Annotated in this window: 102 protein-coding genes (1 of these 102 running past the window's edge); 53 read left to right on the forward strand and 49 right to left on the reverse strand. The window is 66.9% G+C overall.

Going from position 1 to position 114,125, the window contains the following annotated elements:
* Positions 1-84 precede the first annotated feature (84 nt).
* Complete coding sequence (locus AC06FB_RS09615; protein ID WP_478053630.1) at positions 85-5,061, reverse strand: NAD-glutamate dehydrogenase; 4,977 nt, start codon at positions 5,059-5,061, stop codon at positions 85-87.
* 251 nt (positions 5,062-5,312) lie between these two features.
* Here AC06FB_RS09615 and AC06FB_RS09620 point away from each other — a divergent pair, with 251 nt between their 5' ends.
* From AC06FB_RS09620 to AC06FB_RS09630, 3 genes are read left to right on the forward strand one after another with little or no spacing between them, the layout of a single operon-like run.
* Entirely contained in the window at positions 5,313-5,969 is a 657-nt protein-coding gene (locus AC06FB_RS09620) for a TetR/AcrR family transcriptional regulator (RefSeq protein ID WP_053515419.1), read from the forward strand.
* The gene (locus AC06FB_RS09625) at positions 5,969-7,228 is read left to right on the forward strand and encodes an efflux RND transporter periplasmic adaptor subunit (RefSeq protein WP_053515418.1); all 1,260 of its coding nucleotides are present in this window, start codon (positions 5,969-5,971) and stop codon (positions 7,226-7,228) included. The genes AC06FB_RS09620 and AC06FB_RS09625 overlap by 1 nt, the downstream gene beginning before the upstream one ends.
* Positions 7,229-7,243: 15 nt before the next feature.
* On the forward strand, positions 7,244-10,417 hold the full coding sequence (locus AC06FB_RS09630; protein ID WP_053515416.1) for a multidrug efflux RND transporter permease subunit: 3,174 nt from the start codon (positions 7,244-7,246) through the stop codon (positions 10,415-10,417).
* A 79-nt stretch (positions 10,418-10,496) separates the two neighbouring features.
* On the opposite strand, the gene AC06FB_RS09635 is transcribed toward AC06FB_RS09630, so the two are convergent.
* Both AC06FB_RS09635 and AC06FB_RS09640 read right to left on the reverse strand, forming a co-directional pair.
* Positions 10,497-10,784, reverse strand: a complete 288-nt coding sequence (locus AC06FB_RS09635) for a hypothetical protein (RefSeq protein WP_053515414.1) — start codon at positions 10,782-10,784, stop codon at positions 10,497-10,499.
* Positions 10,785-10,910: 126 nt separating this feature from the next.
* Entirely contained in the window at positions 10,911-12,059 is a 1,149-nt protein-coding gene (locus AC06FB_RS09640) for an acyl-CoA dehydrogenase family protein (protein ID WP_053515412.1), read from the reverse strand.
* A 152-nt stretch (positions 12,060-12,211) separates the two neighbouring features.
* Between AC06FB_RS09640 and AC06FB_RS09645 the strand changes: the two genes are divergently transcribed.
* From AC06FB_RS09645 to metH, 3 genes are read left to right on the forward strand one after another with little or no spacing between them, the layout of a single operon-like run.
* Positions 12,212-13,141 carry an ArsR/SmtB family transcription factor gene (locus AC06FB_RS09645; RefSeq protein ID WP_053515410.1) on the forward strand — a complete coding sequence of 310 codons (930 nt, stop codon included), beginning with the start codon at positions 12,212-12,214 and terminating at the stop codon, positions 13,139-13,141.
* A gap of 13 nt (positions 13,142-13,154) precedes the next feature.
* Complete coding sequence (locus tag AC06FB_RS09650) at positions 13,155-14,246, forward strand: homocysteine S-methyltransferase family protein (RefSeq protein WP_461290387.1); 1,092 nt, start codon at positions 13,155-13,157, stop codon at positions 14,244-14,246.
* Positions 14,247-14,303: 57 nt separating this feature from the next.
* Positions 14,304-16,988 (forward strand): methionine synthase, encoded by a 2,685-nt coding sequence (gene metH, locus AC06FB_RS09655; RefSeq protein ID WP_065182908.1) that lies wholly within the window; start codon positions 14,304-14,306, stop codon positions 16,986-16,988.
* Positions 16,989-17,048: 60 nt separating this feature from the next.
* Here metH and AC06FB_RS09660 read toward each other — a convergent pair whose 3' ends face one another.
* The 5 genes from AC06FB_RS09660 to AC06FB_RS09680 all read right to left on the reverse strand — a co-directional run bounded on the left by AC06FB_RS09660 (position 17,049) and on the right by AC06FB_RS09680 (position 20,999).
* A complete protein-coding gene (locus tag AC06FB_RS09660; RefSeq protein WP_053515404.1) occupies positions 17,049-17,717 on the reverse strand; it encodes a DUF2058 domain-containing protein in 669 nt (222 codons plus the stop codon).
* Positions 17,718-17,732: 15 nt separating this feature from the next.
* The gene (locus AC06FB_RS09665) at positions 17,733-17,972 is read right to left on the reverse strand and encodes a SlyX family protein (protein ID WP_053515402.1); all 240 of its coding nucleotides are present in this window, start codon (positions 17,970-17,972) and stop codon (positions 17,733-17,735) included.
* On the reverse strand, positions 17,965-19,314 hold the full coding sequence (locus tag AC06FB_RS09670) for a UDP-glucose dehydrogenase family protein (protein ID WP_053515400.1): 1,350 nt from the start codon (positions 19,312-19,314) through the stop codon (positions 17,965-17,967). The genes AC06FB_RS09665 and AC06FB_RS09670 overlap by 8 nt, the downstream gene beginning before the upstream one ends.
* Positions 19,315-19,337: 23 nt before the next feature.
* Positions 19,338-20,315, reverse strand: a complete 978-nt coding sequence (locus AC06FB_RS09675; RefSeq protein WP_065182910.1) for an FKBP-type peptidyl-prolyl cis-trans isomerase N-terminal domain-containing protein — start codon at positions 20,313-20,315, stop codon at positions 19,338-19,340.
* Between the two features lie 96 nt (positions 20,316-20,411).
* On the reverse strand, positions 20,412-20,999 hold the full coding sequence (locus AC06FB_RS09680) for a glutathione peroxidase (protein ID WP_053515396.1): 588 nt from the start codon (positions 20,997-20,999) through the stop codon (positions 20,412-20,414).
* 365 nt (positions 21,000-21,364) lie between these two features.
* Here AC06FB_RS09680 and AC06FB_RS09685 point away from each other — a divergent pair, with 365 nt between their 5' ends.
* From AC06FB_RS09685 to AC06FB_RS09715, 7 genes are all read left to right on the forward strand, one after another.
* Positions 21,365-21,610, forward strand: a complete 246-nt coding sequence (locus tag AC06FB_RS09685; RefSeq protein WP_065176058.1) for a hypothetical protein — start codon at positions 21,365-21,367, stop codon at positions 21,608-21,610.
* Positions 21,611-21,612: 2 nt separating this feature from the next.
* The gene (locus AC06FB_RS09690) at positions 21,613-21,972 is read left to right on the forward strand and encodes a GntR family transcriptional regulator (protein WP_053515392.1); all 360 of its coding nucleotides are present in this window, start codon (positions 21,613-21,615) and stop codon (positions 21,970-21,972) included.
* Entirely contained in the window at positions 21,972-22,862 is an 891-nt protein-coding gene (locus AC06FB_RS09695) for an ABC transporter ATP-binding protein (RefSeq protein ID WP_065176059.1), read from the forward strand. The genes AC06FB_RS09690 and AC06FB_RS09695 overlap by 1 nt, the downstream gene beginning before the upstream one ends.
* The gene (locus tag AC06FB_RS09700; RefSeq protein ID WP_193396648.1) at positions 22,859-23,884 is read left to right on the forward strand and encodes a hypothetical protein; all 1,026 of its coding nucleotides are present in this window, start codon (positions 22,859-22,861) and stop codon (positions 23,882-23,884) included. Before AC06FB_RS09695 ends, AC06FB_RS09700 begins: the two co-directional genes overlap by 4 nt.
* A 22-nt stretch (positions 23,885-23,906) precedes the next feature.
* Positions 23,907-24,791 (forward strand): DUF4097 family beta strand repeat-containing protein, encoded by an 885-nt coding sequence (locus AC06FB_RS09705; protein WP_053515386.1) that lies wholly within the window; start codon positions 23,907-23,909, stop codon positions 24,789-24,791.
* 30 nt (positions 24,792-24,821) lie between these two features.
* Positions 24,822-25,433 carry a YggN family protein gene (locus AC06FB_RS09710; RefSeq protein WP_053515384.1) on the forward strand — a complete coding sequence of 204 codons (612 nt, stop codon included), beginning with the start codon at positions 24,822-24,824 and terminating at the stop codon, positions 25,431-25,433.
* An 89-nt stretch (positions 25,434-25,522) separates the two neighbouring features.
* Positions 25,523-25,948: a hypothetical protein gene (locus AC06FB_RS09715; RefSeq protein WP_053515382.1), complete on the forward strand. Its 426-nt coding sequence runs from the start codon at positions 25,523-25,525 to the stop codon at positions 25,946-25,948.
* 58 nt (positions 25,949-26,006) lie between these two features.
* Here AC06FB_RS09715 and AC06FB_RS09720 read toward each other — a convergent pair whose 3' ends face one another.
* Positions 26,007-27,434: a class II fumarate hydratase gene (locus AC06FB_RS09720; RefSeq protein WP_478053631.1), complete on the reverse strand. Its 1,428-nt coding sequence runs from the start codon at positions 27,432-27,434 to the stop codon at positions 26,007-26,009.
* A 290-nt stretch (positions 27,435-27,724) separates the two neighbouring features.
* On the opposite strand from AC06FB_RS09720, the gene purB reads away from it, so the two are divergent.
* The 6 genes from purB to lpdA all read left to right on the forward strand — a co-directional run bounded on the left by purB (position 27,725) and on the right by lpdA (position 37,836).
* Positions 27,725-29,092 carry an adenylosuccinate lyase gene (gene purB, locus AC06FB_RS09725; RefSeq protein ID WP_262100329.1) on the forward strand — a complete coding sequence of 456 codons (1,368 nt, stop codon included), beginning with the start codon at positions 27,725-27,727 and terminating at the stop codon, positions 29,090-29,092.
* Between the two features lie 660 nt (positions 29,093-29,752).
* Complete coding sequence (locus AC06FB_RS09730) at positions 29,753-31,162, forward strand: ribosomal protein uL16 3-hydroxylase (protein ID WP_180875574.1); 1,410 nt, start codon at positions 29,753-29,755, stop codon at positions 31,160-31,162.
* Between the two features lie 3 nt (positions 31,163-31,165).
* On the forward strand, positions 31,166-32,068 hold the full coding sequence (locus AC06FB_RS09735; RefSeq protein WP_262100330.1) for a GNAT family N-acetyltransferase: 903 nt from the start codon (positions 31,166-31,168) through the stop codon (positions 32,066-32,068).
* A 186-nt stretch (positions 32,069-32,254) separates the two neighbouring features.
* Positions 32,255-35,086, forward strand: a complete 2,832-nt coding sequence (locus AC06FB_RS09740) for a 2-oxoglutarate dehydrogenase E1 component (RefSeq protein WP_053515372.1) — start codon at positions 32,255-32,257, stop codon at positions 35,084-35,086.
* Between the two features lie 42 nt (positions 35,087-35,128).
* Positions 35,129-36,334, forward strand: a complete 1,206-nt coding sequence (gene sucB, locus AC06FB_RS09745) for a dihydrolipoyllysine-residue succinyltransferase (protein WP_262100331.1) — start codon at positions 35,129-35,131, stop codon at positions 36,332-36,334.
* 65 nt (positions 36,335-36,399) lie between these two features.
* A complete protein-coding gene (lpdA, locus tag AC06FB_RS09750) occupies positions 36,400-37,836 on the forward strand; it encodes a dihydrolipoyl dehydrogenase (RefSeq protein ID WP_053515369.1) in 1,437 nt (478 codons plus the stop codon).
* A gap of 87 nt (positions 37,837-37,923) precedes the next feature.
* On the opposite strand, the gene AC06FB_RS09755 is transcribed toward lpdA, so the two are convergent.
* From AC06FB_RS09755 to AC06FB_RS09805, 11 genes are all read right to left on the reverse strand, one after another.
* Positions 37,924-38,181 carry a hypothetical protein gene (locus AC06FB_RS09755; protein ID WP_164152650.1) on the reverse strand — a complete coding sequence of 86 codons (258 nt, stop codon included), beginning with the start codon at positions 38,179-38,181 and terminating at the stop codon, positions 37,924-37,926.
* Positions 38,181-38,399 (reverse strand): hypothetical protein, encoded by a 219-nt coding sequence (locus tag AC06FB_RS09760; protein ID WP_053515365.1) that lies wholly within the window; start codon positions 38,397-38,399, stop codon positions 38,181-38,183. The genes AC06FB_RS09755 and AC06FB_RS09760 overlap by 1 nt, the downstream gene beginning before the upstream one ends.
* A 118-nt stretch (positions 38,400-38,517) precedes the next feature.
* Entirely contained in the window at positions 38,518-40,107 is a 1,590-nt protein-coding gene (locus tag AC06FB_RS09765; RefSeq protein ID WP_322523403.1) for an alkaline phosphatase D family protein, read from the reverse strand.
* Positions 40,107-42,350: a TonB-dependent receptor family protein gene (locus AC06FB_RS09770; RefSeq protein ID WP_262100334.1), complete on the reverse strand. Its 2,244-nt coding sequence runs from the start codon at positions 42,348-42,350 to the stop codon at positions 40,107-40,109. Before AC06FB_RS09770 ends, AC06FB_RS09765 begins: the two co-directional genes overlap by 1 nt.
* A 219-nt stretch (positions 42,351-42,569) precedes the next feature.
* On the reverse strand, positions 42,570-43,994 hold the full coding sequence (locus AC06FB_RS09775) for a replicative DNA helicase (RefSeq protein ID WP_053515359.1): 1,425 nt from the start codon (positions 43,992-43,994) through the stop codon (positions 42,570-42,572).
* 348 nt (positions 43,995-44,342) lie between these two features.
* Positions 44,343-44,903 (reverse strand): NADPH-dependent FMN reductase, encoded by a 561-nt coding sequence (locus AC06FB_RS09780; protein WP_322523405.1) that lies wholly within the window; start codon positions 44,901-44,903, stop codon positions 44,343-44,345.
* 65 nt (positions 44,904-44,968) lie between these two features.
* Positions 44,969-46,909, reverse strand: coding sequence for an asparagine synthase (glutamine-hydrolyzing) (gene asnB / locus AC06FB_RS09785; protein WP_065181970.1), 1,941 nt, complete (start codon positions 46,907-46,909; stop codon positions 44,969-44,971).
* A 3-nt stretch (positions 46,910-46,912) separates the two neighbouring features.
* Positions 46,913-49,192: a thiamine pyrophosphate-dependent enzyme gene (locus tag AC06FB_RS09790; RefSeq protein WP_478053632.1), complete on the reverse strand. Its 2,280-nt coding sequence runs from the start codon at positions 49,190-49,192 to the stop codon at positions 46,913-46,915.
* An 88-nt stretch (positions 49,193-49,280) separates the two neighbouring features.
* The gene (locus tag AC06FB_RS09795) at positions 49,281-49,940 is read right to left on the reverse strand and encodes a glutathione S-transferase family protein (RefSeq protein WP_478053633.1); all 660 of its coding nucleotides are present in this window, start codon (positions 49,938-49,940) and stop codon (positions 49,281-49,283) included.
* 127 nt (positions 49,941-50,067) lie between these two features.
* Positions 50,068-50,610, reverse strand: coding sequence for a GNAT family N-acetyltransferase (locus AC06FB_RS09800; RefSeq protein WP_053515349.1), 543 nt, complete (start codon positions 50,608-50,610; stop codon positions 50,068-50,070).
* Between the two features lie 109 nt (positions 50,611-50,719).
* Complete coding sequence (locus AC06FB_RS09805) at positions 50,720-51,562, reverse strand: glycine zipper 2TM domain-containing protein (protein WP_053515348.1); 843 nt, start codon at positions 51,560-51,562, stop codon at positions 50,720-50,722.
* Between the two features lie 162 nt (positions 51,563-51,724).
* Between AC06FB_RS09805 and AC06FB_RS09810 the strand changes: the two genes are divergently transcribed.
* A complete protein-coding gene (locus AC06FB_RS09810; protein ID WP_053515346.1) occupies positions 51,725-51,940 on the forward strand; it encodes a DUF6116 family protein in 216 nt (71 codons plus the stop codon).
* A complete protein-coding gene (locus AC06FB_RS09815) occupies positions 51,937-52,710 on the forward strand; it encodes a TatD family hydrolase (RefSeq protein WP_322523437.1) in 774 nt (257 codons plus the stop codon). The genes AC06FB_RS09810 and AC06FB_RS09815 overlap by 4 nt, the downstream gene beginning before the upstream one ends.
* Before the next feature lie 35 nt (positions 52,711-52,745).
* Here the strand turns inward: AC06FB_RS09815 and AC06FB_RS09820 are convergent, their stop codons facing one another.
* A complete protein-coding gene (locus AC06FB_RS09820) occupies positions 52,746-53,561 on the reverse strand; it encodes a tRNA threonylcarbamoyladenosine dehydratase (protein ID WP_065175470.1) in 816 nt (271 codons plus the stop codon).
* Between the two features lie 79 nt (positions 53,562-53,640).
* Here AC06FB_RS09820 and AC06FB_RS09825 point away from each other — a divergent pair, with 79 nt between their 5' ends.
* Positions 53,641-54,075 carry a hypothetical protein gene (locus AC06FB_RS09825; RefSeq protein ID WP_322523407.1) on the forward strand — a complete coding sequence of 145 codons (435 nt, stop codon included), beginning with the start codon at positions 53,641-53,643 and terminating at the stop codon, positions 54,073-54,075.
* A 136-nt stretch (positions 54,076-54,211) separates the two neighbouring features.
* The gene (locus AC06FB_RS09830; protein ID WP_053516924.1) at positions 54,212-54,706 is read left to right on the forward strand and encodes a glycine zipper 2TM domain-containing protein; all 495 of its coding nucleotides are present in this window, start codon (positions 54,212-54,214) and stop codon (positions 54,704-54,706) included.
* A gap of 72 nt (positions 54,707-54,778) precedes the next feature.
* Here AC06FB_RS09830 and AC06FB_RS09835 read toward each other — a convergent pair whose 3' ends face one another.
* Positions 54,779-54,988 carry a cold-shock protein gene (locus AC06FB_RS09835; RefSeq protein ID WP_053516923.1) on the reverse strand — a complete coding sequence of 70 codons (210 nt, stop codon included), beginning with the start codon at positions 54,986-54,988 and terminating at the stop codon, positions 54,779-54,781.
* Between the two features lie 236 nt (positions 54,989-55,224).
* Here AC06FB_RS09835 and AC06FB_RS09840 point away from each other — a divergent pair, with 236 nt between their 5' ends.
* The 3 genes from AC06FB_RS09840 (at position 55,225) to arsC (ending at position 57,326) form a co-directional block, all read left to right on the forward strand.
* On the forward strand, positions 55,225-55,710 hold the full coding sequence (locus tag AC06FB_RS09840) for a DUF456 domain-containing protein (RefSeq protein ID WP_053516922.1): 486 nt from the start codon (positions 55,225-55,227) through the stop codon (positions 55,708-55,710).
* Between the two features lie 120 nt (positions 55,711-55,830).
* Complete coding sequence (locus AC06FB_RS09845) at positions 55,831-56,985, forward strand: phospholipase A (RefSeq protein WP_053516921.1); 1,155 nt, start codon at positions 55,831-55,833, stop codon at positions 56,983-56,985.
* Complete coding sequence (arsC, locus tag AC06FB_RS09850; protein WP_111187118.1) at positions 56,985-57,326, forward strand: arsenate reductase (glutaredoxin); 342 nt, start codon at positions 56,985-56,987, stop codon at positions 57,324-57,326. Before AC06FB_RS09845 ends, arsC begins: the two co-directional genes overlap by 1 nt.
* Positions 57,327-57,392: 66 nt before the next feature.
* On the opposite strand, the gene AC06FB_RS09855 is transcribed toward arsC, so the two are convergent.
* The 3 genes from AC06FB_RS09855 to AC06FB_RS09865 form a co-directional block, all read right to left on the reverse strand.
* Complete coding sequence (locus tag AC06FB_RS09855; protein WP_065181963.1) at positions 57,393-58,028, reverse strand: glutathione S-transferase family protein; 636 nt, start codon at positions 58,026-58,028, stop codon at positions 57,393-57,395.
* A 57-nt stretch (positions 58,029-58,085) separates the two neighbouring features.
* Positions 58,086-58,427, reverse strand: a complete 342-nt coding sequence (locus AC06FB_RS09860) for a hypothetical protein (RefSeq protein WP_065181994.1) — start codon at positions 58,425-58,427, stop codon at positions 58,086-58,088.
* A gap of 108 nt (positions 58,428-58,535) precedes the next feature.
* Positions 58,536-60,053 carry a fumarate hydratase gene (locus AC06FB_RS09865; RefSeq protein ID WP_053516917.1) on the reverse strand — a complete coding sequence of 506 codons (1,518 nt, stop codon included), beginning with the start codon at positions 60,051-60,053 and terminating at the stop codon, positions 58,536-58,538.
* 158 nt (positions 60,054-60,211) lie between these two features.
* On the opposite strand from AC06FB_RS09865, the gene AC06FB_RS09870 reads away from it, so the two are divergent.
* From AC06FB_RS09870 to AC06FB_RS09885, 4 genes are all read left to right on the forward strand, one after another.
* Positions 60,212-61,108 carry an RNA polymerase sigma-70 factor gene (locus tag AC06FB_RS09870; RefSeq protein ID WP_053516916.1) on the forward strand — a complete coding sequence of 299 codons (897 nt, stop codon included), beginning with the start codon at positions 60,212-60,214 and terminating at the stop codon, positions 61,106-61,108.
* A gap of 36 nt (positions 61,109-61,144) precedes the next feature.
* On the forward strand, positions 61,145-61,594 hold the full coding sequence (locus AC06FB_RS09875) for a carboxymuconolactone decarboxylase family protein (RefSeq protein ID WP_478053634.1): 450 nt from the start codon (positions 61,145-61,147) through the stop codon (positions 61,592-61,594).
* A 118-nt stretch (positions 61,595-61,712) separates the two neighbouring features.
* Positions 61,713-63,563, forward strand: a complete 1,851-nt coding sequence (locus AC06FB_RS09880; RefSeq protein ID WP_197600301.1) for an ABC transporter ATP-binding protein — start codon at positions 61,713-61,715, stop codon at positions 63,561-63,563.
* A 79-nt stretch (positions 63,564-63,642) separates the two neighbouring features.
* Entirely contained in the window at positions 63,643-64,422 is a 780-nt protein-coding gene (locus AC06FB_RS09885; RefSeq protein ID WP_053516913.1) for a ferredoxin--NADP reductase, read from the forward strand.
* Positions 64,423-64,471: 49 nt separating this feature from the next.
* On the opposite strand, the gene AC06FB_RS09890 is transcribed toward AC06FB_RS09885, so the two are convergent.
* On the reverse strand, positions 64,472-64,963 hold the full coding sequence (locus AC06FB_RS09890; protein ID WP_263175064.1) for a glutathione peroxidase: 492 nt from the start codon (positions 64,961-64,963) through the stop codon (positions 64,472-64,474).
* A gap of 118 nt (positions 64,964-65,081) precedes the next feature.
* Between AC06FB_RS09890 and AC06FB_RS09895 the strand changes: the two genes are divergently transcribed.
* Entirely contained in the window at positions 65,082-67,250 is a 2,169-nt protein-coding gene (locus AC06FB_RS09895) for a M3 family metallopeptidase (protein WP_053516910.1), read from the forward strand.
* A 111-nt stretch (positions 67,251-67,361) separates the two neighbouring features.
* Here AC06FB_RS09895 and cfa read toward each other — a convergent pair whose 3' ends face one another.
* From cfa to AC06FB_RS09910, 3 genes are read right to left on the reverse strand one after another with little or no spacing between them, the layout of a single operon-like run.
* Positions 67,362-68,477 (reverse strand): cyclopropane fatty acyl phospholipid synthase, encoded by a 1,116-nt coding sequence (cfa, locus tag AC06FB_RS09900; protein WP_065175474.1) that lies wholly within the window; start codon positions 68,475-68,477, stop codon positions 67,362-67,364.
* Between the two features lie 19 nt (positions 68,478-68,496).
* Positions 68,497-69,381 carry a DUF3298 and DUF4163 domain-containing protein gene (locus AC06FB_RS09905; protein ID WP_065175544.1) on the reverse strand — a complete coding sequence of 295 codons (885 nt, stop codon included), beginning with the start codon at positions 69,379-69,381 and terminating at the stop codon, positions 68,497-68,499.
* 36 nt (positions 69,382-69,417) lie between these two features.
* Positions 69,418-69,720, reverse strand: coding sequence for a GNAT family N-acetyltransferase (locus AC06FB_RS09910; protein ID WP_053516908.1), 303 nt, complete (start codon positions 69,718-69,720; stop codon positions 69,418-69,420).
* A gap of 209 nt (positions 69,721-69,929) precedes the next feature.
* Here AC06FB_RS09910 and AC06FB_RS09915 point away from each other — a divergent pair, with 209 nt between their 5' ends.
* Complete coding sequence (locus tag AC06FB_RS09915; protein WP_164972342.1) at positions 69,930-70,091, forward strand: hypothetical protein; 162 nt, start codon at positions 69,930-69,932, stop codon at positions 70,089-70,091.
* Between the two features lie 55 nt (positions 70,092-70,146).
* Here AC06FB_RS09915 and AC06FB_RS09920 read toward each other — a convergent pair whose 3' ends face one another.
* Positions 70,147-70,773, reverse strand: a complete 627-nt coding sequence (locus AC06FB_RS09920) for a rhomboid family intramembrane serine protease (protein WP_053516907.1) — start codon at positions 70,771-70,773, stop codon at positions 70,147-70,149.
* 7 nt (positions 70,774-70,780) lie between these two features.
* Positions 70,781-72,346 carry a POT-type proton-dependent oligopeptide transporter gene (locus AC06FB_RS09925; protein ID WP_053516906.1) on the reverse strand — a complete coding sequence of 522 codons (1,566 nt, stop codon included), beginning with the start codon at positions 72,344-72,346 and terminating at the stop codon, positions 70,781-70,783.
* Positions 72,347-72,510: 164 nt separating this feature from the next.
* Here AC06FB_RS09925 and AC06FB_RS09930 point away from each other — a divergent pair, with 164 nt between their 5' ends.
* The gene (locus AC06FB_RS09930) at positions 72,511-73,359 is read left to right on the forward strand and encodes an endonuclease/exonuclease/phosphatase family protein (RefSeq protein WP_283219277.1); all 849 of its coding nucleotides are present in this window, start codon (positions 72,511-72,513) and stop codon (positions 73,357-73,359) included.
* A 102-nt stretch (positions 73,360-73,461) separates the two neighbouring features.
* Here the strand turns inward: AC06FB_RS09930 and AC06FB_RS09935 are convergent, their stop codons facing one another.
* The gene (locus AC06FB_RS09935) at positions 73,462-74,073 is read right to left on the reverse strand and encodes a superoxide dismutase (RefSeq protein WP_049458515.1); all 612 of its coding nucleotides are present in this window, start codon (positions 74,071-74,073) and stop codon (positions 73,462-73,464) included.
* 218 nt (positions 74,074-74,291) lie between these two features.
* Between AC06FB_RS09935 and AC06FB_RS09940 the strand changes: the two genes are divergently transcribed.
* Positions 74,292-74,750 carry a guanyl-specific ribonuclease gene (locus AC06FB_RS09940; protein WP_053516903.1) on the forward strand — a complete coding sequence of 153 codons (459 nt, stop codon included), beginning with the start codon at positions 74,292-74,294 and terminating at the stop codon, positions 74,748-74,750.
* The gene (locus AC06FB_RS09945) at positions 74,747-75,160 is read left to right on the forward strand and encodes a barstar family protein (protein ID WP_065175478.1); all 414 of its coding nucleotides are present in this window, start codon (positions 74,747-74,749) and stop codon (positions 75,158-75,160) included. Before AC06FB_RS09940 ends, AC06FB_RS09945 begins: the two co-directional genes overlap by 4 nt.
* 121 nt (positions 75,161-75,281) lie before the next feature.
* On the opposite strand, the gene AC06FB_RS09950 is transcribed toward AC06FB_RS09945, so the two are convergent.
* Both AC06FB_RS09950 and AC06FB_RS09955 read right to left on the reverse strand, forming a co-directional pair.
* Complete coding sequence (locus AC06FB_RS09950) at positions 75,282-77,042, reverse strand: hypothetical protein (protein WP_459040192.1); 1,761 nt, start codon at positions 77,040-77,042, stop codon at positions 75,282-75,284.
* Between the two features lie 10 nt (positions 77,043-77,052).
* Positions 77,053-77,652: an NfuA family Fe-S biogenesis protein gene (locus AC06FB_RS09955; RefSeq protein WP_065175480.1), complete on the reverse strand. Its 600-nt coding sequence runs from the start codon at positions 77,650-77,652 to the stop codon at positions 77,053-77,055.
* 90 nt (positions 77,653-77,742) lie between these two features.
* Here AC06FB_RS09955 and AC06FB_RS09960 point away from each other — a divergent pair, with 90 nt between their 5' ends.
* The 3 genes from AC06FB_RS09960 to zupT all read left to right on the forward strand — a co-directional run bounded on the left by AC06FB_RS09960 (position 77,743) and on the right by zupT (position 79,409).
* Positions 77,743-78,093, forward strand: coding sequence for a 4a-hydroxytetrahydrobiopterin dehydratase (locus AC06FB_RS09960; RefSeq protein ID WP_065181954.1), 351 nt, complete (start codon positions 77,743-77,745; stop codon positions 78,091-78,093).
* Positions 78,090-78,503, forward strand: a complete 414-nt coding sequence (locus AC06FB_RS09965; protein ID WP_053516898.1) for an energy transducer TonB — start codon at positions 78,090-78,092, stop codon at positions 78,501-78,503. The genes AC06FB_RS09960 and AC06FB_RS09965 overlap by 4 nt, the downstream gene beginning before the upstream one ends.
* 96 nt (positions 78,504-78,599) lie before the next feature.
* A complete protein-coding gene (gene zupT / locus AC06FB_RS09970; protein WP_111186415.1) occupies positions 78,600-79,409 on the forward strand; it encodes a zinc transporter ZupT in 810 nt (269 codons plus the stop codon).
* A 358-nt stretch (positions 79,410-79,767) separates the two neighbouring features.
* Here zupT and AC06FB_RS09975 read toward each other — a convergent pair whose 3' ends face one another.
* Entirely contained in the window at positions 79,768-80,742 is a 975-nt protein-coding gene (locus tag AC06FB_RS09975) for an RluA family pseudouridine synthase (RefSeq protein ID WP_253119536.1), read from the reverse strand.
* Between the two features lie 408 nt (positions 80,743-81,150).
* Here AC06FB_RS09975 and rne point away from each other — a divergent pair, with 408 nt between their 5' ends.
* Positions 81,151-84,381, forward strand: a complete 3,231-nt coding sequence (rne, locus tag AC06FB_RS09980) for a ribonuclease E (protein ID WP_478053635.1) — start codon at positions 81,151-81,153, stop codon at positions 84,379-84,381.
* 111 nt (positions 84,382-84,492) lie between these two features.
* Here the strand turns inward: rne and AC06FB_RS09985 are convergent, their stop codons facing one another.
* The 10 genes from AC06FB_RS09985 to AC06FB_RS10030 form a co-directional block, all read right to left on the reverse strand.
* Positions 84,493-85,377, reverse strand: coding sequence for an endonuclease/exonuclease/phosphatase family protein (locus AC06FB_RS09985; protein ID WP_053516893.1), 885 nt, complete (start codon positions 85,375-85,377; stop codon positions 84,493-84,495).
* Positions 85,378-85,379: 2 nt separating this feature from the next.
* Complete coding sequence (locus tag AC06FB_RS09990; RefSeq protein WP_478053636.1) at positions 85,380-88,547, reverse strand: discoidin domain-containing protein; 3,168 nt, start codon at positions 88,545-88,547, stop codon at positions 85,380-85,382.
* Complete coding sequence (locus tag AC06FB_RS09995; RefSeq protein ID WP_053516890.1) at positions 88,544-89,380, reverse strand: carbohydrate ABC transporter permease; 837 nt, start codon at positions 89,378-89,380, stop codon at positions 88,544-88,546. Before AC06FB_RS09995 ends, AC06FB_RS09990 begins: the two co-directional genes overlap by 4 nt.
* Positions 89,377-90,258: a carbohydrate ABC transporter permease gene (locus tag AC06FB_RS10000; RefSeq protein WP_065175483.1), complete on the reverse strand. Its 882-nt coding sequence runs from the start codon at positions 90,256-90,258 to the stop codon at positions 89,377-89,379. Before AC06FB_RS10000 ends, AC06FB_RS09995 begins: the two co-directional genes overlap by 4 nt.
* Entirely contained in the window at positions 90,255-91,577 is a 1,323-nt protein-coding gene (locus AC06FB_RS10005) for a sugar ABC transporter substrate-binding protein (protein WP_065175484.1), read from the reverse strand. The genes AC06FB_RS10000 and AC06FB_RS10005 overlap by 4 nt, the downstream gene beginning before the upstream one ends.
* 25 nt (positions 91,578-91,602) lie before the next feature.
* Positions 91,603-93,207, reverse strand: coding sequence for a glucoamylase family protein (locus AC06FB_RS10010; RefSeq protein WP_053516886.1), 1,605 nt, complete (start codon positions 93,205-93,207; stop codon positions 91,603-91,605).
* Positions 93,208-93,384: 177 nt separating this feature from the next.
* Complete coding sequence (locus AC06FB_RS10015; protein ID WP_053516885.1) at positions 93,385-96,441, reverse strand: TonB-dependent receptor; 3,057 nt, start codon at positions 96,439-96,441, stop codon at positions 93,385-93,387.
* A gap of 77 nt (positions 96,442-96,518) precedes the next feature.
* Positions 96,519-97,556 (reverse strand): LacI family DNA-binding transcriptional regulator, encoded by a 1,038-nt coding sequence (locus AC06FB_RS10020; RefSeq protein ID WP_053516884.1) that lies wholly within the window; start codon positions 97,554-97,556, stop codon positions 96,519-96,521.
* A 148-nt stretch (positions 97,557-97,704) separates the two neighbouring features.
* A complete protein-coding gene (locus tag AC06FB_RS10025; protein ID WP_053516883.1) occupies positions 97,705-97,980 on the reverse strand; it encodes a BolA family protein in 276 nt (91 codons plus the stop codon).
* Positions 97,977-98,276, reverse strand: coding sequence for a YciI family protein (locus tag AC06FB_RS10030; RefSeq protein ID WP_053516934.1), 300 nt, complete (start codon positions 98,274-98,276; stop codon positions 97,977-97,979). The genes AC06FB_RS10025 and AC06FB_RS10030 overlap by 4 nt, the downstream gene beginning before the upstream one ends.
* A 359-nt stretch (positions 98,277-98,635) precedes the next feature.
* Between AC06FB_RS10030 and AC06FB_RS10035 the strand changes: the two genes are divergently transcribed.
* From AC06FB_RS10035 to AC06FB_RS10045, 3 genes are read left to right on the forward strand one after another with little or no spacing between them, the layout of a single operon-like run.
* Positions 98,636-99,541, forward strand: a complete 906-nt coding sequence (locus AC06FB_RS10035; protein WP_053516881.1) for a segregation and condensation protein A — start codon at positions 98,636-98,638, stop codon at positions 99,539-99,541.
* Positions 99,542-99,554: 13 nt separating this feature from the next.
* Positions 99,555-100,427: an SMC-Scp complex subunit ScpB gene (scpB, locus tag AC06FB_RS10040; RefSeq protein WP_180875560.1), complete on the forward strand. Its 873-nt coding sequence runs from the start codon at positions 99,555-99,557 to the stop codon at positions 100,425-100,427.
* The gene (locus AC06FB_RS10045; protein WP_478053637.1) at positions 100,420-102,027 is read left to right on the forward strand and encodes a pseudouridine synthase; all 1,608 of its coding nucleotides are present in this window, start codon (positions 100,420-100,422) and stop codon (positions 102,025-102,027) included. The genes scpB and AC06FB_RS10045 overlap by 8 nt, the downstream gene beginning before the upstream one ends.
* Before the next feature lie 79 nt (positions 102,028-102,106).
* On the opposite strand, the gene AC06FB_RS10050 is transcribed toward AC06FB_RS10045, so the two are convergent.
* The 3 genes from AC06FB_RS10050 to AC06FB_RS10060 form a co-directional block, all read right to left on the reverse strand.
* The gene (locus AC06FB_RS10050; RefSeq protein WP_478053638.1) at positions 102,107-102,541 is read right to left on the reverse strand and encodes a hypothetical protein; all 435 of its coding nucleotides are present in this window, start codon (positions 102,539-102,541) and stop codon (positions 102,107-102,109) included.
* Positions 102,542-102,646: 105 nt separating this feature from the next.
* Positions 102,647-103,453 carry an amidohydrolase gene (locus AC06FB_RS10055; protein WP_111186421.1) on the reverse strand — a complete coding sequence of 269 codons (807 nt, stop codon included), beginning with the start codon at positions 103,451-103,453 and terminating at the stop codon, positions 102,647-102,649.
* 14 nt (positions 103,454-103,467) lie between these two features.
* On the reverse strand, positions 103,468-104,616 hold the full coding sequence (locus AC06FB_RS10060) for a pyridoxal phosphate-dependent aminotransferase (RefSeq protein WP_478053639.1): 1,149 nt from the start codon (positions 104,614-104,616) through the stop codon (positions 103,468-103,470).
* A gap of 143 nt (positions 104,617-104,759) precedes the next feature.
* Here AC06FB_RS10060 and ccmA point away from each other — a divergent pair, with 143 nt between their 5' ends.
* The 11 genes from ccmA to AC06FB_RS10115 all read left to right on the forward strand — a co-directional run bounded on the left by ccmA (position 104,760) and on the right by AC06FB_RS10115 (position 113,223).
* On the forward strand, positions 104,760-105,461 hold the full coding sequence (gene ccmA / locus AC06FB_RS10065; protein ID WP_478053640.1) for a heme ABC exporter ATP-binding protein CcmA: 702 nt from the start codon (positions 104,760-104,762) through the stop codon (positions 105,459-105,461).
* A complete protein-coding gene (ccmB, locus tag AC06FB_RS10070; protein WP_053516872.1) occupies positions 105,458-106,153 on the forward strand; it encodes a heme exporter protein CcmB in 696 nt (231 codons plus the stop codon). The genes ccmA and ccmB overlap by 4 nt, the downstream gene beginning before the upstream one ends.
* Before the next feature lie 43 nt (positions 106,154-106,196).
* Positions 106,197-106,967 (forward strand): heme ABC transporter permease CcmC, encoded by a 771-nt coding sequence (gene ccmC, locus AC06FB_RS10075; RefSeq protein ID WP_065181944.1) that lies wholly within the window; start codon positions 106,197-106,199, stop codon positions 106,965-106,967.
* A complete protein-coding gene (ccmD, locus tag AC06FB_RS10080; RefSeq protein ID WP_053516869.1) occupies positions 106,964-107,152 on the forward strand; it encodes a heme exporter protein CcmD in 189 nt (62 codons plus the stop codon). Before ccmC ends, ccmD begins: the two co-directional genes overlap by 4 nt.
* The gene (gene ccmE / locus AC06FB_RS10085; protein WP_111186423.1) at positions 107,149-107,625 is read left to right on the forward strand and encodes a cytochrome c maturation protein CcmE; all 477 of its coding nucleotides are present in this window, start codon (positions 107,149-107,151) and stop codon (positions 107,623-107,625) included. Before ccmD ends, ccmE begins: the two co-directional genes overlap by 4 nt.
* Positions 107,626-109,545 carry a heme lyase CcmF/NrfE family subunit gene (locus AC06FB_RS10090; RefSeq protein ID WP_478053641.1) on the forward strand — a complete coding sequence of 640 codons (1,920 nt, stop codon included), beginning with the start codon at positions 107,626-107,628 and terminating at the stop codon, positions 109,543-109,545. It begins immediately after the preceding gene.
* Between the two features lie 8 nt (positions 109,546-109,553).
* A complete protein-coding gene (locus tag AC06FB_RS10095; RefSeq protein ID WP_053516864.1) occupies positions 109,554-110,171 on the forward strand; it encodes a DsbE family thiol:disulfide interchange protein in 618 nt (205 codons plus the stop codon).
* A 4-nt stretch (positions 110,172-110,175) separates the two neighbouring features.
* Positions 110,176-110,622 carry a cytochrome c-type biogenesis protein gene (locus AC06FB_RS10100; protein ID WP_053516933.1) on the forward strand — a complete coding sequence of 149 codons (447 nt, stop codon included), beginning with the start codon at positions 110,176-110,178 and terminating at the stop codon, positions 110,620-110,622.
* Entirely contained in the window at positions 110,616-111,608 is a 993-nt protein-coding gene (locus tag AC06FB_RS10105; protein ID WP_478053647.1) for a tetratricopeptide repeat protein, read from the forward strand. The genes AC06FB_RS10100 and AC06FB_RS10105 overlap by 7 nt, the downstream gene beginning before the upstream one ends.
* 161 nt (positions 111,609-111,769) lie before the next feature.
* Positions 111,770-112,882 carry a homoserine O-acetyltransferase MetX gene (gene metX / locus AC06FB_RS10110; RefSeq protein ID WP_478053642.1) on the forward strand — a complete coding sequence of 371 codons (1,113 nt, stop codon included), beginning with the start codon at positions 111,770-111,772 and terminating at the stop codon, positions 112,880-112,882.
* Positions 112,882-113,223 carry a DUF1294 domain-containing protein gene (locus AC06FB_RS10115; RefSeq protein WP_053520347.1) on the forward strand — a complete coding sequence of 114 codons (342 nt, stop codon included), beginning with the start codon at positions 112,882-112,884 and terminating at the stop codon, positions 113,221-113,223. Before metX ends, AC06FB_RS10115 begins: the two co-directional genes overlap by 1 nt.
* 13 nt (positions 113,224-113,236) lie before the next feature.
* Here the strand turns inward: AC06FB_RS10115 and cydC are convergent, their stop codons facing one another.
* Positions 113,237-114,125, reverse strand: the 3' portion of a protein-coding gene (gene cydC, locus AC06FB_RS10120) for a thiol reductant ABC exporter subunit CydC (RefSeq protein ID WP_053520346.1). Its footprint extends 785 nt past the window's final position; the window shows 889 of its 1,674 coding nt (coding positions 786-1,674); the start codon falls outside the window, past its right edge; the stop codon is at positions 113,237-113,239.

A 114,125-nucleotide genomic window follows, 5' to 3' on the forward strand; every position in this document is an offset into this window, starting at 1 on the left:
CCCAGTGGCCAGAAACAGAACGGCCCCGCTTTCGCGCGGCCGCTCCGTTTCACGCAGGCCGGGCGTGGCCCGGCACTACATCAGTCACGCACCGTGTGCGGCCAGCTGGCCCAGGCGCTGGACCGCGACCGAGACGGTCGGGTAGTCCAGGGTCTTCTGCTCGGCCAGTTCCGCCAGCATTGCCAGGGTGAAGCGCAGGCTGTTGTCATCGCGGCCCATCCATGCAGCCACCTTGGCCTCGGCACTGCCGCCCTTGGTGGCGAGCACCTGACCGGCCAGGTTGCGATGGTTGGCGGCCAGCTCGTCGCGCAGCACGCCGCGTGCCACCGCATGCCAACGGCCGTTGACTTCCAGTGCATCGACCTGCTCGAACAGCCACGGCAGCTGGAGGGCATCGCCCAGACGGAAGTGCACCTTGGACACGTCCACCGGCTTGAGCTTGCGGATACGGGCCAGTTCGATGATGTCGAACGCCGGTTCCAGGAAGTGCAGCTCGGACAGCTGCTGTGCCAGCGCGGACGGCAGGCCCTTCTCCTTCCACTCGGCCACCAGCGCCTCGTAGGTCGGACGCTGCGAGTCCGGCAGCACACCCGACGCGACACGGATGTCGTTGAACGGGCCCTGATAGCGGTTGACCGCTTCAGTGATGCCCGGCATCGCACCCGGACGCGACAGCAGCCAGCGCACGAACGAACGCTGCAGCTTCCAGATCACCTCCAGCGCGTCGATCTGCACCGACTCCGGCACCTTGCCGTCGAGGGCGTCGATCTGCGCCCACAGCGCGCGCGCATCCAGCGTCTCGCGGCTGATGGTGTAGGCCTTGGCGACCTCGGCGATGGAGCGGCCGGTGTCTTCCTGCATGCGCATCAGGAACGTTGCGCCCATGCGGTTGATGGTCTGGTTGGTCACCGCCGTGGCGATGATCTCGCGCTTCAGGCGGTGACGCTCCATCGCATCGGCGTACTTCTTCTGCAGCGGCGTGGGGAAGTAGCGCAGCAGCTCCTTGGAGAGGTACGGATCTTCCGGAATATCCGACTCCAGCAGCTGGTTGAACGCCACCAGCTTGGAGTAGGACAGCAGCACCGACAGCTCCGGACGGGTCAGGCCCTGGCCGCGCGCCTTGCGCTGGGACAGCTCGGCATCGGACGGCAGGAACTCGATCTGCCGGTCCAGCAGCCCCTGCTGTTCCAGGGTGCGGATGAAGTGCTGCTTGGAACCCAGGCGCTTGACCGCCATCCGCTCCATGAGGCTCAGCGCCTGGTTCTGGCGATAGTTGTCGTTGAGCACCAGGTCGGCGACTTCATCGGTCATCGAGGCCAGCAGCTTGTTGCGCTGGTCGACCGTCAGCTTCTTCGCCCGCACCACATCGTTGAGCAGGATCTTGATGTTGACTTCATGGTCCGACGTATCCACGCCGGCCGAGTTGTCGATGAAGTCCGTGTTGAGCAGCACGCCGGCCTGCGCGGCCTCGATACGGCCCAGCTGGGTCATGCCGAGGTTGCCGCCCTCGCCCACCACCTTGCAGCGCAGCTCGCCACCGTTCACGCGCAGTGCGTTGTTGGCACGGTCGCCGACATCGCTGTGCTGCTCGCTGGCGGCCTTCACGTAGGTGCCGATGCCGCCGTTCCACAGCAGGTCCACCGGTGCCTTCAGGATCGCGCTCATCAGGTCGTTCGGCGACAGCGCCTTGACGTTCTCGTCCAGGCCCAGCGCTTCACGCACCTGCGGGGTGATCTCGATCGACTTCAGGCTGCGCGGGTACACGCCGCCACCCTTGCTGATCAGCTTGGCGTCGTAGTCTGCCCAGCTTGAACGCGGCACGGTGAACATGCGCTCGCGCTCGACGAACGAGGTCGCCGCGTCCGGGTTCGGGTCAAGGAAGATATGGCGGTGGTCGAATGCCGCGACGAGACGGATGTGGCGCGACAGCAGCATGCCGTTGCCGAACACATCGCCGGACATGTCGCCGACGCCGACCGCGGTGAAGTCCTGGCTCTGGCTGTCACGGCCAAGCGCACGGAAGTGGCGCTTGACCGACTCCCATGCACCGCGCGCGGTGATGCCCATGCCCTTGTGGTCGTACCCCACCGAACCACCGGAGGCGAACGCATCGCCCATCCAGAAGCCGTGCGCGATGGCCAGGCCGTTGGCGATATCGGAGAAGGTCGCCGTGCCCTTGTCGGCGGCCACCACCAGGTACGGATCGTCCATGTCGTGCCGCACGACATCCACCGGCGGCACGATCTTGTTGTTGACGATATTGTCGGTGATGTCCAGCAGGCCCTGGATGAACAGCTTGTAGCAGGCCACGCCGTTGGCGAAGATCGCGTCGCGGTCGCCGTTCACCGGCGGGGTCTTGGCGAAGAAGCCGCCCTTCGCACCGACCGGCACGATGACGGTGTTCTTGACCATCTGCGCCTTGACCAGACCCAGCACTTCGGTACGGAAGTCTTCGCGACGGTCCGACCAGCGCAGGCCGCCACGGGCCACCGCGCCGAAGCGCAGGTGGGTACCTTCCACGCGCGGACCGTAGACGAAGATCTCGCGGTACGGACGCGGCTTCGGCAGGTCCGGCACCAGCGCCGAGTCGAACTTGAAGCTGATCACATGGCCGTGCTGGCCATTGGCGTCGGTCTGGTAGTAGCTGGTACGCAGGGTGGCATCGATCACGCCCATGAACGAACGCAGGATGCGGTCTTCGTCCAGGCTCGACACGCGGTCCATCAGCTTCAGCAGCGCATCGCGCGCGGCCTGCATCTGCGCGTCGCGGTCACCCTTGCGGGCATCGACCACAGTCTTGAGCACCTTCAGGGTGGCCTCGTCGCCGGCGGCCAGCACATCGAAGTGGGCCTTCAGCTGGGCCTGGCCGGCCGCGATGTCGTCCTTGCTCTCGTGGCCGGTGGCCGGATCGAAGCGCGCTTCGAACAGTTCGACCAGCAGGCGCGCCAGCAGCGGATAGCGGGCGAACGTGCCTTCCACGTACGCCTGCGAGAACGGCACGCCGGTCTGCAGCAGATACTTGCAGTAGCCGCGCAGCATGGCCACCTGGCGCCAGTGCAGGCCGGCGGCCAGCACCAGGCGGTTGAAGCCATCGTTCTCGGCATCACCGTGCCAGACGCGGGCAAAGGTTTCGCCGAATGCTTCGTCGACGCTGGCCGCATCGATCGCACCGGCCGTCGATTCGACCTCGAAGTCCTGCACGTATACCGGAGCGTTGTCGACCGACAGGCGGTACGGGCGCTCGGCGATCACGCGCAGGCCCATGTTCTCCATCATCGGCAGCGCGTCGGACAGCGGAATGTCGTCCAGCTGGCGGTACAGCTTCAGGCGCAGGCCATCGCCGCTTTCGCGCGGCACCGCCTGCAGGCTCAGGCGCAGATCGTCCGGACCGGTCAGCGCGTCGAGCTGGCTGACGTCGTTGGCGGCAACTGCGGTGCTGTTGTCTTCGATGTAGCCGGCCGGCAGTGCCTTGCCGATGCGGGCCGCGATGCGCAGGCCTTCGCTTTCGCCATGACGGGCCACCAGCGCTTCGCGCAGGTCGTCCTGCCAGTTGCGCAGCACCTGGGCGAGCTTGCGCTCCAGTTCGGCTGTATCCACGTCAAGCATCTCGCCGGGCTTCGGGCGCACGATCAGATGCACCTGCGCGAGCGGCGATTCACCCAGCACCACCGAGCTGTCGACGTACTCGCCATGCAGCGCTTCCTTCAGCATCGCCTCGATGCGCAGGCGCACGTCGGTGTTGAAGCGCTCGCGCGGCAGGTAGACCAGCGCGGAGATGAAGCGGCTGTACTTGTCACGGCGCAGGAACAGGCGGCTGCGCACGCGCTCCTGCAGGCCCAGCACGCCCATCGCGGTGCGGAACAGTTCGTCCTCGCTGGACTGGAACAGTTCTTCGCGCGGCAGGGTTTCCAGGATGTGGCGCAGTGCCTTGCCGCTGTGGCTGGATGCGGCCAGGCCGGACTGCTTCATCACGTATTCGTGGCGCTGGCGCACCAGCGGGATTTCCCACGGGCGGCGGTTGTAGGCACTGGAAGTGAACAGGCCAAGGAAGCGCTGCTCGCCGATGATCCTGCCCTTGGCGTCGAATTCCAGCACGCCGATGTAGTCCATGTAGCCGGCGCGGTGCACGCGGGAGCGCGCATTGGTCTTGGTCAGGATCAGCGCGTCCTTCAACCCCGACGTGGCGTTGAGGCCCTGGGCGGCGAGCGTCTTGACCGGGCGTGCGGCGGACTTGTCCTTGCCGCGCATCAGGCCCAGGCCGGTCTCGTTCAGCGGCGCCAGCACGTCTTCCTTGCCCTGCTTCTCGACGCGGTACTCGCGGTAGCCGAAGAAGGTGAAGTGGTTGTCGGCGGCCCAGCGCAGGAACTCCTGCGCTTCCCTGCGCGAGGCATCGTCGACCGGCAGCGCACGGCTGCCCAGATCGTCGGCCAGTGCCAGTGCCTTGTCCTTCATCGGCTGCCAATCGCGCACGATCGCCCGCACTTCGTCCAGCGCCTTGCCGATGGCCTGCTCGATGGCGGCCATGGCATCGGCCGGCTGGCGGTCGATCTCCAGCAGCATCACCGATTCGGCCTCGCCCTCGCCGACCTTGACCAGCTTGCCGGCCTTGTCGCGGGTGAAGCGCAGCACCGGGTGGCCGAGCACGTGCACGCCCACGCCCTGTTCGGCCAGTGACATGGTCACGGTGTCGACCAGGAACGGCATGTCGTCGTTGATGATCTGCAGCACGGTGTGCGGCGATTCCCAACCGTTCGCCTTCACCGTCGGATTGAACACGCGCACGTTGGCCTTGCCAGCCTTGCGGGCACGGGCGAACTCCAGCGTCTCGGCCGCGAGCGCGGCCCACTCTTCAGCGCTGTGGTGCGGGAACTCGTCCGCCTCCATGCGCTTGTAGAAGTCAGCGGCAAACGCCACTGCTTCGGCCTGGGCGGCCGCCGGGTAACGCTTGCGCAAGGCCGTGTATACCGGCTCCAGGGAGAAACCAGCGGTCACTGCGACCTCCGACTCAGCTGGTTTGGTCTTGTTTTTCACGGTCTTGGCTGCGGTTTTTTGCGGTTTCATGGCAGAGCGATGCGCTTGCTCAGTTGGGAAAATGAAATTGTAGCCCTCCCGCGCGAAAAGGCCTTGCTGCAGGACGGAATAAGCAGATTCGGGTTTGCTGCGGTTTAGACGCCTATTCAGTTCGCCCAGGTACGGAGCGAGCGGGGGGCGGCCGCCTTGCCGACAGGATCGGCAAAGCGTGTTACCGGAAGACACACGCGGGAACGTCGTTTCGATTCCACAATCCTGAACTGGACGGTATAGTCCACCGCGTGAACCCGGCCTACTTCCCCGTTGCCCTCGATGCGCGCGATGAGCGCGTGTTCGATGCCGTGCGCGAACTGCTGGCCCGGCAGGGCATGCAGATGAGCATGGATGCGGTGGCCCAGCAGGCCGGCTGCTCCAAGCAGACCCTGTACTCGCGCTATGGCAGCAAGCAGGAACTGCTGCGGCGGGTGATGCAGCGGCATGTGGGACACGCGACGGGGGCAATGCTGCGTGCACTCCGCAGTGACGACCTGCGTGCCAGCCTGTTGCAGTTCGCCATCGACTTCCTGGAGCATTTCAACCAACCGCATGTCGGCCAGGCCTGCCGGCTGATCGCTGCAGATGCCGCCCAGTTCCCCGAAGAGGCCCGGGCGCTGTACCGGCATGGTGCTGGCGCGCTGACACTTCATCTTTCTGAATGGATTGAAACCGTTTGCAGGCGTGGCCTGCTCCGGCATGACGACCCGCACTTCATGGCCGAACTGCTGCTGAGCATGATCGCCGGTCAGGATTTCGACAAACAGCGCTTCCATACCCCCCATCGTGATGACGCGCTCCTGCGTCGGCGCTGGGCAGAGTTCTCCGTCGACAGCTTCCTGCGCGCGTTTGCGCCGCAACCGTCGCCGGCCCCGTCTACAAACCAACCCCGGAGTTCCTCCTGATGACCGCCCCACTCCGCACCCTTGCCTTGACGTGCGCCGTTGCTGTCGCGCTGGCTGCCTGCAAGAAACCGGAACAGCAGACACCCCCGCCGCCGGAGGTGGGCGTGATCGATGCGAAGCCGCAGACCCTGCCGCTGCAGCGCGAGCTGGTCGGCCGCCTGTCGCCGTTCCGCAGTGCCGATGTCCGCGCACGCGTGCCGGGCGTGCTGCTCAAGCGCGTCTACCAGGAAGGCTCCCAGGTCAAGCAGGGGCAGACCCTGTTCCTGATCGACCCGGCACCGCTGCGCGCCTCGCTGAACGCGTCCGAGGCCCAGCTGGCCTCGGCGCGCGCCACCTACGCCAACGCCAAGGTGGCGGCCGATCGTGCCCGCTCGCTGGCACCGCAGCAGTTCGTCTCCAAGTCCGACCTGGACAACGCCGAATCGGCCGAGCGCACTGCGTTGGCCGCGGTCAAGCAGGCCGAAGCGGCGGTGACCTCCTCGCGGATCAACCTGGGCTACGCCGAAGTGACCGCGCCGATCAGCGGCGTGGCCAACAAGCAGCAGGTGACCGAGGGCGCACTGGTCGGCCAGGGCGACGTGACCCTGCTGACCACCGTTGACCAGCTCGATCCGCTGTACGTCAACTTCTCGCTCAGCGTGGACGAGCTGACCCAGCTGCGCGCGCAGCAGGCCAAGGGCGCCCTGGCCCTGGCCGGCGACGGCAAGGCCACCGTCAACGTGAAGCTGGCCGATGGCAGCACCTACAGCGAGCCGGGAACCCTCGACTTCTCCTCGACTACGGTCGACCCGGCCACCGGCGCGGTGTCGCTGCGTGCGCTGCTGCCCAATCCGCAGCAGATCCTGCTGCCGGGAGCCTTCGTCAGCTTCCAGGCCAACCTCGGCGAGCGCAACAATGCCTACCTGGTGCCGCAGCAGGCGCTGCTGCGCGACACCACGGGCGGCTACGTGATGGTGGTCGGTGCCGATGGCAAGGTGGCGCGCAAGAACGTCAAGACCGAAGGCGCACAGGGCGGCAACTGGCTGGTCAGCGATGGCCTGGCCGCCGGCGACAAGGTGATCGTGGCCGGCGTGCAGAAGGTCAAGGAAGGCAGCCCGGCCGTCGCCAAGCCCTGGACCCCGGGTCAGGACGCCGCCGGCAAGCCCGCCGCCGGCGGTGCCGGCCCGGCCGCACCTGCCGCTGCCGCCGACAAGGCTCCGGCCCAGACCGACGCAGCCGACAAGGCCGCGCCGGCCGCCACCGACTCGAACAAGCAGTAACGGGAACCTTCCGTCATGCCTAAATTTTTCATCGAACATCCAGTCTTCGCCTGGGTGGTAGCGATCCTGATCTCGCTCAGCGGCGTGATCGCGATCCTCAACCTGGGCGTGGAGTCCTATCCCAACATCGCTCCGCCACAGGTGACCGTCTCGGCCACCTATCCGGGCGCCAGCGCGGACACCACCGAAAAATCGGTCACCCAGGTGATCGAGCAGCAGCTGACCGGTATCGATCACCTGCTGTACTTCAGTTCTTCGTCCTCGTCCAATGGCCGTGCGCAGATCACCCTCACCTTCGAGACCGGTACCGATCCGGACATCGCCCAGGTGCAGGTGCAGAACAAGGTGTCGCTGGCGACGCCACGACTGCCGTCGGAGGTGACCCAGCAGGGCGTGGTGGTGGCCAAGGCCAATGCCGGCTTCCTGATGGTCGTGGCCCTGCAGTCGGATACGGCGGCGATCAACCGTGACGCGCTGAACGACATCGTCGGTTCGCGCGTGCTCGACCAGGTCTCGCGCATTCCCGGCGTCGGCAGCACCCAGCAGTTCGGTTCCGAGTACGCCATGAACATCTGGCTGAACCCGGAGAAGATGCAGGGTTATGGTCTCTCGGCCAGCCAGGTCCTGGCTGCCGTGCGTGCCCAGAACGTGCAGTTCGCCGCCGGTGCACTGGGCTCGGACCCGTCGCCGGAAGGCCAGCACTTCACCGCCACCGTGTCGGCTGAAGGACGTTTCAGCTCGCCGCAGGAGTTCGAGAACATCATCCTGCGCGCCAATGCCGATGGCTCGCGCGTGCTGCTCAAGGACATCGCCCGCGTCGCCTTCGGTGCCAACAACTACGGCTTCGACACCCAGTACAACGGCAAGCCGACCGGTGCCTTCGCCATCCAGCTGCTGCCGGGCGCCAACGCCCTGAACGTGGCCGATGCGGTGCGCGCCAAGATGGACGAACTGCAGCCCAGCTTCCCGGCCGGCGTGACCTGGTTCTCGCCGTACGACAGCACGACCTTCGTCAAGATCTCGATCCAGGAAGTGGTCAAGACGCTGTTCGAAGCGGTGCTGCTGGTGTTCCTGGTGATGCTGATCTTCCTGCAGAACTTCCGCGCCACCCTGATCCCGACCCTGGTCATCCCGGTCGCCCTGCTGGGTACCTTCCTGGGCATGTGGATGATCGGATTCACGATCAACCAGCTGACCCTGTTCGCGATGGTGCTGGCGATCGGCATCGTGGTCGACGACGCCATCGTGGTGATCGAGAACGTCGAGCGCATCATGAGCGAGGAAGGCCTGGCGCCGAAGCCGGCCACGCAGAAGGCGATGACCCAGATCACCGGCGCGGTGGTGGCGATCACCGTCGTGCTGGCAGCGGTGTTCATCCCGTCCGCACTGCAGGGCGGTGCCGCCGGCGAAATCTACAAGCAGTTCGCGCTGACCATCGCCATCTCGATGGCGTTCTCGGCCTTCCTGGCGCTGGGCTTCACCCCGGCGCTGTGCGCGACCTTCCTGAAGCCGACGCACAACGACAACCCGAACATCGTCTACCGCACCTTCAACAAGTACTACGACAAGATCAGCCACACCTACGTGGGCCACATCACCTCGGCGGTGCGCCATGCCCCGCGCTGGATGATCCTGTTCGTGGTACTGACCGCGCTGTGCGGCTTCCTGTTCACGCGCATGCCGGGCAGCTTCCTGCCGGAAGAAGACCAGGGTTATGCGCTGGCGATCGTGCAGCTGCCCCCGGGCTCGACCAAGGGCCAGACCAACGAGGTCTTCGCGCAGATGCGCGGCATTCTGGAAAAGCAGGATGGCTTTGAAGGCATGCTGCAGGTGGCCGGCTTCAGCTTCGTCGGTTCCGGCGAGAACGTGGGCATGGGCTTCATCCGCCTGAAGCCGTGGGAAGAACGCGAGTTCACCGCGCCGGAGTTCATCCAGAACATGAACGGCGCGTTCTACGGCATCAAGGAAGCGCAGATCTTCGTGGTCAACCTGCCGACAGTGCAGGGCCTGGGCCAGTTCGGTGGCTTCGACATGTGGCTGCAGGACCGCAGTGGTGCCGGCTACGAGCAGCTGACGCAGGCCCGCAACATCCTGCTTGGCCAGGCGGCGCAGAAGCCTGAAGCACTGGTTGGCGTGCGTCCGAACGGCCTGGAGAACGCTCCGCAGCTGCAGCTGCACGTGGATCGCGTGCAGGCGCAGTCGATGGGCATGTCGGTGTCGGACGTGTACAGCACCATCCAGCTGATGCTGGCGCCGGTGTACGTCAACGACTTCTTCTACGAAGGCCGCATCAAACGCGTGACCATGCAGGCCGATGGCCCGTACCGCACCGGCCAGGAGTCGCTGAAGAGCTTCTACAGCCCCTCCAGCCTGACCACCAACGCCGACGGCACCAACGCGATGATCCCGCTGAGCACCGTGGTCAAGTCCGAATGGGTGTCCGCATCGCCGTCACTGAGCCGCTACAACGGCTATTCGGCGATCAACATCGTCGGCTCGCAGGCGCCGGGCACCAGCTCGGGTGAGGCGATGCAGACCATGGAGAGCATCGTCAACAACGACCTGCCGGCCGGCTTCGGCTACGACTGGTCGGGCATGTCCTACCAGGAAATCCTGGCCGGCAACGCAGCGACGCTGCTGCTGGTGCTGTCCATCGTGGTGGTGTTCCTGTGCCTGGCGGCGCTGTATGAAAGCTGGTCGATCCCGGTGGCGGTGCTGCTGGTGGTGCCACTGGGCGTGCTCGGTGCCATCGGCCTGTCGATGATGCGTGGCCTGCCGAACGACCTGTTCTTCAAGATCGGCCTGATTACCGTTATCGGCCTGGCGGCGAAGAACGCGATCCTGATCGTAGAGTTCGCGGTGGAGCAGCGTGCGGCGGGCAAGAACCTGCGCGATGCCACCATCGAGGCGGCACGCCTGCGCTTCCGCCCGATCCTGATGACGTCCTTCGCGTTCATCATGGGCGTGATCCCGATGGCGATCTCCAGCGGCGCCGGCGCCAACTCCCGTCACGCCATCGGTACCGGCGTGATCGGCGGCATGCTGTTCGCCACCCTGCTCGGCCTGCTGATGATCCCGGTCTTCTTCGTGGTCGTGCGGCGCATGCTCGGCGACAAGCTGGACGAGCCGTCGAAGGAATTCCTCAGCCGCCAGCGTGAGGGCGAAGCAGCGCATCGTCCGGATCGCTGATCCACCCTGCGCTGCAACGAAAAGGCCCCGGAGCGATCCGGGGCCTTTTTTGTTTATCGCGGGGGGATGCCAGAGCAGATCAGCGCAGCAGCGCGACCGCCACGCACACCGCCAGCAGAACCAGCGCGGCCCATTGCATGGGTACGAAGAAGAAGTGGTGGGGCGCAGTTTCCCCTTTCTGCCGGGGAGTACGGTTGAGCCACAAGCCCAGCAGCACGTTCACGGTTGCACCAATGCCTGCCCCCAGCAGCACCTGGGGCAGCGGGATGTTGCCCCGGGGGCCATCGTGCGGGAAGAGGTAAGCCAGCAGCAGGATCGCTGCGATCGGCGTCACCAGTGTCAGGATTCCCCAACCTCGATAGATCATCTCTGCAGAACCTGTAAAAAAGGCCCTGCATTGGAACAGATCGGCATCGCCCGACCAACAGGCCCGTGCATGCAGGGCATGGATCTACCGGCTGCGCCGCTGTTGCAGCGGCGCAGCCGTTTCGACTCAGCGCAGCCCGGTCTCGTTGCGGGCGATCACCAGGCGCTGGATCTCCGAGGTGCCCTCGTAGATCTCGGTGATCTTGGCATCGCGGAAGTAGCGCTCCAGCGGCATTTCCTTGGAGTAGCCCATGCCACCATGGATCTGCACGGCCTGGTGGGTGATCCACATCGCCGCTTCCGACGCCGTCAGCTTGGCGATGGCCGCTTCATTGCTGAAACGCTTGCCCTGGCCCTTCACCCATGCCGCGCGCAGCGTCAGCAGCAGGGCTGCGTCCAGCTTGCACTTCATGTCGGCGATCTTGGCCTGGGTCATCTGGAAAGTACCGATCGGCGCGCCAAACGCCTTGCGCTCCTTCACATACTCCAGCGTCGCTTCATAAGCGGCACGGGCGATGCCGATGGCCTGGGATGCGATGCCGATGCGCCCGGCATCGAGCACGCCCATGGCGATCTTGAAGCCCTCGCCCTCCTGGCCCAGCACGTCTTCCGGCTGGGCGACGTAATCGTTGAATTCGATCTCGCAGGTCGCCGAGGCACGGATGCCCAGCTTCGGCTCGGTCTTGCCACGGCCGAAGCCGGCCTTTTCGGTGTCGACCAGGAAAGCCGTGATGCCACGCGCGCCCTTGTCCGGCTCGCTCATCGCGAACAACACGATGTACCGGGCCACCGGGCCGGAGGTGATCCAGCTCTTCTTGCCATTGATGACGTAGGTGCCGTCGGCCTGCTTGACCGCGCGGCAACGCATGGCGGTCGCATCCGAACCGGACTGCGGCTCGGTCAGGGCGAATGCACCGATGGCCTCGCCCTCCGCGATGGCGCGCACGTACTTCTGCTTCTGCTCCTCGCTGCCGTGGGTCAGGATGCCGTTGCAGAACAGCGAATTGTTGACCGACATGATGGTCGAATGGGCCGCGTCGCCGGCGGCGACCTCCACCATCGCCAGCACATACGCGATCGGATCCATGCCGGCGCCGCCGTATTCGGTCGGTACCTCGATGCCCATCAGGCCGTTCTCGCCCAGCAGGCGGATGTTCTCCAGCGGGAACTCGCCGGTACGGTCATGATGCTCCGCGCTCGGGGCGATCTTCTCCTGCGCGATGCGCCGCGCCACGTCCTGCAGCATCAACTGCTCTTCAGTAAAGCTGAAATCCACAACACCCTCCCGGGTACATGAGGTTATGGCCGCGCAGCGCGCGCCCAGGTGTGCCGATTGTACCGGGGCCCGGGGAGTTTCCATACGCCACCGACTTGACCACGGCGGCCGATCCAGCGAATATATCTCTATATCGCGATAGGTAGATATTCATGGATCTGGAAGACTGGTCAACCCGCCTGAAGGTGTTCGCCGATGCGACGCGGGTGCGCCTGCTGGCGCTGCTGGAGCAGGAAGAGCTGACCGTGGCCGAGCTTTCGGCGATCACCCGGCTGGCCCAGCCGCGCGTGTCCACTCACCTGGCGCGCCTGAAGGAAGCGGGCCTGGTCCGCGACCGCCGCGCCGGCGTGTCGGCCTACTACCGCTTCGACGAAGCGCAGCTGGATCCGGCGCAGCGCGCATTGTGGCATGCCTTGAGCAACGGAAGCGACGATCCACTGCTGCGACAGGACGCTGAACGGGTCGCCGCCGTGCTGGCCAGCCGCGCCGCGGACCAGAACTGGGCCGACAGCGTGGCCGGCGACATGGAACGTCACTATTCTCCGGGCCGCACCTGGGAGGCGCTGGCGCGTACCGCCCTGCCCCTGCTGGAAACCGGCGACGTGCTCGATATCGCGTCCGGCGACGGCGTGCTGGCCGAACTGGTGGCACCGCATGCCAAGCGCTACATCTGCATCGACACCAGCGCGCGCGTGGTGGCCGCTGCCAGTGAACGCCTGCGCCGCCTGCCCAATGTGGAAGTGCGCGAGGGTGACATGCATGCCCTGCCCTTCAAGGACCGCAGCTTCGACCTGGTGGTGCTGATGCACGCACTGACCTACGCCAGCAAGCCGGCGCAGGCCGTCACCGAAGCCGCGCGCGTGCTGCGCCCGGGCGGCCGCCTGCTGCTGTGCAGCCTGGCGCGCCACGAACACAAGGCAGCGGTGGAAGCCTATGGTCACGTCAACCTGGGCTTCAGCGACAAGGAACTGAAGAAGTTCGTCGACAAGGCCGGCCTGCAGGTTTCCAGCCTGGAGACGGTCACCCGCGAGAAGCGGCCGCCGCACTTCGAAGTGATCTCGCTGATCGCCAACAAGCCCTGAGTCCGGAATCATCATGCCCGTCCTGCCCTGGTTGCACCCCGAACGTGCCAATGCCCTGCTGGGCGCGCTGCGCGAGCGGATCCTGATCATCGACGGAGCGATGGGCACGATGATCCAGCGCCATGGCCTGCAGGAAGGCGACTACCGCGGTGAGCGTTTCGCCGGTGGCTACGATCACCTGCACGGGCCGGGCTGCGACCACGCCGCGCCGCAGGGCCACGATCTGAAGGGCAACAACGACCTGTTGCTGCTCACCCGGCCGCAGGTCATCGCCGACATCCACACCGCCTACCTGGAAGCCGGCGCGGACCTGGTGGAAACCAATACCTTCAACGCCACCTCGGTCAGCCAGGCCGACTACCACCTCGAGCATCTGGTGTACGAACTGAACAAGGCCGGCGCCGCCGTGGCCCGCGCCTGCTGCGATGCCGTTGAAGCCACCACGCCCGGCAAGCCGCGCTTCGTGATCGGCGTGCTTGGCCCCACCAGCCGCACCGCATCGATCAGTCCCGACGTCAACGATCCGGGCTTCCGCAACACCAATTTCGATGAGCTGCGCGACACCTACCGCGAAGCCATCGATGGCCTGATCGACGGCGGCGCGGACACCCTCATGGTCGAAACCATCTTCGACACGCTCAACGCCAAGGCGGCGCTGTATGCGGTGGAGGAAGCCTTCGATGCGCGCGGTGCGCGCCTGCCGGTGATGATCTCCGGCACGATCACCGATGCCTCCGGCCGCACCCTGTCCGGCCAGACCGCCGAAGCCTTCCACGCCTCGCTGGCACACGCGCGGCCCCTGTCGATCGGCCTGAACTGCGCGCTGGGTGCCGATGCGATGCGCCCGCATGTCGAAACGCTGTCGCAGGTTGCCGACTGCCATGTCAGCGCGCATCCCAATGCCGGCCTGCCCAATGCCTTCGGCGAGTATGACGAGACCCCCGAAGAAATGGCGGCGACCCTGCGCGGTTTCGCCCGCGATGGCCTGCTCAACCTGGTCGGCGGCTGCTGCGGGTCCACCCCCGACCACATCCGTGCCATCGCCCAGGCGGTGGCCGGCCTGCCACCGCGTGTCCTGCCGGACCGCCAGGACCAGGCGGCATGAACGTCGCCGCCACCGTTCCGCACTTCCCGCCCTGCCGTTGCTGAGCCACTGCCTGCCATGACGCCTGTCCGCCCCACCCGCCTGTCCGGCCTGGAACCGCTGGTCATCACCCCGGACCTGCTGTTCGTCAACGTCGGCGAGCGCACCAACGTCACCGGCAGCGCGCAGTTCCGCAAGCTGATCAAGGAAGGCCGCTACGAGGAGGCCGTGGACGTGGCCCGGCAACAAGTGGCCAGTGGCGCGCAGATCCTCGACGTCAACATGGACGAGGGCCTGATCGACTCCGAGGCGGCGATGACCCGCTACCTCAACCTGATCATGTCCGAGCCCGACATCGCCCGCATTCCGGTGATGGTCGACTCGTCCAAATGGAGCGTGATCGAAGCCGGCCTGAAATGCCTGCAGGGCAAGAGCGTGGTCAATTCGATCTCGCTGAAGGAAGGCGAGGCCCTGTTCCGCGAACACGCGCGCAAGGTGCTGCGTTACGGCGCGGCAGCGGTGGTGATGGCGTTCGACGAAAGCGGCCAGGCCGACACCTGTGCGCGCAAGGTCGAGATCTGTACGCGCGCCTACCGCATTCTGGTCGATGAGATCGGCTTCCCGCCACAGGACATCATCTTCGACCCGAACATCTTCGCTGTCGCCACCGGCATCGAGGAGCACGACAACTACGCGGTGGACTTCATCGAAGCCACGCGCATCATCAAGCAGACCCTGCCGCACTGCCACGTCTCCGGCGGCGTTTCCAACGTGTCGTTCTCGTTCCGTGGCAACGAAACGGTGCGCCAGGCGATCCATTCGGTCTTCCTGTACCACGCCATCGCCGCCGGCATGGACATGGGCATCGTCAACGCCGGTGCCATGCCGATCTATGACGAACTGGAGCCGGACCTGCGCGAGCGCGTGGAGGACGTGATCCTCAACCGCCGCCCCGACGCCACCGAGCGCCTGCTGGAGATTGCCGAACGCTACAAGGGCAGCAAGGGCAAGGTGAAAAGCGAAGACATGGCCTGGCGCGCCAAGCCGGTCGAGCAGCGCCTGGCCCACGCCCTGGTGCACGGGCTGGATGCGTTCGTGGAAGAGGACACCGAGCTGGCACGGCAGGCCTCCAGCCGTCCACTGGACGTGATCGAAGGGCCGTTGATGGATGGCATGAACGTCGTCGGCGACCTGTTCGGTGCCGGCAAGATGTTCCTGCCGCAGGTGGTGAAGTCGGCCCGCGTGATGAAAAAGGCGGTGGCCTACCTGCTGCCCTATATCGAGGCGGAGAAGGCCCGCAGCGGTGACACCGCCAAGAGCAACGGCCGCATCATCATGGCCACCGTGAAAGGCGATGTGCACGACATCGGCAAGAACATCGTCGGCGTGGTCCTTGCCTGCAACAACTTCGAGGTGGTCGATCTGGGCGTGATGGTGCCGGCACAGAAGATTCTCGATGCTGCCCGCGAGCACAAGGCCGACCTGATCGGCCTGTCCGGGCTGATCACGCCGTCACTGGAGGAAATGAGCCATGTCGCCCGCGAGATGCAGCGCCAGGGATTCGACCTGCCATTGCTGATCGGCGGTGCCACCACCTCGCGCGCGCACACGGCGTTGAAGATCGACCCGCACTACCATGCCCCTACGGTGTGGGTGAAAGATGCCTCGCGCGCGGTGGGCGTGGCCCAGTCGCTGATCTCGCGCGACCTGCGCGCGGGCTTCGTTGCTGCCAATGAAGCCGACTACGCCGAGATCCGCGCCCGTCACCGCAACCGTGGCGATGCCAAGCGGCTGGTCTCGCTGGAGCACGCGCGCGGCCAGAAATTCCAGGGCGGCTGGGACAGTTATGTGCCCCCGGTTCCGAACCAGCCCGGCCTGCATGTGTTCGAAGACTATCCCCTGTCGGAACTGGTCGATTACATCGACTGGACGCCGTTCTTCCAGGCCTGGGAACTGGCTGGCAAGTTTCCGGCCATCCTCACTGACGAGATCGTCGGCACCCAGGCCAGCGAGCTGTACCGCGACGCCCGGGCGATGCTGGCGTGCATCGTCGCGGAGAAGTGGCTGACCGCCAAGGCGGTGTTCGGCCTGTGGCCGGCCAACAGTGTCGGTGACGATGTCCGCGTGCAGCATCCACAGGGCGAGACCACCCTGCACTTCCTTCGCCAGCAGGTCGACAAGCCGGCCGAGCGCCCCGACTTCTGCCTGGCCGATTTCATCGCACCGGCCGACAGCGGGCGACAGGACTGGATCGGTGCGTTCGCGGTCACCGCCGGTATCGGCATCGATGCCCATGTCGCGCGCTTTGAAGCCGAGCACGACGATTACAACGCGATCCTGCTCAAGGCCCTGGCCGACCGCTTCGCCGAAGCACTGGCCGAACGCCTGCACCAGCGGGTGCGCACCGAGTTCTGGGGCTATGACCGCACCGAAGCGCTGGACAACGATGCGCTGATCGACGAGAAGTATCGCGGCATCCGGCCCGCCCCCGGCTATCCAGCGTGCCCGGAGCACAGCGAGAAGCGCCGCCTGTTCGATCTGCTGCAGGCGGAAGCCAACGCGGGCATGACGCTTACCGAGAGCTTCGCGATGCTGCCCACCGCGGCCGTCTCCGGCTACTACTTCAGCCATCCACAGAGCCAGTACTTCGTGGTCGGCCGCCTCAGCCGCGAACAGGTGGGCGACTACGCGCGGCGCAAGGGCGTGGATCGCGCCCAGGCCGAGCGCTGGCTTGCATCCAACCTCGACTACGATCCCGAATAGACCGCGCAGAAACAGCAACGCCGGGCATTGCCCGGCGTTGCCGATCACTGCGGTGCAGGCTTACCAGACCAGGTCATCCGGCACCTGGTACTGCGGATCGGCGTAGGGATCGTCCTCGGCCGGAGCATCCGGATCGACCTTCAGCGCCACCGAGGCCGCGAACACGGCTTCGGCCTGGTTCAGCACCTCGGCGGTGACCAGCAGATAGCGGCCATTGAGCTGCACCACGCCCAGCTCGCCGGCATTGAGCGCGGTCAGCTGTGCCGCGGTGACATAGATCCGCTTGATCTTGCCGCCATACGGGAAGTGCCGCGCGATGTCGGCCGCCTCGTCATTCAGGCCCTTGTCCTTCAGCAGTTCTTCCAGCTTCGCCTTCGCCTCGCGGCGCTGACGCGCTTCCTCCTGCTTCAGGCGCTCGGCTTCGATGCGCTCTTCCTTCTCCTTCTGGGCACGGATGGCATAGGCCTTGGCCAGATCCATCTCCTCGGCACTGCGCGGCCTGCGCGGGCCTTGTCCACGGTGCTGCCCCGGCTTGCCCGGCGCACCACCGGGACCGCGACGCTCACCGGGCGTGTGCTCGCCCTTGCCTGCGCCCTGTGGCTTTCCATTGCCGTTGCCGCCCTTGCCCTGCGGGCGGCCATCACGGCGGGGGCCATCATTCTTGCGCTCGGGCTTGGGCGCGGGCTTGAAGCCCAGGCCCAGCAACTGGTCGCGGAGGGTATCGCTCATAGATAAGGGTATGGATCAGTAGTGCGGCGGCGGCGGTTCGCTCGCCGGATCGGAGGAATTCAGTGCGTTGCGGACCTTGCCCAGGTCTTCCAGCAGCACGCGCAGCACATCGGCGTTGCGGGTGCCCTGCATCCGGGCATCGGCCAGTGCGTCGCTCAGTTCGGCCAGCGCGTGTTCCTGGAAGGACACACGCATCTCCAGCTCGACCAGGCGCGCTTCCAGCGCCTGCTCGCGTTCGGTCGGCAGCTCAGACATGCAGTGAACGCCCCCGGCCGATGCCGTAGTACGCCAGGCCCGCCGCTTCGACCTCGGCGGGGTCGTACAGGTTGCGGCCGTCGAACACGACCGCGTCCTTCAGCCGTTCGCGCAGCATCGAAAAATCAGGGCTGCGGAACTGCTTCCATTCGGTCACCACGATCAACGCATCGGCGCCCTGCAGCGCGTCATCGGCGCTGTCACAGAACACCAGATCATCGCGCTCACCGAAGATGCGCTGGGCTTCGTGCATGGCTTCGGGGTCGAACGCACGTACGGTCGCCCCACCCTCCCACAGCTGCGCCAGCAGGCGGCGGCTGGAGGCCTCGCGCATGTCGTCGGTATTCGGCTTGAAGGCCAGCCCCCACACGGCGAACGTCCTGCCGCGCACGCCCTCGTCCTCGCCCTTGTCGTAGTGGCGCTGGACCAGGGCGAACAGGTGGCCCTTCTGCGCATCGTTGACCGCTTCCACCGCGTTCAGCAGCTTCGGCTCCAGGCCGCTCTGCTGGGCGGTGCGGGCCAGCGCCTGCACATCCTTGGGGAAACACGAGCCACCGTAACCGGCGCCCGGATAGATGAAATGCCAGCCGATGCGCGGGTCCGAGCCGATCCCCTGGCGGACCTGCTCGACGTCGGCGCCGACACGCTCGGCGATGTTGGCGATCTCGTTCATGAACGAAATCTTGGTCGCCAGCATCGCGTTGGCGGCGTACTTGGTCAGCTCGGCCGAGCGTACGTCCATCTCCACCACGCGGTCGTGGTTGCGGTTGAACGGTGCATACAGGCGACGCATCACCGCCACCGACTCGTCGCTGGTGGCACCGATGATGATGCGGTCCGGTCGCATGCAGTCGGCGACCGCGTCGCCTTCCTTCAGGAACTCCGGGTTGGAGACCACATCGAAGGCGATGTCGGCGCCGCGCGCCGCGAGTTCGTCGGTGATCGCTGCACGGACCTTGTCGGCGGTGCCGACCGGCACCGTCGACTTGTTGACCACCACGGTCGGCACGCTCATGTGCCGGCCGATGGTGCGGGCCACGGCCAGCACGTACTGCAGGTCGGCGCTGCCATCCTCGTCCGGCGGTGTGCCCACGGCGATGAACACCACCTGGCCATGCGCGATCGCCGCGGCCGCATCAGTGGTGAACGCCAGCCGCGCCGCAGCGTGGTTGGCCTTCACCATCGGCTCCAGGCCCGGCTCATAGATCGGGATGATGCCCTGGTTCAGGCCATCGACCTTGCCCTGGTCGATATCGACGCAGATCACCTGGTGGCCGACATCGGCCAGGCAGGTGCCCGTCACCAGGCCGACGTAACCGGTACCGAAAATCGCAACGCGCATGTCCGTGCAGGCTCCGTGGTGGCTTACGGCAGGACGCCCAGCAGTTCGACGTCGAAGGTCAGCGTGGCGTTCGGACCGATCGGGCCGCCCGGGGTGCCGTTCTCACCGTAGGCCAGCTCGCCCGGGATCCAGAAGCGGTACTTGGAGCCGACCGGCATCAGCGCGACGCCTTCAGTCCAGCCCTTGATCACCTGGTCCAGGCCGAACTCGGCCGGGCCACGGCTGGCGGAGCTGTCAAAGACGGTGCCGTCGAGCAGCTTGCCTTCGTAGTTCACGCGCACCTTGCTGGTCGGCAGCGGACGCTCGCCGCTGCCCGGGCGGATCACCTGGTACTGCAGCCCAGAGGCCGTGGTCACCACGCCCGGCTGGGTCTTGTTCTTGGCCAGGAATGCATTGCCTTCCTGACGGTTGGTCTGTGCAGCCTGGGCGGCCTTGGCCTGCATTTCGGCCTGCTTGGTGCCCATGAACGCCTGGATGGTGGCCGTGGCGTCAGCCTCGGTCATCTTCGGCTGGCCCTTGCTCAGACCAGTGCTGATTGCGTCAAACAGCGACGCAACGTCAATGTCGTCCTTCAGCTGTGCCAGCGACGGACCCACCGAGTAGGAACCGATCATCTGTGCGACCTTCACCCGATCGACCTTCGGCGGCTGCGAGCCCGGCGCAACGCCCGGCACCTGCTGGCCGCTGCGGGCCATCACGACCTGGCGCAGGGCGGCATCGGTGGCCTTGGCCTGCTCCTGGGTGATCTGCGGCTGCAGGCCTTCGAACGAACGCTCCACGGCCGTGCGCAGGGCAGCGACGTCGATTTCATCGGCGATCGGGGTGAACGACTTGGCGACATCCAGGCCGATGGCGTAACCGAGCTTCTGCTTGGGGGAATTCAAGGTTGCGGTCTCCTTGGCGGCTGCGGGGGCCGCCGGTTGTTGCGACAGAGCGACACCCGAAGTGCCCATCGCCAGAATCAGAACCGACGCCGCTGCGCCGCGCATTCCCATCTTCATTCGCTGCATTCCTGGAAGTGACTGGGCGCCGACGTCGGCGCGAAAAGAAGCATTGTCGCACGCATGCCGTCGATGTCGAGGCATCCGTGCCGGATATCAACGCGTGGCGGCGGGCGCGGCCAGTGCCTTGTCGATGGCCGCGATCAGCTGCGGATCATCCGGCGTGACCTTGCTGGCGAACTGGGCGATGACCCTGCCGTCGCGGCCGACCAGGTATTTGTGGAAGTTCCAGCCCGGCGCCACGCCGGTTGCCGCGGTCAGGCGCTGGTACAGCGGGGTGGCCTGCGCGCCGACCACGTGGACCTTCTCGAACATCGGGAACTTCACGCCATAGGTCAGCGTGCAGAATTCCTGGATCTGCGCTTCGTCACCGGGTTCCTGGCCCTTGAAATCGTTGGACGGGAAGCCGAGGACCGCGAACCCGCGGCGTGCATAGCGCTGCTGCAGCGCTTCCAGGCCTTCGTACTGCGGCGTGTACCCGCACTTGCTGGCGGTATTGACCACCAGCAGCACCTGGCCGTGATAGCGCTGCTGCAGGTTGACCTGCTGCTTGCCGGCCAGGGGCCGGTAGTCCACATCCAGCAGATCGGCGGCCAGGGTGAGGCCGGGAAGGGCCAGCCCAGCCAGCAGGGTCAGCAGGGAAAGACCGCGCAGGCGGCGCGGGAAGACGGTCGGCAGGGGCATCGGAGCGGTCCGCGGTGGCCATTCACAGGGCCCGGCCGGGAGCGGCCGGGAATCGGCCGAACTATAGCACCGGCCCCGGGGGCACCCCGCCGCGCGACCGCCCCGGCGCTTTGCGCGGATTGGCGGCAACGCAGCCGGAGCCAGAAGCTGGCCGGTGCTTGACATAGCATGGACGCAGCTGAATGGAAGCGACGCGACGGCCTGCGCCCACCGAGCATCATTCCGCATTCAAATCAATGGCTTGCAGAATTGCGTCTATGCCATGACACCCCCTGCCATCAGTTGGGTCATGTCGGGGGTTGCACGTCGGCGTGCCGGTGTTATAGTTGCATACAACACCAGTCACCTGAGACAGGGGGTATGCCATGAACACCCGGATGCATCGCAACGTCACCGCTCCCGCGATCACCGCCGTTTCGACCCTGCTGGTGATGGCGTGGCTGGCCTCGCCACGCGCGCCCACCGCCCCCTCTCTGTCCGATACCCCGCAGGACGCGCCCACTCCCACGGCCGGGACGCCGGAAGCTTCACCCTCCCCCCCGCGTCGGCTGCACAGCTCCCTGTCCATGCCGTATTTCTCGTTCGCACAGCCGCTGACCCCACGGAGCTGACCATGAGCGACATCCAGTGGAGCGACGGCGCTCCCATCTACCGCCAGCTGAAGGAGCGCGTGATCGCCATGATGCTCGACGGAATCCTCAAGCCGGGCGATGCCCTGCCTTCGGTGCGCCAGGTGGCCGCCGACTACCAGCTCAACCCCATCACCGTTTCGCGCGCCTACCAGGAACTGGCTGACGAAGGCCTGGTCGAGAAGCGCCGGGGCCTGGGCATGTTCATGACCGAGCAGGCGGCCACGCAGCTGCGCAGCAGCGAGCGCGAGCGCTTCCTCAATGAAGAATGGCCGGCCGTCCTGGAGCGCATCCAGCGCCTGGGGCTGAGCCTCGACGAATTGCTGACCCAGGGGAAAGTCTGATGAATGCCAGCCTCACCAGTACCGCTGCAAGCGACGCGGTCATCACCGCCCGCGGCCTGCGCAAGGCCTACAAGAGCACGGTCGCGCTCGACAATGCCAGCTTCACCATCCCGGCGGGCCGGATCATCGGCCTGATCGGACCCAACGGTGCCGGCAAGACCACCGCGTTGAAGGCCATCCTCGGCCTGACCACGGTGGAAGGCGACCTCAGCGTGCTCGGCCGCGACCCGCGCCTGCATCGGGATGAGCTGATGAAGGACATCTGCTTCATCGCCGACGTCGCGGTGCTGCCCCGCTGGCTGAAGGTGCGCGAGGCCATCGACTTCGTCGCCGGCGTCCATCCACGCTTCGATCGCGCCCGCTGCGAGCGCTTCCTGGCCAACACCAAGCTGCAGCCGAAGCAGCGCGTGCGCGAACTGTCCAAAGGCATGATCGTGCAGCTGCACCTGGCCCTGGTGATGGCCATCGACGCCCGCGTGCTGGTGCTCGACGAGCCGACCCTGGGCCTGGACATCCTGTACCGCAAGGAGTTCTACCAGCGCCTGCTGGAGGACTACTTCGACGAGCAGAAGACGATCATCGTCACCACCCACCAGGTCGAAGAGATCGAGCACATCCTCAGCGACGTCATGTTCATCCGCGACGGCCGCATCGTGCTCGACGCAGAGATGGACGATGTCGGCCAACGCTACACCGAGCTGCTGGTCAACGCCGAGCAGCTCGATACCGCGCGTGCGCTCAAGCCGATCGACGAGCGCGCCCTGGCCTTCGGCAAGACCGTGCTGCTGTATGACGGCGTGCCGCGTGACCAGCTCACCTCCCTCGGCGAGACCCGCAGCCCGGGCCTGGCTGATCTGTTCGTCGCTGTCATGAAGGGGACCTATGCATGAACGCCGTCAATCATCCCGTCGGTCCCGCCGGCACGCTGCGCTGGCTGCTCAAGCGTGAATACTGGGAGAACCGTGGCGGGTTCCTCTATGCGCCGCTGATTGCCGGCGTGGTCTCGCTGCTGATGAGCGGTGTGGGCATCGCCTTCGGCCTGTTCGCCCTGCATCGGGCTGCGCGCGACGGCAATCTGCACATCGATGGCGAGGACGTGAACATCAACGGCCTGGACCTGGCGCTGCTGACCCGCAACATCAGTGCCAAGGACATGGCCGACCTGGGCAACGGCCTCGACCTGACCCTGGTGCTGAGTTCGGCCTGGCCGTTTCTGGTGCTGGCGTTCGTGATGTTCTTCTACTGCCTTGGCGCGCTGTATGACGACCGCCGCGACCGCAGCATCCTGTTCTGGAAATCACTGCCACTGTCCGATACCCAGACCGTGCTTTCCAAGGCGATCAGCGCGCTGGTGATCGCCCCGCTGATCGCAGTGGTCGCCGGCATCCTGACCATGTTCGGCTTCCTCGCCATCATCAGCCTGGTGGCCGCGCTGCACGGTGGCAGCCCGATGAACCTGATCTGGGGACCGGCCAGCCCGCTGACCCTGGCCGCCGGCCACCTGTCCTGGATTCCGGTCTACGTCCTGTGGGCGCTGCCGACCGCCGGCTGGCTGCTGCTGTGCTCGGCCTGGGCCAAGTCCAAGCCGTTCCTGTGGGCGGTGATGCTGCCGCTCTTCGCCGGGATCATCGTCTCCACCACCAAGGTCATGACCCTGTTCGGGCTCACCAGCGGCTGGTTCTGGCAGAACGTCGTCGGTCGCCTGCTGCTCAGTGGCGTGCCCGGCATGGACCTGATCTACCGCACCGGCCTGCAGGACTCGCGTGCGGACCTGGAATCGGTCACCGCGCTGATGGGCCCGGTCGCGCAGCTGAAGTCGCTGGCGATGCCGGGACTGTGGATCGGCGCTGCGTTCGGCGCGCTTTTCATCTTCCTTGCCATCCGCCTGCGCCGCCGCGCCGGCGAAATCTGACCCCTTACCGGAGCTACCACCCATGCGTTCCCTGCTCGCCTGTACCGCGTTGTTGCTGATGCCGCTGTCGGCCCTGGCCGCCGATGCACCCAACTGCAAGTTCACCGCTGCACGCACGTTGAAGCTGGACGCGGCCGGTGCCAAGGCGGTGGTGTTCGAGGTGAACCAGTTCGATCTGAAGGTGACCGCCCGCAGTGGAGGCGGTCAGCTCGACGGCCGTGCCTGCGCGTCCAGCCAGGATCTGCTGGACCAGCTGGTGCTGGACCAGCGCCGGGAAGGCGACAAGCTGGTGGTCAGCCTGCGCCGCGCAAGCCGTGCCGGCCTGAACCTGGGCAACTTCTACGCCTGGCTGGACATCCGCGGCAGCGTGCCGGACAACCTGCCGCTGCAGTTCAAGGTCGGCTCCGGCGATGCCAGCATCGACAACGCGCAGTCACTGAGTGTGGATGTCGGCTCCGGCGACGCCGTTGCGCGCGGCACCCGCGGCACCATCCATGCCTCCGTCGGCTCCGGCGACCTGGAGATCGACGGTGGCAGCGCACTGAACCTGCTGTCGCTCGGCTCGGGTGACGTCAAGGCGCGCAACATCGGGGGCGACGCGATCGTCGGCACGGTCGGCTCCGGCGACCTCACGATCAGCGACGTGCGTGGCAACGCACGCCTGGACACGGTCGGATCGGGCGACGTCGACTTCAAGCGCGTGCAGGGCAGCGTCCAGATCGGCGTGGTGGGCTCGGGGGGCATCGACCTGGGTGACATCGGCGGCGATGTGCACGTGCGCAGCCATGGCTCCGGCGACGTCGACGTCGATGGCGTGCGCGGCAACCTGACCGTCGATCACAGCGGCAGCGGCGACGTCGTACACCGCAACGTCAGCGGCAGGGTCACCCTGCCCCGCAACAAGTAAATCCCAACCCACCGATTCGAGGGGAATGCCATGAACCTGATGCGCCTGCTGCCTGCCACCCTGCTGTGCCTGCCGCTGATCGCCTGCGGTGGCACGTCTTCCGCGCCCGACACCAGTGTCGGCAAGAGCGTCGCCGAAACCTCCAGCGGCGTTGGCAGAAAAGTCCAGGAAGCCATGGATGAGGCCCGCAGGGAGATCACTGAGGGCAACATCAAGATCTCCGCCGACAATCAGCCGCGCGCGGAGATCACGCCGGATGGACATCTGCTGATCGGCGGCAAGGATGTGCCGACCAACGACGCGCAGCGCCGCCAGCTGCTGGAGTACCGCGGTCACGTGGTCGCCATCGCGACGGACGGGATGAATGTCGGCCTGGCCGGTGCCAAGCTCGGTGCCAGCGCTGCCGGTGAAGCGCTCAAGGGTATCTTCAGCGGTGACAGCGAAGGCGTGGAGAAGCGGATCAACGCCGAGGCCGCCAAGATCGAAGCGCAGGCCAAGCGCATCTGCGACCGCCTGCCGGCGATGCTGGCCAGCCAGCAGGCGCTTGCCCGCGAACTGCCGGCCTTCAAGCCCTACGCCAGCATGGACCAGAGCGACGTCGACGACTGCGGGAAGGACAGCTCGGTCACCTTCTCCAACTGAGACACTTCAGCGCAGCCGGCCGGCAGCGGGTCCCCGCTGCCGCCACCGGGCTTACAATGGGCACCCCGGATGCCCCCGATCGAATCGTCATGAAGAAGCTGTTTCTGCTGCTGGCTGCCCTGTTCTGCCTGGGCCTGGCCGGCTGCGACCAGGATTACCGCAACCACCGCGCAGAGCGTGGCAAGCCCAAGATCTCCGTGAGCGAAGGCATGGTGACCGTGCGCCGTCCACCGGCACCGAACATCATCATCCTGGCCGACGGCACGATGAAGATGGACGAGATCCAGATTCCGCTGGACGATGCGCAGAAACAGATGCTGCAGACGATGTTCGGCAAGCTGCAGGTACTGCGCCAGAACACGCTGGTGGCCGCCCCGGCCGATCCGAACATGCAGCCGGTGAAGATCCAGCCGCCGGAGGGCATGGACGTCATTCCAGGCGACCTGATCCAGCGCATCCCCGAGTTCAAGGACTACACCGAGACCTTCGGCAACATCGTCGCCGACCGTCGCTGAACGCAAACGCCGCCCGAGGGCGGCGTTTCTCATTGGCCCGGCAAGCCTGCTCGGCAGATCAACCGCCGCCACCGCCTCCCGCATGGATACCGCCAGCGGTCAGCGCCGTCGGATCCAGCAGGCGCCGCAGTTCCGCTTCGCCCAGGCCGCTGTCCTCCAGCGCCACCTCCAGCACCGGCCGCTGTTCCTTGTAGGCGCGCTTGGCGATTGCCGCGGCCTTCTCATAGCCGATGATCGGGTTCAGCGCAGTAACCAGGATCGGGTTGCGCGCCAGCGCCTCCGCCACGCGATCCTCGCGCACCTTCAGGCCTGCGATGGCGCTGTCGGCCAGCAGCGTCGACACGTTGGCCAGCAGGCCGATGCCTTCGAGCAGGTTCACCGCGATCAGCGGCAGGGTCACATTGAGCTGGAAATTGCCGGTCTGCCCGGCCACCGTGATCGCCGTGTGGTGACCGATCACCTGCGCGCAGGCCATCACCGTCGCCTCCGGAATCACCGGATTGACCTTGCCCGGCATGATCGAGCTGCCCGGCTGCAGGGCCGGCAGTTCGATCTCGCCCAGCCCCGCCAGCGGCCCGGCATTCATCCAGCGCAGATCGTTGGCGATCTTGATCAGCGCCACCGCCAGCGCATTGAGCTGGCCGGACAGCTCCACCGCATCGTCCTGCGCGGCCAGGCCTTCAAACTTGTTGTCGGCACTGTCGAACTTGAAACCCGAGTGCTGCTTGAGGGCCTTGGCCACCTGAGCGCCGAAACGCGGATCGGCATTGATGCCGGTACCGATGGCGGTGCCGCCCAGCGGCAGCCGGCGGACGCGCTTGAGGCTGTCCTCGATGCGCGCCTGTGCCGATGCCAGCTGTGCCGACCAGGCACCGAACTCCTGCTCGAAGGTCAGCGGCATGGCGTCCATCAGGTGGGTACGGCCGGTCTTGACCACCTTGCGCAGGCTGCGGCCCTTCCTGTCGATGGTCCTGCGCAGATGCGCCAGCGCGGGCAGAAGCTGTTCGTGCGCCGCCAGCACCGCCGAGACGCGCAGCGCGGTCGGGATCACGTCATTGGAGCTCTGCCCCTGGTTGACGTGGTCGTTGGGATGGACCGTGGCCTTGCCGGCGCGGTTGGCCAGGGTCGCGATGACCTCGTTGGCATTCATGTTCGAGGACGTACCCGAACCGGTCTGGTAGACATCGATGGGGAAATGCGCGTCCCAGTCGCCCGCCGCCACTTCCGCGGCGGCGGCCTGGATCGCCTTGGCCACGTTCCTGGGCAGGTGGCCCAGTTCGGCGTTGACGCCGGCAGCGGCGCCCTTGACCAGACCCAGCGCACGGATGAACCCGCGCGGCATGCGCTGGCCGGACACCGGGAAATTCTGCACGGCGCGCTGGGTCTGCGCGCCCCACAGGGCGTCGGCAGGCACCTGCAGCTCGCCCATGCTGTCGTGTTCGATCCGGAAGCCCCGGGAGGCACCCTTGCTTGCAGCTTTGCTCATTGCATCGACTCCGCACTACTTCAGTTGGGGAAAGGGAAGCGGCGGCTGGCAGGGTGTCGCTTCCCGGGCTGGCGGCGGTAATCACGATACTCTCTTGCCCGTTGCATGGCATGACGGAAGCGGGCCGGATCGTTTCATCTGCGGCACCGTTGCCCATCGGGAGCGGCGGGCCCGGCCGGGCGAGGACAGCGCGCACCCTCCCTGCGCCCGGCGTGGCCCGGTGCTGCCAAGCATGCGAAGGCCACGCGTCGTAGAATATCGGCCCCGCCGCTCGCTCCCGCCCTGCCGACATGTCCGATTCCGCCCTGCTCGCCCTGTCCCCGCTCGATGGCCGCTACGCCGGCAAGGTCGATGCCCTGCGCCCGATCTTCTCCGAGTACGGCCTGATCAAGGCCCGCGTCACGGTCGAGGTGGAGTGGCTGCTGGCGCTGGCCGCCGAGCCGGGCATCGTCGAGCTTGCAGCGTTCTCCGAAGCCGCCACCGCCCGTCTGCGCGCGCTGGCCAGCGGTTTCAGCCCCGCCCATGCCGCCCGGGTGAAGGAGATCGAGCGCACCACCAACCATGACGTCAAGGCGGTGGAGTACTTCATCAAGGAGCAGCTGAAGGACGACGCCGAGCTGGCGCCGGCACTGGAGTTCGTGCATTTCGCCTGCACCAGTGAGGACATCAACAACCTCAGCTACGGCCTGATGCTCGAGCAGGCGCGCCGCGAGGTGCTGCTGCCGACGCTCGACGGCATCGCCGCCACCCTGCGTGGCCTGGCCCACGCCCAGGCCGCGCAGCCGATGCTGTCGCGTACGCACGGCCAGACCGCTTCGCCGACCACCCTGGGCAAGGAGCTGGCGAACGTGGTGGCGCGCCTGGAGCGTCAGCGCCGCCAGATCGCCGCGGTCGAGCTGACCGGCAAGATCAACGGTGCGGTCGGCAACTACAACGCGCACGTCGCCAGCTACCCGGACGTGGACTGGCCGGCCTTCGCCGAACGCTTCGTGAGCGGGCTGGGCCTGGTGTTCAACCCGTACACCACGCAGATCGAGCCGCACGACAACGTCGCCGAAATCGGCGATGCCGCCCGCCGCGCCAACATCATCCTGATCGACCTGGCCCGCGACATCTGGGGCTACATCTCGCTGGGCTACTTCAAGCAGCGCCTGAAGGAAGGCGAAGTCGGCTCGTCGACCATGCCGCACAAGGTCAACCCGATCGATTTCGAAAATGCCGAAGGCAACTTCGGCATCGCCAACGCGCTGTTCGAGCATTTCAGCGCGAAGCTGCCGATCAGCCGCTGGCAGCGCGACCTGACCGACTCCACCGTGCTGCGGGCGCTGGGTACCGCCTTCGGCCACAGCCAGGTGGCGCTGGACTCGCTGGCCAAGGGACTGGGCAAGCTGGAGGTGAATCCGCAGCGCCTGGATGCCGACCTGGATGCGGCGTGGGAAGTGCTGGCCGAAGCGGTGCAGACGGTGATGCGCCGCCACGGCCTGCCGAACCCGTACGAGCAGCTGAAGGCACTGACCCGCGGCCAGGGCATCACCGCCGAGTCGATGCGGGCGTTCGTACAGGGGCTGGAGCTGCCGGCGGATGCGAAGCAGCGGCTGCTGGAGATGACCCCGGGCAGCTATACCGGTCTGGCCGAGGCGCTGGCGAAGAAGGTCTGAGGGGTTTTCTCTGCGGCGGCGGCCGCGGCGCTGCCTGCGGCAGGCAACGGCAACGTCAAAGGCGGCTCTGGGTTTCTGCAGTGTTTGGCGGGGCGGATTGGGTTCGCGGGGGACGCCGTGAACCCATCCTTGGGGGCTTGGCCGCGGCATCCATGCCGCGGACACCCCCGCGAACCCAACCCGCCCCACCTCTGACAGCGTCCCGGTGACGGATCGAAGAGCATTTGTTGTCGGGACGGAATTTGAAGGAGGGACGCGGCTTTGCCGCGTCCCTCTTTGTTTTTGGGATTCTGCAGAGCCGAGCAAGCGCAGCGCGCGACCCGCTGTTGCCCTTGATTTTCTTCTTCCATTCCGTGGCGGACCCCGCAGGAAACTGTCAGGGGCCGGGCGGGTGGGCTGCGCGGGGGTGTCCGCCGCATGGATGCGGCGGCCAAGCTTACAGGGACGTACTTGCAGCGTCCCCCGCGCAGCCCACCCGTCCGGCCAAGCACGGTTTTGGCTTTCAGCGGCCAACCCAGACCCCGCCACGAGGGGCTCCGCCGTTGGCCGGACACCCCGCGACAAACCACCGCACGTGCGCAATCCCAACGAACGTCGGACAATGGACGCTTTGGCGGCACGCCGCGCCGCCCTCCCGCTTTCCGCTGCAAGGATTCCCCCATGGCCGCCCGCAAGTCCTCCGCCCCGCTCATCGAAGTCACCGCCCGTCCCGGCCAGCCGCTGGGCATGTCCCCGGCCGTGTTCCTGCGCGATTTCTGGCAGAAGCGTCCGCTGCTGATCCGCAACGCCTTCGCTGATTTCCAGTCTCCGGTGCAGCCGGAAGACCTGGCCGGGCTGGCCTGCGAAGAAGGCGTGCTGGCACGCCTGATCGAGCACGACAAGCGCCAGGACGGCTGGCGCGTACGTACCGGCCCGTTCCAGGAAGACGTATTCCCCGCCCTGCCCGACCACGACTGGACCCTGCTGGTGCAGGACGTGGACAAGTGGGACCCGGACGTGCGCGCGCTGATCGAGCACTTCCGCTTCCTCCCGCGCTGGCGCATGGACGACGTCATGATCAGCTTCGCGGCCACCGGCGGCTCGGTCGGTGCCCACGTCGACCAGTACGACGTGTTCCTGCTGCAGGCCCAGGGCCATCGTCGCTGGCAGATCGACGCCAGCGAGTCGATCAAGGGCCGGCGCCCGCCGCTGGGGTTCCGTCCGGACGTGGAACTGAAGCTGCTGGAGGTGTTCAAGCCCACCCACGACTGGGTGCTGGCGCCGGGCGACATGCTGTACCTGCCGCCGAACGTGCCGCACCATGGCGTCGCCGAAGACCCCTGCCTGACGTTCTCCTTCGGCATGCGCGCGCCGTCCTCGGCCGAACTCATCAGTGACTACCTGGACACCCTGATCGCCGATGCCGACGAGAACATCCGCTACCAGGACCCCGACCTGAAGCTGCCGGCCGATCCGAACGAGATCGACACGGTGGCGATGGCACGGGTGATCACCGCCCTCAACGCCATCCGCATGAACGACCCGGACAAGCTGGGCGACTGGTTCGGCCGCTTCATCACCACCTACCGCGCCGCCGGCGAAGTGATGGCCCACCAGGCCGCGCCGGAACAGGAAGAGGTGGTCGCCGCCCTGCAGTCCGGCCTTCTGCTGCAACGCCACCCCTGGGCCCGCCTGGCCTGGCGGCGGGCCAAGCGGGGCGCCAGCCTGTACGTCAGCGGCCAGGACTTCGCGCTGCCGGTGAAGGATGCGCAGCGCCTGGCCGGTGCCGAGCAGCTCGACGCGGCCGCCTATCGCGGACTGTCGGACAAGGGCCGCGCGGTGGTCCAGCAGCTGCTGGTCGGCGGCGTGTTCCAGCTGATCGACCCCAGCGAGCTGTATGGCGCCGACGACGAGGGCGAGGATGAAGGCGTCCTCGGTGAGGTGGTCGAAGGCCGCGACCAGGTGGAGGTGATCGATGACGACGCCGTGTCCGACGATGTCCACGTGGTGACCGTGCATGACGATGGCATCGAGGTCATCGTCAACTTCGAAGACGACGAAGAAGACGACAGCGACGCCGGTCGCGCCTGAGTCATGCCCTCGATCCGCGTCCATCAGGTAGGTCATGCCGATGCGCATGGCGCCATCCACGCTGTGCGCCAGCAGGTGTTCGTGCAGGAACAGGGCATTGCCAGCGAACTGGAGCGCGACGCGATGGACCCGGTCAGCGCCCATGTACTGGCGCTGGATGCCGACGGCACGCCGGTCGGCACTGGTCGGCTCACACCTGATGGTCGCGTCGGCCGCATGGCAGTGCTGGCGAGCCACCGCAGCCAGGGCATCGGTGAAGCCCTGCTCGAGGCCCTGGTCGAGTCCGGCCATGGCCTCGGCCTGGCCGAGCTGCATCTGCACGCACAGCTGCCCGCCCGCGACTTCTACGCGCGGCAGGGCTTCCTGCCTGAGGGCGAGGTCTTCGAGGAGGCCGGCCTGGGGCACCAGCAGATGCGCCGCCGGCTGGACGCGGCCAGCGCGATCAACAGCCACGCCGAGGCCGTGGCCGCCACCACCGCCCTCCTCCACCGTGCCCGTCGCCAGGTGTGGCTGCACAGCCACCTGCTGGACCCGGGCCTGCTCGATGCCGGCCCGGTACAGGCCGCCCTGCGCCGCTTCGCCAGTGCCCGCCACGACAAGCAGCTGCGGGTGATCGTGCATGACGCGGCAGCCATTGGCCGTGCCGGCGCGCCGCTGCTGGCGATGGCACAGCGGCTGCCCAGCGTGATCCTGTTCCGCGAGGTGACCGATCCGGTCGACCGGGCACTGGCGTCCGCCTGCCTGATCAATGACAGGGGCGACTTCTACTTTCGTCTGATCGGCCATCGCCTCGACGGCGAGGCCGGCATCGCGCTGCCGGCACGTTCGCGGCAGTTCGAGCAGCAATTGCAGCGCGTCTGGGACCGTTCGCGCGATTGCAGCGAACTCCGCGCGCTCGGCCTCTGAGCGCGACGGTCGGGTTCAACCTGTCTGGAAGCGGCACCGGGGGACGCACGATGGCCTCCGCGATGCCCCTTCGTGTCCGGATGGGGGTACAATTTGGCTGTTTGAACGCGCCTGCGCAGGGCTATTCATCTTCCTGCCGGGTCCTTCTTAAGCCATACCCCACAAAGCGAATCAACACCCTCCATCGTGGACAATCTACTGAAGCAGTTTGCGCAATCTTCGCAACTCGCCGGCGGCAACGCCTCCTATGTCGAGGACCTGTACGAGCAGTACCTCGTCTCCCCGGACAGTGTCGATCCCAAATGGAAGACCTACTTCGACGGCTTCAAGGGCCGCGAAGCAGGTGACATTCCGCACTCGGCCGTCATTTCCCACATCGCGGACGCGGCCAAGGATGCGCTGAAGGCCGGCACCGGCGCAGGTGCGGGCGACGAGCGTGAGCGCAATGTCGGTCGTCTGATCACCGCCTACCGCTCGCGCGGCCACCTGGACGCCCGCCTGGACCCGCTGGGCCTGGCTGCGCCGGTCAATACGCCGGACCTGGGCCTGCCGTTCCACAGCCTGTCCGATGCCGACCTCAACAGCGAGTTCAGCACCGGTGGCGTCGGCGGCCAGCCGCGCATGAAGCTGCGCGATCTGCTGGCGCGCCTTAAGGCGACCTACACCGGTTCGATCGGTGCGGAGTTCATGCACATCGCCGAGGTCGAGCAGCGCCAGTGGATCTACAAGAAGCTGGAACTGGCCGGCGGCAACTACCAGCTGGACGCTGACACCCAGCGCCGCACCCTGGAGCGCCTGACCGCGGCCGAAGGCCTGGAGCGCTACCTGCACACCAAGTACGTCGGCCAGAAGCGCTTCTCGCTGGAAGGCGGCGATGCGCTGATCCCGATGATGGACACCATCATCCGCAGCGCCGGCAAGGACGGCGTCAAGGACGTGGTGATCGGCATGGCCCACCGCGGCCGCCTGAACGTGCTGGTCAACACCCTGGGCAAGAACCCGCGCAAGCTGTTCGACGAGTTCGAAGGCAAGTTCGAGCACGACGAGCACGCCTCGGCCGGCGACGTGAAGTACCACATGGGCTTCTCCGCCGACGTGGCCACCGAGGGTGGCCCGGTCCACCTGGCGCTGGCGTTCAACCCGTCGCACCTTGAAATCGCCGACCCGGTCGTGGCCGGTTCCGTGCGTTCGCGCCAGGAGCGCCGCAAGGACACCGCCCGCAAGCAGGTCATGCCGATCCTGATCCACGGCGACGCGGCCTTCTCCGGCCAGGGCGTGGTCATGGAACTGTTCCAGATGTCGCAGGCCCGCGGCTTCGCCGTCGGCGGCACCGTGCACATCGTGGTCAACAACCAGGTCGGCTTCACCACCTCCAATCCGCTGGATACGCGCTCCACGCGCTATGCCACCGACGTGGCGAAGATGATTGCCGCGCCGGTGCTGCACGTGAACGGAGATGACCCGGAAGCGGTGGTGTTCGCCGCGCAGCTGGCGTTCGAGTTCCGCCAGAAGTTCGCCAAGGACGTGGTCATCGACCTGATGTGCTACCGCCGTTGGGGCCACAACGAGGCCGACGAGCCGGCGATCACCCAGCCGCTGATGTACCAGGTGATCCGCAAGCACCCGACCACCCGCGAGATGTATGCCGAGCAGCTGGAAAAGGCGGGCGTGATCGCCGCCGGCGCCGGCAAGGCGATGGTCGATGCCTACCGTGAGAAGCTGGACGCCGGCGAAGTGACCACCGAACTGGCCAAGGTCGAGAAGACTCCGCCGAGCAGCCCGCTGTTCGTTGATTGGCCGAAGCTGCTGGAAGGCAAGCTGTCCGACCCGGTCTCGACCAAGGTCGAGAAGAACAAGCTGGTCGAGCTGGCCAAGCTGATCAACACCATCCCGGACGAAGTGCAGCTGCACTCGCGCGTGGCCAAGGTCTACGACGATCGCCGCAAGATGGCCGCTGGCGAGATTCCGGGCGACTGGGGCTTTGCCGAAAACCTGGCCTACGCCACCCTGCTGGATGAAGGCCATGCACTGCGCCTGGTCGGCCAGGACGTCGGCCGCGGTACGTTCACGCACCGCCATGCGATCCTGCACGACCAGAAGACCGACAACTACTACATGCCGCTGCGGCAGCTGGTGGATTCGCCGGAGAAGGCCACCGTCATCGATTCGCTGCTGAGCGAAGAAGCGGTGATGGCCTACGAGTACGGCTTCTCCACCACCGATCCAAACACGCTGTGCATCTGGGAAGGCCAGTTCGGCGACTTCGCCAACGGCGCCCAGGTGGTGATCGATCAGTTCATCGCCGCCGGTGAAGCCAAGTGGGGCCGCATTTCCGGCCTGACCCTGCTGCTGCCGCATGGCTATGAAGGGCAAGGCCCGGAACACAGCTCGGCGCGCCTGGAGCGCTTCCTGCAGCTGTGCGCGCTGGAGAACATGCTGGTGGTCGTGCCGTCGACCCCGGCCCAGGCCTTCCACATGCTGCGTCGCCAGCTGCACATGACCACCCGCAAGCCGCTGGTGGTGATGTCGCCGAAGTCGCTGCTGCGCCACAAGCTGGCGGTGTCGACCCTGGACGAGCTGGCCAACGGCGAGTTCCAGCACCTGATCGGCGATGCCAATGCGGACGCCAAGAAGGTCAAGCGCGTGGTGCTGTGCTCGGGCAAGGTCTACTACGACCTGCTGGAAGACCAGACCAAGCGTGGCCAGGACGACGTGGCGATCATCCGCGTGGAGCAGCTGTATCCGTTCCCGCGTGCGCTGCTGGCTGCCGAACTGAAGAAGTATGGCAAGGCCACCGACGTGGTGTGGACGCAGGAAGAACCGCAGAACCAGGGCGCGTGGTACCAGATCCGCCACCACCTGCAGTTCTGCCTGGCCGAGGGCCAGAACCTGCATTACGCCGGTCGCGCACGTTCGGCGTCGCCGGCTGCCGGTCACATGGCTGACCATGTCCGCGAGCAGCAGCAGCTGATTGCCGACGCACTGGTCAACCCGTTCAACGACCAGGTCGCTGAATAACTCTCCTCCCCTTATTTAGAAGACAAACCAGGAAGCTCCCGCATGGCCACCGAAGTCAAAGCCCCGGTACTGCCCGAATCCGTCGCCGACGGCACCATCGCCACCTGGCACAAGAAGGTGGGCGACGCCGTCAGGCGCGACGAAAACCTGCTTGACCTGGAAACCGACAAGGTCGTCCTGGAAGTGCCGTCGCCGGTCGATGGCGTGCTGAAGGAGATCAAGTTCGACGTGGGCGCCACCGTGACCTCCAGCCAGGTCGTGGCGATCATCGAGGAAGGCGCCGTGGCGGCTGCCCCGGCTCCGGCCGCTGAAGAGAAGAAGGCCGATGCCCCGGCTCCGGCCGCAGCCGCTGCTCCGGCTCCCGCCGCGGCTCCGGCCCCGGCAGCCAAGTCGGCCGCCGATGCGCTGCCGCCGGGTGCCCGCTTCACCGCCATCACCGAGGGCGTGAACCCGGCCGACGTGGACGGCACCGGCCGTCGCGGCGCGGTGACCAAGGAAGACATCGTCAACTTCGCCCGCAACGGCGGCGCCGGCAAGGCCGGTGGCGCACGTCCGGAAGAACGCGTGCCGATGACCCGCATCCGCAAGCGCATCGCCGAACGCCTGATGGAGTCCAAGAACTCCACCGCCATGCTGACCACCTTCAACGAAGTCGACCTGTCCAAGGTGTCGGCCGCGCGCAAGGAACTGCAGGACGAGTTCGTCAAGGCCCACGGCATCAAGCTGGGCTTCATGAGCTTCTTCGTGAAGGCCGCCGCCAACGCGCTGCAGCGCTTCCCGCTGGTCAACGCGTCGATCGATGGTGACGACATCATCTACCACGGCTACTCGGACATCTCCATCGCCGTGTCGACCGAGAAGGGCCTGGTGACCCCGGTGCTGCGCAACGTCGAGCGCATGTCGTTCGCCGACATCGAGAAGACCATCGCCGACTACGCCAAGAAGGCCCGTGACGGCAAGCTGAGCCTGGAAGAACTGCAGGGCGGCACCTTCACCGTGACCAACGGCGGCACCTTCGGCTCGCTGCTGTCCACGCCGATCATCAACCCGCCCCAGAGCGCCATCCTGGGCATGCACGCCATCAAGGAGCGTCCGATCGCCCAGAACGGCCAGGTCGTGATCGCGCCGATGATGTACCTGGCGCTGTCCTACGACCACCGCATCATCGACGGCAAGGACTCGGTGCAGTTCCTGGTGGACATCAAGAACCAGCTGGAAAACCCGGGCCGCATGCTGTTCGGCCTGTAAGACCTCCCGCCCCCTTCCGCGCCCGCGCGGAAGGGGGTTCCGGTAAAGCATCAAGGACTAATTCAATGGCTGAACAATTCGACGTCGTCGTCATCGGTGCGGGCCCGGCCGGTTACCACGCTGCCATCCGCGCGGCCCAGCTGGGCCTGAAGACCGCCTGCATCGACGCAGCGCTGGGCAAGGATGGCAAGCCGGCGCTGGGCGGCACCTGCCTGCGCGTGGGCTGCATCCCGTCCAAGGCGCTGCTGGATTCCTCCCGCCAGTTCTGGAACATGAGCCACATCTTTGGCGACCACGGCATCAGCTTCAAGGACGCCAAGATGGACGTCGAGGCGATGGTTGGCCGCAAGGACAAGATCGTCAAGCAGTTCACCGGCGGCATCGCCATGCTGTTCAAGGCCAACAAGGTCGCCACCTACTACGGCTTCGGCGAACTGCAGCCGGGCAACGTGGTCAAGGTGAAGCAGCATGACGGCTCGGAAGTCGAGCTGAAGGGCACCAACGTCATCATCGCCGCCGGTTCGGATTCGATCGAACTGCCGTTCGCCAAGTTCGACGGCGAGACCATCGTCGACAACGTCGGCGGCCTGGACTTCACCGAAGTGCCGAACCGCCTGGCGGTGATCGGCGCCGGCGTGATCGGTCTGGAGCTGGGCAGCGTGTGGAAGCGCCTGGGCGCTGAAGTCACCATCCTCGAGGCGCTGCCGGAGTTCCTGGCCGTCGCCGACGCCGAAGTCGCCAAGACCGCGGCCAAGGAATTCAAGAAGCAGGGCCTGGACATCCGCCTGGGCGCCAAGGTCTCCAAGACCGAGATCACCGGCAAGGGCAAGAAGAAGGAAGTCGTTGTCACCTACACCGACAGCGAAGGCGAGAAGACCCTGACCGTGGACAAGCTGCTGGTGGCCGTCGGCCGTCGCGCTGCTACCAAGGGCCTGCTGGCCGAAGGCACCGGCGTGAAGGTCAACGAGCGTGGCCAGATCGAAGTCGATGCGCATTGCCACACCGGCGTCGATGGCGTCTGGGCGGTGGGCGACTGCGTGCGCGGCCCGATGCTGGCGCACAAGGGCTTCGAGGAAGGCATCGCCGTGGCCGAACTGATCGCCGGCCTGCCGGGTCACGTCAACTTCGACACGATTCCGTGGGTCATCTACACCGAGCCGGAACTGGCCTGGGTGGGCAAGACCGAAGCACAGCTGAAGGCCGAAGGCATCCCGTACAAGGCTGGCAGCTTCCCGTTCGCCGCCAACGGCCGTGCCGTGGCAATGATCGAGCCGGCAGGTTTCGTGAAGATCCTGGCGCATGCCGAGACTGATCGCATCCTCGGCATGCACCTGGTCGGCGCCAACGTGTCCGAGCTGGTGCACGAAGGCGTGCTGACCATGGAGTTCAGCGGTTCGGCCGATGATCTGGCCCGTATCTGCCACGCCCACCCGTCGCTGTCGGAAGTGGTCCACGACGCGGCGATGGCGGTCAGCAAGCGCGCCATCCACAAGGCCAATTGATCGGCCCGGTGGCATGACAGGAAAACCCCGCCTCGGCGGGGTTTTTTTGTTTGGCCTTCTGATGTGGAGCCGAGCATGGGCCCGGCGCTACACCTTTCCAGCAGGCGGCTCCGGTGCATCGTCACAGATGCGATGCTGCACCACGGTTTCACCCACCTTCCATTCCTTCACCACCCTGCAGCGTTCCTTGGGCCTGTCAGGCTTGGCGAGCTTGGCCGCCGCAGCATCCGCTTCGTCGGCAGCGGCGGTCTGCTGGCGTTCCAGCCAGGCTGATGGCGGTGTCGCGGGCGTGGCAGGGGCCGGCGCCGCGAGCGCCAATGCGAGTACCGCGATGGCCGGCGTCATCACGCAGCCACCGGACCGCGGCCGCCACCCAGCAGGCGTGCCGGCAGCATGAACAGCGCGCGCAGGAACGCGAACAGCGCCGAGAACGTGATGCCGACCAGGCGGAACGGCAGGCTCAGCAGCCACACGAACGGCCAGGCGATCAGGGCAAGGATCGCCAACGGCCAGCACAGCACGAACAGCAGGCACCACACGCCCAGCGCGAACAGGGTCTTCATCACGGTCTCCTTGCAGCGGCCCCTTGCCGCCTGCGACCACAGTGCCGCCCTGCCCCGGAGGGAGCAAACGGTTTGCGACGAAACCCGGCAGGGCGCGATGAAACCCGGAACGCAGCCGCTATACCTGCACCGCCCCCGGGCGGCCGTGGGCGACCTGGAAACGCGCGGCGGTCCGCACCGCGGCATCGGTACGCAGCACGCTGTCGGCCAAGCGCAGTTCCGCATCCACGGCCTGCCGGTTGAGCTGCAGCCTCCACCAGCCACGGCGGTCGCCGTCGAAATAGCGGATGTGCGGATTCAGGGGAATCGACGGTCCGTAGTAAGGGCCATACGGTGTGTCGTCTCCGCCACTGCTGATGGCGGGGGCGATGAACTCGGTAGCCACCACGGGAGCATCGGCCGCATCGAAGTCCAGCTTCAGATCGTTGACGAAGGTGGAATGCCAGTCGCCTCCCAGCACGATCGCATTGCCCTGCCCGCCCGCCTGCAGCGCCTGCAGGAACCGGTTGCGCGCGGCAGGATACCCATCCCAGGCATCGTTCCAGAACCGCTCGCGCGGGGTGCCGCCGTCCAGCCGCAGCTGCGCCATCAGCAGCTGCTGCACCACCACATTCCAGCGCGTGCCCCGCGCGGCCGCCATCGACTGCGCGAACCACGCCTCCTGGCCGGACCCGAGCATGCTCATGCGCGGGTCCAGTGCCGCCTCGCAGCGCGGTGACTCGCCCACGCCGCAGGGGTTGGCCGGACGGAACTGGCGGCAGTCGAGCAGGCTCAGCTGCGCGAGGTCGCCGTAGCGCAGGCGCCGGTGCACCCGCAGGCCACCATTGCCGGCCGGAGTACTGCGCATGGGCAGGTGCTCGTAGAAGGCGCGATAGGCAGCGGCCCGCCGGACGATGAAGTCCTCCACCGGCACGCTGTCCTTTTCAGGATGGACGCCGGAATAGTCGTTCTGCACCTCATGGTCATCCCAGATCACCGCAAAGGCGTGCGCGGCGTGCGCTGCCTGCAGGTCCGGATCGAGCTTGTACAGCGCGTACTGGTCGCGATAACGCTGCAGGCTGACGGTCTCGCCGCTGAATCGCTCCGCATCCAGTGTGCGGCCGCGTGCGTTCTGCAGTGGACTGTACTCGTACAGATAGTCGCCGGCATGCAGCACCAGGTCGACATCGCTCCGCGCGATATCACGCAGTACCGGGTAGTAGCCGCTGTTCCAGGCCTGGCAGGTGCACAGGGCCAGGCGCAGCTGCTGCAGCTGCGCGTCCGGCAGCGGCGCGGTGCGGAAGTGGCCGACCGTGCTTTCCTCATCACCGTCGCAGGCAAAACGGTAGTAATAGTCACGGCCGGGACGAAGGCCATTGATCTCCACGTGCACCGAATGCGCCAGCTCGGGCACCGCTGCGGCGACGCCACGCTGCACCGGACGGCGCATGCCGGGATCTTCAGCCACGAACCAGCGCACCGGCACCGCCCGCGACGGCATGCCACCGCCGTTGAGCGGATCGGGGGCGAGCCGTGTCCACAGCACAGCCCCCTGCGGATCCGGATCGCCGGCGGCGACGCCGAGGGTGAACGGATCGCGGCCCAGACGTGGCCGTGGGCCTGCCGTGGCCAGCCCCGGCATCGCCGCCAGTGCGATCGCCGCCCCCGTACCCTGCCACGCCATGCGCAGCAGGCGGCGACGGTGCTCCGGATCCATGGGCCGCTGCATCAGAAGCGCACGGTCGCCGTCGCCATCACCTGCCGCGGCGCACCCACCTGCATGGTCGCCAGGCTGCGCGTGGGATCTGCGGCATAGGTGCCGTTGGTGTTGATCGAAGACAGGTAACGCTTGTCCGCCAGGTTGGTCAGGTTCACTGCCACTGTCAGGTTCTGCGCGGGCCCCAGGGAGCCGAAATCGTAAGCCACCGAGGCGTTGACCAGCCAGTAGCTGGGAACCGACAGGTCATTGGTATAGGTCACGTAACGCTTGCCGACATGGTTGGCGGACAGGCGCATGTCCCACGGGCCCGGCGTCCAGGCCAGGGTGCTGGCGAACATCCATTCCGGCGTATCCACGGTCTTCCTGCCGCGGGTCGGTACCACCCCGTTGTTGACGTAGTCGTCGTCGTAGGTGCTGTCGTTCCACGACAGCGCGTTGGACCAGGTCACGTCCTGCACCGGCTTCAGCTGCAGGGTCGCCTCGGCACCGCGGCTGGTCACCGAGCCGACGTTGGAGAACAACGCAGGGCAGCCGAGGATGCCGACGCACTGGGCGATGGCAAGCAGGCGGTTGTCGAACTTCACGTCGTACACGGCGACCGACGCCTCATACCCCTGCCCGTAGCCGCGCCAGCCCAGTTCGATCGTGCGCGACTGCTCCGGCTTGAGGTTGCGCGCACTGGCGTCGAAGGCCTGCTGCGGCACGTTGAACGGACTGCCCACGCCCAGCGCATAGGCGGCGATGTTCCTGGCGAACGAACCGAAGATTTCATTGCCTTCGTTGAGCTTGAAGTTGAAGCCGGCCTGCGGCAGCAGTCCCTTGCTGGAGGTCAGGCTGCTGTTGTTGGCATAGCTGCCCAGCGGCGTGCGGACGCGGGTGCGGGTGTGCGGCGACTTCGCGCCGATGTCCACCGTCAGGCGGTCGTCGAACAGGCGGAAGCGGTCCTGCACATAGAACTGGCGGGTGATGGTGGTGTAGAGCTGGCGCCACACGCGCTGGTCCGGATTGCGCAGGAAGAAGTCATCGGTGATCGGGCCATCGATGTAGTAGAAGTTGCGCTGCACGCTGTGGCCGTTGTCCTCGTACCACAGGCCGGCTTCCAGCTCGTGCCCGCCGACGTTCCAGGTGAACGCGGAGGTCACGCCTGTACGGTCGATCGCGTACTCGGTGGTGCGGATCGAGATCGGGATCTCGCGCGCGGTGCCCGGATTGGAAGGATTGGACGGACTGAACCAGTGGCCCTGCCCGCGGTTGCTGTGATTGTAGACATTGACCTTCAGGCGCATCGCTTCGTTGAGGCCGAAGTCGCCGGCGACGCTGGAGATATCGTCGTTGCGCAGGCCATGACCGGAGTAGTACGCATCCCAGGGGCTGTTGACGCCGCCACTGAACTGCCCGCGTGCCGCGGCCAGCGCGCGGTCCCAGTCCGGCGCGTAGTTGTCCCAGGTCCAGCCGAGGCGGTCGATCATCTCCAGCGACAGATCCTGGTAGTCCGCCTCGACCCGGCGTGATGCGTTGAACAGCGCGGTGATCCTGCTGTCCACGCCGAAGTTGTAAACGGCCTTGCCGTTGAACTGCTTGAGCTCCTGCGAGCCCTTCCCCTTCCACTTGTCGCCTTCGGAGTACACGCCGGACAGGTACGCGGCAAACCCCTGGTGCTCGCCGGTCTCCAGGCGGGCATAGCTGCGCCGCGCGTTGTCGCTGCCGAAGCCCTGTGCCAGCACCACGCCGTACTCGGTGGAAGGATCGATCGAATAGAACTGGAACACGCCCCCCAGATTGCTGGTGGACGGCGTCCCCAGCGCGCCGATGCCGGTGGAGACTTCCGCACCGCCCAGGTTCTCGCTGATGACCGCGCGGCTGACATGAAGGCCGTTGCTGTTGCCGTAGCTCATGTTGCCCAGCGGAATGCCGTCCAGCGTGTAGCCGAGCCGGTTCTGGTTGAAGCCGCGCAGGCTGATGCTGGTCGACCACTCGTAGGCACCGGTGGCGTCACCCGACTCGAAATGCACGCCCGGCTTGCTGGCCAGCAGCTTGAGCGGATTCGCGCCCGGCGGCAGCACCTTCATGTCCTCGGCGGTGACACGCTGCACCTGGCGCGCTTCGCCGCGGCCGATCACCGAGATTGAATCGAGGGTGGTCGCCGACTGTGCATCGGAGGTGGGGGCGGTTTCAGCGGCCGCCAGCGACGGCAGCGAAGCACAGACCAGCAGAGCCAGCAGATTGCGGCGGAGCGGAGCGTGGGACGGCATGGGAGGCGGATTCCTTGGACGCGCTGGACGCCAGCGACGGGCGTCGGAAGTGGGAGGACAGCGGCGGCATGGTAGGAAGGCCCAGTTACATGTCAGTTACACGTCATGTGACCATCGCCCGGCAAGGTACGCGCCTTGCGCGCGCACCAACGCAAAGAGCCGGGCACGCGCCCTGCTCTTGCAGAACAGAAGGAGATCGCCTGCCCGCGGCCGGCAGCCCTACTCGAACGAACCGACCGAATCGTGGGCCAGATTGTCGAAACGCGTGTACTCGCCGAAGAACTTCAGTTTGCACGAACCGGTCGGGCCGCCACGGTGCTTGCCGATGATGATTTCGGCCAGGCCCTTGTCCGGTGAGTTTTCCTTGTTGTAGTAGTCGTCGCGGTAGATGAACACGATCATGTCCGCGTCCTGCTCGATGGCGCCCGATTCGCGCAGGTCAGCCATCACCGGGCGCTTGTCGGTACGCGTTTCCAGCGAGCGGTTGAGCTGGGAAAGTGCGATCACCGGCACGTTCAGCTCCTTGGCCAGGCCCTTCAGCGAACGCGAGATCTCCGAGATTTCTGTCGCGCGGTTCTCGCTGTTGCCGGGCACGCTCATCAGCTGCAGGTAATCGATCACGATCAGGCCCAGGTCGTGCTCGCGCTTGAGGCGGCGGCACTTGGAGCGCAGCACTTCCGGCGATACGCCCGGCGTGTCGTCGATGAAGATCTTGGTTTCCTTCAGCATCTTGATCGCGCTGGTGACGCGGCTCCAGTCCTCGTCTTCCAGCTGGCCGGTACGCAGGCGCTGCGCGTTGATCCGGCCATTGGAGGAGATCAGTCGCATCGCCAGCTGTGATGCGGACATTTCCATCGAGAACACCGCCACGCCCTTCTTCGACTTGATCGCCGCATACTCGGCGATGTTCAGCGCGAAGGTGGTCTTGCCCATCGCCGGGCGCGCGGCCAGGATGATCAGGTCGGTCGGCTGCAGGCCGGCCGTCATCGCGTCGAAATCGTTGTAGCCGGTTGGCAGGCCGGTGATGTTGCCGCCGTTCTCGAAGCGGTTGCGCAGTTCCTCGAAGGCATCCTTCAGCGCGCCGGGCATGGCGACGAAATCCGTACGCCCGCGTGCGCCCTGCTCGGCAATGGCGAACACGCTCTTTTCCGCCGACGCCAGCAGCTCGCTGCTGTCGCGGCCTTCCGGCTGGAAACCATCGTTGACGATGTCGGTACCGACCTGGATCAGCTGCCGCAGCACCGCCTTGTCACGTACGATCTCGGCGTAGGCCGCGATGTTCGCCGCCGACGGCGTGGTGCTGGCCAGTTCGATCAGATAAGCGCCATCCCCTACCAGCTCCAGCTTGCCCTGCGATTCGAACCATTCGCCCAGCGTCACCGCATCGAAGGGTCGGTCACGCTCGGACAGCTCTCGGATCGCGCGGTAGATCATCTGATGATCGCGGCGATAGAAGTCGGTCTCGGTCAGCTGGTCGTTGACCCGGTCGAACGCTTCGGGTGCCAGCATCAGGCCACCCAGCACCGCCTGCTCGGCCTCCACCGAATGCGGTGGCACCCGCAGCTGGTCGATGCGCGAATCATCGCGTTCGAAGCCATCACCGCGGTCTCTGCGGTTGGAACGGAAGCCGGGACGGGCGGACATGCGGCGGTGTTTCCTGCAAAAGAGGGGCCAGACGAGTGTAGGCATGCGCCGACCCTGGCGGCCATGGACAAGCCTGTGGATAAGCCGTGGAAGAACGGGGGATATCCGCCGGAGCCTGGCCAGAATGGCGCGGAGGCGTCGCACTGCCTGCGACGGGCGCCCGTGCGACGCCCGAGTGCGTCATTATCGCAGATCAGCCGGCCAGGGTCGGATTCCGTGCAGCGTACGGGCTCTGGCCCGCTCAGCTGCAAGTGGGGTCAGAGCCCGCCGCTGCGCGCCGGGATCCGACCCCGGATGTGGCTGGGGTCGGATCCCTCTGCAACGCAGAGGGCTCTGACCCCATACGTCTCAATCGCCCTTCACGTGCACCGCGATCAGCGCCAGGAACCGGTCCACATACCCCTGCAGGAATTCCCGCGTGGCCTCGTTGTGGATCGTACCGTCGGCGTCGATCAGGCCGTCCTTGAAATGAATGAACGCCTCCGGCTGGCCGAGCACATGCATGTCGAGGAAGGCCAGGCTGTTGCGCAGGTGCTGCTGGGCCACCGCGGTGCCGATCTGGCCGATGGACGCACCGATCACCGCAGCGGGCTTGCCTGCGAAGGCACTGTCGCCATAGGGGCGCGAGCCGATGTCGATGGCGTTCTTCAGCACGCCCGGCACCGAACGGTTGTATTCGGGTGTCACGAACAGCACGGCGTCGGCGGCACGCACCTGCTCCTTCAGGCGGACACACGATGGCGGGTAATCGGCGTCGAAATCCTGGTCATACAGGGGAAGGTCGCGGATCTGCACGTACTGGAACCGGGCCCGGTCGCCGGCAAGCTTTTCAAGTGCATGGGCCAGCCGGCGGTTGCATGACTCCCGGCGCAGGCTTCCGACGAACACGGCGATGGTGGGAACGGACATCGGACGGACTCCTCATGGTGCGGGAAACCCATCCTATTCACCGTCCCCTTTCCAGGCAGTGAAGGTCAGCCGCTGATGCTGGCCCGGACCTGGCGCCAGTGGGCCTGCCATGCCTGGAACATCAGCACGTTCCACAGATGCGTGTGCCACTTGCGCTGGCCGCCAAGGAACTGCTGCCACAGCGGCTGCACCGCGGCCGCCGACAGCACGCCTTCGCGTTCCAGCCGCGAAGGCTGCAGCAGATCGTCGGCCCACGGCCGCAGGTCGCCCTTCAGCCAGTCGCTGACAGGCGCACCGAAACCACGCTTGGGCCGGTGCACCATCGCGTGCGGGACGTATCGGCCCAGCACGCGCTTGAGCAGGACCTTGCTGGTCGTTTCACTGCGCTTGAAGCCCAGCGGCAGCGACCAGGCGAACTCGGCCACCCGCCAGTCCAGCAACGGCGCACGCGCCTCCAGGCTGACCGCCATCGAAGTGCGGTCGACCTTGCACAGCAGGTCATCAGGAAGGTAGGTCACGAAATCGGCCAGCATCATCGCGTCTGCCGGCGTGCCCGCACCGTGCAGCGGATCGGCCAGGTCATAGAAGCTGCCAGCCGGCTGCGCACCGGGCACCACCGCCGCCGGGTCACGCCAGCGCGAAATGCGGTTGCGGTACACATCGCCGATGCCGCGGGCGCCGGTTTCGGCCAGCAGCGCCGCCAGGCCTCCCGTGCGCGACGCCTCGCCCTGCTGCTGCGCGCGGGCCCCCATCCACCGCCGCAGCGGGCCCGGCACGCGACCCAGCATCTGCCAGTTGCGCAGCGCGCGCACGTAGCGGGTGTAGCCGAAGAACAGCTCATCGCCACCATCGCCGGACAAGGCCACGGTCACCCCCTGCCTTGCCAGCCGGGCCACCAGCGCGGTCGGCACCTGCGAGGCATCGGCAAAAGGCTCGTCGAACATCGTCGGCAACTGCGGCACCACCGCCAGTGCGTCGGCCCCGCTGACGTAGAGTTCGGTGTGGTCGCAGCCCAGATGCGCGGCCAGTTCCCTGGCCAGCGGTGCCTCATCGTGGCTTGAATCCTGGAAACCGATGCTGAAGCTGTGCACCGGCTGCCTGCTCTGCGCCTGCATCAGCGCCGCCACCAGCGACGAATCGGTCCCCCCGGACAGGAACACGCCGACGGGCACGTCCGCGACCATGCGCAACGCCACGGCGTCGCGCAGCAGGGCATCAAGCTGCTCCTCGGCCTCCTCGATGCGGCCCTGGAAGGGTGCGGCCAGTGCGGCCTGCATGCGCGCACGCGCGTCCCAGTACGGACGCTGCGCCTGCTCCGGCCGGTGCGCGCCGGCTCCGGCGGCAACCATCGGCGCATCCACCCGCAGCACCCGGCCGGGCATCAGCTTGTAGCAGCGCTGATGGATGCTGTGCGGCGCCGGGATGTAATCCAGCCGCAACAGCAGCGTCAACGCATCCCGATCGATATCGTTGTCGAACGCTGGATGCTGCCACAGTGCCTTCAGCTCGGAACCGAACACCAGCGCGTCACCGGCCCAGCCGTAGTACAGCGGCTTCTTGCCGACCCGGTCGCGGGCCAGCCAGAGGCACTGCTCGCTGCGGTCCCACAGAGCGATGGCGAACATGCCGTTGCAGCGCTGCAGGGTGTCTTCCAGGCCCCACTGCAGGATCGCAGCCAGCAGCACCTCGGTATCGGAGTGGCCACGGAACGCATGGCCCAGCGGCTCCAGTTCGGCGCGCAGGGCCGCGAAGTTGTAGACCTCGCCGTTGTAGGCCATCACATAGCGGCCGTCGGACGATGCCATCGGCTGGTGGCCCAGCGGGGACAGATCGAGGATGCTCAGCCGGCGGTGCGCCAGTGCGATCCCGGCAGCGGCATCGACCCAGGTGCCACCATCATCCGGCCCGCGATGGTGCAGCGCCTGGCCCATGGCCAGGGCCTGTGCCTGCAGTTCCTCGGCCGGCACCATCGGTGCCGGCAACAGCATTCCCGCCAATCCACACATGCATCAGGGTTCCTGCGCCAGGTCGAGGGCGGCGCCAATCACCGCATTGTCGCTTGGAAGGCCGAACATTGCTGCCCCCGCCAGCGGCGTATAGGTATCGGCGCCGCAGACCCGACGCAGCGGCAGGTGACCGAAGCCGGCCTCGACCAGGGCCGTGACCACCCCCTCGCCCACGCCACCGCTGTGACGCCCCTCGTCCAGCACCAGCACGCGCCGCGCCGTGGCCGCCTGGGTGGCAATGAATCCGCCGTCCAGCGGCACCAGCCAGCGCAGATCGACCACCCTCACCTGCCACCCGAGCTGCTGGTCGATCACCCGCGCGGCACGCAGCGCCATCGGCACGCCATTGCCATAGGTGTAGATCACCAGATCCTGCGCCTCGGGGGCATACACCCGGCCCTCCCCCGGCAGCAGCGCCTGGCCCTGTTGCGGGTAGTCGAACAGCCACTGGCCGTCACCCGGCTCGTGCAGGTCCTTGCTCATGTACAGCGCGATCGGCTCCAGGAACACCGCCACGCGGCCATCCACCCGGGTCAGCGCCGCCAACGTGCGCAGCATCATCACGGCATCGTCGCCACGCGAGGGACAGCCCACCACCAGGCCGGGAATGTCGCGCAGGGCGGTGATCGAATTGTCGTTGTGGAAATGGCCACCGAATCCCTTCTGGTAGCCCAGCCCTGCCACCCGCACCAGCATCGGGTTGCGGAACTGGTCATTGGAGAAGAACTGCAGCGAACACGCCTCGCCACGTATCTGGTCGATGGCATTGTGCAGGTAGGCCAGGTACTGGATCTCGGGGATCGGCAGCATGCCCATGTTGGCCAGCCCCTGCGCCATGCCCAGGATCATGGTCTCGTCCAGCAGCGTGTTGAACACCCGACGCGGGCCGAAACGACGCAGCAGGTCGCGGGTCAAGGTGTACACGCCTCCCTTCTGCGCCACATCCTCGCCGAACAACAGGCTTTGCGGATACTTGCACAGCAGTTCCTGCAGTCCGTGATTGATCTGGATGGCCAGATGACGCGGCGGTTGTCGCTCCGGCAATGCGTCGGCGCCGCCATACCGCGACAGTCGCGCCTCGTCCGCGACCGCGCGCCGGGCCTCGGCGTGCACCGCTGCAGGTGTATAGGGCGCCAGCGGTGCCATCACCTGCTCAAGGGACTGCAGCTTCGGCTGGCGCTCGGCGTCGGCGGCGGCCGCCATGCAGCGCACACGCATCGCTTCATAGGCCGCCTCGACGTCCGCGGCATCCATCCAGCCCGACTCCATCGCGATCTGCGCCGAGCGCAGCAGCGGATCCTGCGCCTCCGCCGCACACAGCTCCGGCAACGCGCGCCACTCCACCTCGAAATCGGTACCGGCATGCCCCATCAGCCGCGTGGTACGCAGGTGCAGGAAGGTCGGCCTGCGGGTTGTCCGGCAATGCTCGACCGCGGCCTGCACCTGCGCATGGCCGCTGGCCAGATCCAGCCCGTCAGCGAAGAAGTAGTCCAGTCCCGGCTGGCCGCCAAAGCGCTCGGCGATCCATCCTTCTGGTGTTTTCACCGAAATGCCCAGGCCATTGTCCTCGCAGACGAACAGGATGGGCGCCGGCAGTTTCTGGTAGGCCGACCACATGGCGGTGTTGAACGCCGTCTGTGCGGTGGCGTGATTGGCCGAGGCGTCGCCGAAGGAACAGACCACGATGCTGTCGGCCGGAATCGGCAACGGCTGGCCCAGGCGCTTGCCGCTCTCGATGGCCAACGCAGTGCCCAGCGCCTTGGGCAGGTGCGAGGCGATCGTCGAGGTCTGTGGCAACACCCACAGCGGCCGGCTGCCCCACACCTTGTGCCGGCCTCCGCTGGCAGGATCGTCGGCGCTGGCGGCGAACGACAGTGCCGCGTCGCGCACTGGATCCATGCCCGGCACCTGCCGCGCGCGCTCGGCCATGAAGGCGCCGGAGCGGTAGTGCAGGAACGCAGGATCGGTGTGCCGGCAGGCCCGCGCCAACAGCGCATTGCCCTCGTGTCCGGACGAGCCGATGGTGTAGAAGACCTTGTTCTGCACGCGCAGCACGCGTGCCATCAGGTCCAGCTGGCGGCTGGCCAGCTGCGAATCGAACAGGTCGGCAAAGGCCGCCGCGCTGAGCGTGCTGCCTGGCAGGATCGGCGCGTGCGGCGCGGGCCGTGGCCGTGGCGTGCCCCGCCAGCCGCGCACCGCCTCCAGGAAATTGACGTCGCACACTTCGGCGCGGTTGAGCCCGCGCATGCGCGCGGGAATGGGATCTGGAACCACAGCGAACATCGAACACCCTCCGTGTCGTTGTTGCGTAGCGTGGCGCGGGCCCGCCCGGCGTCCCCCGCAGTCGGCCTGCCCGACGCTCCCCTTGGAATCAGGCCACCGCGTTGAATCGCGCCAGCACCTCCGCGCCCACGGCCGGCATCGGCACGAACCGCGGCTGCGCCCGGACCCGCTGCAGCCAGGCCTGCACCTGCGGGAACGGATCAAGGCGGATGCCACCATCGCTGGCAACGTCGGTGTAGGCAAACAGCGCGATATCGGCGATGCCATAACTGCGGCCGGTGAACCAGGGCGACTGCCGCAGGTGCTGTTCCATCACCGCCAGTGCGGTGCTGGCGCGCTCCTGCAGGCGCGGCAGTTCGGCGCGCCGCGCGGAGTCGGCCGGCGTCCAGCCACGGATGAAACGGGCCACCGCCACGCAGGGTTCATGCGTGTACTGCTCGAAGAACATCCAGCTCAACGCCTGCGCCCGCTCCCAGCCATCGCCGGGCAGGTAGGGCGTGCCTTCGGCCAGCCAGAACAGGATTGCATTCGATTCGGTCAACACGCGGCCGTCCTCGCGCACGATCAACGGCACCTTCGCATTGGGATTCAATGCCAGGAACTCCGGCGTGTGGGTCTGGCCATGGGCGCTGTCCACCTCCACCCAGCGATAGCGGCTGCCGAGGTGTTCCAGCAGCATGCGCACCTTGTGGCAATTGCCTGAAACGGACATGCCATGCACCGTCAACGGAACGCGTTCTTCCACCATTGCCTGCTCCAGGAGACCCGGCCGACGACCGGTTGCGCGCAGTCTGGCAAGCGCGCCCGCCGATGCCAAGCGCGGGTGCAGCATGCCCACCGCGCAGCCCGCCGCTGGATGCAGCCCGTCGAGCCCCTCAGCGCACGCGCTGCTGCCACTGCTGGCGCGACTGCCCCCAGATCTGCATCGGTTTGCCCTGGTACGGCGGCGGCAGCTCGCCCATGCGCAGCAGCGTACTGCCCAGCTTGCGGGCCACGACACGGGAATTCTCGTTGTCCTCGGCAATGGTATGGATCACCTCCTCCCACCCGAGTGCGTTGAATGCCCAGTCGATCGCAGCGGTCGCCGCCTCCGGCGCGTAGCCCTTGCCCCAGCTGGCACGCCGGATGCTCCAGCCGACCTCGGTGCCCGGCCAGTCCTGTGGCTGCCAGGGCCCCATGCGACCGACCCACTCACCACTGGATTTCTCGATCACGCTGAACATCGAAAAGCCGAACAACTGCCACGCGCCAGCCAGGCTGCAGAATCCGCGCCATGCCACCGACGGTGGCTGCACTCCGCCCAGCGTGCGCATCACCTCTTCATCCGCGCAGAACGCCAGATAGGGCTCGAAATCCTCGCGATGCGGTGGGCGCAGGATCAGGCGCTCGGTTTCCAGGCGCAGGTCGAAGATGCTCATGCCGACTCCAGGGCGATGACGGAGCGCCATCATCGCAAATGTCACCCGGCCACAAAAACAGACAGGCCGGCAGAAGCCGGCCTGTCGCCTGTCCGCTGCAGCGGCAGGATTACTGGCGGGTCGGTGCCGTGGCGCCGGCTGCCGCTGTCTGCGTGACCAGCTGGCCATCGACCACCGGCAGGCGATCGCTGGCTGGCTTGTTGTCCATGCGCACGGTCTTCTCGGCACCATCATAGCGGTAGGTCACGTTGTAACCCTTGACCACGTCATTGGTGCCCATGGCGATGCGGTTGCCGGGCTTGCTGGCCATGCGCATGGTGCCGGTGGTGCCGTCCTCGTTGCGATAGGTGACGTTGTAGCCGGTGACACGGCTCGACTCGGAGGTGGCGGTCTCGGTGTGGCACTGGCGCTCGGTGCGGTTGACCACACGGCCACCGACGTGGCGCTTGTCCACCTGGTTGCCGATCAGGCCGCCGGCCACGGCACCGGCTGCGGTCGCCGCCTTCCTGCCATTGCCGCCGCCAACCTGATTACCCAGCAGGCCACCGATCACCGCGCCGGCGACGGTGCCACCGACGTTGCCATCACGCTCGGGCAGGCGTTCCTGCACGACCACATCCTGGCAGACCTCGTGCGGCGTCTGGGTGGTGGAGGTCTCGCGCACCGCGTCGGTGCCGATGACCGTGGCGTACGCCTTCTGCTTTTCGGTGATCGGGTCGACCTTCAGCACATCGGCATACTCCAGGCCGCGCGGCGCGGTGGCATCGAGCTGGTTGCCACGCGCACCATCGTCGGTGCCGCTGCCATCGGCCAGGCGCGATTCGCCGTTGGGGGCGCCGGCGCTGATGGAATCCGGCGAAGGGTTGCCGCTCTTCATGAAGGCGGCCGTGGCGATACCACCCACCAGCAGCGCGCCCGCTGCGACCAGGACAGTTGTAGTTGTGCTTTTCATGACCTGCTCCTTGCGGACCGTCCGCAACGTTCTCGGCACAGATTGCAGCACGGCCTCCCTGAACGGAATCTCCACATTTCCTGCTCGTCGCCGTAACCCATTCAGCATCGGGAAATGCTGGGCCCGTGGTAGCGTTTGCATATTCACCAGGAGGATCCCGCCATGGCCAACCCGATGCTGCTGCCGGTACTGCAATGGGCGCGCCGGCTGCGCTACCCCACGCTGTTCAAGCTCACGGCCGGGCTGTTCGCGCTGACCCTGTTCATTCCCGATCCGCTTCCCTTCGTCGATGAGCTGGTGCTGGGCCTGGGCACACTGCTGCTGGCCAACTGGAAGAGCCGCGGCACCCGCACGCCGCCACCGCTGGAGCAGCGCTGAGCGTGCTGGTCGACAGCCATTGCCATCTCGATGCAGGCGAGTTCGACCCCGACCGTGCCGCCGTGATCGAGCGCGCGCGCGCGGCCGGGGTGCAGTTCCAGGTCGTGCCGGCCGTCACCGCCGCCAGCTGGCCGAAGCTGCGCGAGGTCTGCCAGCAGGCATCCGGCCTGTACCCCGCGTACGGGCTGCATCCGATGTTTCTTGCCGAGCATCGCGCCGGGCACCTTCCGCTGCTGCGGGAATGGATCGAGCGTGAGCGTCCGCGGGCGATCGGCGAATGCGGCCTGGATTATTTCGTGGAAGGCCTGGATGCGGAGGCGCAGCAGACCTATTTCACCGGCCAGCTGCGCTTGGCGCGCGACTTCGACCTGCCGGTGATCGTGCATGCGCGTCGGGCCGTGGATGCGGTGATCGCAGCGATCCGCCGCATCGGTGGCCTGCGCGGCGTGGTGCACAGTTTCTCCGGCAGCCCGGAGCAGGCGGCACAGCTGCATCGGCAGGGCTTCCTGCTGGGTCTGGGCGGCCCCCTGACCTACGAACGGGCACAGCGCCTGCAACGGCTGGTCCGGGAGATGCCGCTGGAGCAGCTGCTGCTGGAAACGGACGCGCCCGATCAGCCCGACGCGGCCATCCGTGGGCAGCGCAATGAGCCGGCACGCCTCTCGATCATCGCGCGCCACGTCGCGGCGTTGCGGCAGACCGACCTGGAGACGGTAGCGAGGACCACGACCGACAACGCGCGGCGGCTGTTCGCGCTGCCGGCCGCCTGATCGCCGTTTCGCCGGGCATGGCCCGGCGCTACCGGTCAAGCCTCAACGGATTCGGACTTGACCCTCTTCGGCTCCAGCAGCATTTCCAGCGCCTTGCCGACGGCGGCAAAGGCGAAGGCACCGGTGATATGGGTGGCTGCCCCCAGCCCTGAGCCGCAATCAAGCTTGAGCGCAGCGTCCGCCCCCAGGTTGGGACGGAGGCCGCAGACACTGCCATCGGCCTGCGGATACTTCACATTCTCCAGCGAGTACACCGCCGGCACGCCGAAGTAACGCTTGGCGTTCTTGGGGAAGTTGAACTCGCTGCGCAGCTTCTTGCGGATCAGCGCCAGCATCGCGTCGTGCTCGGTGCGCGAGACATCGCGGATGCGTACCAGGGTCGGATCGGTGCGGCCACCCGCGGCGCCCACCGTCAGCAGTGGCAGCTTGCGGCGGCGGCACCAGGCGATGGTCTCCACCTTGACCCGGAAGCTGTCGCAGGCATCGATCACCAGATCGAAGCGACGATCAAGCAGTTCCGCCATGTTGGCGGTGGTCAGGAACGCCTGCACCGCGTCGACATCGAGTTCCGGGTTGATCGCGCGGCAGCGCTCGGCCATGGCGTCGGCCTTGTTGCGCCCGTAATTGCCCTCCATCGCCGGCAGCTGCCGGTTGGTGTTGGACACGCAGATGTCGTCCGCATCGATCAGGGTGAGATGGCCGACCGCCGAGCGCGCCAGCGCCTCGACCACCCACGAGCCGACCCCGCCCATGCCGACCACCGCCACGCGGCTGCCCTGCAGGCGCTCGAGCGCACCCACGCCATACAGCCGTTCGATGCCGGCGAAGCGTTGTTTGACCTGTTCGTTCATCGGTCTATTTTAACGTGCAGCGGCCGGCGTCCACAGCACGCCGGGTCGAACCTACCGTTGCACACCCGGAGAGCCCGCCATGAACGCCAGCCCCCCTCGCCCGCCGTCTTCCGCCTATCGCTACCTGTTCGTGCTCGCGCTGGGTCTGCTGATCGGCCTGATCGCCACGGTGATGGTCGGCCGCGCCCTGCAGGCCCGCCGTGACCCCTTCCCGGACAGCCTGATGCAGGTGATGCAGCGGCAATCCCAGTTGCTGCAGCAGGCTCAACAGCAGAACCGCTGCAGCCTGGCCGACAGCGTGCCGCGCCTGCAGACGCTGCGCCTGCTCTCCAACGACCTGGACCTGGCCTTCCCCGGCCTGAAGGACAGCGCGCAGTTCCAGCAGCATGCCAGCCAGTACCGGGCCGGCCTCAATACCGCCCTGGCGACGCCACCGGCAGACTGCACCGCGCTGGCCCAGGTGGTGCAGACGCTGCAGGCGGACTGCCGCGCCTGCCATCAGGATTTCCGTTGAACAGCGTTCATCCCGCAGCCGGTCATGGCGGCGTTGATTGGCGTCTTGTTCACGTTGGAAAGGAGACGATTCGCGCACCCTGCTGCATGACGCAGTACCACCCAACACATCCGCCTTCACGGCCAGGAGACGCCCCATGAAGATCCAGCTCATCGCCGCCAGTGCCATCGCCACCCTCGCCCTGGCCGGCTGCGCCACCTCGCCGGGTTACGGCGGCGGCGGCTACAACAATGGGTACAACAACGGCGGCTACGGCAACAACTCCGGCTACAACCAGGGCCGTTGCGCCGACTGCGGCATCGTCACCCGCATCAACACCGTGCAGTCCGGCCGCACTGCGCCCAGCGCGACCGGCGCGATCCTCGGCGGCATCGTGGGTGCGGTTGCCGGCCATGAGATCTCCGACCACACCGGCGGCAGCCGCGGCAACAAGAACATCGCCGCAGCGGCGGGTGCCGTGGGTGGCGCGCTGGCCGGCAACCAGATCCAGAAGAACGTGACCAGCGATACGTATGACATCAGCGTGCGCATGGATGACGGACGCACCATCGTCGTCAACCAGCGTGATCTGGGCGGCATCCGCGAAAACACCTACGTTCGCGTGGTCAACGGCCGGGTGATCCTGCGCTGATCCGCTGCCGGCCCCGGACAAAGAAAAAGGCCCGCTTGCGCGGGCCTTTTTCATGTGACGGCTGCAGACCGGTCAGATCGGCTGCACGGCGTCGGCCTGCAGGCCCTTCTGGCCCTGCACGACGGTGAAGGTGACCTTCTGACCTTCCTTCAGGCTCTTGAAGCCCTGGGTCTGGATGGCGCGGAAGTGCACGAACACGTCTTCGCCGTTTTCACGGCTGATGAAGCCGAAGCCCTTTGCATCGTTGAACCACTTGACAGTACCGTTCTCGCGTTCGGACATCTCACTAACTCCCTGATGACTCTCTCTTGTTGTTGGAAACGCCTTGTGGGCGGCTGACAAGCAAGGGGGAAGCGAGGTGCATCGATGCAGCGGATCGGGAAGATCTTGCTTCATCAGGCCACGATCCACGGTGACCTTGCCAAGCTCAGCGACTGCAACTTAACCCGGCCAAAACGAAAAAGCAACTGGCAAAATCTTTCACTGTCAACCCCAAAAAGACAACCATACGGGACAGCATGGGCCTCTCATTCATCTTGTATCTGCTAGCGGTCATTTTTGTCCTCGTTGGTATTGCCGGCATCGTCCTGCCGGCACTTCCCGGCATCCCGCTGGTGTTCGTCGGCCTGCTGCTGGCAGCGTGGGCCGACGGCTTCACCCATGTCGGCTGGCCGACCCTGCTGGTACTGGGCGTGCTGACCCTGCTTTCACTGCTGGCCGATGTGCTGGCCACGGTGGTCGGGGCCCAGCGTGTCGGGGCCAGCCGCAAGGCGCTGTGGGGCACCTTCATCGGCAGCATCGCCGGTCTGTTCTTCATGCCCATCGGCCTGTTCGCCGGCCCGCTGGTCGGCGCTCTGCTGGGCGAGTACTGGCACACGCGCGAGCTGGGCCGCTCGACCAAGGTTGGCCTCGCCACCTGGCTGGGCATCCTGCTGGGCCTGGCGCTGAAACTGGCGATGGTCATCGCGATGCTGGGCCTGTTCGCGTTCGCCTGGTTCCTGTAACGCACGATCTTCACGCCACGCGCACACCTGCGCCGGGCATAACTCCATGGGGCTGGCCGTTGCTGCGGGCAGCCGCCACACTGTGCGTCTTCCCGTAGTCATCCCGAAGGGCCTGCTGCAATGACCCTCCCGCCGTTGCTCCCCCGTCTGGCGCCGTTGGCGCTTGCCCTGGCCAGCGCGCCGCTGGCCGCGCAGGAAATCGCGCCTGCCACGACCACCACGCCGGCCGGTTGCGCTGCCATTGAAACCGACGCCGCCCGGCTGTCGTGCTACGACCGCCTGTTCGGCCGTACCGCACCGGCCACCGCCGAGGCCGATGCCGCCGCGCAGCAGGCCGCGCAGGCGCTGCGCGAACAGCGTCGCGCCGCCCGCCTGAGCCAGGGCGAAGAGAACCTGCGGGCGCGGGTCGGCGATGTGCTGCGCCCCGCCCCCGACGACAGCGCCCTGGCCAATGCAGGCCGCGGTTCCCTGCTGGACAGCCGCTGGGAACTGGCGGAAGACTCGAAGCTGGGACCGTTCCAGCTGCGGGCCTACAAGCCGGTGTACCTGCTGCCGGCGTTCTGGACCAGCGACAAGAACCAGATGCCGCAGTCGCCGAATCCGGCCAACAGCGTGACCGAGCCGCAGGCGCTGGACAGTGCCGAGCTGAAGTTCCAGATCAGCTTCAAGACCAAGATCGCCGAGAACCTGTTCGGCGACAACGGCGACATCTGGGCCGGCTATACCCAGAGCTCGCGCTGGCAGGCCTACAACGCCGAGAATTCGCGCCCGTTCCGCGAGACCAATTACGAGCCGGAAGTGATGATGGTGTTCCGCAACGGCTACTCCATTGGTGGCTGGCGCGGACGCATGACCGGCATCAGCCTCAACCATCAGTCCAACGGCCGCGCCGATCCCCTTTCGCGCAGCTGGAACCGGGTGATGCTCAACGTCGGGCTGGACCGCGAGAACTGGGCGCTGGTGCTGCGGCCCTGGTACCGCATTCCCGAAACGCGCAGCGATGACAACAACCCGGACATCGAGGATTACATGGGCCGCGGCGACGCGACCCTGATCTGGAACCGCAATGGCCACGAAGTGTCCCTGATGGCGCGCCATTCGCTGCGTACCGGCGACCGTTCGCATGGCGCCCTGCAGCTCGACTACGGTTTCCCGATCAGCAACCTGCTGCGCGGCCACATCCAGGTCTTCGACGGATACGGCGAAAGCCTGATCGACTACAACCACAAGGCCACCTACGTGGGCGTGGGCGTGTCGCTGCTGGAATGGTTCTGATGGGCGTGACGATCTGGCACAACCCGGCGTGCAGCAATTCGCGCGGCGCACTGAAGCTCATCCGCGACGCCGGCATCGAGCCGGAGGTGATCGAGTACCTGCAGGCACCGCCCGACGTGGCGACCCTGCGCCAGCTGCTTGCCGAATCCGGGCTGGCCGCCGCCGACCTGGTGCGCAGCAAGGAACCGGAGTTTGCCGGTCTGGCGCTGGCCGGGGCCGATGAGGCGACCCTGCTGGCGGCGATGGCGACGCACCCGCGCCTGATCAACCGGCCCGTGGTGCGCACGGCCAAGGGCACGCGCCTGTGCCGCCCGCCGGAAACGGTGCTGGAGATCCTGTAGCCCGGACGCACCACCCGGCAGCGCCGGGCCATGCCCGGCGGCACGCGCTCGGCTCAACGCCGGCGATCACCGCCAGTCGCTGATGCCTTCGCGTCGATAGACTTCCGCGAAGGCGGGGCGCGCCTTCAGCGCGGTTGCGTGCGCCTTCAGCACCGGCCAGGTGTCAGTGGGCCGGGGCATGTTGCGCGACCAGCGCATCAGCATCACCAGCATGAAATCGACCACGCTGGGCGCGTCGCCCAGCAGGTAAGGCCCGTGCGCCTGCAGGTGCGCCGCCACATGCTGCCAGGCCGCCTCCAGCTGCTGCCGGGCCATCGCACGCGTTGCCTCCACGCAGGCCTCGCCCGCCGCTTCGTGCGGATAGAACCATGCACGATAGGCAGGCTGCAGGGTGTTGGCGCACCAGAACATCCAGCGATAGGCCTCGCCCCGCGCGGGCGTGCCCACGGCCGGCAGCAACCCCGCTTCGGGATGGCGGTCGGCCAGGTACAGCGCGATGGCCGCTGCCTCGGTCAACAGCAGGCCATCGATCCTCAGGGTCGGCACCCTCCCGGCCGGATTCAACGCCAGGTAGTCCGCCGCCTTGTGCTCGCGCCTGTCGAAATCCAGCAGCACCAGTTCGTGCTCGATGCCCAGTTCGATCAGCAGCCAGTGCACGACCAGCGAAGCGGTACTCGACGAACCATACAGGGTGGTGCTCATGCGCGGGATCCGTTGCGGGTAGAGCCAGCGATTATGCGCCCGCCCGGCGGCCACTGCTCAACCGCAGCTGCTCATGCAGGTGTCGCGACGTTCGCCGCAGCTCATCATCGGCTGCCGCAGCGTGCAGTCATGCGCCTTCAGTTCGCACGAGCGGCGCAGATCGGCATTGGCGATGTCCTTGCAGCGCTTGTCGGCAGCCGGAGCCATCTGCTGTTCGCAGCTGCTCTGCCGACTGCCCAGGCTGTCCGCCTGCGCCATGCAGCTGCGATGGCTGGCCTGGCACTGCATGCGGCATTGCGCCGATGCGCTGAAATCCGCTCCTTCATACGAGGAGGAGGTGCTGCTGCAGCCGACCAGTGCGAACAGCCCGGCAAGCGCGAAGTTCCGTAACAGCGGCATGAACGTTCCCGGTTCGAGTCGCATGGAAACTAGCAGATGTTCCGTGCCGGCTCGTTAAACGACAAACGGCGCCAACAGGCGCCGTTTGCCACCAAGCGTGTGCCGCGCTTACTCCACCACCACCGGAATCTTGCCGATGCGGGCCTGCCATTCGCGCGGGCCGGTCTTGTGCACCGATTCACCGGTGGAGTCGACCGCCACCGTCACCGGCATGTCCTGCACGGTGAACTCGTAGATCGCTTCCATGCCGAGATCGGCGAACCCGACCACCTTGGCCGCCTTGATCGCCTTGGACACCAGGTAGGCCGAGCCACCGACCGCCATCAGGTACGCCGACTTGTTGTCACGGATCGCCTCGATCGCAGCCGGGCCGCGCTCGGCCTTGCCGACCATGCCCAGCAGACCGGTCTGTTCCAGCACCTGGCGGGTGAACTTGTCCATGCGCGTTGCCGTGGTCGGGCCGGCCGGACCGACCACTTCGTCGCGCACCGGATCGACCGGGCCGACGTAGTAGATGAAGCGTCCCTTCAGATCGACCGGCAGTTCCTCGCCCTTGTTGAGCATGTCGACCATGCGCTTGTGCGCGGCGTCGCGGCCGGTCAGCAGCTTGCCGTTGAGCAGCAGGGTCTGGCCCGGCTTCCAGCTGGCCACATCCTCCGGCGTGATCGTATCCAGGTCGACCCGGGTGCCCTTGGAGGCGTCGTAGGTCAGCTTCGGCCAGTCCTCCAGCGACGGCGGATCCAGCATCACCGGACCGCTGCCATCCAGGGTGAAGTGCGCGTGGCGGGTCGCGGCGCAGTTCGGGATCATCGCCACCGGCAGGTTGGCCGCGTGGGTCGGGTAATCGTTGATCTTGATGTCCAGCACCGTGGTCAGGCCACCCAGGCCCTGCGCGCCGATGCCCAGCGCATTGACCTTCTCGTACAGCTCCAGGCGCAGCTCTTCGATCCGGTTGGACGCTCCACGGGCCTGCAGCTCGGTGATGTCGATCGGCTCCATCAGCGCTTCCTTGGCCAGCAGCATGGCCTTCTCCGCGGTGCCGCCGATGCCGATGCCCAGCATGCCCGGCGGGCACCAGCCGGCCCCCATGGTCGGCACGGTCTTGAGCACCCAGTCGACGATGGAGTCGGACGGATTGAGCATGGCGAACTTGGTCTTGGCTTCCGAGCCGCCACCCTTTGCGGCCACGATCACATCCACCTTGTTGCCCGGCACGACCTTGACGTTGACCACGCCCGGGGTGTTGTCCTTCGTGTTGATGCGCTTGCCGGCCGGATCCGCCAGCACCGAAGCACGCAGCTTGTTGTCCGGATGCAGATAGGCGCGGCGCACGCCTTCATTGGCCATGTCTTCCACGCCCATGGTGGCGTCGTCCCAGCGCACATCCATGCCGATTTCCAGGAACACGGTGACGATGCCGGTGTCCTGGCAGATCGGACGATGGCCTTCGGCGCACATCCGCGAATTGATCAGGATCTGGGCCATCGCCTCCTTCGCGGCCGGCGACTCCTCGCGCTCGTAGGCAGCGGCGAGATTCTTGATGTAGTCGACCGGGTGGTAGTACGAGATGTACTGCAGCGCGTCGGCGATGGACTGGATGAGGTCTTCCTGCTTGATCGATGTCACGGCTTGCTCGCTTGCTCGAGGCTGGCGGGGGTAATCCGCCCATTTTACCCCCTCCCCGGCTGCGGGTAGAGTCTGTGGGGTCAGAACCCTTTCCCGGGGAAAGGGATCTGACCCCAAGCCCTTGTCACGCCCCTGCCCGCTGCGGCGTCCTTGCCCGCATGAACGCCGAAACCGCCTTCCAGACCCACCGTCCGCGCCTGATGGCCCTCGCCTACCGCCTGCTGGGCAGCCGCGCCGACGCCGAGGACGTCGTCCAGGACGCCTGGCTGCGCTGGTCCGGCGCCGACCCGGCCAGCGTCCGCGATGCCGAGGCATGGCTGGTCACCACCACCACACGCCTGGGACTGGACCGTCTGCGTGCGGCCAAGCGCGAGCGTGCGCATTACGTGGGCCCGTGGCTGGCTGAACCGATGGCGGTCACCCTGGAGCCGGACCCGGCGCCCGGCCCGGCCCAGTTGCATGCCCTGGCTGATGATGTATCGGTGGCCTTCCTGACCCTGCTTGAACAGCTCGGCCCGGAGGAACGCGCCGCGTTCCTGCTGAAGGAAGCGTTCGACCACGACTATCGCGAGATCGCCGACCTGATCGGCCATAGCGAGGCCAACTGCCGGCAACTGGTGCACCGGGCCCGGCAGCGGCTGCAGGCCGGCCGGCCGCGCTTCAATGCCGACGCCGGCCAGCACCGGCAGTTGCTGGCACGCTTCATGGATGCGTCGCAGCGTGGCGACAGCGAGGCGATCCAGGCCCTGCTGCATGCCAACGCGCTGATGGTCTCCGATGGAGGCGGCGTGGTCACCGCAGCGGTGCGCCCGCTGCGGGGTGCCGAACGCATCGGCCGCCTGTTCTGGGCCATTGCCCGCCGTGGCGGCACGCACCCGGCCCGGCTGGGCTACGTCAACGGCGAGCCGGCGATCCTGGGCTTCGACGGCGATCGCCTGCATTCGGTCACCACCATCGAGGTGATCGATGGCCGCATCGCGCGCCTGTACAGCGTGCTCAATCCGGAAAAACTGCCCGCGGTTGTCACGCACGCAGACGCGGCGGCGTCCTGGTAAGGGAAGGCGGCCATCGGGGCCGCCGTGGAGCCCACGATGTCCAACCCCGCCTCACCCCGCGTTCCCTATACCCGCTTGGCCGCCAAGGCTTTCAAGGGCCTGCTCGATACCAGCCAGGCAGTGCATGACAGTTCGATCAATCCGACCCTGATGGAACTGGTGTTCCTGCGCGTGTCGCAGCTCAACGGCTGCGGCTACTGCATGGACATGCACGGCACGGCGCTGCGCAAGAGTGGCATCGAGCCGCGCAAGCTGGACACCCTGCCCGCCTGGCACGAAAGCCGCTTCTTCGATGCGCGTGAGCGCGCTGCGCTGGGGTGGGCCGAGGCCCTGACCCGGCTCACCGAGGCCGCGCCATCGCAGGCAGCGTTCGATGCGCTGGCACCGCACTTCGATGAGAAGGGCATCAGCGACCTGAGCATGGGCATCGCGGTGATCAACGCCTGGAACCGCCTCGGCGCCGGCCTGCTGCCGCCGCTGCCCTGATCCACAAGAGTGCGGGGCCTCGCCCAGCGCGGCTCCGCACCGGTGGCGCGCTGACGCGCGCTCCCTGCGGGCGTCGCATTCATGCCTTCGCCACGGCTCCGGCGCGCACAATGGCGACATGCCTTCAGCCGAAAAGAAACCCAGCCTGCGCCAGCGCTTCAATGCGATGCGCAACGTGCCACCGTTCCTGCGGCTGGTGTGGAAGACCAGCCCCGCACTGACCCTGGTCAGCCTGGGGCTGCGCCTGATCCGTGCCCTGCTGCCGGTCGCCATGCTGTATGTGGGCAAGCTGATCATCGACAGCGCGCTGCAGCTGAGCCGGCACGACGCCGGCTTTCCGCCGCTGGGCGAGGCCCTGGCCAGCGGCCTGCTCAATCCGCTGCTCGGGTTGCTGGCCCTGGAGCTGGGCCTGGCCATCGTCTCCGACCTGCTGGGCCGGATGGTGGCCTACGCCGATGCCCTGCTGTCGGAGCTGTTCGCCAACGCCACCAGCATCCGGCTGATGGAGCACGCCGCAACGCTGGATCTGGAGGACTTCGAGGATCCGGACCTGCAGGACAAGCTGGACCGCGCACGACGCCAGACGATGGGCCGGATGAACCTGATGAGCCAGCTGTTCGGCCAGGTGCAGGACGCCATCACGGTGGTCAGCCTGGCGGTGGGCCTGCTGGTCTACGCGCCGTGGCTGATCCTGCTGCTGGCGCTGGCCCTGGTGCCTGCCTTCATCGGCGAATCGCACTTCAACGCCGCCGGCTACAGCCTGAATTTCCAATGGACGCCCGAGCGCCGCCAGCTCGACTACCTGCGCCAACTCGGCGCCAGCGTGGAGACGGCCAAGGAAGTGAAGATCTACAACCTGCACCGCTTCCTGGTGGAGCGTTACAGGAGCCTGTCGGTGGCGCTGTTCAAGGCCAACCGGGCGTTGGCCCGGCGCCGTGCCTTGTGGGGCACCCTGCTGGCCGCGCTGGGCACGCTGGGTTATTACACCGCCTACGCCTACATCGCCTGGCGCACGGTGCGCGGCGATTTCTCGATCGGCGACCTGACCTTCCTCGCCGGCAGCTTCCTGCGCCTGCGCCAGCTGCTGGAGGGCCTGCTGATCGGCTTCTCGCAGGTGGCCAGCCAGGCCCTGTACCTGGACGATCTGTTCTCGTTTTTCCAGATCCAGCCGGAGATCCATTCGCGCGAGGGCGCCGCAGCCGTGCCGCAGCCCATCCGCCAGGGCTTCGTGTTCGAGAACGTCGGCTTCCGCTATCCCGATGCCGAGCAATGGGCCGTCCGCCACCTCGATTTCCAGCTGCATGCCGGCGAAGTGCTGGCACTGGTCGGCGAGAACGGTGCCGGCAAGACCACGCTGGTCAAACTGCTGGCACGGCTGTACGAGCCCGACGAGGGGCGCATCCTGCTCGACGGCCGGGACCTGCGCGACTATGACCTGGATGACCTGCGCGCCAATCTCGGGGTGATCTTCCAGGACTTCGTGCGCTACAACCTGAGCGCCGGGGAGAACATCGGCGTTGGCCAGGTCGAGGCGATGGCGGACCGGGGACGGGTTGCCGATGCCGCGCGCCGGGGCATGGCCCAGGAAGTGATCGAGTCGCTGCCACGCGGCTACGACCAGCTGATCGGGCGTCGCTTCAAGGAGGGCGTGGACCTCTCCGGCGGGCAGTGGCAGAAGATCGCCATCGCCCGCGCGTGGATGCGCAATGCGCAGGTGATGATCCTGGACGAGCCGACCGCAGCGCTGGATGCGCGCAGCGAGTTCGAGGTATTCCAGCGGTTCAGGGAACTGGCGGACAATCGCACTGCCGTACTCATCTCCCATCGCTTCTCGTCGGTGCGCATGGCCGACCGCATCCTGGTGCTGGCCGATGGCCGGATCGAGGCCAGCGGCACCCACGAGCAGCTGATGGCCCAGGGCGGCCGCTACGCCGAGCTGTTCGAGCTGCAGGCCGCCGGCTACCGCTGAGAACGCCTCTCGTTCCGCCTAATGAGAACTTGTCTCATTTGAGATAGAATTACCCCGACGACTTCCAACAGATACGCCCATGTCTTCCGCTTTCGGCGCCGAAACGGTGCTTGAGGTCCGCCACTGGACCGATGCCTACTTCAGCTTCACCCTCACCCGCGACAGCGGTTTCCGCTTCGAGAACGGCCAGTTCGTGATGATCGGCCTGGAAACCGACGCCCGGCCGCTGCTGCGCGCCTACTCCATCGCCAGCGCGAACTGGGAAGAGCAGCTGGAGTTCTTCAGCATCAAGGTGCAGGACGGCCCCCTGACCTCGCGCCTGCAGCACATCAAGCCCGGCGACAAGGTTCTGGTAGGCAAGAAGCCCACCGGCACCCTGCTGATCAGCGATCTGCATCCCGGCAGGAACCTGTACCTGCTGGGCACGGGCACCGGCCTGGCGCCCTGGCTGTCGATCATCAAGGACCCGGAGACCTACGAGCGTTTCGAGAAGGTGATCCTGTGCCACGGCGTGCGCTACGAGAAGGACCTGGCGTACCGCGACTATTTCGAGAAGGACCTGCGTGAGCACGAGTTCCTCGGCGAGATGATCGGCGACAAGCTGTTGTACTACCCGGCCGTCACCCGCGAACCGTTCGCCAACCAGGGGCGCCTGACCTCGCTGATGGAAAGCGGGGAAATGCAGCGCACCCTGGGCCTGCCGGAACTGAGCCCGGAGAATGACCGCGCGATGATCTGCGGCAGCCCGCAGATGCTGGCCGACCTGCGCACGGTGCTCGACGCCCGTGGCTTCCAGGTCTCCCCGCGCATCGGCCAGCCGGGTCACTACGTGTTCGAGCGCGCCTTCGTCGAGAAGTGACCCGTAGCGCCGGGCCTGCGTCCGGCGCTGCTGCGGGAAGCGGCAGCCCTTACTGCCGGGACTGCAACGCTTTCTCGATGTCCCCGCGAAGGCTTTCCGGCTTGTCGGTCGGCGCGTAGCGTTTCAGCACCTGCCCGTCGCGTCCGACCAGGAACTTGCTGAAGTTCCATTTGATCGCGCTCAGCCCCAGCAGGCCGGTCTTCTCGGACTTCAGCCACTTCCACAGCGGGTGTGCACCGTCGCCGTTGACCTGGATCTTCTCCGACAGCGGGAAGTCCACTGCATAGGTCAGCGCACAGAAGCTGCGGATCTCCTCGGCATTGCCCGGTTCCTGGTGGCCGAACTGGTCGCAGGGGAAGCCGATCACCACCAGGCCCTTCGGGCCGTACTCGCGCCACAGCGCCTCCAGTCCCTCGTACTGCGGGGTGAAACCGCACTTGCTGGCCACGTTGACCAGCAGCAGCGCCTTGCCGCGGTACTGCTCCAGGGCCTGCGGCTGGCCGTCCAGGTCGGCGAAACCGAAATCGAACGCAGTGGTCATGGCAGATCTCCGCAATGGGGGGTTCCGATGGTATCCCCGCCCATGCCTTTCGACACAAGCCCGATCCCATTACCCCGGGTTAACCTCGGGCACTTGTCTGCCTTACCGGAGTACCGCCTTGACCACCCGCCTTGCCCTTGCCGTGGCCATGACCCTCGGCCTTGCCCTGCCCGCCTATTCCGCCGGCGCCGCCACCCCGGCTGCCAGCACCACCGCACAGCAGGCCAACCCGTTCTTCGCCGAAAGCCCGCTGGCACTGCACTATCCGCAGTTCGACAAGATCAAGGACAGCGACTTCGCTCCGGCCTTCGACGCCGGCATGGCGCAGCAGCTGAAGGAAATCGAGGCCATCGCCAACAACAAGGCCAAGCCGACCTTCGACAACACCATCATCGCCCTGGAAAAGAGCGGTGACATCCTTGACCGCGCGACCACCGTGTTCTTCGCCCTGGTCGGCGCGGACACCAACGACACCCGCAAGAAGCTGCAGGCCGACTACTCGGCCAGGTTCGCCGCGCACAGCGATGCGATCGCCCTGAACAGCAAGCTGTTCGCGCGCATCCAGGCGCTGTATGACACCCGCACGCAGCTGGGTCTGGACGCCGAAGGCGTGCGCCTGGTCGAGAAGTACTATGACAACTACGTGCGCGCCGGCGCCAAGCTGTCTGACGCGGACAAGGCGAAGCTGAAGGAAATGAACGCCGAGCTGGCCAACCTCGGTACCCGCTTCAGCCAGAACGTGCAGTCGGAAGTGAACGCTTCGGCGATCACCGTTGATGACGTGAAGGAACTGGATGGTCTGTCCAGGGAGCAGATCGCCGCCGCCGCCGAAGCCGCCAAGGCCCGTGGCCTGGATGGCAAGTATGTGATCACCCTGCTCAACACCACCGGCCAGCCGCCCCTGACCAACCTGGCCAACCGCGCCCTGCGCCAGAAGATCTACGAAGCATCGGTCAGCCGTGGCAGCCGCGGCGGCGAGTTCGACAACACCGCCATCGTCTCGCGCATCATGCAGCTGCGTGCCGACAAGGCCAAGCTGATGGGTTTTGCCAACTTCGCCGCGTACAACCTGACCAACCAGACCGCCAAGACCCCTGAGGCGGTCAACGCGATGCTGGGCAAGCTGGCCCCGGCCGCAGTGGCCAACGCCAAGCGCGAAGCGGCCGACCTGCAGGCAATGATCGACCAGGAGCAGAAGGCCGCGGGCAAGCCGACGTTCGCGCTGGAGCCGTGGGACTGGGCCTTCTACAGCGAGAAGGTGCGCCAGGCCAAGTACAACTTCGACGAGTCGCAGCTGAAGCCGTACTTCGAACTGAAGAACGTGCTGGAGAACGGCGTGTTCTTCGCCGCCAACCAGGAATTCGGCCTCACCTTCAAGCAGCGCACCGACCTGCCGGTCTATCACGATGATGTCACCGTCTACGACGTGTTCGACGCCGACGGCAGCCAGCTGGCGATTTTCCTGTTCGACCCGTACGCCCGTGCCTCCAAGCGCGGCGGCGCATGGATGAACTCGTATGTCTCGCAGTCGAAGCTGACCGGCTTCAAGCCGGTGGTGGCCAACCACCTCAACATCCCCAAGCCGCCGGCCGGCCAGCCGACCCTGCTGACCTGGGATGAGGTGACGACCACCTTCCACGAATTCGGCCACGCCCTGCACGGCATGTTCTCGAACGTGAAGTACCCGTACTTCTCGGGCACCTCGGTGCCGCGTGACTTCGTCGAGTTCCCCTCGCAGGTCAACGAGATGTGGGCCGATGACAGCGCCATCCTGAAGAACTACGCCAAGCACTACCAGAACGGCACGGCGATGCCGCAGGCACTGCTGGACAAGGTGATCGCCGCGGCCAAGTTCAACCAGGGCTTCGCCACCACCGAGTACCTGGGTGCGGCCATGCTGGACCAGCGCTGGCACCAGATCGGCCCGGACCAGGTGCCGGCCGCCAAGGACGTGATGGCCTTCGAGCGCGCCGCGCTGGAGAAGGACGGCATCTACTACGCACCGGTTCCGCCGCGTTACAAGACCCCGTACTTCAGCCACATCATGGGCGGCTACTCGGCCGGCTACTACGCCTACATCTGGTCGGAAGTGCTGGACGCCAACACCCAGAAGTGGTTCCGCGAGAACGGTGGCCTGAGCCGCAAGAACGGCGACCACTTCCGCGCCACCCTGCTGTCGCGTGGCGGCAGCGTCGACGCGATGCAGCTGTTCCGCGATTTCGCCGGCCACGAGCCGCAGATCGAACCGCTGCTGGAGAAGCGTGGCCTGACCGGCACCGGCAACTGATCGCCGGTACGCTGTGCTGAAAACAGAACCGCCCGGGAAACCGGGCGGTTTTTTCGTTGTGGTTGGGGTCAGAGCCCTTTTCTGCGAAAGGGATCTGCCCCCGCTCTGGCTTCATCGCGGCGCCACATAGCCTCCCGGCACACCTTCCGGCGACAGCACCAGCTGCCACAACTGCGCGTGCCGGCAACGGAAGGTCGCCATCGAACCGGCCAGATAGAAGCGCCACATCCGCCGGAAATGCTCGTCATAGCGCGCATCCAGCCGGGGCCACGCCGCTTCCACGTTGCGCCGCCACGCCTGCAGGGTCAGGTCGTAGTCGGTGCCGAAATTGTGCCAGTCCTCCAACACGAACCGCCCCTCGAACGCCCTGCTGATCTGCGCCGCGGAGGGCAGCATCGAGTTGGGAAAGATGTAGCGCGCGATCCACGGATCGGTACGATGCCGCGACACGTTGGTCCCGATGCTGTGCAGCAGCAGCAGGCCACGTGGCGACAGGCAGCGCCGCGCCACCTCGAAGAAACTGCGGTAGTTCTTGTCACCGACGTGCTCGAACATGCCGATCGAGAAGATCGCATCGAAGGGTTCGTCCAGCGCGCGGTAGTCCTGCAGGCGGATCTCGATCGGCAGACCGGCGCACAGCTCGCGCGCGAATTCCGCCTGCTCCTGCGAGATCGTTACACCGACCCCGCTGACTCCATAGCGTTCGGCAGCGAACTTCAGGGCCTCGCCCCAGCCACAGCCGATATCCAGCACCCGCTGGCCCGGGCGCAATCCCAGCTTGCGGCAGACCAGGTCCAGCTTGGCTTCCTGTGCGGCGTCCAGGTCATCGGCCTGCCGCCAGTAGCCACAGCTGTACACCAGGCGCCGGCCCAGCATCGCCTGGTACAGATCGTTGCCCAGATCGTAGTGGCGACGGCCGACTTCGTAGCTTCCCTGCCCGGCCTGCAGGTTGAACAGGCGCGCCTTCAGCGCGTCGGCCACTTCCCGCCAGCCGTGCACCCGTTCGTCCAGATGCGCCTGCATGAGGTGGACCAGGAATTCGTCCAGGACGTTGGCGTCCCACCAGCCATCCATGTAGCTCTCGCCCAGGCCGAGCGAACCGTGCGCCATGACCCGTGCGAAGAACCTCGGATCATGTACCTGGATGTCCTGTGGCCGGGAGCCGCCAATGCGGACCCCGGCTTCGTGGAGCAGGCCGCTGACCCGCTCCTGCAACCCTGTATCCACGCCCCCTCCTCGTCTGCGCTCAACCGCGTGCGAACAGCTCCACGTAATCCTTGGCCACGTGCGGCAACAGCACCGCCGCCGGCACATCGGCGGTCTGCGTTCCATCCGAGTATGGACCCACCTGGTAGGGCGGGAAAACAAAGCGCAGCGCGGTGATCTGCCCCTTGTCGTCGGTCAGCGGCTGGAACTGGCTGAAATTGTCGGGCTGCGGGCCGGTGCCATCGGCGATCATGCGCGATGCATTGCGCAGCGACTCCTGCAGCTCGGCCGGCTCCATGTCCTCGCCGCTGAGGCGTGTCGCCACGCGCTCGCGCAGCTGGTCCGCGACGAAATCGCTGATCGCCTTCCAGCCCTTGCTGTCGGTCACCAGCTTGTCGGCGCTGAGCATCTGCTGTTGCTCCGGCAGCCAGACGAAACGTGCCACCAGGGGTTCGCCGTGGGCGCCGCCGGTGTAACGGCTGCCATCGGCACTCACCACCACCAGCTGCGGCGTCTCCAGCACCTTCTCGAAGCTCAGCGAGAGTTCGTAGGGCATGGTCGGCTTGTCATTGCCCAGCCCATCGAGCGCCTGCTGCAGCTCGCTGCGGGCCGTGGTGGCGTAGTCCTGCAGCGCACGCGCCAGGCCCGGATAACGGTCGATGCCTGCCGGATAGCTGATGCCCACCACCTCGCGTTCGTTGTTCTCGATCACGTCGCGCAGGTCGAGCGGTGCTTCCGCAGCGGGCGCCTCGCCCGTGGCGGAGGCATCGACCGCCGGCGCCGCGTCGGCCACCGGTGCCGGGGTTTCGGCTTCACGCTGGCAGCCCGCCAGCAACAGCACGCCTGCCACACCGGCCAGCACGCTTCCGCGCAGCAGCCGGTTGTTTCCAATCTTCATCGGGATCCCCTGTTCATGTTCATCCATCATCGCCCGCCCTGGCTTAAGCGTAGCCCGCTGGCGTCATCCCGCCAGAAGGTCGTGATACTCCTCATGCCGCTGCAGGAATGCCTCGGCGTAGGCACACGCCGGCACGACCTTGTACTTCTGCTCCCGCGCGAACCGCAGCGCCACCCGGGTCAACTCGCCGGCGATGCCCCGGCCGGCGATCGGCTCGGGCACCTCGGTGTGGGTGATGACCATGCGTCTGCGCTTGATCTGGTAATCGAGCACCGCCACCTGTCCACGCACACGGGCAGTGAAGCGATGGTTGGCCTGGTCGTGATCGACCTCGTAGGCCAGACCGGGGGGCGTGACCGAAGCCATGGGACTGTCTCCTGCGGCGACTGCGTGGATGGTGCGCAGCCGGGCGCCATGATCGCGTGAAGCCTGAACAGGGGCAAGTCCAGGCCCTCCACGTCAGTTTGCGACCCTAAAGCTGGAGCGCCCGCGGCCGCTATCGCCTGCGGAGGGGTCCGGCCACGCTGGCACGGCCCTTGCGACCGTAGACCGTGCGACTGCCGTGGAGGCCCCCGATGCACCCCAGCGATTCCCATTCCGATACCGACCGCGCCCTGCTGGAGGGCCTGCTCCAGCTCGCCGTGGAAGGCCAGACCGACGAGCAGGCCTTCCAGCGTATCGGCGAGGAAGTCTTCGCCCGCCTGCTGGACACCTACGGCCAGCAGACCCGGGCCTGACCACGAGCGGGGGCCCTGCCCCGGGGTCGGATCCAGCGGATCCGACCCCAGGCCCTCAACCGCCGCCCAGGCGGAAGGTCGGGTTGGACAGTTCGCGCAGGAAGTGGGTGAAGATGCTCGGCTGCATGGCCAGCATGAAGATCACGCCGAATGCCGCGCCGGCCAGGTGCGCGCTGTGGTTGATGCGGTCGCCGCCGCGCTTGTCCATCCAGATGCTGTAGCCGACATAGAACGCGGCGTACACGATGGCCGGTGCGGGGATGAAGAACACCAGGATGATCGACCACGGCTTGATCAGGATGAACGCGAACAGCACCGCCGACACCGCACCCGAAGCCCCCAGGCTGAGGTAGTTCGGATTCTTCTGGTTCTTCAGGTAGCTCGGCAGGATCGAGACCACCAGCGCGCCGATGTAGAACGCCGGATAGGTAAGGTAGCTGCCGGTCAGCTGCACCATCACGCTCTCGATGAATCCCCCGAAGAAGAACAGGGTGATCATGTTGAAGATCAGGTGCGACCAGTCCGCGTGGATGAATCCATAGGTCACCAGCCGGTCGTACTGGCGATGGCGGTCGATGGCCGGTGGCCACAGGATCAGGCGGTCGGCCAGCGCGCGGTGGTTGAACGCCCTCCATGACAGGATGGCGGTGATGGCGATCAACAGCAGATTGACGGGGGTCATGTCAGGCTCAGGCAGCGCGGTAGTTGTCGACCATACGATAGCGTTTCGCGTACCAACCGAAGGCCAACGCCGCGATGAAGGCGAAGCCGGCGAAGAAGAACATCAGGAACGCCGCCTCGCTCAAGCCGGTGCCGGCGATCTGGTGGGTCACCGTTTCGTTGCGTACGGCCGCATTGGACAGCAGCACCCACAGGTTGCCGATGGTGGTGGTCAGGTTCCAGAAGCTCATCACCACCCCCTTCATCGCCTGGGGCGCCTGGCTGTAGGCGAACTCCAGGCCGGTCGCGGACACCAGGACCTCACCGAAGGTCAGCAGCGCGTACGGCAGGATCTGCCAGAAGATCGACATGGCATTGCCGCCATCCATCACCACCTGGATGCTGCCGACGACGATCCAGGCCAGGCCGCTGAAGGCGATGCCGGCGGTCATCCGGCGCAGCGCGGTCGGCTCGAAGCCGAAGCGGCGCAGGGCCGGGTACAGCACCAGGTTGTTGAACGGGATGAGGATCATCACCAGCAGCGGGTTCAGCGCCTGCATCTGCGAGGCGGTGAACCAGCTCGGCATCTGCATCTGCTGTCCCTGCAGCACCCAGGTCGAGGCCTTCTGGTCAAACAGCGAGAAGAACGGCGTGGTCAACGCGAAGATCACCAGCACGCGCAGCACCGAACGCACGCCCTCCACGGCTTCGGCCGGATGGTGCGCGCGGGCGCGGTCCAGCTGCAGCCAGGTGCCGCCACCGACACCAGCCAGAATCGCCACCAGCGCAAGGCACAGGCAGATCACGATGCCCAACGAGCCTACCAGGCCGAACGATGCCACCGCCAGCACCAGGCCGGCCACGGCGATCGCCAGGCCCGGACGGCCCTGGCCCGCCACCCGCGCGGTCAGCGCCGTGCGCGCCACGTTGGCGAACGAATGCGGGTCCTTCGGCGGCAGCGGCACCAGTACGTAGCGCTTGCGGCCAAGCCAGAACACGAAGGTCGCCACGAACATCAGGATGCCCGGAATGCCGAACGCCCACTGCGGGCCCCAGTTCTTCAGCACCAGCGGAATCAGCAGCGACGCAAACAGCGAGCCGAAGTTGATGATCCAGTAGAAGGCATCGAACACCAGCTTGGCCAGGTGCTTGTTGCTCTGGTCGAACTGGTCACCCATGAACGAGGCCACCAGCGGCTTGATGCCACCGGCACCCAGCGCGATCAGGCCCAGGCCGAGGAAGAAGCCCTGGCGGCTGTTCTCGAACAGCGCCAGGCACAGGTGGCCGGCGCAGTAGACCAGGCTGAACCAGAGGATCGTGTGGTACTTGCCGAAGAACCTGTCGGCCAGCCAGCCGCCCAGCAGCGGGAAGAAGTACACGCCGATCATGAAGCTGTGCATGATGTCCTTGGCTTCACCGGCACGGCCTTCCGCAGTGATTTCCTGCAGCAGCAGCGAGGTGATCAGGAACTGCACCAGGATGTTGCGCATCCCGTAGAAGCTGAACCGTTCGCAGGCCTCATTGCCGATGATGTACGGGATCTGGCGCGGCATCTTTCCCTGGCCGGCGATGGGGGCGACTGCGTCGTGGCTCATCCTGTAAGGCATTCCTGCAAAGCGAAAGCCGCAAGGTTACCGGAACCTGCGGGCTGGAAGCACGCTGCGGGGCTGCATGACAGCGCCGCCGATCCATGGCAGGCGGTACCGGTGCCCTGCCGGAAGTCACGGCACCTGCACGACAAAAGCGTAAACTTATCGTTATGCGCGCCCTCGTCCTCGTCCGCCCCCTGCTCGGCTGCTGCCTGTTGCTGCTTGCATTGCCGGCATCGGCGCGGCCACAGGCCGCGGACACCGCGACCCTCGACGCGCAGGCCCGGCAGCTGACCGTGGCGGCCCTGGAACTGCCCGGGCGGGACGATGCGCAATGGAAGCAACGCCGCGAACAGGTGGCGCAGCTGTTGACCGAGCTGCAGCCGGACGTCATCTCGGTGCAGCAGGTACGGCAGCAGCAGGGGCGCAACCCGGCCTGCTGGCTGGCCAATCGGCTGCGCTACAGCTGCGACTTCGTCACGGCCGACCCGCCCAGCCAGCCGCTGCGGCACGGCAATGCGATGCTGACGCGGCTGCCGGTCAGCGAGGATGGCGTGACCCTGCTGCACCCGCCCGGTACGTTCAGCGCGGCGGGCATGATGCGGCTGCGGCTGGGCGAGGCCCTGGTCAATGTCTACGTGACCCGCCTGCGCCCGGAGCCGGATGAAGCGGCGGCCCGCCAGCACCAGACCAGCGATCTCATGGCCTGGATCAGCGCGACCGCAGAAGGCCTGCCCAGTGTGATCGCAGGCGATTTTTCCGCCGGCACGGTGGAACTGGTGCGCGCTACGCCGGGCTTCCAGCCGGCCCGGCGCAGCCCGGGCGGCCGGGCGGAAGCGTCAGCTTCCGGTGCCGGCGGCGCCAGCGGCCATGGCCTGGATGTCCTGTTCCAGGTCAAGCATTTCGGTGGCATCCGCCAGCAGCCCATCCTGCTGCCGGCCGACGGCGAGCTGCCTGGACTGCGCCTGGGGATGATGGCCACCCTGCGCCTGCAGGGCGATACGGCCACCGCGGAATAGGCCCGCCCTCGGCACCCACCAGGTCCCGCCCGACGTCCAGAAGCTGGCAAACAAAAAGGCCGGGGTCTCCCCCGGCCTTCTCATGTCATCCCGTCACCGCCTTCAGGCGATCGCGTCCTGGTAACGGCGCTCGACTTCGTTCCAGTCGATGACGTTGAAGAACGCGCCGATGTACTCCGGACGACGGTTCTGGTACTTCAGGTAGTACGCGTGCTCCCACACGTCCAGACCGAGGATGGGCGTGTTGCCTTCCATCAGCGGGCTGTCCTGGTTGCCGGTGCTTTCCACCACGACCTTCTTGTCGGGGGTGACGCTCAACCATGCCCAGCCGCTGCCGAAGCGGGTCAGCGCCGCCTTGGTGAAGGCGTCCTTGAACTTGTCGAAACCGCCCAGGTCCTTGTCGATGGCCTTGGCCACGTCGCCCACCGGGTTGCCGCCCGCGTTCGGTGCCATCACCGTCCAGAACAGCGAGTGGTTGGCATGGCCACCGCCGTTGTTGCGCACCGGGCCCTGCAGGTTCTCCGGCAGCGACTTCAGCTTCTTCACCAGCTCTTCCACCGGCAGGTCAGCGTACTCGGTGCCTTCCAGCGCCGCGTTGACGTTGTTGATGTAGGTCTGGTGATGCTTGGTGTGATGGATCTCCATCGTCGCCGCGTCGATATGCGGCTCCAGCGCGTCGTAGGCGTAGGACAGCTTGGGCAGGGTATAGGCCATGATGCATCTCCTGATTGCGAGGGCACCCGACGGTGTCGGGTGTAGCGCGGTGAATGATGGGGACAGACCACTAGATTACCAAGGGGGATGTAAAGGAAATTGCGTCCTGCCGGTGAGCATGCCGGCAATTGTTACGCAGCGGTGACGCAGCGGTTCCTCATGCAGCGTGCAGCGCACAGGCGCTACAGTGCATGCACCACCCTCACCCGTTCGTGCCCATGCGCAACCCCCGGCTGCTGATCACTGCCATCGCCCTGTTGCTGCTCGGCCTGGTCGTCAACCACGTCATGCAGCGGCCGCCGGCACCGCAGTTCGCGCCGGACCTGCAGGGCGCCCCGGCCCGGAGTGCCCCGACCCCGGCACACGGCGATGGCGCACGCAGCGGCCTGCCCGCCTTCCTTCCCGCCGAAGCACGCCAGACCATCACCCTGATCCAGCGGGGCGGGCCCTTCCCGCACCGCCAGGATGGCAGCACCTTCGGCAACCGCGAGCAGCGCCTGCCGCAGCGGCCGCGTGGCTACTACCGCGAGTACACGGTCGACACCCCCGGTGCGGGCAACCGGGGGGCACGCCGCATCGTCACGGGCGGCGATCCGGCAGAGGCGTGGTACTACACCGATGACCATTACGGCTCATTCCGCAGCTTCACCGTTCCATCCCCCGGAGACGCTCGATGAGCCACGATGATTTCGGCCTCGGCCTGCACGACATCAACAACGCCGGCGTGTATGCCATCGACAGCGCGGACATCGGCGCGCTTGCCGCGGCCATGCGCGATGCCGGCCTGAAGGTGATCCGCATCGATCTGGAGGGCGTGACCGACAAGCGCACCCTGCTGGCGCGGCTGTCCGCGCAGCTGGACTTCCCGGCCGGCTTCGGCGGCAACTGGGATGCCCTGTCGGACAATCTTCGCGACCTGCAGTGGCTGCCGGCCAGCGGTTATGCGCTGTTCCTGGCGGATGTCGACGCGCTGCGCGCTGGCGCAGCCAAGGATTTCGACACCCTGCTCGACGTGCTGGACGAAGCCAGCCGGGATTGGGTCGGCCGCGACGTGCCGTTCTGGGTGTTCCTGTCACAGAGCGAGTAAAGGGGCGACGCCGACCAAGGCCGGCCGCCCGCAATGGTTCCGGCGAAGAGCCCCCTTGTTGTTCAAAGGGGGCGCGCCAACGGCGCGGGGATAAGGAAACATGCGTGGACAATGGGAGCCGCTAGCGGCTCCCATTGTCTTCCTGCAGTTCCTTCTTGAACGGGATATCCGGCGGCGGCCGGGCCACGGCCGGCTGGTCCTGCATGTTCGGGTCGGTCAGGCCGCAGCCGCCACCCGCCTGCAGAATGGAGATGACGCAGGAAATCCGGGTGCTGGTGCCGGGAAGCGGAATCTCCATCGCCTTGACGCCCTTGCGCACCCACTCGGCCAGCAGCGACTCCTGCGGCACCCAGTATTTGTCGAACGAGGTGGGCGTGTAGTCGTAGGGCGGTCGCTTCAGCCATGTCCCCGACTGGGCGATGCGTTCCTTGCTCCAGCCGTCGTTGTCCCCCCCGGGAGCACCACGCTCCGCATTGCCGGGGCCGTCCTGCCCCGGTACACGCACGCTGCCGTCGGCGTTGAACAGGCCGTTGCCCCGGCCCGCGCTGCTCGCCTGCGCGGCGCCGCTGCGGGCGCCATCACGAGTGCGATCCGAGGCCCCCCAGTCGTCGCCCCGGGCCGGCGTAGCCCAGTTGCCCGGGGTCGGCGTCGGGCGGGCACCGGCCTGTGCCGGTGTCGTGGCGACGGCTGATGGGCGCGCCGCGGGACTGCTCACCGCAGCCGCGCTGCCCTGGGCTGCGGGGGCGGAGGTTGCGGCACTGCCACTGGAAGGCGCAGGCGAAGCGACCGGTGCAGACGCCACCTCACGTTCGCGCACCTGCACGTCGCGGCCCGCGGGCGCCCGTACTGCAGGCTCACGGCCTGCGATCGGCGCCATCCGCACCTGCGGATCGACAACCGCCTGCACTTCGCGTTCGCGCACCTGCACATCCTGCTGCGGAACGCGGATCGGTACTTCCGCTGCGCGCACCGCCGGAGCCACGACGGGTGTCTCCACGATGGCCACCTCACGTTCCTGCACCTGCGGCTGGCGGATCTGCGGCACCCTCACCTGCACATCCGGTGTGCGCAGCGCTTGCGGTGTGGGCGGCGCCTCCAGCGGCTGCACGCTGCGCTCGCGTACGCTGGGCGTTGTGTCGCGCGGCACGATGCTCACTTCGGTGCGCGGCACGCTGACCGGCGGCACCACGAAATCGGTCGTGGCCTGCGCCACGTCGGTCGCCTGGACCGGCGAAGGCGGCGGCGTGGCCGGTGGGGCCGGCTCGGTCGGCATGGCTTGCGGAGGCGTACTGGCGGCAGCGGGGGCCGCAGCAGGGGATGGCTGCGGGCGCGCCGCGACCGGTCGCGGCTGCGGCGCAGTTGCCGATCCTGCCGCGTCTCCTGCAGCCGTGCGGCCGGCTGCAGCTGCTGCAGCCGATTCGGCGCCGGGCTGGTCGCCTCCGCCCTCCTGGCTGGCGCGGCCGACAAACTCGATCTGCACGCGCTCACCGTCGGATCCCTGCTCGGCGGGCACCGAGGTGCGGATCACCGCCACCCACAGCAGCAGCAGGAAGAACAGCAGGTGCAGCAATGCACTGGCGACGGCCGACGTCCAGCGCATCCAGCGCTGGTCACGCGGCGCCGGCTCCCAGTCCTGCCACAACAGGCGCCGCAGCGCCTGCCAGCGGGGCAGCGCCGGCAGCGTCCCGGGGCGTCCCGGCAGAGGCCTGGGCAGCAGCACCGCGATCACCTCGCGGGCATGGAACGGGCGTGGCAACGGGCTCAGCGAGCGCAGCCACAGCGCCCAGCCATAAGGCAGGCGCGTGTTCTTCTCCAGGATGATCGGTTGCTGCTGGCGCGCCAGCAGCAGGTCGATGAGTTGCTCGGCTCTGGGCAGAGGCACGCGTCGGCGATCAGGCGGCGTTGCCGCGCGGGATGTACGGTGCGTGGCCGCTGTCGTGGTCGGTCGCGTCGCGCACTGCGGTCACGCCGGGCACCCGGCCCATCAAGGTCTTTTCGATGCCCTGCTTGAGGGTCACATCGGCCATGCCACAGCCCTGGCAGCCACCACCGAAACGCAGCAGCACCACGCCCTCGGCCGAGACTTCCTGCACTGCGACCTTGCCGCCATGGGAGGCGAGCTGTGGATTGATTTCATTCTCCACCACCCAGTGCACGCGCTCGACCAGCGAAGCGGCCTCCCCGGGCGCTTCGCCCTTGATGCGCGGCGCCTTGATGGTCAACTGCTGGGCACCTGCCGCGCCAGCCACGATGTCGATCTCCGCGCCATCGAGCCAGCCGACGCTGCCGGCGTCGACATACAGGGTGAACCCGTCGCAGTCCACGGCCCACTCGTCGCCGTGCAGGTCCGAGGGTTCGGCGAATTCCAACCGCGCATCGGCACGCGGAGTGCCGGGATCGACCGCGCTCAGGCGTACGCCCATGCCGGGCGCGCCCTCGCGTTCGATCAGCTTGCGGAAATGGGTCTGGGCAGTGTCGGAGATCTGGATCATCAGGCTATTCTAGCCAAGTAAGTGTCAACCGCTCATTCGGTTTATACACCGTCCGGCGCATTGTTCAGTCAACACGAGGTGGAGATTCCCATGGCCGACCTGATTCCACTGGCCCAGGCCCGTTGCGTGCCGCGCAAAGGCAGCGACCACAAGCTGGGCGAGGCCCGCCTGGCCGAGCTGCTGCCGCAGATTCCCGGCTGGGAACTGACCGAAGGCGGCCAGGCGCTGCTGCGCACCTTCCGCTTCAAGGACTACTACGCCACCATGGCCTTTGTGAATGCACTGGCCTGGATCGCCCACCACGAGGATCACCACCCGGACCTGGGCGTGCACTACGACCGCGCCGTGGTGCGCTATTCGACCCACGACGTCGGCGGCCTGAGCGAGAACGACTTCATCTGCGCGGCCAAGACATCGGCCCTCACGGAGCAACTGCCATGAATGTGCGAGTGCTGAGCCTGTCCCTGATCGCTGTGACCGGCCTCGCCGGCTGTGGCGCCTCCGAGCCGTCGCCGCCCGTGCCGCCGCCGACCGAGGTGGCTGCGGTGAAGACGCCGCCACCGCAGTACCCGCTCGAGCTGGCCTGTACCGGTACAGGCGGCACCAGCACCTTCAAGGTGACCATCGGCACCGACGGCAAGCCCAGCGAAGTGACCCTGCTGAGCGGCGCGGGCAACCCGCAGCTGGATGAGCTGGCCAGGAATGCCGTGCAGGGCTGGCAGTTCAAGGCCGCCACCCGCAATGGCCAGGCCGTGCCCGCCACCATCCAGGTGCCGGTCAGCTTCAACCCGCCGCAGCCAAAGCCGGACCAGTGTTTCGCGGTGGAAGAGCGCCTGCGCCGCGGCGGCTGACCGCACACCATGACGAGGCCAGCCGACGCCCGCCTCGCCCTTGCCGCCCCGGCAGTGCCCGGGGCGGTTGTCTGTTGACCAGGACCGCGTCGGTACATGCTGCAGATCCCCCCCGAAAACATCTGGATCGCGCTGGCGGTCACCCTCGCGGCCGGCCTGGCGACCGCCATCGGCAGCCTGCTGGTGCTGTTCTCGCGCCGCCCCAATCCGCGCCTGCTGGCGTTCGGCCTGGCCTTCGCCGGCGGCGCGATGGTCTACGTCTCGCTGTCGGAGATCCTCAACAAGTCCATCGCGTCGTTCGCCCTGGCCTATGGCGAGCGCACCGGCTTCACCTACGGCACGCTGGCGTTCCTGGCCGGTGTGATCGTTATCGTGCTGATCGATCACTTCATTCCCAATCCGCACGACAGCCTGGACAAGCAGGACCCTGCGTTCCGCGAGAACAGCCGCGAGTACCTGAAGCGGGTCGCGCTGCTGACCTCGGTGGCGATCACCGCACACAATTTCCCGGAAGGGCTGGCGACCTTCTTCGCTACGCTGGAAAGCCCGTCGGTGGGCATGCCGCTGGCCTTCGCCATCGCCATCCACAACATTCCCGAGGGCATCGCAATCGCGGTCCCGGTGTACTTCGCCACCCAGAACAAGCTCTATGCGTTCGGCGCCAGCCTGCTGTCGGGCCTGGCCGAGCCGGTGGGGGCCATGCTGGGCTACTGGCTGCTGTCCGGGTCGCTGTCGCACGCCACGTTCGGCTGGGTGTTCGGCCTGATCGCAGGCGTGATGGTGTTCCTGGCCCTGGACGAACTGCTGCCGGCGGCCAAGCGCTACGCCAAGGGTCACGAAACGGTGTACGGCCTGGTTGCAGGCATGGGAACGCTGGCGGTCAGCCTGGTGCTGTTCAAGTGGTGAGCGGGTTGCGGCCAACGGGCTGAGCCTCCTCGCGGCTGGCGGAGCGAGATCCCGGGTTTGGACCAGGCTCTGACAGGCTATAGGCGCGTGCCAGCCGCGCGATGAAAGAATGAAAAAGCGAAGCCCGCGCTGCGCGCGTCAGTCGAGCGTGGCTCGACTCTACAAGGGCTGCGTGCGGGTATGGGTCTACGCTGCGGCTGTCAGGTCCGCCTTGTAGCGAGCCGAGGAGCGCAGCGCCTCCGCGGATGGCGGCGTGTTTCTTTGGCTACTTTCTTTGCACGAGCAAAGAAAGTGACAAGCCCACTCATCGCAGGGAAGCGACGGTGCCGACCAAGCGCCCGGCGCCGCCGAACCGCCGTCAGCGCAGGCGGTCCAGCGCCTCGACCAACTCATCCGCCAGCGGAGCGTTCAGCACGTAGGGGGTCTTGCCGTCGTCCAGCGCGAACTCCAGCGAGGCCGCGTGCAGGAACAACCGCTTCAGGCCGATCTGCTCACGAAGCCGCTTGTTCACCGCAGGATCGCCGTACTTGTCGTCACCGGCCACCGGATGCCCCAGATGCTGGGCGTGCACCCGGATCTGATGGGTCCGGCCGGTCTCGATGCGCACCTCGCAATAGGAATGGCCCCCACGCCGCTCCAGCACGCGGAAATGACTGATCGATTCCTTGCCGATCGCATTGACCTGGACATGTCGCTCACCGCCCTGGCGCAGGCCCACGTGCAGCGGCGCGTCCACCGTCATCACCCCGTCGGGCATGCGTCCGGTCAGCAGGGTCAGGTAACGCTTGCGGATGCCGGCGCCATGGTCTTCACGCAGCAGCGCCTGCAGCTCGCTCAGCGCCGAGCGCTTCTTGGCCACCACCAGCAGGCCCGACGTATCGCGGTCGAGACGGTGCACCAGTTCCAGCGTCTGGCCCGGGCGCAGGGCGCGCAGGGTCTCGATGGCGCCGAAGCTGATCCCGCTGCCGCCATGACTGGCCACGCCCGAGGGTTTGTTCAGCGCCAGCAGCCGTGCGTCCTCGAAGACGATGGCCTGTTCCAGACGGCGCATGAACGACTCGGGAGGACCAGCCTTGTCTCCCTCCTCGGTGAGACGCACCGGCGGCACCCGCACCTCGTCGCCCGCCTCCAGCTTGCGCTCGGCCTTGGCGCGGCCGCCATTGACCCGCACCTGCCCGCTGCGCACCAGCTTGTAGACCAGGCTGCGCGGGGCCCCTTTCAGCTGGCCGAGCAGGAAATTATCCAGGCGCTGGCCGGCGCGGTCGGCGGGAACGGTGATCATGCGCACGGATGGCTTGTCGCCAGCTGGCTTGGTGGGGTCTTGGGCGGTCATCAGGCTGTTTATTCTGTTACACTCGGGGGGCGAGATAAGGGATTGATTTCGTTGGAAGTTACTCAGGGCCAGAAGCCCAGCTTCCGACGAATCCGGCACAGTGCGCGACCACCGCCCGCGGGGCGGCCATGTTAGCGGCTCACCGGCCTTCCCGGCCATCGCCGGATGCCTGACACGCAACCGTGCTGAACATGTCCCGCGTGGCGCTCCAGCCTGGCTGACAGCTGCCTGCGGCCCTGCAACACCCCAAAAACCATATGAGTGAAGCGCTCCCGCGGCCTGCCGTGGTGTCGTAGCGCTGGAAACCCAAGCCCCCCTCCCCGCGCTTGCGCGAATGGGTGGCGAGCCGTATCCAGAGGCGAAACCCCATGGCGTTCCGCGCGGTAGCCGCTTGCGAGGAACGCAACAATGAAGCGAATGCTGATCAACGCCACGCAGGCTGAAGAGCTGCGTGTTGCCATCGTGGATGGCCAGTCGTTGTATGACATCGACATCGAGCAGCCGTCGAAGGAACAGAAGAAGTCCAACATCTACAAGGGCCGGATCTTCCGCATCGAGCCCTCGCTGGAAGCCGCCTTCGTCGAATATGGCGGTGGCCGCCATGGCTTCCTGCCGCTGAAGGAAATCTCCCGCGACTACTTCCAGGCCGGTGTCGACCACAACAAGGCCGGCATCCGCGAGCTGCTCAAGGAAGGCCAGGAAGTGGTGGTCCAGGTCGACAAGGAAGAGCGTGGCAACAAGGGCGCCGCCCTGACCACGTTCATCTCCCTGGCCGGCCGCTACATGGTGCTGATGCCGAACTCGCCAAGTGCCGGCGGCGTCTCCCGCCGCATCGAGGGCGAAGACCGGGCTGCCCTGAAGGACGCACTGGACAAGCTGAACATTCCCGACGACATGGGCGTGATCATCCGTACCGCCGGCGTCGGCCGCGATGCGGAAGAGCTGCAGTGGGATCTGGACTACCTGCTCAGCGTCTGGCGGGCGATCGCCGAGGCGGCGCTGAGCAAGCCGGCCCCGTTCCTGATCTACCAGGAATCGCGCCTGATCGTGCGCGCCCTGCGTGACTACCTGCGCGCCGACATCGGCGAGATCCTGGTGGACACCGAGGAGATGTACGAGCACGCCAGGGAGTTCATGCAGCAGGTGATGCCGCAGACCCTGCGCAAGCTCAAGCATTACAAGGACGACATCCCGCTGTTCAACCGCTTCCAGATCGAATCGCAGATCGAAGGCGCCTACGAGCGCAACGTGCGCCTGCCGTCGGGCGGCTCGATCGTGGTCGACCAGACCGAAGCACTGACCGCCGTCGACGTGAACTCCTCGCGCGCGACCAAGGGCAGCGACATCGAGGACACCGCCTTCCAGACCAATCTGGAAGCGGCCGAGGAAGTGGCCCGCCAGCTGCGCCTGCGCGATCTGGGCGGCCTGGTGGTGATCGACTTCATCGACATGTCCTCCAACAAGCATCAGCGCGAGGTCGAGAACCGCCTGGCCAACGCGCTGAAGTACGACCGCGCACGCGTGCAGGTCGGCCGCATCTCGCGCTTCGGCCTGCTGGAAATGAGCCGCCAGCGCCTGCGCCCGAGCCTGGGCGAATCGAGCCAGATCGTCTGCCCGCGCTGTGATGGCCACGGCCGCATGCGCAGCGTCGAGTCGCTGTCGCTGTCGATCATCCGCGTGGCCGAAGAGCACGCGATGAAGGAGAACACCGGGCAGGTGCTGGTGCAGGCGCCGGTGGAGATCGCCAATTACCTGCTGAACGAGAAGCGCAGCGCGCTGCGCGAAATCGAACAGCGCCATGAAGCGCCGATCGTGATCGTCGCCGACGAGCAGCTGCATACCCCGCACTACACGGTCACCCGCCTGCGTGAGAACGAACTGGGCGAGGAAAGCAGCCGTCCGAGCTACCAGCGTGGCACTCCGCGCAAGCTGCCTGTGCACGCCCTCACCAAGGGCCAGCTGAACATCCCGCCGCCGGTGGTGACCCAGGTCAAGCACACCTCCCCCGCCCCGGTGCGTGAGGAAGTGGAGCCGGCTGCAGCGGCACCCGCGCCGGTGGTGGCTGCGCCCGCCGCCCCGTCGACCGGCGGTGGCGTGATCGGTTGGATCAAGCGCGTGTTCGGTGGTGAGCCGGCACCCGCCCCGGCGCCGCCGGCCGCCCGCCAGCCGCAGCAGGACGGTGGCCGCAGGGAGCGCAACAAGGATCGCAACAAGGACCGCAAGGACCGTCGCGACGACAATCGCGGCAACGGCAATGCGCAGCAGCAGAAGGAGGGCGGCAACCGCAAGGATCGCGGCGAACAGCGCAAGGACGGTCGTCAGGGCGGCAATGGCAACCCGAACGGCAACGGCCAGCCGCAGGGCAAGCAGAAGGACGGCCAGCAGCCGCAGCAGCAGAACAAGCCGCGCAACGAGCAGCAGGGCCAGAACCCGCAGCAGCAGCCGAAGCTCAAGCAGCCGAAGCAGCCGCGTCCGCAGCAGGACGGCGACAAGCCGGCCGAGAAGCCGCAGCGTGGTGCCGCAGAAGCCCAGACCGACACGGCGACGGCGTCCGCTGCGGTGGCGGCCAGTGCCATCACCGCTGCTGCGGTGACCGCGCGGGAGGCTACGGCGCCGGTCGCGGCGGTGGCCGCACAGCCGCCGGTCGAAACCGCGGCGCCGGCCGAAGTCGCGCCTGTCACCGCCGTTGAAGGTGACGCCGCTGCCGTGACGGGCGAAGAGGCACCTGCCGACACCACGGGCGAGCAGGCCGGCGAAGGCGCGACCCGCCGTCGTCGTGGTCGTCGTGGTGGCCGTCGCCGCCGCCGTGGTGGCTCCGAGAATGCGGCCGGCACCGATCCGCTGGGCGAAGACCAGGATGACGGTGACGAAGGCGATGACGCCGACAGCACCGACAGCGCCGAGCCGCGTGTCGACCACGCTGCCGGGTCAGCACCGGTTGCAGCCACCCAGCCCGCCCGCTCGCAGCCGGAGTTCGACTTCGATGACGACGCCGAGCCGTCCATCGTCGAAGGCGAGAAGCCGGCCCGCGTTGCGGCCGCTGTCGCCGCCGCACCGGCCGCCGTGGTCAGCAGCGCCGTGGTTGAAGCCGCCGCGCCGGTGACCGCCGCGCCTCCGGCACCGGTCGAGACCGCTGCCAAGGCAGAACCGGCGCCATCGCCGGTGCAGACCAGCATGCTCGACGCCATCGACGCCGCGACACCCGCACAGCCCGTGGCGGCGGCAACCCCGTCGGCGGACGCCGCACCGGTGATCGAAGCAACGCCGGTAGTGGCCGAAGCGGCCCCTGTGGTGGACGTGAAGCCGGTCGTGGTCGAGCCTGCACCCGTCGTGGAATCGAAGCCGGAGGCTGTTGAAGCAGCGCCCGTGCCTGAAACCGCACCGGTGGCTGTTGAGGCGGCCCCGGTGGTTCAAGTGAAGCCGGTCGTCGAACCTGTTGTGGTTGCCGAAGCCCCGGTCGCACCGGTGGCCGTGGAAGCCCCGTCGGTGGAGGCCCCTGCACCGGTCGCCGATGCCGTCGTGACGCCGACCCTCGACCCGGTCGCGGATGGCCATGCCGATGCTGCCGCCCAGGCGGCCGAAGCCAAGGCTGACGAAGAGGACGACGAGGCCGCCAAGCGCACGCCGCCGGCCAACTGACCGCTCGTTGATCGGGTGACAGCAGAACGGCGGGGATCGATGATCCCCGCCGTTTCTGTTTGTGCATCGGGCTGTATCGTGCCGACCGGGGATAGGCCGCTGGGTCGTTGTTCAGGGTTTCGGCGCGAACTGCAATCGCGTCCAGACGCCGTAATGATCCGAAGCCCAGCGGCCGCTGTCATCCGGCTGGTCGAACAGAAGCCTGGCCTCACGCGCAACCAGCTGGTCCTGCTGGAAGAAGATGTGATCGATCCGCGAGGGCGCCTGGTAGTAATGCCGGTTGAGGGTGCTGACAGCCGCCAGGTCGGTGTTCACATGCACGCTGCCATAGCTGTCGCCATAGTGGCTGCGCAGCTCGCTCAGGTCACCCGCATCGACCAGTGCGTTGAAGTCGCCTGCGATCACCACCGGCGCGCCATCCGACGTTGCGGCGATGAAGCGCAGCAGATCTTCCACCTGCGTCCGCCGGATGCGCTTGCCGCTTTCATCGCTGCGCTCATTGAGATGGGTTGCATAGAGGTTGACTGGCCGGCCCTCCACCTCGATGCGCAGGTGCGCCACGGTGCGGTAGTCGTCCAGCGGCAGCAGCAGGTGCTCGCCCTGGGCGAGGATCGGCTGTCGCGTCAACAGTGCGTTGCCGTAGCGCTTGGGCGCGCCGACCGGATCGGTGGACACGAAGACGTATCGGTAGCCCAGCTGGCTGGCGAGCCATTGCGCCTGGTTGCGCACGTTGCGCCGCTGGATCACTTCCTGCAGCGCGATCGCATCAGGTTGCAGGCGCTTGAGTTCTGCCAGGATGGTACGACGCCGGCTGGGCCAGTCCTCGCGGTCGTGGTGCAGGTTGAAGGTGACCATGCCCATGCCAGGCGCGCGCGCGGCTGCGTCCCCATCGTCCGCCGGTGGTACGTCCGCCATCGCCGCGGCAGGCAGCGCCAGCGCGATCGCCATGCCCAGTGCGCACGCTGCCGCGCGCGCACGCCATGCCTTCCTACCCATGCTTACTGTCCCTTGCGCTCGGAGCGACGCACTGCCGCCGGCACTTCGATCTCGACGCGGGCAGGCAGTTCGTGCACATGCAGTTCGCGGTCGATCCATTCACCCGGCGCGCCATTGATGGTGGCGTCACCCGGTTCACCCGCGTAGGGCCACGGAAGTACCACGCCTCCAGCCGGTGGCACCAGGCCGGGCTGCACCTCCAGCACCAGCAGCTTGTCACTGCGCCGCAGCCGATAGTTCAACTGCCCCTGCGGCGTACGCAGGCCCTGCACCGCGATGCCGTCACCCTGCAGCCAGGCCGTTGGAACGCCGCCGGCCAGCACCAGTGACTCATCCATGTCGCGGTTGTAGGCGAACATGTCCAGCGCCGAGCGCACGAAATCCGACGCGACCCATGCATGCGGCAGGTCGCCGACGAAGAACGGCTTGCGCGGTGTCCGCGAGACCACTTCCGCCCATTGGTTCCATGCCTGCGGGGCACGGTCCTTGAAGAAGAACTCGGTCGCCTGCCAGGCGCGGTCGCGCCAGCCCAGGCGCACGAAGGCGGCGACGTTGCGCCACTCATACGGCGTGTAGTCCTTCCATTCGCGCTTGCCATCGCGACGCGCGACGAACTCCTTCCAGTAACGCTCGAAGGTTGCTTCCAGGGCCTGCTGCGGCAGCCGGCCCTGCTCGCCCCCGGGCGCCAGCGCGATGGTCGTCGATGTCGCGTCGAAATCGCCCAGCTCCGCCGAGCCCGGCAGGTAATCGATGCTGTGCTGCTGCATGGCCGACAGCAGCGATGCCTGCAGGTCGTCGCGGAACTGGTCGCGTGACTCGGCGATCTGCATCGCCTCCACCTTACCCAGCTGCGTCGCCAGCAGCGCAGCGTCCTTGTAGCCACGCAGCGCCCAGAAGTTGTCCCAGTACGAATGCATCGGCTTGGCCGAGTAACCTTCGTGGCTGATCGAGGCCGGCATCATCCCGTAGAAGGCCGGGTTGCGTGCACGGTTCTCCTCGGTGCGCTCGCTGGCACGCAGCTGCTCCATGTACTGGTAGGCCCCCTGCACATGCGGCCACATCAGTTCCATGAACGTGCTGTCGCCGGTGTAGCGGCCATACTCGGCGATGTTGTAGATCAGCTCACCATGGCTGTCGTTCTCCGGCACCGGGTCGCTGCCACGTGCGTCGACGCAGCACGGCACCTTGCCATTCTCGAACTGGAACGGCGCATACCAGTTGAGGTAGTCACGCACCGCGTCGCTGCGGCCCATGCGCAGCAACCCTTCGGAGATCATCGCGCCGTCGCGGATCCAGCTGCGCGCATACGAGCGCGTGCCCGGCTGCAGGCTTGGCCCGACGCGCGAGATCAGCATGTGCGCTACCGCGGTGCGCAGCGTGTCGACCATCGGCTGGCCCGCCTTCGGAACCTGCAGCGACACCACGCCGAGCTTGGCACGCCACATGTCGGCAACCTGCTGCTGCGCCTTTGCCACGTCCACGGCCTGCGGCGCCCAGCCACCGGTCTGCGGCAGTACCACCGCCACTTCGCGGCTTTGCCCGGGTTCCAGGGTGATCGTGTACAGCAGCGCGCCCGACGCCATGCCGGTGCTGTCCTTCACCGTGGTCGTCGCCGGCAGCTTGCCCGAGGCGAGGTGCATGGCATCGAGCTTGCCGTCGAAAGAGGTGGCAAAACGCGCATCAGGTACCTGCAGCGGGTAGATGCGTGGCTCGCCATTGATGCGGACCAGCTGCTCGCCGACGTCGAGGCTGTCGATGCGGCTGAAGCCGCCGGTGGTGTTGAGGAACTGGGTTGGCGGATTGACCTGCCAGGGGCGGATGGCCAACGCCAGCGTGTACTCGTGGGCCACCTTGTCCGGATTGCTCAGGCGGTAGCGACCGATCAGCTGCGCACGCTCGGGCGTGCCCTGCACGAATCCGGTGACCGCCAGCCCCACCTTCTCATGCACCCAGTCGACATTGGCGATGGGCAGGTAGCGATCCTGCAGCGACTGGGTGATGGCCACATCACTCCAGGCGATCAGCTTGCCATCCAGGCGGACGAACGGCTCGATGCTGAAGCTGCCCTTGGCAGGCTCCAGCGCACCGTCTTCGCTGATCAGCGCCTGTTGCTGGCCGCCATCCAGACCCAGCAGGGTCCAGTACGGCTGTTCGCCCACGAACGCGCGCGGTACCGCACCGCGTGGGAGGTCAGCCGCAACCGACGACAGGAATGCATTGGGCGTGGATGCGAAGTCCAGCGGCTTGAGCGTGATGTCACGGATGCCATAGCGCCAGTTCGGACCTGCCTGCAGGTCGAAGCGCACATAGCGTGCATCGGTATCCGGCAGCGCCAGCCAGTCACGGCCACCCCCACCGGCGGTCACTTCGCGTGCCGTGCGCCAGTCGCGTCCGTCCACGGACGTGCGCACGGTGTAGCGGGTCGCCTGCAGGTCCGGCAGCCAGTCGATCACCGCGCCGCCGATCTCGCGGCTCTTGTGCAGGTCCAGGCTGATGGTCTGCTGCTTCACCCCACCGCTGATCCAGAAGGTATCGCTCTTGCCGTCCACCATCCGGTCCTGCAGCGCCGTGGCGGTGTCGGCAATCACCTCCGGCCGCAGCGGCGATTCGTCCCGTGCGGGCAGGCCCTGCAGGGTCAGTCTGTCGAAGCACACCGTGCCGCGTCCGCCGACCTTGCTGTAGATCGTGAACTCGACCGCGGCGCTGCGCGCCATTTCCTTCTCCGGCGACGGCCCCCACGCCTTGTCGATCTGCCGACGCCGGTACTCGACCGGCGTCCACGACCTGGGAAAACTGTAACCGGGGCGGTTGACCCACCACACGTTGTCACCGCTGGCGTCGATCAGCTTGAACTGAAGATCATTGGCCGGTGAATCACCGCGCAGCTGGAAGCCGAAGCGGTAGTTGACCGGATACTCGACCGCCAGCGCGCGACGGATGCCGACGTAGCCCGATACGTTGTGGAAGTCGTAATCCAGGCACAGCGCGCGGCCGCCACCCGCGCCGCTGACCGGGCGCAGCGAGCCGCTGACCTGGTCGGACAGCACCAGCTTCCAGGCACTGACATCGTCGAAGTCGTCCAGCACCTTCGGCGCCGGCAGCGCCGGAGGGGCGGCGATCGCCAGGGAGGTCCACAACAGGCCCAGTCCAACGGCGATCGCACCCTTCATCCCTTCACGCTCCCCAGCAACAATCCTTGGATGTAGTACCGCTGCAGCACCAGGAACAGTGCCAGCACCGGAACCACGGTAACCACCGCGCCGGCCATCATCATTTCCACGTCCATGATGTGTTCGCGCGAGAGGGTGGCCAGGGCCACCGGCAAAGTGTAGTGCTCCTGATCGGTCAACACGATCAGCGGCCACATGAAATCGTTCCATGCGCCCATGAAGGTGAAGATCGCCAGGGTCACCAGCACCGGCTTGAGCATCGGCAGCACGATCTGGAAGAAGATGCGCAGCTCCCCTGCCCCGTCGATGCGCGCGGCCTCCAGCAGTTCGTCCGGGATCGACCGCGCGTACTGCCGCACCAGGAAGATGCCGAACACGCTCGCCAGCGCCGGCACGATCACGCCACCGAAGCTGTTGACCAGCCCCAGCTGCTTCATCAGCAGGAACAGCGGCAGCATCGCCACCTGGGCGGGAATGACCAGCGCCGCCATCAACACCTGGAACAGGCGCTCACGGCCAACGAAATTCAGCTTGGCGAACGCATAGCCGGCCATCGTATTGAGCAGCAGCGAACCCAGCGTGATCGCCAGCGACACCAGCAGGCTGTTGGCGAAATTGCCGCCCATGCCGGTACGCGCGAACAGCTCGTGGTAGTTGTGGGTGGTCACCTGCGAGGGCAACAGCGGAGGCGGGAAATGGCTGGCCTCGCCCTGCGGCATGAACGAGACCGAGACCATCCACAGCAGCGGCGCCAGGCTGACCAGGGCCAGCACCAGCAACGCGCCGTTGATCCACCACGGATGCCAGCGCGACTGGCCGATTTCACGACTCATACCAACTGCCTCCTGCGGCCAAAGCGCAGCATCACGGTGGTCACCGCCAGGATGATCAGGAACAGCAGGAATGCCACCGCGGAGGCGCGTCCCAGGTTCCACCACTTGAAGCCTTCCTCGAACATGAAATACAGCACGCTGACCGTGCTCTGCAGCGGGTCGCCACGCGTCATCACGTAAGGCTCGGCGAACAGCTGGAAGTAGCCGGAGACGGTGATCACTCCGACCACGAGCAGCACCGGGCCGAGCATGGGCAGGGTGATGTGCAGGAACTGCTTCCAGCGCGAGGCACCGTCGATCCGCGCCGCTTCGTACAGATCATGCGGGATCGCCTGCAGGCCGGCCAGGAAGATCACCATGTTGTAGCCGAAGTTCTTCCACACCGCGAACAGCATGATGGTGGGCATCGCCCAGTTCGGATCGCCCAGCCAGTCGATCGGGCTGATGCCCAGATGGCCCAGGCCGTAGTTGACCAGGCCGTAGCTGGTATGGAACAGGTAGCGCCAGATCACCGCCACCGCCACCAGCGTGGTCACCACCGGCGCGAACAGCGCGGTGCGGAACAGCGCCTTGAAACGCGCGGCAGGCGCGTTCAGCAGCATCGCCGCGCCCAGTGACACACCGATCGACAGCGGCACACCGATCAGCACGAAGTAGCTGGTGTTCCACAGCGACTTCCAGAACATCGGCGTCTGCAGCAGGTCGATGTAGTTGCCGAGGCCGACGAAACGCAGGTTGCTGCTGTCGGCCAATGCGTACAGGTCGAAGTCGGTGACGCTGAGCGCCAGCGCCGAGGCGACCGGCAGGCCGAAGAACACCCCCAGCACGATCAGCGATGGGCCTGCGAAGATCCATCCGGCCAGCGAAGTTCGTTTCATTGCGCGCTCCCGTCGGCCAGGGTGCTGCTTGAGCGCGTCGGCGAAGGCGCGCGCTCCTGCAGGCGTTGTTGTTCATGCATCCAGCGACGCTTGGCCAGCACCTTGTCCACGCGCTGGTCCAGCTCGGCCACGGCGTCGTCCTGGGGCATCCCGCCGCGCACCACCTTTTCGGTGACGATGCGCATTTCCTGCACGATGCGCTCCCACTCAAGCACCTTGGGCGTCGGCCTGACCCGCTCCAGCTGGTCGCGGAACGCCGCCGCCAGCGGATCACCGGCCAGGGACGGTGCATCCCAGGCACTGCGACGCGGCGGCAGATCACCGATGATCGAATGGAAACGGGCCTGGATTTCCGGGCGCGACAGGAACTCGATCAGCTTCCAGGAGGCTTGCTTCTGCTGCGATTTGCGGAAGATCACCAGGCTGGTACCGCCGGCGATGCCCGCACCGGGGCCATCCGGGCCCGGCAACGCCGCGGTGCCCCACTGCCCTTCCAGCGCCTTCGGCTGCAGCTTCTTGAACTCGCGGATGTTCCAGGGGCCGGAGATGTAGAACACGTTGAAGCCGCGGAAGAATTCATCCCAGACATTGGAGATCTGCGTCTCGGACATCTTCGGCGCCCAGCCCTGCTCGAACATGTTGGCGTAGAAAGCCAGCGTGCGGCGGAAGCCCGGGCTTGAGAAGTTGCCACGGGTATCGTCGTCGCGCAGCAGCGGATCGGGTTGCTGCAGCGCCAGCGACAGCTGCTGCTCGAACTCGTTGATCGGCATCAGCACGGCATAGCGGTTCGGGCCCTGCATGCGCTTGATCGCCGCCATCTGTTCGTTCCACTCCTGCCAGGTCCGCGGCGGATGGTCGTATCCGGCCTTGGCCAGCAGGTCCTTGCGGTAATAGATCAGGCGGGTATCGACGTACCACGGCACGCCCACCAGCTCGCCATGGATCACGTTGGTATCCCAGATGCCCTGGAAGTAATCCTTCGGGTCGACCACCGCCGAGCGCTGCACGAACGGTTGCAGCGGCGTCAGCGCATCGAGCTCGGCGAATTCGGGAACCCAGGTGTTGCCCAGCTGGCAGACATCGGGCAGGCCATCGGCGGCGAACGCGGTGAGCAGCTTCTCGTGCGCCGCGGTCCATGGGATGTTCTGCACATCCACCTTGATGCCGGGATTCTCGGCCTCGAATTCGTGGATCAGCTCGCTGACCACTTCCGCTTCGCGCCCCATCGCCCAGAAGCGCACGGTGGTGGTGCCCGGTTCGGTACGGGCGCAGCCCGCCACGACCAGCGCGGCCAGGGCCGGCAGCGCCCAGCGGCGCATGCGATGGAGCCAGTTCTGCACAGCGTTACTTTCCCTGGCCTGTGGTGCGGTTGGCATTGTTCTTCTGTTCCTGTGCGGCGGCCGCGCGTGACTCGGCGATGCCGACCGCGCGCGCCGATGCAGCCTTCTCGTCCTTCTGCAGTTCCAGCGGCTGGAACGAGCCCTCGGGGGCCAGCCAGCCGCCGCTGAATCCGGCGCGCTCCAGCCCCTTGCGGATGTAGGGGTTCTTCTTCATGACTTCCCACACGAAGTCGTTGCGGTAGTTGGCGATCATGGTCAGGATCGGGCCCTGGTCGATGGCGATGTAGTCGCTGGCGACCCAGCCACGGTCCGGCACCAGGCGCCCGGTCTTGATCGGAATGTCGTAGCTGAAGCTGGGATTGAACGAATCCAGGAAGCCGTAGCTGGAATAGATGTAATCGCCGAAGCGCTTGTGCATCTCCAGCGTGGCCGGAATGACCTGCTCCGGGGCGAACACGATCGAGGCCACCGCCGCGGTCGGCGCGATGGTGCCGTCGTCGAAGTTCTCGCGCAGGCCGGCGCCGCGCGAGGAGTAGTGGCGGAACTGGCGCTGCTCGCCGCGATATTCCTGGGTGGTGTTCTGCGGACCATCGCTGGCGGTCAGTCCCCACACGTTCTCACCGTACTCCTTCCACTGCATCGGGTTGGCGATGGCGTACTCGCGCTGGGCCAGCGCGGCCGAGCGGCTGTTGAGGAAGTAGGTGCTGCCGCGCTCGCGCATGTAGGCATCCTGGATATCGCGGAAATCGATCCAGACATGGCTGTACTGGTGGCCGAACAGAGGCCCGAAGGACAGGTATTCCTGGCCCTGGTAGACGCCCCAGTCGTTGTCGTAGGTCCGGGTCCACACCGTCCATGCGTCGGGGCTGACCGGATGGGTGGGCGAGCCGAGGGCAAGGATGTACACCATCATCGCCTCGTTGTAGCCCATCCAGTCGTGGTCGATGAAGCCGCTTTCGGGGAACCAGCCCATCGAGATCAGCGGCGCGCGCTGCTGCAGCCACGGCCAGTCGATCTTCCTGTACAGGGTATCGGCAATCTGCCGGATTTCCTTCTCGCGCGGATCATCGCCGTCGTAATAGGACTGCGCGAACAGCACGCCCATCATCAGCAGCGCGGTATCCACCGACGACAGTTCGACCCAGCTGTCGTAGCGGCGGCCTTCCTGCATGTCCAGGAAGTGATAGTAGAAGCCCTTGTAGCCGGCCTTGCCGGTGCGCTGCGGGCCCATCGGCACGTCACGGAAGAATTTCAGCGTCGTCAGCGTGCGGTCGATCGCCTGGTTGCGGCTGACCCAGCCATTCTCGATGCCGATCGGATAGGCGGTGAGCGCGAAGCCGACCGAGGCGATGCTGGCGAACGGGCGTGACGGATAGCGGTCCGGTGTCAGGCCGTTCACTTCATTGGTGGTGTCCCAGAAAAACTGGAAGGTGCGGCGTTCAATGTCATCGAACAGCGGCGGCAGTTCCGGCTTCATCGGCCGCGGCGGTGCATCGGCCTCGATCAGGATCACCGGCGGCCGGGGTTTGGCGGGCTCCTGCTGGGCCGGCTTGCAGGCGGCGATGGCCAGGGTCATCGCTGCGGCGGACAACAGGTGGCGTGCCTGCATGGCGCGGTTCCTCCGGTGGACTGATCGATGGGAAAGCATAACGTCCAATGATCTGAAATCGTTTACAAACCACACATTTAAAAAAGCCACGGGAACGTGGCCTGACAGCGCGATCATCGCAGTTGCCGATGCCGCCGGCGAACCGGCGGCATCGACTCCTGCAGCAGGCATACCCGCTTAGAAGCGGAAGCCCACTTCCGCCTTGATCTGGCGGGGCGTACCGATGATGTCACCGGTCTCGTTGTAGCTGGCCTGCAGCTTGCCGTTGGTCTTGACGTAGTTGTAGGTGGAGAAGTTGTCGAAATCGAACACGTTGATGATGTCCAGACGAGCGTACAGCTCGGTATCACCCGGCATCTTGAACGTCTTCGTCGCCTGCAGGTCGACCGAGCGGTAGCCGAAGATCTTGCCACCCACCAGGAACTTGCCGTTGGCGTTGGGCACGGCCGCCTGCGGGGTCGGCAGGGTGTAGCCGCTGGCCTGCGGCACGGGGTACCAGTCGTTGACGGCCGTCGGCGTTGCCAAGGTGATCTTGCCGCCGAAGGTGATGCCCCAGAAGCCTGCGTACGAACCGGTCACCACCAGGCGGTGACGAGGGGCACCGTTGGAACGGATGGTCGGGTAATCGCCGATCAGGCCGCGGTCGAACGCGTACTTCTCGTTGATGTCGCGGTTGTGGCGTGCGGTGGTCCAGGTGTAGGCGATCGAGGTGCCCCAGCCGCTTTCCTTGGTGAACGGCTTCTGCGCCGACAGCAGGACCTGGGTGGCGCGGGTCTTGATGCCCTGCTGGCCGATGATCAGGCTGCCGAAGCCCGGCACGTTGCAGCTCCAGGCCTGGCTCAGGCCCGGCTCGGTACCGCCGCACAGGCGCGGATCATCGAAGAACTGGCCGGTCGGGTAACGGTTGCCCAGGGTGAAGGCGAAACCGTCGTAGCTCAGGGTGCGGGCGATGGTGGCATCGGTCAGCCAGTCACCGATCTGGTTGCTCATGCCCAGGCTGAACTGATCCGAGTACGGTGCCTTCAGCTTGTTGTTCAGCAGGTCGACCTCCAGGCCGGCGTTGCTGGTCGATCCCACCAGCGCCTGCAGGTTGCCGATGCCGTTGAGCAGGTTCGGATTCCAGTCGTAGCAGGCGGCCTGACCGTTGATGCAGGTCCCGGTGGCCGGGTTGCGGAAGTAGATGGTCGGCTGCGGCAGGGCCAGCTTGGTGGTCTCCAGCTGCAGGTTGTCGAACAGGTCGCGGTCGTAGGAACGGCCGGCACCACCGTGGATCACATGCTGCTCGTCGGCGTTGATGTCATACGAGAAGCCCAGGCGCGGCTGCCAGGCATCCTTGAATGCCTTGCGGTTGTGACCGTTGCTGATGTAGTCGCTGATGTCCAGGCCGCCCAGCGCCAGCGAATCGGCGTAGGTCTGGCCGGCGGGTGCGCGCGGATCCTGCGAATAGATGGCATCGACCACCTGCTGCGGGGTCACGAAGTCCAGGTAGGACGGGGTCTTCTCGTAGTCCCAGCGCAGGCCGATGTTCAGCTGCAGGTGGTCATTGACCTGCCAGTCGTCCTGGATGAACACGCCGTACTGCTTGGACTTGGAGCGTACTTCGCCGGACACGCCCGACACGCCGGTCACCGGCTTGACGAACTGCGCCTTGTACGGAATCGAGTCCGGGAAGTCCGGATCACCCAGGGTGTAGGTGAAGGTCGGGTTGATCTGCGCCGCATCGGAAGCGTACAGGTCGATCTGCTTGTACTTCACGCCCATCTTGATGGTGTGGTCGCCCGCCCACTGGATGCCATCCAGGGTCAGGTTGTCTTCGATCGACCAGCCCTTCTGGCCCTTCACCTGCGAGTCCAGTGCCGAGGCGCCACCGATCTTCACGATCGTGCGGTCTTCAGGACCGTCCGGCGCGGTGTAGGTGATGCCGTTGGCCAGGGTCAGCGGGGTCGGGTTGTTGAACGAATCTTCGTGGGTGACCATCAATTCGTTGTAGTAGCGCTCGCCGCTGTGGTTCCAGCGCAGCGCGTAACGACGGTCGGTATTGACCACTTCACGGCCGGCTTCCGGCGAGGTCTGGCCACTGAACTGCGACTGCGTTTCGTCGCGGTCCTGGAAGGTCAGCTCGATGCGATCGTTGTCGGTCGGCTCGAAGTCGATCTTGCCGAAGATCAGGTCCTGCTGGAACGGCTGGCTGGCCGGGCCGAGACCGGCGGCGCCGGCGGGCGGCAGCAGACCGGCGGCACCGGTGACCGCACCGTCCGGTGCGATGGTGACCGGCAGGTCGAAGCGCTTGGCTTCGTAGGTCACGAAGAAGTGGGCCTTGTCCTGGATGATCGGGCCGCCCAGCGCGAAGCCGTATTCCTTCTCGGCCGACACCTGCTTGTCCTTGCCGCCCTGGCGTTCGGCCGGGGTCTTGGCGCGCATGTCCTCGTCGGTGTAGCGATAGAACGCCTCACCCTTGAATTCGTTGGTGCCGGACTTGGTCGCGGCGGTCACCGCAGCGCTCGAGACCTGGCCGTACTCGGCCTTGTAGTTGCCGCTGATGACCTTGTATTCGCCAATGGCCAGCTGCGGGAAGGGGTTGCCGGCGCTGCCGGACTGGCCGGCCACACCGCCGCCCTTGACGTAGCTCTTCTGGCCCACGCCATCGATGTACACGTTGGTGCCATCGGCATTGGTGGCGCCGCCGCGCAGCGAGGTGTTGCCCTTCGCATCACGGGTGAAGATCAGGCCCGGCACCGCATCGGCGAACTCCAGGAAGTTGCGCGACACCTGCGGAGTGGTCTGGATCTGCTGCAGGCTGACGGTCTTGCCGACTTCGGACGTGCGCACTTCCTGCAGCAGGGTCGGCGCGACGACGTTGACGGTGTCCAGGTTGGTGGCCGCGGTTGAACCCGGGGTACTGCTGGCAGCGCCAGCGAAGTTGAGGGTGGCGGTGGAGGCCACGGTCACGGTGACCTTCTGGGTCTGGCCGTTGGCCACCACGTCGTAGGTGCCCGGGTCCAGGCCCATCAGCGAGTAGCTGCCGTCGGCGCGGACGGTGCCGCGGCGCACGGTGCCGGTCGCAACGTTGGTGGCGGTGACTTCCGAACCGGCCTGTGCGCCGGCAACCTGGCCGCGCAGGCTGGCGTTGGCCGACTGCGCCAGGGCGTTCGGGGCGGCGGCCAGCATCAGGCAGCTGACCAGTGCGGTGCTCAGCAGCCGGCGCGCCGGCGTGCGGATAGTGGAATGCATCATCAACTCAATCTCCGGGTGGCGGCGACCGCGTGTGCGGTCCCCTGCGATCAATCAAAAAAGAAGGAACGCCTCCGGCTTCAACGGCCGGATGGCGGAGTGGTGGAATCGCGAACAACGAGACGGGGTACCAGGGTCTGCTTGTCCCCGGCCCCTTCCGTGGAGGTGCCGTCCATCAACTGCATCAGGCGCGTCATCGCCCGATCGCCGAGCTCGGCGATGCTGACCTGCATGGTGGTCAGCGACGGGTGAACGAAACGTGCCAGCGGAATGTCATCAAAACCCGCCAGGGCGACATCGGACGGGACATGGACGCCTGCCTGCGCGAAGGCGTACAGGCAGCCAAGTGCCATCATGTCGTTGGCGGCGAACACGGCATCGGGCAGCGTGCCGGCTGCCAACAACTCCTGACCGGCGCGATGGCCGGAAGCTTCGTCGAAATCACCGGGCAGCTCGATGCCTTCGGCGCTGCCGCCGGCAGCCGCCAGCGCGTCACGGAAGCCGCGCAGGCGCTCGCGCGCGTCGAAGTTGAGGTCCGGGCCAGAAATGAACGCGATGCGCCGGTGACCGGCATCGAGCAGATGACGGGTCATCGCCATTGCGCCCGCGTGGTCGTCGATGCTCAACACCGGATGATCCTGCCCAGGCAGGTAGGTGTTGATCAGTACGGTGGGCAGCGACTGCGGCAGGTTGTCGGTCAGGAAGCCGGGGCTCTCCGCATAGGGCGAGAGCACCAGCAGGCCATCGACACGCCCGCGCATGGCGCGCAGGGCAGCACCCTGCTGCTCCTGGTCGCCGTGGTAGCTGGACACCAGCAGATGCTGGCGGCGACTGCGGGCAACGCCGTCGATGCCGCGCATCAGCTCGGAGAAGAACTCGCCGTACAGGTCCGGCAGCACCACGCCGACCGTGTTGGTGCGGCGGCTGCTCAGGCTGCGGGCGGCGGCGTGCGGGGTGTAACGCAGCCGTGCGGCCACCTCCAGCACAAGCTGGCGGACCGGTTCGGCGACATTTTCATGCCCGTTGAGCGCGCGGGAAACCGTGGCCACGGAGACCCGGGCTTCGCGTGCGACATCCTTGATTGTAATGGCTGCCTTGTTCACGAAGCCGCCCTCCACGGCTTGGACCTACCAGCATTGGCGCGGAATGTAAGCGTTTCCATCTGGGCTTGTAAACTGTCCGTTAGACGAATGTCCTGAAATGGACATGGAAATCTGTCCCTGACGGTCCACGCACGGACCGGCAATGACAGTGCGGGACAAGGGCTCAGCCCTGTTCTGACGGTGCCAGCGCGCGGATGGACAGCGCGTGGATGTCGGTCTCCATCATCGACCCCAATGCGGCGTATACCGCGCGGTGGCGGGCCAGCGGGCCGAGGCCGGCAAAGCGCTCGCTGACCACATGCACGTTGAAATGGCCACGGCCATCGCGCGCGCCAGCGTGGCCGGCATGACGATGACTGTCGTCCTCGATCTCGAGCACGCTCGGGGCCAGCGCCTGCTGCAGCGCATCACGGATTCGCTCGATCCGGTCCGCGTTCACGGCAGCACCTGGCGGAAGGGCCGCACCTGCACCCTTTCATAGACACCTGCGGCCACATAGGGGTCCGCATCGGCCCAGGCCTGCGCCTCCGGCAGCGACCCGAAGCGGGCGATCACCACCGAACCACTGAACCCCGCCGGGCCTGGATCTTCGCTGTCGATCGCCGGACAGGGCCCGGCCAGCAGCAGTCTCCCCTCATCACGCAGCGCGTGCAGCCGCGCCAGGTGTTCCGGCCGGGCCTGCAGCCGTTGCGTCAGCACGTCCTGGCCGTCATAGCCTTCAATCACATACCACACCGGCATTTCCTCGCTCGCATTGTCGGGTCCGCCGATTCTAGCCAAAGCCCCCTCGCCCTGGCCGCAGCTGGACACTGGCGCGGCAAAGGCTTACCCTAGAGTCCATTGCACGTGGCTGGATGCAGCAACCCGTCGGTTTTTGCGGCCAACGCAGCCCCCGACGACCGACCTGCCGCTTCCGGGCAGGCCACGTAGACGACCTCCCCGTAGTCCCGTCGCTGCCGTCTCCTGCGGCGCGTCCTGCTGTTTGATATGTGTGGAATCGCGCCGAGACAGGCGCGCCTGGTGCCTTGGGGCCCGCGGTGCACGCGCGGCGCCGGGTGCCGCGACTGGTCCGTTGCAATCCTGATGTCCATTAGATGACTTCCGAACTCGCGCTCGACGCGAACCCGCCAACCCGGCCGCCCGCCCCCCAGCAGCAGGAAATGCCGCTGGCCGTCGTGCATGGGCAACCGGTCCTGCAGATCCCGCAGGACCTGTACATCCCGCCGGACGCACTGGAAGTCATCCTGGATGCCTTCGAAGGTCCGCTGGACCTGCTGCTGTACCTGATCCGCCGGCAGAACCTGGACGTGCTGGACATCCCCGTGGCCGAGATCACCCGGCAGTACGTGGAGTACATCACCGTGATGCGCGAGCTGCGCTTCGAACTGGCGGCCGAGTATCTGGTGATGGCAGCGATCCTGGCCGAGGTGAAGTCGCGCATGCTGCTGCCGCGCCCGGTCAGCGACGAAGGCGATGAAGCCGATCCGCGCGCCGAACTGGTGCGCCGGCTGCAGGAGTACGAACGTTTCAAGCAGGCGGCTGAGGACATCGATGCCCTGCCCCGCCAGGACCGGGACACCACGGTGGCCCATGCCTTCATGCCCGAACGCGCGACGGTGAAACTGCCGCCGCCGGTGGACCTGAAGGAGATGCTGCTGGCGCTGCACGATGTGCTCAAGCGCGCCGAGCTGTTCAGCGGCCACGCGATCAAGCGCGAGGCGCTGAGCGTGAGGCAGCGCATGGGCGAAGTGCTCGGCCGCATGGAAGACGGCAGGTTCTACCGTTTTGAAAGCCTGTTCACTGCTGAAGAAGGCAAGCTGGGCGTGCTGGTCACCTTCCTGGCCGTGCTGGAACTGGCCAAGGAGCAACTGCTGGACATCGTCCAGGAGGAACCGCTGGCGGCGATCTACGTGAAGTCGCTGGCGGCCGGCAACACCAATGCCCCGCTGCAGTTCAGCAGCGAGTTCGACGACAACGACGCCGCCAACGAGAACGAGTGAGCGCTGCCTGCCGATGGATCAACCGCTGATCAACCGCATTGTCGAAGGTGCCCTGCTGGCCTCCAGCCAGCCGCTGACCCTGGCCCAGCTGAAAGACCTGTTCCCGGAAGAGGAACCAGCACCGCCGGGCAGCATCGAACGTGCGCTGGAGCACCTGCGCGAAGGCTGCGAAGGCCGCGGCGTGGAACTGGTCGAGGTCGCCTCGGGCTTCCGCTACCAGGTCACCGGCGAGGTGCATGGCTGGATCAGCCGGCTGTGGACCGAACGCAAGACCCGCTACACCCGTGCCACCCTGGAAACGCTGGCGCTGATCGCCTACCGGCAACCGATCACCCGCGGCGAGATCGAGCAGGTGCGCGGCGTCGCTGTCAGCAGCAACATCATCCAGGCACTGGAAGAACGCGAATGGATCCGCGTCGTCGGCCACCGCGACGTGCCCGGCAAGCCGGCACTGTTCGGCACCACCAAGGGCTTCCTGGATTACTTCGGCCTCAAGCGCCTGGATGAGCTGCCGCCGCTGTCGGAGTTGAAGGACCTGGGCGAGCTGGAACCACAGCTGGCCCTGGACCGCGATGCACCGGCTGCCGCCAGCGCCGACGGCCCCGACGTCTCGGCCGAGCCGGACGGGGCCGCCAATGATGATGCCGGCCTGGCCGGTGGCAACACCCCGCATTCCGCCGACGCAGTCCCTGCGGCGGCCACCGATGAGCAAGCACCTTCGCCCCTCGATGATGGGCACCCCGATTCCGCGCCGGGCGAGCGCGCGGTGCCAGTGAACGAACGCGAAGACAACGCCGTCGCGACGACGACCGTGGCTGTTGACCAAGCCGATTCCGAACCAGAGGCCGACCTCGAAACCGTCGGCCGGAGCAAAACTGATGAGTGACACCCCTCGCAAGCTGTCGTTGAACAAGCTCTCGCTCAAGCGCGAAGCCACCTCCGAACAGTTCAAGTTGGAAGAACGCCTGCACAAGGTCCTGGCCCAGGCTGGCCTTGGCTCGCGCCGCGCGCTGGAACAGCGCATCGCCGAAGGCCTGGTCAAGGTCAACGGTGAAGTTGCGCAGACCGGCATGTCGGTCAAGAGCGGCGACAAGATCGAACTGGACGGCCGCGGCTTCGTCGCCACGGCGCTGTCCGAACCCTCGCGCGTGCTGGTCTACAACAAGCCGGAAGGCGAAGTGACCACCCGCGAAGACCCCGAAGGCCGTCCGACCGTGTTCGAATCGCTGCCGCCGCTGAAGGGCGCGCGCTGGATCGCGATCGGTCGCCTCGACATCAACACCACCGGCCTGCTGCTGGCGACCACCGACGGTGAACTGGCCAACGCGATGATGCACCCGTCCTTCGAGGTCGAGCGCGAGTACGTGGTCCGCGTGCGTGCACCGGAAGGCCAGGAAAAGGTGGCCGATGCCATCGTCGACCGCCTTGCCCGTGGCGTCGCGCTGGAAGACGGCCCGGCCAAGTTCGACGAGATCGAACGCATCGGCGGTACCGATTCGCACGACTGGTTCCGCGTCGTGGTCAAGGAAGGCCGCAACCGCGAAGTGCGCCGCCTGTGGGAATCGCAGGGCTGCCAGGTCAGTCGCCTCAAGCGCACCCGCTACGGCCGGGTCAGCCTGCCGCGCGAACTGGCCCGTGGCCAGTCGGTCGAGCTGCCGAGCGCCCAGGTCGAAGCACTGCGTGCTGAACTGAAGCTGGAAGAAGGCGCTCCGTCGGCCCTCACCCTGCAGCCGGTGATCGGCCAGCGCCGCGCCGCCAAGACCACCGTGCGCGTGCGTGAAGGTGGCCGTGGCAACGCCTACGTCAATGGCCACAGCACGGCCGACGAAGGGCGCGAACTGCGCCGTTTCGACACCCTGCGCGAAGACCGTGGCCGTGGACGCAACGGCAAGGGGGGCGGCTTCAAGGGCGGCCTCACGGTCAGCGGCGAGGCCGCGGCCAAGCAGTCGCAGAAGCCGTTCAAGCAGCGCAAGCCGAAGAATGACCGTTCGCTGCCGGAAGGCAATCCGGCTGCGTTCCGCACCTGGTACGTGCCCGATGGCGTCAGCACCGGCCCGAGCGGCCACCGCAACGCCGGTCCGGGCGCGCGTGGTCCGGGCGGCGGCCAGGGCCGTCCTTATGGCAAGCCGAAGGGTCCGGGCGCCGCAGGCGGCCAGGGTCGCGGTGGCGCCGGTGGCCAGGGCCGTCCCGGCGCGGGCAACCGCAGCCAGGGCGCGCAGGGCAACAAGCATCCGTACGGGCATCCGGGCAACGCCCCGAGCTTCCCGTCCGACCACGCCAACCCGGGCTTCAATCCGTATGGCAGCCCGAAGCCGGCGCAGGGTGCCCGTCCGGGCAGCCGCGGTCCCGGCAGCGGCAACCGTGGCCCGGGTGGCCCCGGTGGCAATCGCGGCCCCGGCGGTCCGGGGGGCAACCGCGGTGCGGGCGGCCCCGGCGGCAATCGTGGCCCGGGTGGCCCCCGTCGCGGCGGCCCGCGCGGCGGCTGATCGGCAGCACGCCTGACATGAAAAACCCCGGCATTGGCCGGGGTTTTTCGTTATCGGGTGCCGCTGCGACGGGAACCGGTCAACGCCGGCTGATGGTGAAGGCCGTGCCGTCCACACCCAGGTCCCAGCCCTTGCCGGTACCGGACAGCGCCAGCGAGATGTCGCCCTTGGTCATCACCTGCGCATTGCTGGATTTCACCGCACCGGCATGAGCCCCCACCGACGCGTAGGTACCGAGCAGTTCATCCACGCTGACGGCGCCGGTGAAGCTGCCGCGCCCGTCGGTGATCTTCGATTTGCCAACGGTCAGGCCACCGCCCTTCATCTGGATGCGCACCGGCAGACTGGCACCGTTGCTGCAGCTGACGGTGCCGGTACCCGAGGCCGTCTTGTAGATCAGCGACCAGCCGGACAGGTTGTAGCGCAGGTGGCAGTCGAGGTTGCCACCGGCATGCACGGCCGGAGCCAGGGAGGTGGCGGCCAGCGCCAGCAACAGGGCAAGGGACTTGTTCATCGGCAGGACTTCCACAGCGTTCGGACTGCCGGCGAATCTAGCAGCGCGCGCGTGCAGGGTGAATGCAGGCGCGCACGGTGATGCGGGCAGCGTTCAGCCCTTCGTTCAGGCCTGCACGTCCAGATGGAAAGCATCGGCATCGAGCATCGCCGGGAAGCGCGCACGGTGCAGCGCCAGCGCGTCGGCCGAGATGGTGGTGGTCACCACCTGCTCGCGCTCGCGGATCTCCACCTGCGGCTGGCCGAGGAAATCCAGCACGGCGCTGTCGCCGGCATAGTGCAGTTGGTTGCCGTCCACGCCGACACGGTTGACCGCAGCGACGAAGCACAGGTTCTCGATCGCACGTGCGCGCAGCAGCGTCTTCCACGCGTAGGCACGCGCCGAGGGCCAGTTGGCAACGAAGATCTGCAGATCGAAATCCAGCTGTTCGGGCCGTTCCACGTTGTAGCGGTTGCGGCAGAACACCGGGAACCGCAGGTCGTAGCAGACCTGCGGATTGATGCGCCAGCCCTTCCATTCCACGCAGAGGCGGTCGCGGCCGGCGGCATAGCGCTCGTGCTCGCCGCCATAGCGGAACAGGTGGCGCTTGTCGTAGTACTGCAGTCCACCGTCGGGGGTCGCGAACAGCAGCCGGTTGTACACGCCCGCGCCGTCACGCAGCTGCACACTGCCGACCACTGCCGCGTTCAAGGCCCTGGCCTGTTCGCGCACCCACGCCACGGTCGGGCCATCCATGCCTTCAGCCTGGGCGATGGCCTCGTTGGAGAAGCCACTGGTGAAGGTCTCCGGCAGGATCACCAGATCTGTGGTGCCGGCGAGCGGCGCCAGCAGCGCGCCATAGTAGGTGCGGTTGCCGGCCGGGTCGTGCCAGCGGGTGTCGCCCTGGACGAGGGAAATGCGCAGATCCTGCATGGTCGTCACTCCGCTCACAGCAGGCGCAGGCGTTCGATCGCCGCGTCCAGGGTCGCCTCGTTCTTGGCGAAGCACAGCCGTACCAGGCGCTGGCCGGCCGGTGCGGTTTCGTAGAACGGCGACAGCGGGATGGCGGTGACGCCCTTCTCGACGGTCAGCCACTTCACGAATTCGTGGTCGGGCAGATCGCTGATGGCCGAATAATCGACCAGCTGGAAGTAGCCGCCCGGCACCGGCAGCGGCTTCAGCCGCGTACCGGCCAGCTGCTCGCGGAAGCGGTCACGCTTGGCCTGGTAGAACGCGCCCAGTTCCAGGTGGTGCTCCGGTTCGTCGCGGATCATCGCGGCAAAGCCATACTGGGCCGGGCCGAAGCTGGTGAAGGTGTTGTACTGGTGCACCTTGCGGAATTCCGCGGTCAGCAGCGGCGGCGCCACCGCATAACCGATCTTCCAGCCGGTGCAGTGGTAGGTCTTGCCGAAGCTGGAGATGACGAAGGTCCGCTCGCGCAGTTCCGGGTAGCGCAGCACCGATTCGTGGCGGCGGCCATCGTAGATGATGTGCTCGTACACCTCATCGGAAATCAGGTAGATCTGCGTGCCACGCAGCACGTCGGCCAGCGCCTGCATGTCGGCCTCGTCCAGCATCGCACCGGAGGGGTTGTGCGGGGTGTTGACCATCAGCATGCGGGTGCGCGGCGTGATGGCCGCACGCACGCGGTCCCAGTCCACGGCGAACGTCTGCGGGTCCAGCGGCACGTGCACGGCGGTTGCGCCGGCCAGCTCGATGGCCGGCTCGTAGCAGTCATATGCGGGGTCCAGCACGATCACCTCCTCGCCGGCACGCACCACGGCGTGGATGGCGTTGAAGATGGCCTCGGTCGCGCCGCTGGTGACGGTGATTTCGGTGTCCGGGTCGACCTGGGCGCCATACAGGTCCAGTGACTTCTGCGCGATGGCCTGGCGCAGCGGCGCCACACCGGTCATCGGCGGATACTGGTTCAGGCCGGCCGCCATCGCCTTGGCGGTTTCGTCGATCAGGCGCTGCGGCGCGGAAAAATCCGGAAACCCCTGGCCCAGATTGACTGCACCGTGCTCGGCAGCGAGCTGGGACATGACGGTGAAGATGGTGGTACCGACCTTGGGCAGCTTGGTGGTGGGTTGCATCGGCCTGGGCTAATGGGAACAAGGGCTGGAAGTGTACGAAATCCGGACCCGGCCTGCGGCGCGGGCCGGTCGTGACGGGTCATGCCGGGCAGCTGTTTGCACATGCCCTTTCAGCGGGATACCGCGCTTGACGCTCGCCGGGCGTGGCCCGGCGCTACCGGGCGGATTTCATCGCTACAATTGCCGCCGCACTCCGGCATGAAGATCCCTGCCCCTTGGACACCCCTGCATTGCTGGCCGCCAGCGGCCTGAGCTTCTCGCGCAATGACGCGCCCGTGTTCGGCCCGCTGGACTTCCACGTGGATGCTGGCGAGGCGCTGCTCGTGCAGGGCGGCAACGGTGCCGGCAAGACCACCCTGCTGCGCGTGCTCGCCGGCCTTGCGCGACCCGGCGCCGGCCAGGTGCGGATCGACGGCAGGCCCGCCAGCAACGCCGAACGGGCGCGCTACGTCGCCTATCTCAGCCATCTTCCCGCGCTGAAGCCGGACCTGGACACACTGGAGAACCTGCACTTCCTGTGCGGCCTGCACGGGCGCCGGGCGCGGCAGATGCCGGGCAATGCACTGGCCATCGTCGGCCTGGCCGGGTATGAGGACATCCTGGTGAGGCACCTGTCGGCCGGACAGAAGCGGCGGCTGGCGCTGGCCCGCATCTGGCTCTCGCCCGCCCCGCTGTGGCTGCTCGACGAGCCCTACGCCAACCTCGACCTGGAGGGCATCACCCTGGTCAACCGGATGATTTCGGCGCACCTGCGCGCAGGTGGCGCCGCCCTGGTCACCACCCATGGGGCCTACGCCGCACCACCGGTGCGTACCCGCCAGCTCGACCTCGGCGGTGCCGCATGATCGCCCCAGGTACCGAACCGGGCCTGTGGCAGACCGCGCGGGCCCTGGTCAGGCGTGACCTGCGCCTGCTCTGGCGCCGCCGCGGCGATGCGTTGCAGCCGCTGCTGTTCGCCCTGCTGGTGGTGGTGCTGTTCGCACTGGCACAGGGACGCGATCCACAGCCGCTGGCGGCGACCGCGGGTGCGGTGCTGTGGCTGGCGGTGCTGCTGGCCGGGCAGCTTGCGCTGGATTCGCTGTTCCGCTCCGACGCCGAGGATGGCTCGCTGGAGCAATGGCTGCTGGCACCGGTGCCACTGGCGTGGCTGGTGCTGGTGCGGGTGCTGCTGCACTGGGCCACCACGGCCCTGCCACTGATCGTACTGAGCCCGCTGCTGGCGGAAATGCTGCATCTGCCGCATGACCAGCTGCCGATGTTGCTGGCATCGTTGCTGCTGGGAACACCGTTGCTGAGCCTGATCGGTGGTGTGGTCGCTGCACTGACCGTGGGCATCCGGCGCTCTGGTATTCTCGTGGCGTTGCTGTCGTTGCCGTTGTACGTACCGGTGCTGGTCTTCGGTGCAGGCAGCCTGGCTGCAGCCAGCCGTGGACAGGATCCGGTCGGCGCGCTGCTGATGCTGGGTGCCGGCCTGCTGGTGGCACTGGTGCTGGCACCGCTGGCGACTGCCGCTGCGATTCGTATTTCTCTGAGTTGATCGAGCTGAGAGCCAATCCACCCCTGCTGGATAGCCGTCACGCATGAATCCGATTGTCCGCTGGTTCCACCAACTCGGTTCTCCGCCCACGTTCGATCGTTTCGCCGCCCGCTGGTCGCGGGTGTTCTACCTCGCGGCCGTGCCGGTCCTGCTTGTCGGAATCTGGCAGGCATTGCTGGTGGTGCCGCCGGAAGCCCGGCAGCTGGACAGTTTCCGCATCCTGTACATCCATGTGCCCAGCGCCTGGATGAGCCTGTTCGTATTCGCGCTGATGGCGCTGTACGCCGCCATTGCCCTGATCTGGCGGATCAAGGTCTGCGAGATCCTGGCCATGGCGTGCGCGCCGATGGGCGCAGGGTTCACGCTGATCACCCTGCTCACCGGCAGCATCTGGGGCAAGGGCACGTGGGGGACCTGGTGGGACTGGGACCCGCGCATGACCAGCGAACTGGTGCTGCTGTTCCTGTATCTGGGCGTGATCGGCCTGTACCACGCCATCGAGGATCGCCGCAGTGCCGCCCGTGCGGCCGGCCTGCTGGCCATCGTCGGCGTCAGCCTGCTGCCGGTGATCCGCTATTCCGTGGACTGGTGGGGTGGGTTGCACCAGCGCCAGTCGATCAACGTGTTCGGTGAATCGGCCATCGACAGTGCCATGATCGCCCCGCTGTGGTGGATGGTGATCGGTACCAAGTTCTGGTTCGCCGGTTCGGTGCTGGCCAAGGCGCGCGCCGACAATCTCGACCGCGAGGCCGGCAAGGCCTGGGTCGGTGGCCGCATCGACGCCGCGCAGGCTGCTGCGGAGAACCCGCAATGAGCCACCTGCCCTACGTGATCGGTGCGTACGCGGTGTTCGTGCTGGTGCTCTGCGCCGACGCGCTCGGCTCCTGGCTGCGCCTGCGCGCCGCCCGGCGCATGGCACAGGCCCGGCAGCAGCGGCAGCAGGCACGTGCCAGCGCCCAGGATGTCCCACCGTCGCTGTCCACGGAGCTGGAACGATGACACCGGTCCAACGCCGCCGCCTGGCCTGGGTCCTGCTGGCCCTGCTCGCTTCCGGCCTGGCCACCGCGCTGGTGGCGATGGCACTGGAGCGCAACATTGCTTACCTGTACACGCCCTCCGAAGTGCTGCGTGGCGACGTCGAGCCGCAATCTCGGTTCCGCCTCGGCGGCATGGTGGTGAAGGGTTCCTTCAACCGCCCGCCCGGCTCGCTGGAAGCCCACTTCCTGGTCACCGATGGCGATGCCCAGCTGGCGGTGACGACCTCGCGCATCCTGCCGGACATGTTCGCCGAAGGCACGGCCGTGGTCGCCAGCGGCCGCCTGCAGGAGGGCGCGCTGCAGAACGCCGTGTTCGTCGCCGACGAAGTGCTGGCCAAGCACGACGAGCAGTACGTGCCGAAGGAAGTGGCCGACAAGATGGGCCAGGCCCATCTCAAGCACGACGTGCCGGTGACGGCACCCGAGGTCCGCTGAGTGCTGCCCGAACTGGGTCAGATCCTGCTGCTGTGCGCACTGCTGGCGTCGCTGCTGCTGGCCGGCCTGCCGCTGGCCGGCGCCCATCGCGGCAACGCGGCGTGGATGGCGGTGGCACAGCCGGCCGCTTACGCGCAGCTGCTGCTGGTGGCCGGTGCATTCGCGGTGCTGACCGCCACCTTCGTGCAGCAGGACTTCTCGGTGCGCTACGTGGCCGAGAACTCCAACTCGCTGCTGCCCCTCATCTACCGCTACTCGGCGGTGTGGGGCGCGCACGAAGGCTCGCTGCTGATGTGGGCGCTGGTGCTGGCGCTGTGGACCGGCGCGGTCGCGCTGTTCTCACGGCACCTGCCCCGGCACGTGCAGGCGCGCGTGCTGGCGGTGATGGGCATCGTCAGCGCGGGCTTCCTCGCCTTCCTGATCTTCACCTCCAACCCGTTCCTGCGTTTGAACCCGGCCCCGCTGGAGGGCCGTGACCTCAATCCGCTGCTGCAGGATCCGGGGCTGATCATCCACCCGCCGATGCTGTACCTGGGCTACGTGGGTTTCGCGGTGCCGTTCGCCTTCGCCGTGGCCGCGCTGCTGGAGGGACGCGTGGACGCACGCTGGCTGCGCTGGACGCGGCCATGGACCAATGTCGCCTGGGCGTTCCTGACCCTGGGCATCGCCCTGGGCAGCTGGTGGGCCTACTACGAACTGGGCTGGGGCGGCTGGTGGTTCTGGGATCCGGTCGAGAACGCCAGCTTCATGCCATGGCTGGTCGGCGCCGCACTGATCCACTCGCAGGCGGTGACCGAGAAGCGCGGCACCTTCGGCAGCTGGACCCTGCTGCTGGCGATCGCCGCATTCGCGCTGTCGCTGCTGGGCACGTTCCTGGTGCGCTCCGGCGTGCTGACCAGCGTGCACTCGTTCGCCGCCGATCCTTCGCGGGGCCTGTTCATCCTCGTGTTCCTGTCACTGCTGGTGGGTGGAAGCCTGCTGCTGTACGCGCTGCGCGCGGGCCAGCTGAGCATCGACGCCGATGATGCCCGCCGCGGCTTCACCGCAACCTCGCGCGAAACGCTGCTGCTGGCCAACAACCTGCTGCTGGCCACCGCCTGCGCGATGGTCCTGCTCGGCACGCTGTACCCGCTGCTGGCCGATGCGCTGGCGCTGGGCAAGATTTCGGTCGGCCCACCCTACTTCGGCAGCCTGTTCCTGCTGTTGATGGCGCCGTTGGTGCTGCTGCTGCCCTTCGGCCCGCTGGTGAAATGGCAGCGCGACCAGCCTTCGCGCGCGATGGCCCTGCTCGCCCCCTGGTTCGGTCTGGCGGTACTGCTCGGTGCGCTGGCCTGGTGGCAGGCGCCGCAGAACGGATGGAAAGCCGGCATCGGCGTCGCCGCGGCGGCCTGGGTCGCGCTGGGCACCGCCCGCTTCGTCTGGCAGCGGTTGCGTGGCAATGGCCGCTTTACTGCCGAAATGCTCGGCATGATCGTTGCCCATGCCGGCGTCGCCGTGTTTCTGGCGGGCGCGTTGCTGGTGGAAGCGCTGAACGTGCAGCGCGAAGTGGCGCTGGCACCGGGCCAGCAGATCGTGGTCGGCGGTCACGAAGTGCGCTTCGAAGGCGTGGATCACCGCGAGGGCCCCAACTTCATTGCCGACCGCGGTCATCTGCGGGTGTTCCGCGACGGCCGCGAACTGGCCCTGCTGCATCCGGAGAAGCGGCAGTACGCCAGCGGTGGCCAGGTGATGACCGAGGCCGGCATCGATGCGCGCATCGGCGGTGATGTCTACGTGGCATTGGGTGAGCCGCTGGGCAACAATGCATGGGCGGTCCGCGTCCACATCAAACCGTTCGTGCGCTGGATCTGGCTGGGCGCGCTGCTGATGGCCCTGGGTGGATTCATCACCGCCGCTGACCGCCGCTTCCGTCGTCCGTAGGAGTTTCCATGTCCGAGTCCCCCGCCCCGCGCCCCTCCCGCCCGCTGCCGCCGGTCGCCATCGTTATCGGCGTGCTGTTCTTCTTCGGCCTGCTCGGGTTGATGATCTACGGCGTGATGAAGTCGGGCGACCCGCAGCGCGACGTGCTGCCTTCGGCCCTCATCGACAAGCCCGCCCCCGCCTTCGCGCTGCCGGTGCTGCACGATCCGCAGATGATCGTGCGCAGCGAAGAACTGCGCGGTGCGCCCTATCTGCTGAACGTCTGGGGCAGCTGGTGCGCGGCCTGCCGCGAGGAACACCCGGTACTGACCCGTTTCGCCGAGAGCAAGCGCGTGCGCGTGATCGGCTACAACTGGAAAGACGACCCCACCGATGCCCTGCACTGGCTGGAACAGCTGGGCAATCCGTTCATGGTCGTGCTCAGCGACATCGAAGGCCGTACCGCGATCGACTGGGGCGTAACGGCCGCGCCGGAGACCTTCCTCGTCGACGGCAGCGGCATCGTGCGCTGGAAGTACAGCGGAGCGATGACGCAGAAGGTGGTCGACGAGAAGCTGATCCCGGCGCTGGAGAAGATCGAGAAGGCTCAGAACGATGCGGCCGGTTCGCAGCGCGTTGCTCCGTAGCGGCCTGCGCGGGCTGCTGGTACTGCTGCTGGCCGGGTCGTTGCCCGGCCTGGCGCAGCAACCACTGCATGACCCAAAGCCGCTGCAGTTCCGTGATGCAGCGGAGGAGCGTCGTTTCCACGACCTCGCCGCGCAGCTGCGCTGCGTGCAGTGCCAGAACCAGTCGCTGGCCGATTCCAACGCCCAGATCGCCCAGGACCTGCGCCGGGAGGTACTGCAGCTGATGCAGCAGGGCCATGACGATACGCAGATCAAGCGCTTCCTCGTCGCCCGCTATGGCGACTTCGTGCTTTACCAGCCCCCACTGCAGCCGGGCACCTGGTTGCTGTGGGGTGGTCCGCTGCTGGTACTGGGCGCCGGCGCGCTGGTGGTGGTGGGCATCGTCCGCCGTCGTGCCCGTACCGTGGCCGCCGCACCGCCGACATCGGCCGACGTGGGAGAGGACTGGTGAACGATTGGCTGCTTTTCGCGGCTGCCGCCAGCGCTGCGCTCACTGCGCTGCTGGTGTTGTGGCCGCTGCGGCGGCAAGGCCGCACCGGCTTCCTCGTCGCCGTGGCTGCCGTGGGCATCGCCGGCGCCTGCCTGTACCAGCTGGTGGGGAACCCGCAGGCGGCACGGGTGCAGCCGGCGCCATCGGTGGCGACCCTGCGCGAGGGCGTGCAGGCCCTGCAGGGCGCGCTGCAGCGCGATCCACAACGTGCCGATGGCTGGGCCCTGCTCGGCCGGTCGCAGAGCGAACTGGGCAACGCCGCCGCGGCTGCCGAAGCCTTCGCGCGCGCGGTAGCACTGGCACCGGACGACCCGGGCGTGCTGGTGGAGGCGGCGCAGGCGCGCGCCCAGGCCGATGCCGGAAAGCAGTTCGACGACACCGCCGTATCGTGGCTGCAGCGGGCGCGCACGCTGGCGCCCGATGCCGAACGGGCCAGCTGGCTGCTCGGCATCGCCCTGCGCCAGCGCGGCCGCAACAGCGAAGCCGCCGATGTCTGGAGCGGCCTGCTGCCGCACCTGGAACCGGGTGCCGCGCAGGCGCTGCAGGCACAGATCGCCATTGCCCGCGAAGCGGCCGCACAGGCACATGAGCCAGCCCCGGCGACCTCGCCTGCACTGCTGCAGGTGCGTGTGCAGCTGCCCGTCTCCGTGCAGCATGCGCAATGGCCGGCGGGCGCGCAGATCTTCGTGCTGGCGCGTGCGGTCGGCGGCCCGCCGATGCCGGTCGCGGTGCGCAAGCTGCCTCTGGCTGGTTTTCCCGGCACGGTCGGACTTGGCGACGGCGACAGTCCGATGCCCACCGCGCCCCTGTCAGCGCATCGCGAGGTGGAAGTGCTGGCGCGGATCTCGCGCAGTGGCAGTGCCAATCGCGGCGACGGTGACCTGCAGAGCCTCCCGGTAAAGGTGACCCTGCCGCATGAGGGCGTGGTGGAACTGCGGTTTCCGTAACACCGCACCGCTGCGCTCGCCGGGCACGGCCCGGCGCTACCTGCGCGCTTGCCATCGGTAGCGCCGGGCCATGCCCCACAGAGGGTTGGCGTGCGACATTCGCCCGCTGATGGAAACCAGCGTGTCGCCAGCTCCACATGCCGCCCCGCTAGAATGCCCGCATGACCGAATTCATTCCGCCCGGCACCCGCTTCCATGCCCTGCCTTCGCCCTTCCCGTTCAAGCGCGGCGGCGCCCTGCACGGTGCGCGCGTGGCCTACGAGACCTGGGGCACGCTGGCTGCCGATGGGGGCAACGCGATCCTGATCGTCACCGGCCTGTCGCCGGACGCGCATGCCGCCGGCAACGCAGGCAATCCCGCACCGGGCTGGTGGGAGGCGATGCTCGGGCCGGGCAAGCCGATCGATACCGACCGCTGGTTCGTGGTCTGCGTGAACTCGCTGGGCAGCTGCAAGGGCTCGACAGGACCGGCATCGATCAATCCGGCGACCGGCGAACCGTACCGGCTCGGCTTCCCCGAACTGTCGATCGAAGACGGCGCACGCGCCGCCCTCGAGGTGGTGCGTGCGCTGGGTATCGAACGGCTGGCCTGCGTGATCGGCAACTCGATGGGCGGCATGACCGCGCTGGCGGTGCTGATGCTGCATCCGGGAATCGCGCGCAGCCACATCAACATTTCCGGCAGTGCGCAGGCGCTGCCGTTCTCCATCGCGATCCGATCGCTGCAGCGGGAGGCGATCCGTCTCGATCCACGCTGGAACAGTGGCCACTACGACGATAACCACTACCCGGAATCCGGCATGCGCATGGCGCGCAAGCTGGGGGTGATCACCTACCGCTCGGCGCTGGAATGGGACGGCCGCTTCGGTCGCGTGCGCCTGGATTCGGACCAGGCCGACGACGATCCGTTCGGCCTGGAGTTCCAGGTCGAAAGTTATCTCGAAGGCCACGCACGCCGCTTCGTGCGCTTCTTCGATCCGAACTGCTATCTGTACCTGAGCCGCTCGATGGACTGGTTCGACCTGGCCGAGTATGCCGATGGCGATGTCATGGCCGGACTGGCCAGGATCCGTGTGGACAAGGCGCTGGCCATCGGTGCCAACACCGACATCCTGTTCCCGGTGCAGCAGCAGCAGCAGGTGGCCGACGGCCTGCGCGCCGGTGGCGCCGATGCACGCTTCATCGGACTGGACTCGCCGCAGGGCCATGATGCCTTCCTGGTCGATTTCGATCGGTTCGGCCCGGCTGTTCGCAGCTTCCTCGACACGCTCTAGTGGGATGGCGGCGTCATCTCGCGCTGGCCGCCTTCGGCGCGCTGATCGCACTGACGATCAGCGGCGTTCTGCCCCTGTGGCTGGGCGGCTGGTGCCTGCTGGCCAGTGCCGTGTCGTTTGGCCTGTATGGCCATGACAAGCGCGCCGCACAACGCAACCACCGGCGCATTCCGGAACGGACACTCCAGCTGCTGGCCTTCGCCGGCGGCTGGCCCGGCGCATTGCTGGGCCAGGCGACGTTCCGCCACAAGCATCGCAAAGCCGCATTCCAGTGGGTGTTCGGGTTGTGCGTGCTGGCCAATGTGGCCTCGATCGCCGTGATGCTGCGCGAATTTTCCTGATGAGGCGCGCCGCTCACGCCTCGCGGATCAGCACGCCATCGCGCAACCGGTACTGCGCGTCGACCACGCCATCGGGCAGGTCGTCATGGGTGATCATCAACAGGCTGCGACCGTCCAGCAGGCCGGCCAGATCCTGCAGCAGCGCATGGGCCGTGTCCACGTCCAGGCCTTCGGTCGGTTCGTCCAGCAACAGGATCGGCGCGTTGCGCAACAGCGCGCGGGCCAGCGCCAGGCGTCGCGCCTGACCCGCGGACATCGTCGCACCGTTCTCGCCAACCCAGGCCAGCAGGCCACCATTGCGCTCGGCCCACTCGCCCAGCCGCACCCTGTGCAACACCGCCCACAGTGCAGCATCGTCGGCATCAGGATCCCCCAGGCGCAGGTTCTCCGCCACGCTGCCGGCGAACACCGGGGCGTTCTGCGGCAGCCAGGCCAGCTGCCGATGCCAATCGGCCTGGGCGAAATCACGCAGGTCCCGCCCGCCATAGGTCAGCCGGCCCTGCTGCGGATCCCACAGGCGCAGCAGCAGGCTGGACAACGTGGTCTTGCCGCAGCCACTGTCGCCACGGATGGCGATGCGCTCGCCGGGCGCCAACGTCAGCTGCAGCCCGCGCAGCACCGGGCGTACCGCCCCCGGCCACTGGAAGTGGACGTCATCCCAGTGCACGCGTGCGTGCACCGGAACCGGCTGCGGTGCCAGCGGTTCGTCCACGGCCGGCGGCTGCTCGACGATGGACTGCAGGCGATCGGCCGAGATGCGACCGGACTGCAACGACTGCCATGCCAGGCCCATCCCCGCCCACAGCTCGATCAGCGCCACCGTCAGGAACACCAGTCCGGCTGCCATTTCAGCGGCGATGCGCTGTTGCTCGGCCGCATGCAGGGCCAGTGCCAGCATGGCG

The sequence above is a fragment of the Stenotrophomonas sp. Steno-C15 genome (assembly GCF_056393265.1).

Excerpts from the sequence above, each read along its gene's own strand:
- AC06FB_RS09615 (WP_478053630.1), bottom strand. The coding sequence starts at position 5,061 with ATGAAACCGCAAAAAACCGCAGCCAAGACCGTGAAAAACAAGACCAAA.
- AC06FB_RS09625 (WP_053515418.1), top strand. The coding sequence starts at position 5,969 with ATGACCGCCCCACTCCGCACCCTTGCCTTGACGTGCGCCGTTGCTGTC.
- AC06FB_RS09630 (WP_053515416.1), top strand. The coding sequence starts at position 7,244 with ATGCCTAAATTTTTCATCGAACATCCAGTCTTCGCCTGGGTGGTAGCG.
- AC06FB_RS09635 (WP_053515414.1), bottom strand. The coding sequence starts at position 10,784 with ATGATCTATCGAGGTTGGGGAATCCTGACACTGGTGACGCCGATCGCA.
- AC06FB_RS09645 (WP_053515410.1), top strand. The coding sequence starts at position 12,212 with ATGGATCTGGAAGACTGGTCAACCCGCCTGAAGGTGTTCGCCGATGCG.
- AC06FB_RS09650 (WP_461290387.1), top strand. The coding sequence starts at position 13,155 with ATGCCCGTCCTGCCCTGGTTGCACCCCGAACGTGCCAATGCCCTGCTG.
- metH (WP_065182908.1), top strand. The coding sequence starts at position 14,304 with ATGACGCCTGTCCGCCCCACCCGCCTGTCCGGCCTGGAACCGCTGGTC.
- AC06FB_RS09660 (WP_053515404.1), bottom strand. The coding sequence starts at position 17,717 with ATGAGCGATACCCTCCGCGACCAGTTGCTGGGCCTGGGCTTCAAGCCC.
- AC06FB_RS09665 (WP_053515402.1), bottom strand. The coding sequence starts at position 17,972 with ATGTCTGAGCTGCCGACCGAACGCGAGCAGGCGCTGGAAGCGCGCCTG.
- AC06FB_RS09670 (WP_053515400.1), bottom strand. The coding sequence starts at position 19,314 with ATGCGCGTTGCGATTTTCGGTACCGGTTACGTCGGCCTGGTGACGGGC.
- AC06FB_RS09675 (WP_065182910.1), bottom strand. The coding sequence starts at position 20,315 with ATGAAGATGGGAATGCGCGGCGCAGCGGCGTCGGTTCTGATTCTGGCG.
- AC06FB_RS09680 (WP_053515396.1), bottom strand. The coding sequence starts at position 20,999 with ATGCCCCTGCCGACCGTCTTCCCGCGCCGCCTGCGCGGTCTTTCCCTG.
- AC06FB_RS09685 (WP_065176058.1), top strand. The coding sequence starts at position 21,365 with ATGAACACCCGGATGCATCGCAACGTCACCGCTCCCGCGATCACCGCC.
- AC06FB_RS09690 (WP_053515392.1), top strand. The coding sequence starts at position 21,613 with ATGAGCGACATCCAGTGGAGCGACGGCGCTCCCATCTACCGCCAGCTG.
- AC06FB_RS09695 (WP_065176059.1), top strand. The coding sequence starts at position 21,972 with ATGAATGCCAGCCTCACCAGTACCGCTGCAAGCGACGCGGTCATCACC.
- AC06FB_RS09700 (WP_193396648.1), top strand. The coding sequence starts at position 22,859 with ATGAACGCCGTCAATCATCCCGTCGGTCCCGCCGGCACGCTGCGCTGG.
- AC06FB_RS09705 (WP_053515386.1), top strand. The coding sequence starts at position 23,907 with ATGCGTTCCCTGCTCGCCTGTACCGCGTTGTTGCTGATGCCGCTGTCG.
- AC06FB_RS09710 (WP_053515384.1), top strand. The coding sequence starts at position 24,822 with ATGAACCTGATGCGCCTGCTGCCTGCCACCCTGCTGTGCCTGCCGCTG.
- AC06FB_RS09715 (WP_053515382.1), top strand. The coding sequence starts at position 25,523 with ATGAAGAAGCTGTTTCTGCTGCTGGCTGCCCTGTTCTGCCTGGGCCTG.
- AC06FB_RS09720 (WP_478053631.1), bottom strand. The coding sequence starts at position 27,434 with ATGAGCAAAGCTGCAAGCAAGGGTGCCTCCCGGGGCTTCCGGATCGAA.
- purB (WP_262100329.1), top strand. The coding sequence starts at position 27,725 with ATGTCCGATTCCGCCCTGCTCGCCCTGTCCCCGCTCGATGGCCGCTAC.
- AC06FB_RS09730 (WP_180875574.1), top strand. The coding sequence starts at position 29,753 with ATGGCCGCCCGCAAGTCCTCCGCCCCGCTCATCGAAGTCACCGCCCGT.
- AC06FB_RS09735 (WP_262100330.1), top strand. The coding sequence starts at position 31,166 with ATGCCCTCGATCCGCGTCCATCAGGTAGGTCATGCCGATGCGCATGGC.
- sucB (WP_262100331.1), top strand. The coding sequence starts at position 35,129 with ATGGCCACCGAAGTCAAAGCCCCGGTACTGCCCGAATCCGTCGCCGAC.
- lpdA (WP_053515369.1), top strand. The coding sequence starts at position 36,400 with ATGGCTGAACAATTCGACGTCGTCGTCATCGGTGCGGGCCCGGCCGGT.
- AC06FB_RS09755 (WP_164152650.1), bottom strand. The coding sequence starts at position 38,181 with ATGACGCCGGCCATCGCGGTACTCGCATTGGCGCTCGCGGCGCCGGCC.
- AC06FB_RS09760 (WP_053515365.1), bottom strand. The coding sequence starts at position 38,399 with ATGAAGACCCTGTTCGCGCTGGGCGTGTGGTGCCTGCTGTTCGTGCTG.
- AC06FB_RS09765 (WP_322523403.1), bottom strand. The coding sequence starts at position 40,107 with ATGCAGCGGCCCATGGATCCGGAGCACCGTCGCCGCCTGCTGCGCATG.
- AC06FB_RS09770 (WP_262100334.1), bottom strand. The coding sequence starts at position 42,350 with ATGCCGTCCCACGCTCCGCTCCGCCGCAATCTGCTGGCTCTGCTGGTC.
- AC06FB_RS09775 (WP_053515359.1), bottom strand. The coding sequence starts at position 43,994 with ATGTCCGCCCGTCCCGGCTTCCGTTCCAACCGCAGAGACCGCGGTGAT.
- AC06FB_RS09780 (WP_322523405.1), bottom strand. The coding sequence starts at position 44,903 with ATGTCCGTTCCCACCATCGCCGTGTTCGTCGGAAGCCTGCGCCGGGAG.
- asnB (WP_065181970.1), bottom strand. The coding sequence starts at position 46,909 with ATGTGTGGATTGGCGGGAATGCTGTTGCCGGCACCGATGGTGCCGGCC.
- AC06FB_RS09790 (WP_478053632.1), bottom strand. The coding sequence starts at position 49,192 with ATGTTCGCTGTGGTTCCAGATCCCATTCCCGCGCGCATGCGCGGGCTC.
- AC06FB_RS09795 (WP_478053633.1), bottom strand. The coding sequence starts at position 49,940 with ATGGTGGAAGAACGCGTTCCGTTGACGGTGCATGGCATGTCCGTTTCA.
- AC06FB_RS09800 (WP_053515349.1), bottom strand. The coding sequence starts at position 50,610 with ATGAGCATCTTCGACCTGCGCCTGGAAACCGAGCGCCTGATCCTGCGC.
- AC06FB_RS09805 (WP_053515348.1), bottom strand. The coding sequence starts at position 51,562 with ATGAAAAGCACAACTACAACTGTCCTGGTCGCAGCGGGCGCGCTGCTG.
- AC06FB_RS09810 (WP_053515346.1), top strand. The coding sequence starts at position 51,725 with ATGGCCAACCCGATGCTGCTGCCGGTACTGCAATGGGCGCGCCGGCTG.
- AC06FB_RS09820 (WP_065175470.1), bottom strand. The coding sequence starts at position 53,561 with ATGAACGAACAGGTCAAACAACGCTTCGCCGGCATCGAACGGCTGTAT.
- AC06FB_RS09825 (WP_322523407.1), top strand. The coding sequence starts at position 53,641 with ATGAACGCCAGCCCCCCTCGCCCGCCGTCTTCCGCCTATCGCTACCTG.
- AC06FB_RS09830 (WP_053516924.1), top strand. The coding sequence starts at position 54,212 with ATGAAGATCCAGCTCATCGCCGCCAGTGCCATCGCCACCCTCGCCCTG.
- AC06FB_RS09835 (WP_053516923.1), bottom strand. The coding sequence starts at position 54,988 with ATGTCCGAACGCGAGAACGGTACTGTCAAGTGGTTCAACGATGCAAAG.
- AC06FB_RS09840 (WP_053516922.1), top strand. The coding sequence starts at position 55,225 with ATGGGCCTCTCATTCATCTTGTATCTGCTAGCGGTCATTTTTGTCCTC.
- AC06FB_RS09845 (WP_053516921.1), top strand. The coding sequence starts at position 55,831 with ATGACCCTCCCGCCGTTGCTCCCCCGTCTGGCGCCGTTGGCGCTTGCC.
- arsC (WP_111187118.1), top strand. The coding sequence starts at position 56,985 with ATGGGCGTGACGATCTGGCACAACCCGGCGTGCAGCAATTCGCGCGGC.
- AC06FB_RS09855 (WP_065181963.1), bottom strand. The coding sequence starts at position 58,028 with ATGAGCACCACCCTGTATGGTTCGTCGAGTACCGCTTCGCTGGTCGTG.
- AC06FB_RS09860 (WP_065181994.1), bottom strand. The coding sequence starts at position 58,427 with ATGCCGCTGTTACGGAACTTCGCGCTTGCCGGGCTGTTCGCACTGGTC.
- AC06FB_RS09870 (WP_053516916.1), top strand. The coding sequence starts at position 60,212 with ATGAACGCCGAAACCGCCTTCCAGACCCACCGTCCGCGCCTGATGGCC.
- AC06FB_RS09875 (WP_478053634.1), top strand. The coding sequence starts at position 61,145 with ATGTCCAACCCCGCCTCACCCCGCGTTCCCTATACCCGCTTGGCCGCC.
- AC06FB_RS09880 (WP_197600301.1), top strand. The coding sequence starts at position 61,713 with ATGCCTTCAGCCGAAAAGAAACCCAGCCTGCGCCAGCGCTTCAATGCG.
- AC06FB_RS09885 (WP_053516913.1), top strand. The coding sequence starts at position 63,643 with ATGTCTTCCGCTTTCGGCGCCGAAACGGTGCTTGAGGTCCGCCACTGG.
- AC06FB_RS09890 (WP_263175064.1), bottom strand. The coding sequence starts at position 64,963 with ATGACCACTGCGTTCGATTTCGGTTTCGCCGACCTGGACGGCCAGCCG.
- AC06FB_RS09905 (WP_065175544.1), bottom strand. The coding sequence starts at position 69,381 with ATGGATGAACATGAACAGGGGATCCCGATGAAGATTGGAAACAACCGG.
- AC06FB_RS09910 (WP_053516908.1), bottom strand. The coding sequence starts at position 69,720 with ATGGCTTCGGTCACGCCCCCCGGTCTGGCCTACGAGGTCGATCACGAC.
- AC06FB_RS09915 (WP_164972342.1), top strand. The coding sequence starts at position 69,930 with ATGCACCCCAGCGATTCCCATTCCGATACCGACCGCGCCCTGCTGGAG.
- AC06FB_RS09920 (WP_053516907.1), bottom strand. The coding sequence starts at position 70,773 with ATGACCCCCGTCAATCTGCTGTTGATCGCCATCACCGCCATCCTGTCA.
- AC06FB_RS09925 (WP_053516906.1), bottom strand. The coding sequence starts at position 72,346 with ATGAGCCACGACGCAGTCGCCCCCATCGCCGGCCAGGGAAAGATGCCG.
- AC06FB_RS09930 (WP_283219277.1), top strand. The coding sequence starts at position 72,511 with ATGCGCGCCCTCGTCCTCGTCCGCCCCCTGCTCGGCTGCTGCCTGTTG.
- AC06FB_RS09935 (WP_049458515.1), bottom strand. The coding sequence starts at position 74,073 with ATGGCCTATACCCTGCCCAAGCTGTCCTACGCCTACGACGCGCTGGAG.
- AC06FB_RS09940 (WP_053516903.1), top strand. The coding sequence starts at position 74,292 with ATGCGCAACCCCCGGCTGCTGATCACTGCCATCGCCCTGTTGCTGCTC.
- AC06FB_RS09945 (WP_065175478.1), top strand. The coding sequence starts at position 74,747 with ATGAGCCACGATGATTTCGGCCTCGGCCTGCACGACATCAACAACGCC.
- AC06FB_RS09955 (WP_065175480.1), bottom strand. The coding sequence starts at position 77,652 with ATGATCCAGATCTCCGACACTGCCCAGACCCATTTCCGCAAGCTGATC.
- AC06FB_RS09960 (WP_065181954.1), top strand. The coding sequence starts at position 77,743 with ATGGCCGACCTGATTCCACTGGCCCAGGCCCGTTGCGTGCCGCGCAAA.
- AC06FB_RS09965 (WP_053516898.1), top strand. The coding sequence starts at position 78,090 with ATGAATGTGCGAGTGCTGAGCCTGTCCCTGATCGCTGTGACCGGCCTC.
- zupT (WP_111186415.1), top strand. The coding sequence starts at position 78,600 with ATGCTGCAGATCCCCCCCGAAAACATCTGGATCGCGCTGGCGGTCACC.
- AC06FB_RS09975 (WP_253119536.1), bottom strand. The coding sequence starts at position 80,742 with ATGACCGCCCAAGACCCCACCAAGCCAGCTGGCGACAAGCCATCCGTG.
- rne (WP_478053635.1), top strand. The coding sequence starts at position 81,151 with ATGAAGCGAATGCTGATCAACGCCACGCAGGCTGAAGAGCTGCGTGTT.
- AC06FB_RS09985 (WP_053516893.1), bottom strand. The coding sequence starts at position 85,377 with ATGGGTAGGAAGGCATGGCGTGCGCGCGCGGCAGCGTGCGCACTGGGC.
- AC06FB_RS09990 (WP_478053636.1), bottom strand. The coding sequence starts at position 88,547 with ATGAAGGGTGCGATCGCCGTTGGACTGGGCCTGTTGTGGACCTCCCTG.
- AC06FB_RS09995 (WP_053516890.1), bottom strand. The coding sequence starts at position 89,380 with ATGAGTCGTGAAATCGGCCAGTCGCGCTGGCATCCGTGGTGGATCAAC.
- AC06FB_RS10000 (WP_065175483.1), bottom strand. The coding sequence starts at position 90,258 with ATGAAACGAACTTCGCTGGCCGGATGGATCTTCGCAGGCCCATCGCTG.
- AC06FB_RS10005 (WP_065175484.1), bottom strand. The coding sequence starts at position 91,577 with ATGCGCCGCTGGGCGCTGCCGGCCCTGGCCGCGCTGGTCGTGGCGGGC.
- AC06FB_RS10010 (WP_053516886.1), bottom strand. The coding sequence starts at position 93,207 with ATGCAGGCACGCCACCTGTTGTCCGCCGCAGCGATGACCCTGGCCATC.
- AC06FB_RS10015 (WP_053516885.1), bottom strand. The coding sequence starts at position 96,441 with ATGATGCATTCCACTATCCGCACGCCGGCGCGCCGGCTGCTGAGCACC.
- AC06FB_RS10035 (WP_053516881.1), top strand. The coding sequence starts at position 98,636 with ATGACTTCCGAACTCGCGCTCGACGCGAACCCGCCAACCCGGCCGCCC.
- scpB (WP_180875560.1), top strand. The coding sequence starts at position 99,555 with ATGGATCAACCGCTGATCAACCGCATTGTCGAAGGTGCCCTGCTGGCC.
- AC06FB_RS10045 (WP_478053637.1), top strand. The coding sequence starts at position 100,420 with ATGAGTGACACCCCTCGCAAGCTGTCGTTGAACAAGCTCTCGCTCAAG.
- AC06FB_RS10050 (WP_478053638.1), bottom strand. The coding sequence starts at position 102,541 with ATGAACAAGTCCCTTGCCCTGTTGCTGGCGCTGGCCGCCACCTCCCTG.
- AC06FB_RS10055 (WP_111186421.1), bottom strand. The coding sequence starts at position 103,453 with ATGCAGGATCTGCGCATTTCCCTCGTCCAGGGCGACACCCGCTGGCAC.
- AC06FB_RS10060 (WP_478053639.1), bottom strand. The coding sequence starts at position 104,616 with ATGCAACCCACCACCAAGCTGCCCAAGGTCGGTACCACCATCTTCACC.
- ccmB (WP_053516872.1), top strand. The coding sequence starts at position 105,458 with ATGATCGCCCCAGGTACCGAACCGGGCCTGTGGCAGACCGCGCGGGCC.
- ccmC (WP_065181944.1), top strand. The coding sequence starts at position 106,197 with ATGAATCCGATTGTCCGCTGGTTCCACCAACTCGGTTCTCCGCCCACG.
- ccmD (WP_053516869.1), top strand. The coding sequence starts at position 106,964 with ATGAGCCACCTGCCCTACGTGATCGGTGCGTACGCGGTGTTCGTGCTG.
- ccmE (WP_111186423.1), top strand. The coding sequence starts at position 107,149 with ATGACACCGGTCCAACGCCGCCGCCTGGCCTGGGTCCTGCTGGCCCTG.
- AC06FB_RS10095 (WP_053516864.1), top strand. The coding sequence starts at position 109,554 with ATGTCCGAGTCCCCCGCCCCGCGCCCCTCCCGCCCGCTGCCGCCGGTC.
- metX (WP_478053642.1), top strand. The coding sequence starts at position 111,770 with ATGACCGAATTCATTCCGCCCGGCACCCGCTTCCATGCCCTGCCTTCG.